Annotated in this window: 98 protein-coding genes and 1 pseudogene (2 of these 99 only partly in view); 66 read left to right on the top strand and 33 right to left on the bottom strand. The window is 60.2% G+C overall.

Annotated elements, in window-relative coordinates:
• From guaA to IFT47_RS04145, 4 genes are all read left to right on the top strand, one after another.
• Positions 1-1,432, top strand: the 3' portion of a protein-coding gene (gene guaA / locus IFT47_RS04160; RefSeq protein ID WP_122535040.1) for a glutamine-hydrolyzing GMP synthase. 146 nt of this gene lie to the left of the window's left edge; 1,432 of the gene's 1,578 nt are visible here — the last part of the coding sequence; the start codon falls outside the window, past its left edge; its stop codon occupies positions 1,430-1,432.
• A 259-nt stretch (positions 1,433-1,691) separates the two neighbouring features.
• Positions 1,692-5,705, top strand: coding sequence for a hypothetical protein (locus IFT47_RS04155; protein ID WP_192170753.1), 4,014 nt, complete (start codon positions 1,692-1,694; stop codon positions 5,703-5,705).
• A gap of 313 nt (positions 5,706-6,018) precedes the next feature.
• Positions 6,019-6,219, top strand: a complete 201-nt coding sequence (locus IFT47_RS04150; RefSeq protein ID WP_192170754.1) for a transcriptional regulator — start codon at positions 6,019-6,021, stop codon at positions 6,217-6,219.
• A gap of 337 nt (positions 6,220-6,556) precedes the next feature.
• Complete coding sequence (locus tag IFT47_RS04145) at positions 6,557-7,693, top strand: alpha/beta hydrolase family protein (protein ID WP_192170755.1); 1,137 nt, start codon at positions 6,557-6,559, stop codon at positions 7,691-7,693.
• 116 nt (positions 7,694-7,809) lie between these two features.
• Here IFT47_RS04145 and IFT47_RS04140 read toward each other — a convergent pair whose 3' ends face one another.
• A complete protein-coding gene (locus tag IFT47_RS04140; RefSeq protein ID WP_192170756.1) occupies positions 7,810-10,743 on the bottom strand; it encodes a membrane-targeted effector domain-containing toxin in 2,934 nt (977 codons plus the stop codon).
• Between the two features lie 171 nt (positions 10,744-10,914).
• Between IFT47_RS04140 and IFT47_RS04135 the strand changes: the two genes are divergently transcribed.
• Entirely contained in the window at positions 10,915-12,288 is a 1,374-nt protein-coding gene (locus tag IFT47_RS04135) for a multicopper oxidase family protein (RefSeq protein WP_192170757.1), read from the top strand.
• The gene (tadA, locus tag IFT47_RS04130; RefSeq protein WP_192170758.1) at positions 12,288-12,770 is read left to right on the top strand and encodes a tRNA adenosine(34) deaminase TadA; all 483 of its coding nucleotides are present in this window, start codon (positions 12,288-12,290) and stop codon (positions 12,768-12,770) included. The genes IFT47_RS04135 and tadA overlap by 1 nt, the downstream gene beginning before the upstream one ends.
• 136 nt (positions 12,771-12,906) lie before the next feature.
• Here the strand turns inward: tadA and mltF are convergent, their stop codons facing one another.
• Positions 12,907-14,367 (bottom strand): membrane-bound lytic murein transglycosylase MltF, encoded by a 1,461-nt coding sequence (gene mltF / locus IFT47_RS04125; protein WP_197983489.1) that lies wholly within the window; start codon positions 14,365-14,367, stop codon positions 12,907-12,909.
• A gap of 213 nt (positions 14,368-14,580) precedes the next feature.
• Here mltF and purL point away from each other — a divergent pair, with 213 nt between their 5' ends.
• Together purL and IFT47_RS04115 are read left to right on the top strand one after the other, a co-directional pair.
• Positions 14,581-18,480: a phosphoribosylformylglycinamidine synthase gene (gene purL / locus IFT47_RS04120; protein WP_192170760.1), complete on the top strand. Its 3,900-nt coding sequence runs from the start codon at positions 14,581-14,583 to the stop codon at positions 18,478-18,480.
• Positions 18,481-18,486: 6 nt separating this feature from the next.
• Entirely contained in the window at positions 18,487-18,798 is a 312-nt protein-coding gene (locus IFT47_RS04115; protein ID WP_192170761.1) for a Nif3-like dinuclear metal center hexameric protein, read from the top strand.
• A 55-nt stretch (positions 18,799-18,853) separates the two neighbouring features.
• On the opposite strand, the gene IFT47_RS04110 is transcribed toward IFT47_RS04115, so the two are convergent.
• Together IFT47_RS04110 and IFT47_RS04105 are read right to left on the bottom strand one after the other, a co-directional pair.
• Positions 18,854-19,417 carry a L,D-transpeptidase family protein gene (locus IFT47_RS04110; RefSeq protein WP_192170762.1) on the bottom strand — a complete coding sequence of 188 codons (564 nt, stop codon included), beginning with the start codon at positions 19,415-19,417 and terminating at the stop codon, positions 18,854-18,856.
• Positions 19,418-19,467: 50 nt separating this feature from the next.
• A complete protein-coding gene (locus IFT47_RS04105; RefSeq protein WP_192170763.1) occupies positions 19,468-20,019 on the bottom strand; it encodes an NUDIX hydrolase in 552 nt (183 codons plus the stop codon).
• Positions 20,020-20,172: 153 nt separating this feature from the next.
• Between IFT47_RS04105 and IFT47_RS04100 the strand changes: the two genes are divergently transcribed.
• From IFT47_RS04100 to purT, 4 genes are all read left to right on the top strand, one after another.
• Positions 20,173-20,784 (top strand): CoA pyrophosphatase, encoded by a 612-nt coding sequence (locus tag IFT47_RS04100; protein ID WP_192170764.1) that lies wholly within the window; start codon positions 20,173-20,175, stop codon positions 20,782-20,784.
• Between the two features lie 75 nt (positions 20,785-20,859).
• Positions 20,860-21,384, top strand: a complete 525-nt coding sequence (locus IFT47_RS04095) for a gamma carbonic anhydrase family protein (RefSeq protein ID WP_192170765.1) — start codon at positions 20,860-20,862, stop codon at positions 21,382-21,384.
• Positions 21,384-21,647, top strand: a complete 264-nt coding sequence (locus IFT47_RS04090) for a DUF1289 domain-containing protein (protein ID WP_192170766.1) — start codon at positions 21,384-21,386, stop codon at positions 21,645-21,647. The genes IFT47_RS04095 and IFT47_RS04090 overlap by 1 nt, the downstream gene beginning before the upstream one ends.
• A gap of 117 nt (positions 21,648-21,764) precedes the next feature.
• Positions 21,765-22,946 carry a formate-dependent phosphoribosylglycinamide formyltransferase gene (purT, locus tag IFT47_RS04085; RefSeq protein WP_172610874.1) on the top strand — a complete coding sequence of 394 codons (1,182 nt, stop codon included), beginning with the start codon at positions 21,765-21,767 and terminating at the stop codon, positions 22,944-22,946.
• A gap of 83 nt (positions 22,947-23,029) precedes the next feature.
• Here purT and IFT47_RS04080 read toward each other — a convergent pair whose 3' ends face one another.
• From IFT47_RS04080 to IFT47_RS04070, 3 genes are all read right to left on the bottom strand, one after another.
• On the bottom strand, positions 23,030-24,346 hold the full coding sequence (locus IFT47_RS04080) for an MFS transporter (protein ID WP_192171048.1): 1,317 nt from the start codon (positions 24,344-24,346) through the stop codon (positions 23,030-23,032).
• A gap of 322 nt (positions 24,347-24,668) precedes the next feature.
• Positions 24,669-25,907: a transporter associated domain-containing protein gene (locus tag IFT47_RS04075; protein WP_192170767.1), complete on the bottom strand. Its 1,239-nt coding sequence runs from the start codon at positions 25,905-25,907 to the stop codon at positions 24,669-24,671.
• Positions 25,908-25,919: 12 nt separating this feature from the next.
• Positions 25,920-26,732, bottom strand: coding sequence for a cytochrome C assembly family protein (locus IFT47_RS04070; protein ID WP_192170768.1), 813 nt, complete (start codon positions 26,730-26,732; stop codon positions 25,920-25,922).
• 291 nt (positions 26,733-27,023) lie between these two features.
• Here IFT47_RS04070 and ffh point away from each other — a divergent pair, with 291 nt between their 5' ends.
• The 14 genes and pseudogenes from ffh (at position 27,024) to IFT47_RS04000 (ending at position 40,422) form a co-directional block, all read left to right on the top strand.
• Positions 27,024-28,400, top strand: a complete 1,377-nt coding sequence (gene ffh, locus IFT47_RS04065; protein ID WP_192170769.1) for a signal recognition particle protein — start codon at positions 27,024-27,026, stop codon at positions 28,398-28,400.
• Positions 28,401-28,646: 246 nt separating this feature from the next.
• On the top strand, positions 28,647-28,898 hold the full coding sequence (gene rpsP, locus IFT47_RS04060; protein ID WP_037012442.1) for a 30S ribosomal protein S16: 252 nt from the start codon (positions 28,647-28,649) through the stop codon (positions 28,896-28,898).
• Between the two features lie 5 nt (positions 28,899-28,903).
• Positions 28,904-29,440, top strand: a complete 537-nt coding sequence (rimM, locus tag IFT47_RS04055; protein WP_037012440.1) for a ribosome maturation factor RimM — start codon at positions 28,904-28,906, stop codon at positions 29,438-29,440.
• Between the two features lie 3 nt (positions 29,441-29,443).
• Complete coding sequence (gene trmD / locus IFT47_RS04050; RefSeq protein WP_192170770.1) at positions 29,444-30,196, top strand: tRNA (guanosine(37)-N1)-methyltransferase TrmD; 753 nt, start codon at positions 29,444-29,446, stop codon at positions 30,194-30,196.
• Positions 30,197-30,239: 43 nt separating this feature from the next.
• Complete coding sequence (gene rplS / locus IFT47_RS04045; RefSeq protein WP_037012438.1) at positions 30,240-30,590, top strand: 50S ribosomal protein L19; 351 nt, start codon at positions 30,240-30,242, stop codon at positions 30,588-30,590.
• Between the two features lie 130 nt (positions 30,591-30,720).
• Positions 30,721-31,617 (top strand): site-specific tyrosine recombinase XerD, encoded by an 897-nt coding sequence (gene xerD, locus IFT47_RS04040; RefSeq protein WP_192170771.1) that lies wholly within the window; start codon positions 30,721-30,723, stop codon positions 31,615-31,617.
• Positions 31,618-31,769: 152 nt separating this feature from the next.
• Positions 31,770-32,576, top strand: coding sequence for a hypothetical protein (locus tag IFT47_RS04035; RefSeq protein WP_192170772.1), 807 nt, complete (start codon positions 31,770-31,772; stop codon positions 32,574-32,576).
• A gap of 293 nt (positions 32,577-32,869) precedes the next feature.
• Positions 32,870-33,244: a hypothetical protein gene (locus tag IFT47_RS04030; RefSeq protein WP_192170773.1), complete on the top strand. Its 375-nt coding sequence runs from the start codon at positions 32,870-32,872 to the stop codon at positions 33,242-33,244.
• A 10-nt stretch (positions 33,245-33,254) separates the two neighbouring features.
• Entirely contained in the window at positions 33,255-33,659 is a 405-nt protein-coding gene (locus tag IFT47_RS04025; protein ID WP_192170774.1) for a hypothetical protein, read from the top strand.
• Positions 33,660-33,925: 266 nt separating this feature from the next.
• Positions 33,926-34,666: a bifunctional protein-disulfide isomerase/oxidoreductase DsbC gene (gene dsbC, locus IFT47_RS04020; protein ID WP_192170775.1), complete on the top strand. Its 741-nt coding sequence runs from the start codon at positions 33,926-33,928 to the stop codon at positions 34,664-34,666.
• A gap of 132 nt (positions 34,667-34,798) precedes the next feature.
• On the top strand, positions 34,799-36,103 hold the full coding sequence (locus IFT47_RS04015) for a homoserine dehydrogenase (RefSeq protein ID WP_122623446.1): 1,305 nt from the start codon (positions 34,799-34,801) through the stop codon (positions 36,101-36,103).
• 150 nt (positions 36,104-36,253) lie between these two features.
• Entirely contained in the window at positions 36,254-37,663 is a 1,410-nt protein-coding gene (thrC, locus tag IFT47_RS04010) for a threonine synthase (RefSeq protein ID WP_192170776.1), read from the top strand.
• A gap of 176 nt (positions 37,664-37,839) precedes the next feature.
• A pseudogene (locus tag IFT47_RS04005) lies at positions 37,840-39,906 on the top strand (transporter substrate-binding domain-containing protein); the annotation flags it as partial.
• 219 nt (positions 39,907-40,125) lie between these two features.
• Positions 40,126-40,422, top strand: a complete 297-nt coding sequence (locus tag IFT47_RS04000; RefSeq protein WP_192170777.1) for a DUF3509 domain-containing protein — start codon at positions 40,126-40,128, stop codon at positions 40,420-40,422.
• A gap of 194 nt (positions 40,423-40,616) precedes the next feature.
• On the opposite strand, the gene IFT47_RS03995 is transcribed toward IFT47_RS04000, so the two are convergent.
• Positions 40,617-41,462 (bottom strand): TIGR02285 family protein, encoded by an 846-nt coding sequence (locus IFT47_RS03995; protein ID WP_407073209.1) that lies wholly within the window; start codon positions 41,460-41,462, stop codon positions 40,617-40,619.
• 251 nt (positions 41,463-41,713) lie between these two features.
• Between IFT47_RS03995 and IFT47_RS03990 the strand changes: the two genes are divergently transcribed.
• The 3 genes from IFT47_RS03990 (at position 41,714) to IFT47_RS03980 (ending at position 45,349) form a co-directional block, all read left to right on the top strand.
• Entirely contained in the window at positions 41,714-42,256 is a 543-nt protein-coding gene (locus IFT47_RS03990; RefSeq protein ID WP_192170779.1) for a YaeQ family protein, read from the top strand.
• Between the two features lie 90 nt (positions 42,257-42,346).
• Positions 42,347-44,056, top strand: coding sequence for a single-stranded-DNA-specific exonuclease RecJ (gene recJ, locus IFT47_RS03985; RefSeq protein ID WP_192170780.1), 1,710 nt, complete (start codon positions 42,347-42,349; stop codon positions 44,054-44,056).
• 186 nt (positions 44,057-44,242) lie between these two features.
• On the top strand, positions 44,243-45,349 hold the full coding sequence (locus tag IFT47_RS03980; RefSeq protein WP_192170781.1) for an NADH:flavin oxidoreductase/NADH oxidase: 1,107 nt from the start codon (positions 44,243-44,245) through the stop codon (positions 45,347-45,349).
• A gap of 49 nt (positions 45,350-45,398) precedes the next feature.
• Here the strand turns inward: IFT47_RS03980 and IFT47_RS03975 are convergent, their stop codons facing one another.
• From IFT47_RS03975 to ydcS, 6 genes are all read right to left on the bottom strand, one after another.
• A complete protein-coding gene (locus tag IFT47_RS03975) occupies positions 45,399-45,725 on the bottom strand; it encodes a type II toxin-antitoxin system HicB family antitoxin (protein WP_192170782.1) in 327 nt (108 codons plus the stop codon).
• Entirely contained in the window at positions 45,722-45,943 is a 222-nt protein-coding gene (locus IFT47_RS03970; RefSeq protein ID WP_342345347.1) for a type II toxin-antitoxin system HicA family toxin, read from the bottom strand. The genes IFT47_RS03975 and IFT47_RS03970 overlap by 4 nt, the downstream gene beginning before the upstream one ends.
• Before the next feature lie 173 nt (positions 45,944-46,116).
• Positions 46,117-46,926, bottom strand: coding sequence for an ABC transporter permease (locus tag IFT47_RS03965; RefSeq protein ID WP_192170783.1), 810 nt, complete (start codon positions 46,924-46,926; stop codon positions 46,117-46,119).
• The gene (locus IFT47_RS03960) at positions 46,916-47,836 is read right to left on the bottom strand and encodes an ABC transporter permease (RefSeq protein WP_192171050.1); all 921 of its coding nucleotides are present in this window, start codon (positions 47,834-47,836) and stop codon (positions 46,916-46,918) included. Before IFT47_RS03960 ends, IFT47_RS03965 begins: the two co-directional genes overlap by 11 nt.
• Before the next feature lie 31 nt (positions 47,837-47,867).
• Complete coding sequence (locus tag IFT47_RS03955; protein WP_192170784.1) at positions 47,868-48,929, bottom strand: ABC transporter ATP-binding protein; 1,062 nt, start codon at positions 48,927-48,929, stop codon at positions 47,868-47,870.
• A gap of 3 nt (positions 48,930-48,932) precedes the next feature.
• The gene (gene ydcS, locus IFT47_RS03950) at positions 48,933-50,084 is read right to left on the bottom strand and encodes a putative ABC transporter substrate-binding protein YdcS (protein ID WP_192170785.1); all 1,152 of its coding nucleotides are present in this window, start codon (positions 50,082-50,084) and stop codon (positions 48,933-48,935) included.
• A 255-nt stretch (positions 50,085-50,339) separates the two neighbouring features.
• On the opposite strand from ydcS, the gene IFT47_RS03945 reads away from it, so the two are divergent.
• From IFT47_RS03945 to IFT47_RS03880, 14 genes are all read left to right on the top strand, one after another.
• A complete protein-coding gene (locus IFT47_RS03945) occupies positions 50,340-51,098 on the top strand; it encodes a tellurite resistance TerB family protein (RefSeq protein ID WP_192170786.1) in 759 nt (252 codons plus the stop codon).
• Positions 51,099-51,443: 345 nt separating this feature from the next.
• Positions 51,444-53,066: a methyl-accepting chemotaxis protein gene (locus tag IFT47_RS03940; protein WP_192170787.1), complete on the top strand. Its 1,623-nt coding sequence runs from the start codon at positions 51,444-51,446 to the stop codon at positions 53,064-53,066.
• A gap of 9 nt (positions 53,067-53,075) precedes the next feature.
• Positions 53,076-53,612 carry a chemotaxis protein CheW gene (locus IFT47_RS03935; RefSeq protein ID WP_192170788.1) on the top strand — a complete coding sequence of 179 codons (537 nt, stop codon included), beginning with the start codon at positions 53,076-53,078 and terminating at the stop codon, positions 53,610-53,612.
• On the top strand, positions 53,609-54,964 hold the full coding sequence (locus tag IFT47_RS03930; protein ID WP_192170789.1) for a CheR family methyltransferase: 1,356 nt from the start codon (positions 53,609-53,611) through the stop codon (positions 54,962-54,964). The genes IFT47_RS03935 and IFT47_RS03930 overlap by 4 nt, the downstream gene beginning before the upstream one ends.
• Positions 54,961-55,644 (top strand): chemotaxis protein CheW, encoded by a 684-nt coding sequence (locus IFT47_RS03925; protein WP_192170790.1) that lies wholly within the window; start codon positions 54,961-54,963, stop codon positions 55,642-55,644. Before IFT47_RS03930 ends, IFT47_RS03925 begins: the two co-directional genes overlap by 4 nt.
• The gene (locus tag IFT47_RS03920; RefSeq protein WP_192170791.1) at positions 55,641-57,977 is read left to right on the top strand and encodes a hybrid sensor histidine kinase/response regulator; all 2,337 of its coding nucleotides are present in this window, start codon (positions 55,641-55,643) and stop codon (positions 57,975-57,977) included. The genes IFT47_RS03925 and IFT47_RS03920 overlap by 4 nt, the downstream gene beginning before the upstream one ends.
• Entirely contained in the window at positions 57,974-58,984 is a 1,011-nt protein-coding gene (gene cheB / locus IFT47_RS03915; RefSeq protein ID WP_192170792.1) for a chemotaxis response regulator protein-glutamate methylesterase, read from the top strand. The genes IFT47_RS03920 and cheB overlap by 4 nt, the downstream gene beginning before the upstream one ends.
• Before the next feature lie 45 nt (positions 58,985-59,029).
• A complete protein-coding gene (locus IFT47_RS03910) occupies positions 59,030-60,034 on the top strand; it encodes a response regulator (protein ID WP_192170793.1) in 1,005 nt (334 codons plus the stop codon).
• A gap of 159 nt (positions 60,035-60,193) precedes the next feature.
• A protein-coding gene (gene prfB / locus IFT47_RS03905) for a peptide chain release factor 2 (RefSeq protein WP_108120905.1) occupies positions 60,194-61,289 on the top strand; the annotation gives its coding sequence in 2 pieces (ribosomal slippage) (positions 60,194-60,265 and positions 60,267-61,289; 1,095 coding nt in all).
• Positions 61,290-61,403: 114 nt separating this feature from the next.
• Complete coding sequence (lysS, locus tag IFT47_RS03900; protein ID WP_192170794.1) at positions 61,404-62,906, top strand: lysine--tRNA ligase; 1,503 nt, start codon at positions 61,404-61,406, stop codon at positions 62,904-62,906.
• A gap of 211 nt (positions 62,907-63,117) precedes the next feature.
• Positions 63,118-63,849, top strand: coding sequence for a TetR family transcriptional regulator (locus IFT47_RS03895; protein WP_192170795.1), 732 nt, complete (start codon positions 63,118-63,120; stop codon positions 63,847-63,849).
• A gap of 18 nt (positions 63,850-63,867) precedes the next feature.
• A complete protein-coding gene (locus IFT47_RS03890) occupies positions 63,868-64,425 on the top strand; it encodes a hypothetical protein (protein WP_192170796.1) in 558 nt (185 codons plus the stop codon).
• 27 nt (positions 64,426-64,452) lie between these two features.
• Positions 64,453-65,730: a flavohemoglobin expression-modulating QEGLA motif protein gene (locus IFT47_RS03885; protein WP_074892251.1), complete on the top strand. Its 1,278-nt coding sequence runs from the start codon at positions 64,453-64,455 to the stop codon at positions 65,728-65,730.
• Positions 65,731-65,805: 75 nt separating this feature from the next.
• Positions 65,806-66,714, top strand: a complete 909-nt coding sequence (locus IFT47_RS03880) for an alpha/beta hydrolase (protein ID WP_192170797.1) — start codon at positions 65,806-65,808, stop codon at positions 66,712-66,714.
• A gap of 115 nt (positions 66,715-66,829) precedes the next feature.
• Here IFT47_RS03880 and IFT47_RS03875 read toward each other — a convergent pair whose 3' ends face one another.
• From IFT47_RS03875 to IFT47_RS03865, 3 genes are all read right to left on the bottom strand, one after another.
• On the bottom strand, positions 66,830-67,612 hold the full coding sequence (locus IFT47_RS03875; RefSeq protein WP_192170798.1) for an OmpA family protein: 783 nt from the start codon (positions 67,610-67,612) through the stop codon (positions 66,830-66,832).
• A gap of 48 nt (positions 67,613-67,660) precedes the next feature.
• Positions 67,661-68,086 (bottom strand): DUF4398 domain-containing protein, encoded by a 426-nt coding sequence (locus IFT47_RS03870; protein WP_074893253.1) that lies wholly within the window; start codon positions 68,084-68,086, stop codon positions 67,661-67,663.
• Positions 68,087-68,372: 286 nt separating this feature from the next.
• Complete coding sequence (locus IFT47_RS03865; RefSeq protein ID WP_192170799.1) at positions 68,373-68,708, bottom strand: pilin assembly protein; 336 nt, start codon at positions 68,706-68,708, stop codon at positions 68,373-68,375.
• A 243-nt stretch (positions 68,709-68,951) separates the two neighbouring features.
• Between IFT47_RS03865 and ppc the strand changes: the two genes are divergently transcribed.
• The 6 genes from ppc (at position 68,952) to IFT47_RS03835 (ending at position 75,407) form a co-directional block, all read left to right on the top strand.
• On the top strand, positions 68,952-71,588 hold the full coding sequence (ppc, locus tag IFT47_RS03860) for a phosphoenolpyruvate carboxylase (protein WP_192170800.1): 2,637 nt from the start codon (positions 68,952-68,954) through the stop codon (positions 71,586-71,588).
• A 283-nt stretch (positions 71,589-71,871) separates the two neighbouring features.
• Positions 71,872-72,519: an adenylate kinase gene (gene adk, locus IFT47_RS03855; RefSeq protein WP_172610925.1), complete on the top strand. Its 648-nt coding sequence runs from the start codon at positions 71,872-71,874 to the stop codon at positions 72,517-72,519.
• A gap of 90 nt (positions 72,520-72,609) precedes the next feature.
• The gene (gene tsaB / locus IFT47_RS03850; RefSeq protein ID WP_192170801.1) at positions 72,610-73,284 is read left to right on the top strand and encodes a tRNA (adenosine(37)-N6)-threonylcarbamoyltransferase complex dimerization subunit type 1 TsaB; all 675 of its coding nucleotides are present in this window, start codon (positions 72,610-72,612) and stop codon (positions 73,282-73,284) included.
• A gap of 218 nt (positions 73,285-73,502) precedes the next feature.
• On the top strand, positions 73,503-73,793 hold the full coding sequence (locus IFT47_RS03845) for a hypothetical protein (protein WP_192171051.1): 291 nt from the start codon (positions 73,503-73,505) through the stop codon (positions 73,791-73,793).
• The gene (locus IFT47_RS03840) at positions 73,790-74,662 is read left to right on the top strand and encodes a DUF72 domain-containing protein (protein WP_192170802.1); all 873 of its coding nucleotides are present in this window, start codon (positions 73,790-73,792) and stop codon (positions 74,660-74,662) included. The genes IFT47_RS03845 and IFT47_RS03840 overlap by 4 nt, the downstream gene beginning before the upstream one ends.
• 49 nt (positions 74,663-74,711) lie before the next feature.
• The gene (locus IFT47_RS03835) at positions 74,712-75,407 is read left to right on the top strand and encodes an extensin-like domain-containing protein (RefSeq protein ID WP_192170803.1); all 696 of its coding nucleotides are present in this window, start codon (positions 74,712-74,714) and stop codon (positions 75,405-75,407) included.
• A 24-nt stretch (positions 75,408-75,431) separates the two neighbouring features.
• Here IFT47_RS03835 and IFT47_RS03830 read toward each other — a convergent pair whose 3' ends face one another.
• Entirely contained in the window at positions 75,432-76,061 is a 630-nt protein-coding gene (locus tag IFT47_RS03830; RefSeq protein WP_192170804.1) for an energy transducer TonB, read from the bottom strand.
• A 98-nt stretch (positions 76,062-76,159) separates the two neighbouring features.
• Here IFT47_RS03830 and IFT47_RS03825 point away from each other — a divergent pair, with 98 nt between their 5' ends.
• Together IFT47_RS03825 and IFT47_RS03820 are read left to right on the top strand one after the other, a co-directional pair.
• Entirely contained in the window at positions 76,160-76,951 is a 792-nt protein-coding gene (locus IFT47_RS03825) for a class I SAM-dependent methyltransferase (protein WP_192170805.1), read from the top strand.
• 128 nt (positions 76,952-77,079) lie between these two features.
• Positions 77,080-78,168, top strand: coding sequence for a catalase family protein (locus IFT47_RS03820; protein WP_192170806.1), 1,089 nt, complete (start codon positions 77,080-77,082; stop codon positions 78,166-78,168).
• 310 nt (positions 78,169-78,478) lie between these two features.
• On the opposite strand, the gene IFT47_RS03815 is transcribed toward IFT47_RS03820, so the two are convergent.
• A complete protein-coding gene (locus IFT47_RS03815) occupies positions 78,479-79,111 on the bottom strand; it encodes a TetR/AcrR family transcriptional regulator (RefSeq protein WP_192170807.1) in 633 nt (210 codons plus the stop codon).
• Between the two features lie 106 nt (positions 79,112-79,217).
• Between IFT47_RS03815 and IFT47_RS03810 the strand changes: the two genes are divergently transcribed.
• Positions 79,218-80,330, top strand: coding sequence for an efflux RND transporter periplasmic adaptor subunit (locus IFT47_RS03810; protein ID WP_192170808.1), 1,113 nt, complete (start codon positions 79,218-79,220; stop codon positions 80,328-80,330).
• A 4-nt stretch (positions 80,331-80,334) separates the two neighbouring features.
• Positions 80,335-83,415, top strand: a complete 3,081-nt coding sequence (locus IFT47_RS03805) for an efflux RND transporter permease subunit (RefSeq protein WP_192170809.1) — start codon at positions 80,335-80,337, stop codon at positions 83,413-83,415.
• Between the two features lie 24 nt (positions 83,416-83,439).
• On the opposite strand, the gene IFT47_RS03800 is transcribed toward IFT47_RS03805, so the two are convergent.
• From IFT47_RS03800 to IFT47_RS03770, 7 genes are all read right to left on the bottom strand, one after another.
• Entirely contained in the window at positions 83,440-84,129 is a 690-nt protein-coding gene (locus IFT47_RS03800) for a DUF4197 domain-containing protein (protein ID WP_192170810.1), read from the bottom strand.
• A 39-nt stretch (positions 84,130-84,168) separates the two neighbouring features.
• A complete protein-coding gene (locus IFT47_RS03795; protein ID WP_192170811.1) occupies positions 84,169-84,567 on the bottom strand; it encodes a YbaY family lipoprotein in 399 nt (132 codons plus the stop codon).
• Between the two features lie 48 nt (positions 84,568-84,615).
• Positions 84,616-87,108 (bottom strand): glycerol-3-phosphate 1-O-acyltransferase PlsB, encoded by a 2,493-nt coding sequence (gene plsB / locus IFT47_RS03790; protein WP_192170812.1) that lies wholly within the window; start codon positions 87,106-87,108, stop codon positions 84,616-84,618.
• A 97-nt stretch (positions 87,109-87,205) separates the two neighbouring features.
• Complete coding sequence (locus tag IFT47_RS03785) at positions 87,206-87,583, bottom strand: hypothetical protein (protein WP_192170813.1); 378 nt, start codon at positions 87,581-87,583, stop codon at positions 87,206-87,208.
• A 65-nt stretch (positions 87,584-87,648) separates the two neighbouring features.
• A complete protein-coding gene (locus IFT47_RS03780) occupies positions 87,649-88,458 on the bottom strand; it encodes a putative RNA methyltransferase (protein ID WP_192170814.1) in 810 nt (269 codons plus the stop codon).
• On the bottom strand, positions 88,458-89,609 hold the full coding sequence (gene dapE, locus IFT47_RS03775) for a succinyl-diaminopimelate desuccinylase (RefSeq protein WP_192170815.1): 1,152 nt from the start codon (positions 89,607-89,609) through the stop codon (positions 88,458-88,460). Before dapE ends, IFT47_RS03780 begins: the two co-directional genes overlap by 1 nt.
• Positions 89,610-89,711: 102 nt before the next feature.
• Positions 89,712-92,300 carry a glycosyltransferase family 2 protein gene (locus IFT47_RS03770; protein WP_192170816.1) on the bottom strand — a complete coding sequence of 863 codons (2,589 nt, stop codon included), beginning with the start codon at positions 92,298-92,300 and terminating at the stop codon, positions 89,712-89,714.
• 232 nt (positions 92,301-92,532) lie between these two features.
• Between IFT47_RS03770 and tcdA the strand changes: the two genes are divergently transcribed.
• Positions 92,533-93,351, top strand: coding sequence for a tRNA cyclic N6-threonylcarbamoyladenosine(37) synthase TcdA (tcdA, locus tag IFT47_RS03765; RefSeq protein WP_192170817.1), 819 nt, complete (start codon positions 92,533-92,535; stop codon positions 93,349-93,351).
• Between the two features lie 352 nt (positions 93,352-93,703).
• Here tcdA and IFT47_RS03760 read toward each other — a convergent pair whose 3' ends face one another.
• The 4 genes from IFT47_RS03760 to IFT47_RS03745 all read right to left on the bottom strand — a co-directional run bounded on the left by IFT47_RS03760 (position 93,704) and on the right by IFT47_RS03745 (position 96,804).
• On the bottom strand, positions 93,704-94,108 hold the full coding sequence (locus IFT47_RS03760; protein WP_192170818.1) for a SufE family protein: 405 nt from the start codon (positions 94,106-94,108) through the stop codon (positions 93,704-93,706).
• The gene (locus IFT47_RS03755) at positions 94,105-95,310 is read right to left on the bottom strand and encodes an aminotransferase class V-fold PLP-dependent enzyme (RefSeq protein WP_192170819.1); all 1,206 of its coding nucleotides are present in this window, start codon (positions 95,308-95,310) and stop codon (positions 94,105-94,107) included. Before IFT47_RS03755 ends, IFT47_RS03760 begins: the two co-directional genes overlap by 4 nt.
• Before the next feature lie 65 nt (positions 95,311-95,375).
• The gene (gene dapD, locus IFT47_RS03750; protein ID WP_192170820.1) at positions 95,376-96,410 is read right to left on the bottom strand and encodes a 2,3,4,5-tetrahydropyridine-2,6-dicarboxylate N-succinyltransferase; all 1,035 of its coding nucleotides are present in this window, start codon (positions 96,408-96,410) and stop codon (positions 95,376-95,378) included.
• 31 nt (positions 96,411-96,441) lie between these two features.
• Complete coding sequence (locus tag IFT47_RS03745) at positions 96,442-96,804, bottom strand: ArsC family reductase (protein ID WP_192170821.1); 363 nt, start codon at positions 96,802-96,804, stop codon at positions 96,442-96,444.
• A gap of 253 nt (positions 96,805-97,057) precedes the next feature.
• On the opposite strand from IFT47_RS03745, the gene IFT47_RS03740 reads away from it, so the two are divergent.
• Positions 97,058-98,704 carry a Na+/H+ antiporter gene (locus tag IFT47_RS03740; RefSeq protein ID WP_192170822.1) on the top strand — a complete coding sequence of 549 codons (1,647 nt, stop codon included), beginning with the start codon at positions 97,058-97,060 and terminating at the stop codon, positions 98,702-98,704.
• Positions 98,705-98,734: 30 nt separating this feature from the next.
• Here the strand turns inward: IFT47_RS03740 and dapC are convergent, their stop codons facing one another.
• From dapC to map, 3 genes are all read right to left on the bottom strand, one after another.
• The gene (dapC, locus tag IFT47_RS03735) at positions 98,735-99,931 is read right to left on the bottom strand and encodes a succinyldiaminopimelate transaminase (protein ID WP_192170823.1); all 1,197 of its coding nucleotides are present in this window, start codon (positions 99,929-99,931) and stop codon (positions 98,735-98,737) included.
• Positions 99,932-100,027: 96 nt separating this feature from the next.
• Positions 100,028-102,727 (bottom strand): [protein-PII] uridylyltransferase, encoded by a 2,700-nt coding sequence (locus IFT47_RS03730; RefSeq protein WP_192170824.1) that lies wholly within the window; start codon positions 102,725-102,727, stop codon positions 100,028-100,030.
• 84 nt (positions 102,728-102,811) lie between these two features.
• Entirely contained in the window at positions 102,812-103,594 is a 783-nt protein-coding gene (gene map, locus IFT47_RS03725; protein ID WP_192170825.1) for a type I methionyl aminopeptidase, read from the bottom strand.
• A 339-nt stretch (positions 103,595-103,933) separates the two neighbouring features.
• Here map and rpsB point away from each other — a divergent pair, with 339 nt between their 5' ends.
• The 11 genes from rpsB to lpxD form a co-directional block, all read left to right on the top strand.
• A complete protein-coding gene (gene rpsB / locus IFT47_RS03720; RefSeq protein ID WP_037014262.1) occupies positions 103,934-104,674 on the top strand; it encodes a 30S ribosomal protein S2 in 741 nt (246 codons plus the stop codon).
• A 187-nt stretch (positions 104,675-104,861) separates the two neighbouring features.
• Positions 104,862-105,725: a translation elongation factor Ts gene (gene tsf / locus IFT47_RS03715; RefSeq protein WP_122537362.1), complete on the top strand. Its 864-nt coding sequence runs from the start codon at positions 104,862-104,864 to the stop codon at positions 105,723-105,725.
• A 222-nt stretch (positions 105,726-105,947) separates the two neighbouring features.
• Entirely contained in the window at positions 105,948-106,691 is a 744-nt protein-coding gene (gene pyrH, locus IFT47_RS03710) for a UMP kinase (protein WP_037014256.1), read from the top strand.
• Positions 106,688-107,245, top strand: coding sequence for a ribosome recycling factor (gene frr, locus IFT47_RS03705; RefSeq protein WP_065989845.1), 558 nt, complete (start codon positions 106,688-106,690; stop codon positions 107,243-107,245). Before pyrH ends, frr begins: the two co-directional genes overlap by 4 nt.
• A gap of 16 nt (positions 107,246-107,261) precedes the next feature.
• Positions 107,262-108,017, top strand: coding sequence for a polyprenyl diphosphate synthase (gene uppS, locus IFT47_RS03700; RefSeq protein WP_074891303.1), 756 nt, complete (start codon positions 107,262-107,264; stop codon positions 108,015-108,017).
• A complete protein-coding gene (locus tag IFT47_RS03695) occupies positions 108,017-108,835 on the top strand; it encodes a phosphatidate cytidylyltransferase (protein ID WP_192170826.1) in 819 nt (272 codons plus the stop codon). The genes uppS and IFT47_RS03695 overlap by 1 nt, the downstream gene beginning before the upstream one ends.
• On the top strand, positions 108,832-110,022 hold the full coding sequence (gene ispC, locus IFT47_RS03690) for a 1-deoxy-D-xylulose-5-phosphate reductoisomerase (RefSeq protein WP_192170827.1): 1,191 nt from the start codon (positions 108,832-108,834) through the stop codon (positions 110,020-110,022). The genes IFT47_RS03695 and ispC overlap by 4 nt, the downstream gene beginning before the upstream one ends.
• 87 nt (positions 110,023-110,109) lie before the next feature.
• Positions 110,110-111,462 (top strand): RIP metalloprotease RseP, encoded by a 1,353-nt coding sequence (gene rseP, locus IFT47_RS03685; protein ID WP_192170828.1) that lies wholly within the window; start codon positions 110,110-110,112, stop codon positions 111,460-111,462.
• A gap of 75 nt (positions 111,463-111,537) precedes the next feature.
• Positions 111,538-113,916 carry an outer membrane protein assembly factor BamA gene (bamA, locus tag IFT47_RS03680; RefSeq protein WP_192170829.1) on the top strand — a complete coding sequence of 793 codons (2,379 nt, stop codon included), beginning with the start codon at positions 111,538-111,540 and terminating at the stop codon, positions 113,914-113,916.
• Between the two features lie 46 nt (positions 113,917-113,962).
• Positions 113,963-114,466 (top strand): OmpH family outer membrane protein, encoded by a 504-nt coding sequence (locus IFT47_RS03675; protein WP_037014235.1) that lies wholly within the window; start codon positions 113,963-113,965, stop codon positions 114,464-114,466.
• Positions 114,467-114,470: 4 nt separating this feature from the next.
• Positions 114,471-115,343, top strand: partial view of a UDP-3-O-(3-hydroxymyristoyl)glucosamine N-acyltransferase gene (gene lpxD / locus IFT47_RS03670; RefSeq protein ID WP_192170830.1) — the 5' portion only. The gene runs 183 nt beyond the window's last position; the window shows 873 of its 1,056 coding nt (coding positions 1-873); its start codon is at positions 114,471-114,473; its stop codon lies beyond the right edge, outside the window.

Below are 115,343 nucleotides of genomic sequence, written 5' to 3'. Positions count from 1 at the left end.
CGCCCCGAAAGGCATCATCCTCGCAGGCGGCCCCGAGTCCGTGCACGTTGCCGACAGCCCGCGCGCGCCCCAGGCCGTGTTCGACCTGAACGTGCCGATCTTCGGGATCTGTTACGGCATGCAGACCATGGCCGAGCAGCTCGGTGGCCGCGTGGCCGGTTCCGAATTGCGTGAATTCGGTTACGCCCGTGTCGACATCGTCGGCAAGAGCCGCGTGCTGGATGGCATCGAAGACCACGTCGACGCCGATGGCGTTTTCGGTCTCGACGTGTGGATGAGCCACGGCGACAAAGTCACGGAAATCCCTGAAGGCTTCCACGTACTGGCGAGCACCCCGAGCTGCCCGATCGCCGGGATGGCCGACGACACCCGCGGCTACTACGGCGTGCAGTTCCACCCGGAAGTGACCCACACCAAGCAGGGCGGTCGCATCCTGTCGCGCTTCATCCTCGACATCTGCGGCTGCGAAGCGCTGTGGACCCCGTCGAAGATCGCTGAAGACGCCATCGCCCAGGTTCGCGCCCAAGTCGGCACCGACAACGTACTGCTCGGCCTGTCCGGCGGTGTTGACTCCTCGGTGGTCGCAGCGCTGCTGCACAAAGCCATCGGCGACCAACTGACCTGCGTCTTCGTCGACAACGGCCTGCTGCGTCTGCACGAAGGCGAGCAAGTCATGGCCATGTTTGCCGAGAACATGGGCGTCAAGGTCATCCGCGCCAACGCTGAAGACCAGTTCCTCAACAACCTGGCCGGCGAAAGCGATCCAGAGAAGAAGCGCAAGATCATCGGGCGCACCTTCATCGACGTCTTCGACGCCGAGTCGACCAAGCTCGACAACATCAAGTACTTGGCTCAGGGCACCATCTACCCTGACGTGATCGAGTCCGCTGGCGCCAAAAGCGGCAAGGCCCACGTCATCAAGTCGCACCACAACGTGGGCGGCCTGCCGGAAGAGATGAACCTGAAACTGGTCGAGCCACTGCGCGAACTGTTCAAGGACGAAGTCCGTCGTTTGGGTCTCGAACTCGGCCTGCCGTACGACATGGTCTACCGCCACCCATTCCCGGGCCCGGGCCTGGGCGTTCGTATCCTCGGTGAAGTGAAGAAGGAATACGCCGACCTGTTGCGTCGCGCAGACCATATCTTCATTGAAGAACTGCGCAAAGCCGACTGGTACCACAAAGTCAGCCAGGCCTTCGTCGTGTTCCAGCCGGTGAAATCGGTTGGCGTGGTCGGCGACGGCCGTCGTTACGCCTGGGTCGTCGCCCTGCGTGCCGTCGAAACCATCGACTTCATGACCGCACGGTGGGCACACCTGCCTTACGAACTGCTGGAAACGGTGAGCGGCCGGATCATCAATGAGATCGAAGGCATTTCGCGCGTGACGTATGACGTGTCGAGCAAGCCGCCTGCGACGATTGAGTGGGAGTGATGGGGTGGCCGGGATTGTCCGGCACCCGATAGCAAGAAATGTCCTGAAGCCCGCGTAAACGCGGGCTTTTAGCTTTTTGGGTCTGGCAAGTTCTGGCAGCTTTGTGCATCGCGAAGCACGGTGTGAGCGGACACAAGAACGAAGTGGTGAGGCTGTTTTCGGAGTTACCGTTCGCTGCATCATTAGAGGGTATTGTCTGTTTTGGAAATTACAGTAACAACAGTTTCACTCGATGCATTAAACTTAAGCTATGAAATAAGTGAAACTTGATAGAGGTTCTGCTGCGATTTTGTTTTACGAAATGTTTAACTGTTCTATTTTTTTACTGAAAAATCTCAGGATGAATAACATTGCTGGCAGGGGCGAATTAATGGCTAAGAAAATCATACTCGTACATGGTTTAGGAGGAACTGCTGATGAAACCTGGGGAAGTTTTCCTGAGTTTCTTAGGCGAGATGCTGATTTGGACTTTGGCATTGTATTGTATGGTTATCAATCGCCGCATTTGCTGTTTCAGTTCTGGCAGCGAGCTCCCAGTCTTGCAAATATAGCGAACGGACTTCTTACTGATATCACTGCGCGGTGTGATTTAGACAAAGATGAAATCATATTGGCTGGTCATAGTCTGGGTGGTCTGGTTGTAAAGAAAATGCTTCTGATTATGAAGGATAAAAAAATCAATCATAAAATCAGAAAGGTCTGTTTCTTTGATGTGCCTCACGATGGATCTGCGTATGCAAACGTTGGAAAGTATCTGTCATTCAGAAATCGTCATCTAAAGAGTTTGTGTCGTGACTCAAGCGAGCTAGATGATTTGAACGACCAATGGGTTTATAGTGGTTATGATAATTTGCTTGATATCATAAGTATCATTGCTGCTAATGACGATATCGTAAGCTCCTCAAGTTCCAAAAGCATATTTAGGGCTGGGAAGGTCGAAACGGTTAATGATGTAGATCATCGGTCAATTGTGAAGCCTGATAGCATGGATTCAACTTCTTATATTGTTTTTAAGAGGTTTGTTTTGGAGAGGAGTACGGTAGCTCAATACAAAAATATTGCATCGCGAGATTTGAATGATTGGAAAAGTGTCGAACGGAATCACGGCTATAATTACGTAAGTGATGAGAAGCGCGCTAGCGATCTTTCCGCGTTGATTGCTGCGTTAGGGTTAAAAAGAGCTGTAATCAGGCTTACAGGAGCATCAGGTCTTGGAAAAACTCGCTTGTTGTTAGAGGCGATAGATAGCTCTAGTGGTATAGATGACCCATGCGTACTAGTGTTTGATGCGCCAGGGTATGAAACATCTATTAAAGAAAGTGTTCGCCGAATGGTCGAGGAAGGCACCTTTGGTCTTGTAATAGTGGAAAACTGCAGCGTTGAATTGCATGATTATTTAGGGAAAGAGGTTAACAAAGTTGATTGTCAATTGAAGCTGGTTACCGTTGGGTATTCAAATGATCAGGTTGACTCTATCCATATTCAATTATCCACTTTGTCCGATGCAGCGATAAAACAGGTTTTGACACCAATATTGGTGGGTATGAGCGAGGTTGACGTAGAGCGAGTCGCTAGATTCGCTCAGGGTTACCCGTTGATGGCTACACTTATTGCCGAGCAATATCAAAAGCAGGGCCGACTTTTAGGCTCGATAGAAAGTAACTCAGTTATCAGAAAATTAATCGACGGTGGCGGAGGGGTGTCGGATGTCGATAAGGAGTTACTATCTGCTTGTGCGTTATTCGATGTTTTTGGTACAGGCGAAGGGGTTGCAGGCGAAGAGGCAAGATTCATAGCAGAGGATGTCGCTGGGTCGAGTTTGAAAGTGTTTGATAGAACTTTGTCAATTTTTACGAGGAGGCAAATTATCAATCGAGCCGGCAGGTACGCAAGAGTAGTGCCTAAGCCTCTTGCTCTTACTCTGGCGGCAGAATGGTGGGATGAAACTTCGTATGATAGACAAAAGCAGCTAATTGATAATTTGCCAGACTCATTGATGCAGAGCTTTTGTACTCAAGCTGCATATTTGGATAGTCAGCCAAGCGTCCAAAGATTTTCTGATAAGTTGTTCGGGGGGAACAGTCCTTTTCTTCAAGCGGAAGTGCTGCTTACAGAGAGGGGTTCGAAACTCTTCCGCGCATTTGTTGAAGTGAATCCCGAGTCAACTAGTTATGCGTTGTATAAAGTTTTGGTCGGCATGAGTAGAGAGGAGCTTCAGGCGACTAGAGGAGATGCTCGAAGAAATTTTGTTTGGGCATTGGAGAAGTTATGCTTTCATTCAGAATACTTTGAAAAGTCCGCCTGGTGCATGCTGTTGCTCGCTTCGGCTGAGAATGAGACGTGGAGCAATAATGCAACAGGTATGTTTTCTCAGCTTTTTAGAGTTGAATTATCTGGAACTCAAGCGAGGCCAAGGATACGCTTTGATTTATTAAGGCGTGCCATAGCGTGTAACAAAGCAGAGATTGATATGGTGGTGGTTGAGGCATTAAATCAGGCGGTGAGTACATACGGGGGCACAAGAACTATAGGGGCTGAATACCAGGGGACCAAAGCACCGCTTGAGGAGTGGCGCCCAAAAATATGGCAAGAAATATTTGATTTTTGGCAAGAGGCATTTGATTTATTGTTGATAATGTTTGATCGCGCTGAGGAACAAAAAGAAAAAGTGCTTTCAACTGTCGGTCATTCGATTCGTGGTTTCGTAGCACGGAATCGGATTGAGATGTTGGATTCGGCAATCAGAAATATTATAACTCGAAACGGGCGGTATTGGCCTGCTGCTCTGGAAAGTATAAAAAATACGTTCGAGTATGATTCTGAAAATATGAGCAAGGAGTCTAGAGCGGCTCTGAATGATTGGTTGGAACTACTCAGTTCTACCGAAGCTGAACTTTCTGAAAAGTTGAAAATATTGGTAGTTAACCCTCCGTGGGAGCATAGGCGTGGGGAAGACGGTCAATATGTCGATATGGCATCTAAAAATGCCAAAGAGCTGGCTAAAAAACTTGCGTCAAATATTGATGAGCTTGTCCCTTATTTAAGTTTAATTTTACAAGGTGAGCAGAAACAAGCATTCTCATTCGGCTATCAGCTGGCACTTGAATTGGTAGAGATTGAGGCTGATGTAATTATAGATTTGTCGTTTCAGAAGTTGGCTTCCATAGATCGACCTAATCCGGCGTTTATTTATGGGTTGTATCGTGGGGTGTTTGATCGCTCCCCAGAGAAGTGGCAAGATAATATTGATAGGGTTCGTGAGGATGACGATTTAGTTTATTTGTACCCCGAGATTCTTCGCACTGGGAATATCAATAAGTATCATCTTGATGTGCTCGTTGAGTTGGTGGAAAACAATATCGTGTCGCCCGATAGTGTGAGCGCACTAAGTTATGGAAGCGTTACAGATGGGATTTCATCAGCTGATATTGCGGATTTTTGTTTGCGGCTGATGAAACTTGGGGAACGATCAAGTTGGCCTGCGCTTAACGTAATGTATATGTACTGCTTTGGTAATGATGGTGCTATTCAGACGCTGCGTGAACCACTCAAAAGAATGGTTACAGCTGTTCCACTTGACAAAGAGCAAAAAAGTACATCTATAGATGCTCATCATTGGAATGACCTAGCTCAGAAAATACTTAAAGAGCCGGATGAGGAGTTTGCGATTTCGCTGGCGAATCAGTTGATAGCTGCATGTAAACGTGGTTTCAATCATGGCGATATTTGGAATTACACCAAACCTTTATTGCTTGAATTGATGCGTGACTATGGCAATGTGCTGTGGCCAATTTTTGGAGAAGCCATTGTTCAGTCAAAAGGTATGGAGCGTTATTGGCTTCAACAGCTGTTAGATCGTGAAAATGGCTCAGCAGTTGTTATGCCAAGTGTTCTCTCAGTGGTTCCTGTGCAAGTCGTTATGAATTGGTGTTCTTTGCATCCAGATATTGGGCCTGCTTTTGTTGCTGGCTGTCTGAATGTGTTTGAGTCTACAGAGGGGAAATTTCGACCTGCCGAGCTGTTTCTAGCGCTGCTTGAGCGGTTCGGCGAGAATCAAGATGTAGGAAACACGCTTAGAGCGAACATGGTGTCCCGTTCTTGGTCTGGCTCGCTCGTTCCTTATTTGGAGTCTGACAAACGCGCTTTGAGTCCGTTGCTTGAACACCCAGTCGGCAATGTTAGAGTTTGGGTGAGAAGTTATATTTCTTATTTGGATCGGAAGATTGAGGATGAGTTAGATCGGGATGATGAAGTTAATATTGGTCGTTTTTAGCCGGGTTGATATTTTCGCTTTAGCGAAGCTCATCATAAAAGGTAAGTAAATGAAAAGTTTTACTTGCATTAAATGCAGGAATAAATGACGGATTTTTAGCTGGCTTTACAGTTACCACTGCGCATGGGGTGGAGGGGCAAGATTCGCTTTAGGCTAGTTGATGTTTATAACAACTAGCAGCTTTGAGTCCTAACTGTGTGAAAATTTAAGCAGCGGCTGAGGATTACGGGCAGGAAAATGATAACCGAAGTCGCGGGCCTAGACATCCATTACCTCACCCTGTAAGCGCCCTCAAATGGGAGGATAACGCCAGATGAAAACCCGACCGCACGACGAGGGAATGGACGAGCATTTCAGCATAGATGGGGAAATATGCGCTGATCTGCTGATTGAGGTACGCCGTAACGGTGAAGTGGCCGAGCTGGCCATTCTATTGCGCCAGTTGGCTAAGGCGTTTGGGCAGGATGAAGGGTGGAGTCTGCCAGATGCAGAACACAAGCTATTGTCTGCATAACAAAAAATGGCACATTTCATGGTATTTATGCCCTTATTTATCATAAGGCAATGATATTCATGGATATTTTAAAGCTATTTACAATCGAGTGGGAATGATGGGGTGGCCGGCATTGTCCGGCACCCGATAGCAAGAAATGTCCTGAAGCCCGCGTAAAAGCGGGCTTTTTTCTTTTAGAAAGCCGGTCAAAATTTGGCAGGGGAATGTATCGCCAAGCACCGTGGCGATGTGGCATGTTACCCGCCTCGGCTGAGTGATCACCTGATCACGCGAATCGGCAATTGCAAAAACGACAGGGTTTGTCTTCGTCAGGCATGCGTAACGCGAGTGTTCTACGATGCAATCAGTTCGACGTTTGATGATTTTGATGTCTGTGCTGTTTCTCTGTGCTGGTCAGGCGTACGCCGATACGGCGGTGCGCGAAGAGCAGTTGATGTTGCCTATCAAAGTCGGTTCGCATGTCGAGAAACTCGAAGCCTTGATCGTCCTTCCTGCGCACGCTGGCAAGTTTCCCATCGCGCTAATCGTCAACGGCTCTGCAGGAGACTCTCCTTCCTCAGTTCGTGCCGATTGGCTTTCCCACATCGCACACGATTTTGCACACCGAGGCTGGCTTGCCGCTTCAGTGGTGTGGCCGGGCTATGGGCGTTCTACGGGGCGTTTTATCGAAGGCGGGGGAGATTGCGCCCACCCGACAGTCGCCAGGTTTCTCGATGTCCATGGCAAGGAGCTTGGCGCTGCACTGACCGCTCTTCGCAAGCGTCCGGACGTGGACCCGTCCACGGCGTTGGGGGTCGGTGTTTCGATAGGCGGCGCTGCGATGATGGACCTGGCGGCTCAACCGGGGCGGCCATTGTCAGCGGTGATCAGTCTCTCTGGCGGCGTTTATCACTACACCGACGTAGATTCCCCCGAGGAGTGCCCATTATTTCAAGCGGACCTCGTACGAAATTTCACCCGATTCGGTAAAGACAATCCGACACCGACGCTCTGGATGTACGCGGCAAACGATCCCTATTTTGGCCCGGACCTTGTCGCGCAGATGTTAGCGGGTTATCGCTCCCAAGGTGGTAATGCTGAGTATGTGGCGCTGCCGCCCGTCGGGACCAATGGGCATACCCTTTACATGCAAACGGCCAATATTCTGCTGAAACCTCACATCGAAGCATTTTTGAAACACAACCATCTTCCCGCCATGGACGACAGCGCGTTGATGCCGCTCCTTTCAAAACTTGGGCCGAAAGACCGTGCGAATGCCGAGGCCTACGTTGAAAGTGTCACCGAGAAAGCCATGGCCGTCTCCAAAACCGGCACCGGCCTTTTCTGGCAGTTCGGAACGCGTTCGCTCAAGAAGGCGGAACAGCTCGCGCTCGGCACGTGCCGCGAAACGACGGGTCAGACCTGTCACCTCATTGCGGAAAATACGACGTTGTTAAAAGGCTGGCAGGACAACCTGCCGCTGACGCGGCAATGAGATGCTCTGTACAACCCCGCTTGGGTGTCGCGTCGTGAGCATTGTCGAGACCGCGCTCCTCCCAAAAAGCTGAGTGAAGCCGCAAGGCCTCACTCGGTTTTTTCACACATGAAGCCTCAACGCACCCACGTCATCCCCATCAGCTCCAGCGCCGACGTCAAATCCCCCAACGTATCAAACCGACGTCCGCTCACTCGCTGCCACTTCGGCCGGTCGATAAAGACGCGCTTGCCCTCCCTTTTGATCTCGGTACGAACCGCCAAGCCTTCATTGCTGCGGTGAACGAGGGTCAACTGACCGTCACTGTCATCGAGGGTGAACATGCCCGCTCGAAGCAGCTTGTTCTCCAGGCTGAGCTCAATCCGGGGCGCGGCGACCAGAACCTGCAGACGCAGATCACTCTGCACTCGTCCCGCACGACGGCCCACCGTGTCGGTCGTTTCAATACCGGGGTCTGACGTTATTCCCGCTGACTCTGCCAAACGAACGTCCTCAATGCGCAGCCCTACAACCCCTTCCAGTTCCGCGATACCGGGAACACCCTGGTACGTATTGGCGTGGGAGTTACCCACAAGTGCCACCCAGTTGCCGTCGCTTCTCGCCCCTTGGTCCGCGTCGATGACGCCTTTGGCGTAGTAGTTCATCACCTTCTGCCGCAGCGTTTGCTCCGCACCTTCCATGCCGTCGACGCGGTAGCTCGCCATGCAGTCGATTGCCCGAATGCGCACGCGGTTTTCTTGCGCGGATTTGAGCACGGCCATGAATGTGTACTTTCCGGTTGGGTCAGTTCGATGGCCTTTGTCCAGCGTCTTGATGTACTCCTCGAGCTGAGACGACAAAGTGCCGGTTCTCGAAAAAGCATCCAGATCAGCCTGATGGAAGTCGGTGAGCATGTGCTCCATGTAGAGGGTTTTCACCTTGAGCTTGGCGAGTAACGGCATCTGTTCAATGAGAAATTGCTTGCTGCCGATCCCGGCATGACTCTCGCCGATGACCAGGCCCGATGAGCGTTTGAATAGGCTCTTGAGAGCACTTTTGAGCGGCGCGTTGGCAGGCAGCTCGGGAATCTCTGGACGCTTTGGCAGTTCCAGCGTGTTGAAGAATGTGTTGGCGTCGTCTCGCAGATTGCGACGGATTCGCTTGAACTCGTCGTAGGGGTCGGGCTTGTCGAAATCGGGACTGCGATAGCGATCGTCGACAAAGCGACCGCCATACTGCGCGCCATCCATGACCTCCGATTTCAGCGCGTCGGGGATTTCGTATGGGCTGGGAAGGGTGGTCGTCTGCGGAGAAACGCCGACACCACGACCGGGCCACATCCTGCCGAGCACCTTCCCGCCGCCTGACAGACCCAAGGGTGTGACGGGCTCCCATGCCCCGGCAGCGTTAAGGCTCACAGGCATGTTTCGGTAAAACGAGAAAGGATTTTCCGGATCAATGATGGCCCAGGATTTGAGCTCGTTGATGTAGCGAACGGCGTAGGCGAAGCCATCGACCTCGATAAACGTCTCGCCCTGATCAGTCAGGCAGATGCCTTTCATACGGCCTTCTTCGCGTATGGGTTCGAAGGCATCCAGCAGCATGTTGGTCTCGAAGGAGGCCAGCCCATCGTTGCGTTCAAAGGGGTAAACGGATTCTGGTTCGAAGCCCGGCGTGTCAACGAATACATCAATAGGCTCATCGACTTCGGGTACTGGTTCCCCCTCGGGTTCAGGCCGCAGCAACTCGCCTTCCGATATCGCTTCCCCGCCGACGAGAAAGGTGCTGTTAAACAGGACGTCGATGCTGGCCGCCACAGCGCCGATAACCCCCGCCTTGCGTTGCGCCGTGCTTGCGCCGTTCAGGGCCTGATCGATATTCAGGCCCATGTCGGCGATGCCCGCGCCGACGGCTGCCAGCGCAATCGGCCAGTCAATCGCTGCCAGCGCACCGGAAAGCTGAGAGAACGACCGCAGATAACCAATCCACATCTGTTTGCGCAGATCGCCGTTGGAGTGCAGCGCCAGGTCTGCGTCGGCCAACATCCGCGTGCGGGTCGAGTCGCGCAGATGGCTGAACGGGTCACCCGACACAGGTTTGCTGTGCTGATTGATCACGCCGGGATGCGCCGCGCCCCATGTGGTGTAAAGAACGTCCAGGCCGTGAAACAACCCGATGTTGTCGTCAGCCTCGCCGTGGGCGGACAGCGGGAAATGGCCCATGAAACGCGCGCGCCGCTCGGTGCGGTTGTTTTGCGACAGCAGCCACCAGTGCAATTCCTCCGGTGTCGCGAAGGCATGAAACGCCTGCACTTCGCCGGGGGTGTAGAGAATCTGTCGGCCGCCGGCGGTCACGACGCGCAAGATGTCGCTGGCCTCGTAGCCGATCACGTCAAAGGTCCAGACACTCGCTTCGGCGCTGGCCGGAGCGCTGGCTTGAAGGGTTTCCAGGCTTGGTGACTCGGGCGGTTCTACGTTCGCCGCGCGTAGGACGCTTCGCAGGTCCTCTTCGGTGAGCCATCCCGCTTGATGGTCTTCAAGGGCGCTGGCGATAAAGTTGGCCTTCGCCATGGTGCGGAAGTGATCGGCGAAGTCGCGCCAGAACGCCTTCAGCTTCTCGTGATAGCGGGATTTGAAATCCACTGACCAAAACTCACCCATGACCTGAGCGGGCAACATCCTGACCTCGTTTCGCTCATCGAAGGCGTCCGCATCGGCGTCTGCGGTGTAGAACCCGCTAAGCATCTGCAGGGTGTCGGCGTTATCCTGATCGTGGGGGGTGAAACGGTGCATGACCAATTGCGGAAGGCTCATCGACTGATAGGGCGCATCGCGGTGCTGCCAGCCATTGAATGATCGCGGACTGCTAACCGCCGTGTGGAAGCGGTGCCAGTAAACCGTGTCGGGTTCGGCGTCGTGACCGATCTGACGCAGGAGGATTTCCCGGGCGATGCTGCGGGCCATTTCACGCATGTCCGGGCAGGCCTCGACCAGACGCTCACTTATTCTGATGAGGGCGGTTCGATCCTGGTCCAGGGTTGCAGAGGACAGGTGATTAACTGCGGTGGTCATATTCGTCTTCCTTGATGAACGGGAAGACAAGCTTGGCGGGATTGCCGACTCATTTGGCACTAAATATGTATTGCGTACGCGGTCTCCTTAAATTTCTGTAAGTGCAGGTGTATCGTGTCCGCCCCTCGTATCGTTCAAGGATGCGACCCGTCGTTTGAGGTTTTTTCGTACATGTCTTTTACCCGTCGACAGATACTCGGAGGTCTGGCCGGTCTTGCCGTGGTCGGGCTTGGCGCGGGCGGTGCCTCAAGGTATTGGCTGGGCAAGCGCGGGCCGGGCGAAGGGCACGATTACGAGCTGATCGCCGCGCCGCTGGACGTCGAACTTGTGGCCGGGCATCAGACGCCCGCCTGGGCATTCGGCGGTTCGGCGCCGGGCACTGAACTGCGTGTCAGGCAGGGCGAATGGCTGAGGGTACGTTTCATCAATCACCTGCCCGTTGAAACCACCATCCATTGGCATGGTATTCGGCTGCCTCTGGAGATGGACGGCGTGCCGTACGTCTCGCAATTGCCGGTCAAGCCGGGCGAGTACTTCGACTATAAATTCCGCGTGCCGGACGCTGGCAGCTATTGGTATCACCCCCACGTCAGCAGCAGCGAGGAGCTCGGGCGCGGGCTGGTCGGGCCGCTGATCGTCGAGGAGCGCGAGCCCACCGGGTTTGCCCACGAACGCGTGGTCAGCCTGAAGAGCTGGCACGTGGACGAGGAGGGCGCTTTCACCGACTTCAGCGTCATTCGCGAGGCCGCACGCGAGGGCACGGCGGGGCGATTGTCGACGATCAATGGCGTGCCAAAAGGCGTCGTCGAGCTACCTGCCGGGCAAATCACTCGGGTGCGCATTCTCAACCTGGACAACACGGTGACCTATCGCCTGAACCTGCCGGGCGCCGAGGCGATGATCTACGCCCTGGACGGCAACCCGGTCAAACCGCGCCCGCTGGGCAAGGATTACTGGCTGGGGCCGGGCATGCGCATCTGTCTGGCGATCAAGGCGCCTGCCGTCGGTGAAGAGATATCCCTGCGCAACGGCCCCGTACGGCTGGGCACCTTTCGCTCGGTCCCCAACAACGATGCGCCGGGCGAATGGCCGCCTGAGCTGCCAGCGAATCCGGTCGCCGAGCCTGATCTGGCCGCTGCCGAGAAGCTCAATTTCAATTTCGAGTGGGTCGGTTCGGTGTCGGTGAATGTCGACAACGGCAAACCGCCCAGCTTGTGGCAGATCAATGGCCAGGCCTGGGACATCACCGACAAGACCTGCGCCGACCGGCCGATCGCCAGGCTAGAACGAGGCAAGAGTTACATCTTCGAGCTGAAGAACATGACGCAATATCAGCACCCCATTCACTTGCACGGCATGAGCTTCAAAGTCATCGCCTCCAATCGCAAGGACGTGATTCCGTACTTCACCGACACCTACCTGCTGGGGCGCAATGAGCGCGCGCGCGTCGCTTTGGTGGCGGATAATCCCGGCGTGTGGATGTTTCACTGCCATGTGATCGATCACATGGAAACCGGTCTCATGGCCGCTATCGAGGTCTCCTGATGCGTCAGCCGCCTATCATTGATCGCAGCCGCGATCAGCACTTCATGCGTGAAGCCCTGGCGCTGGCAGCGGAGGGTGCGTTGCTGGGCGAGGTGCCGGTCGGCGCGGTGGTGGTGCAGGACGGTGAAATCGTCGGCCGCGGTTTCAACTGCCCCATCAGCGGCAGCGACCCCAGCGCCCACGCCGAGATGGTCGCCATTCGCGCAGCGGCGCAGTCACTCAGCAATTACCGCCTGCCGGGCAGCACGCTGTACGTGACCTTGGAACCCTGCAGCATGTGCGCCGGTTTGATCGTCCACTCGCGCATCACCCGCGTGGTGTATGGCGCGACTGAGCCGAAAGCGGGGGTAGTGCAGAGTCAGGGGCAGTTCTTCATGCAGCCGTTCCTCAATCATCGCGTGCTGTTTGAAGGCGGGGTGCTGGGGGAGGAGTGCGGGACGATGCTGAGCGAGTTTTTCAGGATGAGGCGGGCGAAGGGGTAGCTGGAGCTGGGTTTGCTGTCAGGCCGTGTGAGTGAAATCACTACACCTCCAGCGCCTCGGAATCAGTCTTCGTGAGCAAGCTCACTCCCACAAGTCCTGTGTTTTTGAGGCCATCCCGGACAGTTTCTGACACTGACTAAAGCGGCGCTTTCTCTTCCGACGGCTTGGTCTTGTCCACCCCGGGTACATGCAGCGAGCCTTCCGCGACCTGGCCGCCTTCCATCTGTGGCTGCGTCACCCACGTCAGGATGTCGTAATAACGGCGGATGTTAGCGACGAAACTGACCGGTTCGCCCCCCCGGGCATAGCCGTAGCGGGTCTTGCTGTACCACTTCTTCTGCGACAGACGCGGCAGCATCTTCTTTACGTCCAGCCACTTGTTCGGGTTCAGGCCTTCGCTTTCCGCCAGCTTGCGCGCGTCGTCCAGATGGCCTGTGCCAATGTTGTAGGACGCCAGCGCCAGCCAGGTGCGATCGGGCTCCTGAATCGAGTCGTCGAGCTGTTCTTTGACGTAGGCAAAATACTTGGCGCCGCCCTGAATACTCTGTTTGGCGTCGAGCCGATTGGACACGCCCATGGCCTGGGCCGTGCTCTGGGTCAGCATCATCAAGCCGCGCACGCCGGTCTTCGACGTCACGCCCGGCTGCCACAAGGATTCCTGATAACCGATTGCCGCCAGCAAACGCCAGTCGACCTGTTCAGCCTTGGCGGCGGTCTGGAAGTGCTTTTCGTACTTGGGCAGGCGTTCCTGCAAGTGCTGGGCGAAGGTGTAGGCGCCAACGTAACCGAGCACGTCGACATGCCCGTAATAGCGGTCTTTGAGCCGCTGCAGCATGCCGTTTTTCTGCATTTTGTCGAGATAGGCGTTGATCTCATTGAGCAGGCTGTTGTCATCGCCTAACGCCACTGCCCAACGCTGATCGCGGCCATCGCCGAGGTCGAAGCCCACGCGAACGTTGGGGAAATACACCTGATTCATCGCCAATTCGTTGGAGTCCACCAGGGTCAGGTCGATCTGGCCCTCGTCCACCATACGCAACAGGTCGACGACTTCGACCTGATCGGACTCTTCGTAGTTGATGCCGGGGTACTTGACCTTCAGCGCTGCCAGTTGCTCGGCGTGGCTGCTGCCTTTAAGCACGAGGATGCGCTTGCCGACCAGATCGCCCGGATCGGTGGGGCGCGACTGGCCGTTGCGGTAAACGACCTGAGGGGTGACTTCAAGATAGGAGTGGGAAAAACGTACCTGCTTCGCGCGGTTTTCGCTGCTGACCAGACCCGCTGCCGCCAGCACCGGCCCGCCGGGTTTGCCCATCTGATCGAACAGGTCGTCGAGGTTGTCGGCGGCTTCGATTTTCAGTTCAACGCCCAGATCGTCGGCGAAGCGCTTCACCAGTTCGTACTCGAAACCGGTTTCACCGTTGCAGTCCTGAAAATAGGTCGCCGGGCTGTTGCGGGTGACGACGCGCAGAACGCCATCCTCCTTGACTCGTTCCAGCGTGTTGGGTTTCTCCACACACGCGCCGAGCAGCAGGAAGATTCCGGTTGCGATGAGCCACTTGGCACAGCGTGGGCGGAAATCTGATTGTGAAAACATCGGTGCAGTATACGCAAAGCAGCCATACCGCCATATCTCGACAGCGCGGGTCGCGTCTGATAGAGCAGAGGATTTTTTACCTTCCGGCGCAGGCAAGCGCCCGGAGCCGACATTCGGGTGCATCCCATGCCGTGGTTTCGGGTGCCGACGGTGAGCGATTAGGCTAGAATGCACGGCCTCAAAGCACACCCCCTTCCCGAGGCTGTCCCGACGATGTTGATCCTGCGTGGTGCTCCCGCCCTTTCCGCCTTCCGCCACAAGAAATTACTTGCGCAGCTGAACGATAAAGTTCCGGCTGTCAGTGGCCTGTACGCTGAATTCGCCCACTTCGCTGAGGTCAATGGCGTCCTGACCGAAGACGAGCAGCAAGTGCTTGCCCGCCTGCTGAAATACGGTCCGAGCGTACCGGTGCAGGAGCCTGCGGGCCGCCTGTTCCTGGTCCTCCCGCGTTTCGGCACCATTTCGCCATGGTCGAGCAAGGCCACCGACATCGCGCGCAATTGCAGCCTGACCAAGATCCAGCGTCTTGAGCGCGGTATTGCCTTTTATGTAGAGGGTCAGTTCAGCGACGCCGACGCACAGCTGATCGCCGACGCGCTGCACGACCGCATGACCCAGATCGTACTGGGCGCGCTGGAAGAGGCCGCCAGCCTGTTCAGCCACGCCGAGCCCAAGCCGCTGATCGCCATCGACGTACTGGGTGGCGGCCGCGCGGCGCTGGAAAAAGCCAACGTCGAACTCGGCCTGGCCCTCGCCGAAGACGAAATCGATTATCTGGTGAACGCGTTCACCGGCCTCAAGCGCAACCCCCACGACATCGAACTGATGATGTTCGCGCAGGCGAACTCCGAGCACTGCCGTCACAAGATCTTCAACGCCAGTTGGGACATCGACGGCCAGAGCCAGGAAAAAAGCCTGTTCGGCATGATCAAGAACACCTATCAGATGCACAACGAAGGCGTGCTGTCCGCTTACAAGGACAACGCTTCGGTGATCGTCGGCAGCGTGGCCGGCCGCTTTTTCCCGAATCCTGAAAGCCGCGAGTACGGTGCGGTTCAGGAGCCGGTGCACATTCTGATGAAGGTCGAAACCCACAACCACCCGACGGCGATTGCTCCGTTTCCGGGCGCAGCCACTGGTTCCGGCGGCGAGATCCGCGACGAGGGCGCAACCGGTCGTGGTGCCAAGCCGAAAGCCGGCCTGACCGGTTTCACGGTGTCCAACCTGAACATTCCGGGTTTCGAGCAGCCTTGGGAAAAGCCGTACGGCAAGCCCGAGCGCATCGTGACGCCGCTGGACATCATGATCGAAGGTCCGCTGGGTGGCGCGGCGTTCAACAATGAGTTCGGTCGTCCGGCCCTGACCGGTTATTTCCGTACCTTCGAGCAGTCGATCAGCACGCCACACGGCGATGAAGTTCGCGGCTACCACAAGCCAATCATGCTCGCAGGCGGCATGGGCAACATTCGCGAAGGGCACGTGCAGAAAGCCGAAATCACCGTCGGCGCCAAGCTGATCGTGCTCGGCGGCCCGGCGATGCTGATCGGTCTGGGTGGCGGCGCAGCTTCCTCCATGGCTACCGGCACCAGCTCGGCTGACCTGGACTTCGCCTCGGTACAGCGTGAAAACCCGGAAATGGAACGCCGTTGTCAGGAGGTCATCGACCGCTGCTGGCAGCTGGGTGAGGCCAACCCGATCGCGTTCATCCATGACGTCGGCGCGGGCGGTCTGTCCAACGCCTTCCCGGAACTGGTCAACGACGGCGGCCGCGGCGGCCGCTTCGAGCTGCGCAACGTGCCGAACGACGAGCCAGGCATGGCGCCGCTGGAAATCTGGAGCAACGAGTCCCAGGAACGTTATGTTCTGGCGGTCAGCGCCCCTGATTTCGAACGCTTCAAAGCCATCTGTGAACGTGAGCGTTGCCCGTTTGCGTTGGTAGGCGAGGCGACTGAAGAGCCGCAACTGACCGTCACCGACAGCCACTTCGGCAACAACCCTGTCGACATGCCGCTGGAAGTGCTGCTGGGCAAGGCCCCGCGCATGCACCGTTCGGCCGAGCGTGAAACCGAGCTGGGCGACGACTTCGACCCAAGCTCCCTCGACATCGAAGAAAGCGTGCAGCGCGTGTTGCATCATCCGGCCGTGGCGAGCAAGAGCTTCCTTATTACCATTGGCGACCGCAGCATCACCGGTATGGTCAATCGCGACCAGATGGTCGGCCCGTGGCAAGTGCCCGTGGCGGACGTCGCCGTCACCGCAACCAGCTTTGACGTGTACACCGGCGAAGCCATGGCGATGGGCGAGCGCACCCCGCTGGCCTTGCTGGATGCTCCGGCGTCCGGTCGCATGGCGATTGGCGAGACCCTGACCAACATCGCGGCGTCGAGCATCGGCAAGATCTCCGACATCAAGCTGTCCGCCAACTGGATGTCCGCCGCTGGCCACCCGGGCGAAGACGCGCGTCTGTACGACACCGTGAAAGCGGTCGGCATGGAGCTGTGCCCCGAGCTGGGCATTACCATTCCGGTGGGCAAGGATTCGATGTCCATGAAGACCCGCTGGAGCGACGAAGGCACCGAAAAAACCGTGACCTCGCCGCTGTCGCTGATCGTTACCGGTTTCGCACCGGTCACCGACATCCGCAAGACCCTGACCCCGCAACTGCGCATGGACAAGGGCCTGACCGATCTGATCCTGATCGACCTCGGTCGTGGCCAGAACCGTATGGGCGCGTCGATTCTCGCCCAGACCCACGGCAAGCTCGGCAGCGTCGCGCCGGACGTCGATGACGCCGAAGACCTCAAAGCTTTCTTTGCCGTCATTCAGGGCCTCAACGCCGACGGCCACCTGCTGGCCTATCACGACCGTTCCGACGGTGGCTTGATGGCGACCGTGCTGGAAATGGCGTTCGCAGGCCATTGTGGCCTGAATCTTGAACTCGACACGCTGACCGGCAAGCGCGAAAAAGTCGCGGCCATTCTGTTCAACGAAGAGCTGGGCGCAGTGATCCAGGTTCGCCAGGACGCCACGCCGCTCGTGCTCGCACAGTTCAGCGCTGCCGGCCTGGGCGAAGATTGCGTCGCCGTGATCGGCAAGCCGATCAACAACAGTGACGTGATCATCAGCCTGAGCGGCGACACCGTGTTCAAAGGTGATCGCCGCCTGCTGCAGCGCCAGTGGAGCGAAACCAGCTATCAGATCCAGCGCCTGCGTGATAACGCCGATTGCGCCGATCAGGAATTCGATGCGCTGCTGGAAGAAGACAACCCGGGCCTGAACGTCAAGCTGGGCTATGACGTCAACGACGACATCGCTGCGCCTTACATCAAGAAGGGCGTTCGCCCACAAGTGGCAGTGCTGCGTGAGCAGGGCGTTAACGGTCAGGTTGAAATGGCGGCTGCCTTCGACCGCGCCGGTTTCGCCTCGGTCGACGTGCACATGAGCGACATCCTCGCCGGTCGCGTCGACCTCAATGACTTCAAAGGTTTGGTGGCGTGCGGTGGTTTCTCCTACGGCGACGTACTGGGTGCCGGCGAAGGCTGGGCCAAGTCCGCGCTGTTCAACAGCCGTGCACGGGATGCGTTCCAGGGCTTCTTCGCCCGCAGCGACAGCTTCGCGCTGGGTGTCTGCAACGGTTGCCAGATGATGTCCAACCTCAGCGAACTGATCCCGGGCAGCGAGTTCTGGCCGCACTTCGTGCGCAACCGCTCGGAGCAGTTCGAAGCGCGCGTGGCGATGGTCGAAATCCAGAAGTCGGCGTCGATCTTCCTGCAAGGCATGGCCGGCTCGCACATGCCGATCGCCATCGCGCACGGTGAGGGTCACGCCGAGTTCAAGACTCCTGAAGCGCTGATTGAAACCGATCTGTCCGGCACCGTTGCCGTGCGTTTCGTCGACAATCACGGCAAGGTCACTGAAACCTATCCCGCCAACCCGAATGGCTCGCCCCGTGGTATCGCGGGTCTGACCACGCTCGACGGTCGCGTCACCATCATGATGCCGCACCCTGAGCGTGTGTTCCGCGCCGTGACCAACTCGTGGCGTCCGGATGAGTGGGCTGAAGATGGCGCGTGGATGCGCATGTTCCGTAACGCGCGCGTCTGGGTTAACTGACCGCTGATGTACAAGCTGGCCTTCTTTGTGCCACCGAGCCATGTGGAGCAGGTCAAAAGCGCGTTGTTCGCCGCCGGTGCGGGGCGAATCGGCGCGTATGACTGCTGCTCATGGCAGGTGCTCGGGCAAGGCCAGTTTCGCCCGCTGGACGGCAGTCAGCCGTTCATCGGGCAAGCCGGCGAGGTCGAGCAGGTTCAGGAATGGAAGGTCGAGCTTGTCGTGTCAGATGAGCTGATCGGGCAGGCGGTTGCTGCGTTGAAGGCCATTCATCCTTACGAAGTACCGGCTTATGACGTGTGGAAACTGGAAGATACCTAGCTTTCCCCGCAGCCTTGCTTTAGACAGATGCTTTCTGCATGACCCCCGCAGATACTTACGGCCTGATCTCGATCATCGTGCCGTCTTTCACCAGATCCCACACTTCACGAATATCGCTGTTGCGCATCGCGATGCAGCCGTTCGTCCAGTCGAGCGTGTGGAAATACCACTCCGGGTAATCGTCATTGATCGGCGTACCGTGGATCATGATCATGCTGCCGGGCTTCACGCCTTCGCGACGGGCGCGTGCGGCATCGGAAATGTTGGGGTAGGAAATGTGCATCGACAGGTTGTAGGCGTCGCTGGTCTTGCGCCAGTCGAGCCAGTAGAAACCTTCCGGTGTGCGCTGGTCTCCCTCTTGCAGTTTCGGTCCGATGGGCGCTTTGCCCAGTGAGATTCGATAGGTCTTCAGCGCCTCGCCACGGCTGATCAGCTGCAGCTGATGCGCGGATTTGAGCACCAGCACCTTATCGATGGTCCGGTCCGCGATGTTCTGGGTGTCGACAACCTTACCGCCGACGAACTTCTGTTCGCTGCCTTTGGGCACGATGGTCTGAGTGAACGCAGCCTGGGACATCGGCACAACCGACAGGCATAAAACGGCAAGCAACCAACGCATGAAAAGGGTATCCCTGAAGCCTGCGCGGCAATCGCGCGCCGTCGTCTTGATCAAGTGGTTTTATGAGGAGGTGTGACGGACAGGCAATCGGTGTGCACCTGGAAATCCTGCTGCCGCCGGTCGCGGAAAAAGCATTCTAGGGTACGTCTGACGGTCTGGAAAGCCAGCTCCGACCACGGGATATCGGCTTCGTCGAACAACTTCACTTCCAGGCTTTCGATGCCGGCCGCGAACTCCGGTCTGACCAGGTTCGAGCGGTAGAAGATGTGCACCTGGTTGATGTGCGGCACATCGATCATTGAATACAGCTGCAGGTCCTCGACCTCCGCGCAGGCTTCTTCAAGTGTCTCGCGGCGCGCGGCCTGCTCGACACTTTCGCCGTTTTCCATGAAACCGGCGGGTAACGTCCAGTAACCCAGTCGTGGTTCGATGGCGCGACGGCACAGCAACACTTTCTCGCCCCACACCGGCACGACGCCGGCCACGATGTTGGGGTTCTGGTAGTGAATGGTGTCGCAATGTTCACACACGTAACGCGGGCGGCTGTCGCCCTCGGGGATACGCTGGATGACCTGTTCGCCGCAGTTGCTGCAGAATTTCATGATCGAATCGGGTTCCTGTTGGCAGCGGCTATCTTGAGCTGTAGCGCGGGTGGACGGCAAGAGGCGTCTTGCGCGGGCGGGTTGTCCTACAAGACTTGGGCGCATCTTCGCTTTGGTGCATGATGCCGGGCAGGCAACCGATCGAGAATTCCCATGCTGGATGAGCTACTTCACCGTATGAGCAGCCACACGCCGGTGATGCTGGAAACGGACGCGCGCTTTCCCGAGGCCGCCGTGCTTCTGCCCATCACTCGCAGCGCAGAGCCCGAACTGGTGCTGACCCTGCGCGCCAGCGGCCTGTCGACCCACGGCGGCGAAGTGGCCTTTCCGGGCGGACGGCGTGACCCGGAGGATCCGGACCTGATCTTCACCGCACTGCGCGAAGCCCAAGAGGAGATCGGTTTGCCACCTGGCTTGGTGGAAGTGATCGGCCCGCTGAGTCCGTTGATCTCCAAGCACGGCATCAAAGTGACGCCCTACGTCGGCGTTATTCCCGACTTCGTTGAATACACCCCTAATGATGGCGAGATCGCGGCGGTCTTCAGCGTGCCGCTGGATTTCTTCCGCCAGGATGCGCGCGAACACACCCATCGCATCGACTATCAAGGGCGCAGCTGGTACGTGCCGAGTTACCGCTTCGGCGAGTACAAGATCTGGGGCCTGACCGCGATCATGATCGTCGAGCTGATGAACTTGTTGTTCGACAGCGGCATCGACCTCAACGAACCGCCCAAACGATCAATCATCCACACGCTGAAATCCTGAGCCACGGCCGCGCCGAGCGATGAGAACCGAGCGATGAGAACCGAGCCATGAGAACCGAGCCATGAGGAGCAGACCATGAAATACCGCCTGGGCGATGCCCGCGTCGACGCGCACGCCAGCAGCTGGATCGCGCCGACAGCCACTGTCATCGGCAATGTGCGCTTGCAGGCCAACGCCAGCGTCTGGTTCGGCGCCGTGCTGCGCGGTGACAACGAGCTGATCGACATCGGCGAGAACAGTAACGTGCAGGACGGCACGGTCATGCACACCGACATGGGCTCGCCGCTGACCATCGGCCGCAACGTGACCATCGGCCACAACGCGATGCTGCATGGTTGCAGCGTGGGTGACAGCACGCTCATCGGCATTAACTCGGTCATCCTCAACGGCGCGAAGATTGGCAAACACTGCATCATCGGCGCGAATTCACTGATCGGCGAAGGCAAAGTCATTCCTGACGGTTCACTGGTCATGGGCTCGCCGGGCAAGATCGTCCGCGAGCTGACTGACGCACAGAAGCAGATGCTCGACGCCAGCGCCGCCCACTACGTCCACAACGCCCAGCGCTACGCGCGTGACCTGGCCCCGCAGGAAGATTGATGTCCAGCGCCGAACCCCCCATCCATGCAGCACCCGTCGATGAACAGCCGATCCATGAAAAGCCGGTCCGCTCGCCCTGTGTGAGCATTTGCGCACTGGACGACGCCGACATCTGCACCGGTTGCCAGCGCACCGTGGCCGAGATCACCGGCTGGAGCCGAATGGACAACCAGGCGCGCCGTGCCGTGTTGGTCGCCTGCGATGAGCGGGCGAGGGCGAGCGGGATGATGTTTCAGGTGAGTGGCAACAGCCCTCGACGTTGAATCAACCCTGCGCCGCTGCATCCCATTCCCCGGCCTTCATGGTAAATTGCGCGCCTTTCTACCTGCGGTTGCTTGCACACGGCGAGCAACCCTCGACCTGCTCCACGAGGACCTGAGATGACTCAAATCGGAACTCCACTGTCGCCGACCGCGACCCGCGTTTTGCTCTGCGGTTGCGGCGAGCTTGGCAAGGAAGTGGTGATCGAGCTGCAACGCCTGGGCGTTGAAGTGATCGCCGTCGACCGTTACGCCAACGCTCCGGCGATGCAGGTCGCGCACCGCAGCCACGTGATCAATATGCTCGACGGCGCCGCCTTGCGTGCGGTCATCGAATCCGAGAAGCCCCATTACATCGTCCCGGAAATCGAAGCCATCGCCACCGCGACCCTGGTGGAGCTGGAGTCCGAAGGCTTCACGGTCATTCCGACGGCCCGCGCTGCGCAGCTGACCATGAACCGCGAAGGTATTCGTCGTCTGGCCGCTGAAGAGCTGGACCTGCCGACCTCGCCGTATCACTTCGCCGACACCTTCGAAGACTACAAAAAAGCCGTCGAAGACCTGGGCTTCCCGTGCGTGGTCAAGCCGGTGATGAGTTCGTCGGGCAAAGGCCAGAGCCTGCTGAAAACCGACGCTGACATCCAGAAGGCCTGGGACTACGCCCAAGAAGGCGGTCGTGCCGGCAAAGGCCGGGTGATCATCGAAGGCTTCATTGATTTCGATTACGAAATCACTTTGCTGACCGTGCGTCACGTCGGCGGCACCACCTTCTGCGCGCCGGTCGGGCATCGTCAGGAGAAGGGCGACTATCAGGAATCGTGGCAGCCCCAGGCCATGAGCCCGGTCGCATTGGCCGAGTCCGAGCGCGTCGCCAAAGCGGTAACCGAAGCGCTGGGTGGCCGTGGCCTGTTTGGCGTCGAGCTGTTCATCAAAGGCGATCAGGTCTGGTTCAGCGAAGTCTCGCCGCGTCCCCACGACACCGGTCTGGTCACGCTGATTTCCCAGGACCTGTCGCAGTTCGCGCTGCACGCCCGGGCCATTCTCGGTCTGCCGATCCCGCTGATTCGCCAGTTCGGGCCATCGGCGTCGGCGGTGATTCTGGTCGAAGGTCAATCGACCCAGACGGCGTTCGCCAACCTGGAACAAGCCCTGAGCGAACCGGACACCGCGCTGCGCCTGTTCGGCAAGCCCGAGGTCAATGGTCAGCGCCGCATGGGCGTGGCTCTGGCCCGTGACGAGTCGATCGAAGCGGCCCGTCGCAAGGCCACTCGCGCTTCGATGGCGGTGAAGGTCCAGTTGTAAGCTTTACGCTGAATAGAAACGGCGCCCTCAGGGGCGCCGTTTTTGTTTGGCTGTTGCGTCGCTAAAAAAGAGATCCGGTGTGATCAGGCAATCGTATCCAGGTCTGCGTGCCGGGTTTCTTTCAGGCACAGCACGGCGATCACGCTGATCAATGCCGCCGCCGAGACATACCCACCGACCCAGCTCAGGCCGCCCATTTCCACCAGCTTCTGTGCGAAGAACGGCGCGACCGAGGCACCGACAATGCCACCGATGTTGTAGGCCGCCGACGCGCCGGTATAACGCACCCGCGTAGGAAACAGCTCCGGCAACATCGCCCCCATCGGCGCGAACGTAACGCCCATCAGAAACAGCTCGATCGACAGGAACAGCGTCACCGCCCAAGTCGTGCCGTGGGTCAGCAAGGGCTCCATCAGAAAGCCCGACAGGATCGCCAGCACGCCGCCGATCACCAGCACCGGCTTGCGACCAAATCGATCACTCGCCAATGCCGAAAGCGGCGTCGCCAGGGCCATGAACAGCACCGCAAAACACAGCATGGCGAGAAACGACTCGCGGCTGTAACCCAAGGTTTTCACCCCGTAGCTCAGCGAGAAGACGGTGGAAATGTAGAACAGCGCGTAGCACACCACCATTGACGCTGCCCCCAGCAGCATCGGCTTCCAGTACTGACCGAACAGTTCGGCAATTGGCAGTTTCACACGCTCATGGCGTGCGATGGCCTTGGCGAAAACAGGCGTTTCCTCAAGCTTCAGCCGCACGTACAGCCCGATGATGACCAGCACGGCGCTGAGCAGAAACGGCACGCGCCAGCCCCAGGAGCGGAATTGCTCGTCGTCCAGCGTCATCGCCAGCGTCAGAAACAGCCCGTTTGCTGCAAGGAAACCGATGGAAGGACCCAACTGCGGAAACATGCCGAACCACGCACGTTTGCCCTTGGGCGCATTCTCGGTGGCCAGCAGCGCCGCGCCGCCCCATTCGCCGCCCAGTCCGAGGCCTTGGCCGAAGCGCAGCACGCAGAGCAGAATCGGCGCCCATGAGCCGATGGCGTCGTAACCCGGCAACACGCCGATCAGCGTGGTGCAGACACCCATGAGCAACAGGGAGGCGACCAACGTCGATTTGCGGCCGACACGGTCACCGAAGTGGCCGAACAGCGCCGAGCCCAGCGGACGTGCGAGAAAGGCGATCCCGAACGTTAGAAACGCCGACAGCATCTGTGCGGTGCTGGAAGTTTGCGGAAAGAACACCGGGCCGATCACCAGCGCGGCGGCTGTGGCGTACACGTAGAAATCGTAGAATTCGATCGCGGTGCCGATGAAGCTGGCGGTGGCGACGCGGGCCGCGGAGTTGGCGGGGCGGGTTTCGCTCTCGTCGCGGGTTGGACAGGCAGAAGTCATGGTCATGCGGATATCCCTGGCAGTCGTATCGCCTGTCAGCGGGAGACGAAATTTCGTGCGCGCGCTGCGGCAATCGTAATTGTTGTTTTGGGTCCAGCGCTGAACAGATTAGCCCGGATGCGGGCAAAGGCGCGTGGCGTGCTCGGGATGGGAGCGAAGGCCAGGGTGTCGCGTGAGCGGTCAGGCTGTGTGACTGGCCGGATCGCGCGTTGTGCGGGTAGCACGCGGATCGGCGGGGCTGGGTAAGCGGAACGATTATAGGAAGGGGATTGGCGCGGAAACAAGTGTTTCAGGGCGCCGCCTGCCTGTTTAGATCACGTCTTCAGATCACGTCTTTGGTGCGGGTGTTCAGCCACATCAGCACCCGGCTGACACGGTTGTCCTCGGTTTCGAGGATTTCCAGGCGGTAGGGCCCGATCTTCAGGCAGACCGCGCTGTTGGGGATCGTCTCCAGCGCTTCGGTGATCAGCCCGTTGAGGGTTTTGGGGCCATCGGAGGGCAGATGCCAGGCGAGGCTTTTATTCAAATCGCGAATCGAAGCCGCCCCATCAATCACCAGACGCCCGTCAGGCTGCGGCTGTATGTGCGGGTTATCGAGGGCTTGCTCGCTTTCGAATTCACCGACGATCTCTTCGAGAATGTCTTCGAGGCTGACGATGCCCAGCACCTCGCCGTATTCATCGACGACCACGCCCATGCGCCGCTGCTGCTTATGGAAGTTGAGCAGTTGCATCTGCAGTGGCGTGCTTTCCGGCACAAAGTACGGCTCGTAGCAGGCGGCTTGCAGTGCCTCTTTGGTCAGTTCGTTGCGCGGCAGCAGGTGGCTGATCATCCGCGTGTTGAGCACGCCTTCCACCTGATTGATGTCGTTGTGGTAGACCGGCAGACGGGTGTGCCGGGAGATGATCAGCTTGTCGATGATCTCTTCGATGGTGTCGTCGAGGTTGATGCCGTCGACTTCGCTGCGCGGCACCAGGATGTCGTTCACGGTCATGCGGTCCAGCGCGTGGATTCCGGAGATCACGTGGGCGCGGCCATACTGGCTTTCGTTGTCCTGATAGACCGTCGGGTGCGCGTCGTCATCGTCATCGACGCTGTCTGGCCGACGCTTCGACAGAAAAGGGCGCAACAGCGTTTTAGCGATGTTCTTATAGATCCAGGTCAGCGGCTGCAACAGGCGAACCGGGATGCGCAGCACGTTGTTGCCCAGCAGCAGAATGGATTCGGGGCGACGCGCCGCCAGCTTTCGCGGAATGAATTCGGTCACCACCACCAGCACGCTGGCGACGCCCAGCCAGGCAATCAGCGGACCGTGGAAATACCAGTGGCCGATGGCAAGTAACGTGGCGAGGACGGTAATCAGCGCCTTGAGCAGCGTGTTGCCGAGGATGAGGCTGTTGAGGTTGAACGCCAGAACAGGCTTCGGTGGTTCGTTGGAGCGGGGGTTGACCGGCATTGCCCTGAGATTGTGGTGCGCAGCCTCGACCGCACTGAATAGCCCGGACCACAGGGTGAGCAGGGCAAGCAGCGTGAGCATTGTGCCGACCGGCAGATTATCCATGATCAACGCCCGTCAGATGTGCAGGATGTATTCACGAACGAGCTTGCTGCCGAAATAGGCGAGCATCAGGAGCAGGAACCCGCCCAGGGTCCAGCGGATCGCCTTGTGGCCGCGCCAGCCCAGATGATGGCGTCCCCACAGCAGCACACTGAAGACGATCCACGCCAGGATCGACAGCAGGGTTTTGTGCACCAGATGCTGGGCAAACAGGTTTTCGACGAACAGCCAGCCGGAAATCAGCGACATCGACAGCAAGACCCAGCCGGCCCAGAGGAAGCCGAAGAGCAGGCTTTCCATGGTTTGCAGCGGCGGGAAGCTTTTGATCAGGCCAAGGGGGTGTTTGTTTTTCAGTTGATGATCCTGCAACAACAGGAGCAGCGACTGGAACACCGCAATGGTAAACATCCCGTAAGCGAGGATCGACAGCAGGATATGGCTGATGATGCCGTGTTCTTCAATGATCGGCTGCAGCGTACCGGAGGGCGCAAACTGCGCCATCAGGGTCGTCAGTAGCCCCAGCGGGAACAGGAGGATCAGCAGGATTTCCACCGGGAGACGAATGCACGCGAGCATGGTCACGATGATCACGGACACAGCGATCAGGCTGGCGGCACTGAAAAAGTCCAGACCCAGGCCGATAGGGCGCACCAGTTGGCCGAACAGGGCACTGGCCTGGCAGGCAACGGCAAGGGTGCCGATCAGGCACAGCAGCCATTTGTCGGCCTTTTGGCCCTGACGCAGGCGCATACCCTGGTAGACGGTCGCAGCGGCGTAAAAGACAGCGGCGGCGAGGCTGAAGAGCAAACTCGGTGACAAGGGGGACATAGATCCTGTTGGGCGTGCCCGAAAGCGGGTGAGTTTGGCATATAACGCGCATTCCACGAAAGACTAGAGAAGCAGACGCCGTGGTGTCCGTGCGCCGGAGTCTTCGCTATAATCCGCGACCTGCTCAAGCCACAGGCTCGCCGATCGCTGTTTCAGCCGCCTTTATAGCGTCGCTATTATTAATAGCCATCCTGTAAAGCGCAGGCGTCGCGATGTCGGCAGCCGACTGAAAAGGCCGCTACGGGCCGGGCCGCATCAATCGGGGTTCAGCACGAACCCAAAGGATCACGCATGTTTGAAAATCTGACAGATCGTCTCTCGCAGACGCTGCGCCAGGTCACTGGCAAGGCCAAGCTGACCGAGGACAACATCAAGGACACACTGCGTGAAGTGCGTATGGCGCTGCTTGAAGCCGACGTCGCCTTGCCGGTTGTCAAAGACTTCGTCAATCGCATCAAGGAGCGCGCCGTCGGCACCGAGGTGTCGCGCAGCCTGACGCCGGGCCAGGCGTTCGTGAAGATCGTCCAGGCCGAGCTGGAAGAGATGATGGGGGCGGCCAACGAAGAGCTGACCCTCAACGTCACGCCGCCGGCGGTCATCCTGATGGCCGGCCTGCAAGGTGCGGGCAAGACCACTACTGCCGGCAAGCTCGCCCGCTTCCTGAAAGAACGCAAAAAGAAAACCGTGATGCTGGTGTCGGCGGACGTTTACCGTCCCGCCGCGATCAAGCAGCTGGAAACCCTGGCCAACGACATCGGCGTGACGTTCTTCCCGTCCGACATCAGCCAGAAGCCGGTCGACATCGCCGAAGCGGCTATTAAAGAAGCCAAGCTCAAGTTCATCGATGTCGTGATCCTCGACACCGCCGGTCGTCTGCACATCGACGCCGAGATGATGGGCGAGATCCAGGCGCTGCACGCGGCGGTCAAGCCGGCCGAGACCCTGTTCGTCGTCGACGCCATGACCGGCCAGGACGCCGCCAACACCGCCAAGGCGTTTGGTGATGCGCTGCCGCTGACCGGTGTGATTCTGACCAAGGTCGACGGCGACGCCCGTGGCGGTGCTGCGCTGTCGGTGCGCGCCATCACCGGCAAGCCGATCAAGTTCATCGGTATGGGCGAGAAGAGCGAGGCGCTGGAGCCGTTCCACCCGGACCGTATCGCATCGCGCATCCTGGGCATGGGCGACGTGCTCAGTCTGATCGAGCAGGCCGAACAGACCCTCGACAAGGACAAGGCCGACAAACTGGCCAAGAAGCTGAAGAAGGGCAAGGGCTTCGACCTCGAAGACTTCCGCGATCAGTTGCAACAGATGAAGAACATGGGCGGCCTGGGCGGGCTCATGGACAAACTGCCAAGCATCGGCGGCGTTAATCTGTCGCAGATGGGTAACGCGCAAAGCGCCGCCGAGAAGCAGTTCAAGCAGATGGAAGCCATCATCAACTCGATGACCCCGGCCGAGCGTCGCGACCCTGAGTTGATCAGCGGTTCACGCAAACGCCGTATCGCCATGGGTTCCGGCACCCAGGTGCAGGACATCGGTCGTCTGATCAAGCAGCACAAACAGATGCAGAAGATGATGAAAAAGTTTTCGACCAAGGGCGGCATGGCCAAGATGATGCGCGGCATGGGCGGAATGCTGCCCGGCGGCGGTATGCCCAAAATGTAAATTGCATCGCGCGGGCGTTATTCCCGCGCGTTCTTCATTGGGGCAACCGTCCCGGTGGCCTGCTCAGGCAGGCACTCACTGCCGTCATCCCTGACGGCTCCATGGCAGATCTAGGTGGCCCGACGGCGTACGCCGGAAAAAGTCATTTGCAAAAATCCGGATATTCCTTAGAATATGCGGCCTTTCGGGCACCCATGCCCGCTGTGCATCTTAGATTTGCAGCACCGACTACAGGAAAATTGTTCAATGCTAACAATCCGTCTTGCCCTTGGCGGCTCTAAAAAGCGCCCGTTCTACCACCTGACTGTCACCGACAGCCGCAACCCACGTGACGGTTCCCACAAGGAACAAATCGGTTTCTTCAACCCGGTTGCCCGTGGTCAGGAAATCCGTCTGTCCGTGAACCAAGAGCGTCTGGCCTACTGGCTGAGCGTTGGTGCACAACCTTCTGAGCGTGTTGCTTCGCTGTTGAAGGAATCTGCTAAGGCTGCGGCCTGAGCAATATGAACGCGACGCCAGCTTCCGCCGACGATCTGATCGTCATCGGCAAGATTTACTCGGTACACGGCGTTCGCGGCGAAGTGAAGGTGTATTCCTTTACTGATCCAACCGAAAACCTGTTGCAGTACAAAACCTGGACGCTCAAGCGCGAAGGCAATGTGAAACAGGTCGAGCTGGTCAGTGGACGCGGGAACGACAAGTTCCTGGTCGCCAAGCTCAAGGGTCTTGATGATCGTGAAGAAGCTCGTCTTCTGGCCGGTTACGAGATCTGCGTGCCACGCAACCTGTTCCCTGAATTGACCGACGGCGAGTACTACTGGTACCAGCTTGAAGGTCTGAAGGTCATTGACGGTCTTGGGCAATTGCTCGGGAAGGTCGATCATCTTCTGGAAACCGGCGCCAACGATGTAATGGTGGTCAAACCCTGCGCAGGCAGTCTGGACGATCGCGAACGCCTTTTGCCCTATACGGAGCAATGCGTGTTGGCAGTTGATCTGGTTGCAGGCGAGATGAAGGTGGAATGGGACGCGGATTTCTAAGCAATGGCCAGCCTGCGCATAGAAGTCATCACGCTGTTTCCCGAGATGTTTTCCGCCATCAGCGAATACGGCATTACCAGCCGTGCGGTGAAACAGGAGCTGTTGCAGCTCACCTGTTGGAATCCGCGGGATTACACCACTGATCGACATCACACTGTGGACGATCGCCCGTTTGGCGGTGGCCCTGGCATGGTGATGAAGATCAAGCCCCTCGAAGATGCTCTGGTTCAGGCCAGGCAGGCGGCGGGGGATGCGGCGAAGGTAATTTACCTGTCGCCACAAGGCCGCAAGCTGGATCAGTCTGCGGTACGCGAACTGGCGCAGGAAGAAGCACTTATCCTGATTGCCGGTCGTTACGAAGGCGTCGACGAGCGTTTCATTGAAGCTCATGTCGATGAAGAGTGGTCGATTGGCGACTATGTGTTATCTGGCGGTGAGCTGCCGGCCATGGTCCTGATAGATGCGGTTACGCGACTGCTGCCTGGAGCTTTAGGGCATGTAGATTCCGCGGAGGAAGATTCCTTCACGGATGGTCTGCTGGATTGCCCGCACTACACCCGACCGGAGGTGTATGCGGATCAGCGTGTTCCCGACGTATTGCTTAGTGGCAATCACGCACACATCCGGCGTTGGCGTTTACAGCAGTCCCTTGGGCGGACCTATGAACGACGCGCCGATCTTCTGGAAAGCCGCTCGCTTTCTGGAGAAGAGAAGAAGCTGCTGGCGGAATACCTCCGCGAGCGGGACGATAGTTAACGTATCGATGGTAAATCAGACCGGTTTACCTTAGGAGCACAGCATGACTAACAAAATCATCCTTGCACTCGAAGCAGAGCAGATGACCAAAGAGATCCCTCCCTTTGCCCCGGGCGACACCATTGTCGTTCAGGTGAAAGTGAAGGAAGGCGACCGCGCTCGTCTGCAGGCGTTCGAAGGCGTTGTTATCGCCAAGCGTAACCGTGGTGTGAACAGTGCTTTCACTGTTCGTAAAATCTCCAACGGTGTTGGCGTTGAACGTACTTTCCAGACCTACAGCCCGCAAATCGACAGCATGGCTGTGAAACGTCGCGGCGACGTTCGCAAGGCCAAGCTGTACTACCTGCGTGACCTGTCCGGTAAAGCAGCTCGCATCAAGGAAAAACTGGTTTAATCCCAGTCTTCCCATGCGAATGAAGAAGCAGCCTACGGGCTGCTTTTTTGCTTTCTGGCATCTGGTTTTTGTCCTGCCTGCGCAGGTATGAAAAACTGCTCCCCGCTTTTCACCATTCAAGTCAGAACCCATGCCCGCCATTGACCATCCCATGATCGACCGCTTTCTCGACGCCCTGTGGCTGGAGAAAGGGCTGTCGGACAACACGCGCGATGCCTATCGCAGCGACCTCGCGCTGTTCAACGGTTGGTTGCAGGAAAAGGGCGTGGACCTGATGAGTGTCAGTCGGGAAGCGATTCTCGACCACTTGGGGTGGCGGGTCGACAATGGCTACAAACCTCGCTCGACGGCGCGACTCCTTTCCGGCGTGCGCGGCTTCTATCGCTACCTCCTTAGGGAAAAGCTGATTGCGGTCGACCCGACGTTGCAGGTCGACATGCCGCAGTTGGGTAAGCCACTGCCCAAATCCTTGTCCGAAGCCGACGTTGAAGCATTGCTGGCCGCGCCGGACCTGAGTGACGCCATCGGTCAGCGCGACCGGGCCATGCTGGAAGTGCTCTATGCCTGCGGACTGCGGGTGACCGAACTGATCAGCCTAACGCTGGAGCAGGTCAACTTGCGCCAGGGCGTGTTGCGCATCATGGGCAAGGGCAGCAAGGAGCGTCTTGTGCCGATGGGGGAGGAAGCGATCATCTGGGTTGAGCGTTACATGCGCGATGCTCGCCACGAATTGCTCAACGGTCGGCCCAGCGACGTGCTGTTTCCCAGTCAGCGCGGTGAACAGATGACCCGCCAGACCTTCTGGCATCGCATCAAGCACCAGGCCAAAGTCGCCGGCATCGGCAAATCCCTGTCGCCGCACACCTTGCGTCACGCCTTCGCCACCCACCTGCTCAACCACGGCGCCGACCTGCGCGTCGTGCAGATGCTCCTTGGTCACAGCGACCTGTCGACCACGCAAATCTACACCCACGTCGCCCGCGCGCGGTTGCAGGAAATGCACACGAAGCACCATCCGAGGGGATAAGAGTACTTCGTGCATCTTGCCAGGAGTGGGTGAGTTAATAGCGAATGGTTAGAAGTTTGATTTCGAATTGATCTTTGCGTGGGCAATAGGGTAGTTCAAAAGCGGCTACAGTTGAACTCAACACTCTAAAATCACATGGAAAGAGAAATAAGATGGCCACTGACGTGATGGGCGGTTCATTTCTGGCAACTCTTGAGTCAGAAGATGGTGTTAAGTTGGGATTCTCCAGGGTTGTGAAGGGAGGGGACGGACAATTGAAGGCCGAGCCACAAGATTATCTATATGCGAGCACGCTGATGGATAAATCCCTTGTAGTTGAGTTTCGCTATGTCCGCCCGGAGGTGTATGCATTATCTTGCTGGGGACTACTTGACTCTGCATCAAGCCTAGGAAACGAGATCCAGGAGACCTTACTCCAAGGAGACGAGATCCTGGAGCCCTTCCCGCAAGGAGACGAAAAGGAGCCCTCACGGCCAGAAGAGTGGCACCCGGCGCCCGTAGGAGAGGTGCCCTTAACGGCAGTTCTGTCAGATGGCCCACCTTTGGTTGTTCACATCACACCCGGGTCTGTACCAGAGAAATTCGTGGTTTCTATCCCTGAAGCATCACCTGAAAAAGTTGCTGATATGGGCCCCGATTTAGATTCCGGCCCGGAACAGCTGAAACCTTGGTTTAAGAAAAGTTCGGAAGCATTGGGGATTGGCGTGGATGCCAACGGCTGTGTTGTGAAGACAAAAAATAAGCAAAATGCTCTTAACGTCCGTATAGAAAATGCGAGCCCAGAGTTTGTGCATCTTGGGTCTTCGACAACTGAACGGTATCTAACAATTACTACACCCGGATACGTGGATGATAAACATTGGTGTGCCCGCGTGAGCGACGGCGATGGCTCAAAAGCGCGTCTGAAATTGAGAGTGATCGGTGTCTACGCCCCGGACGGTGAGATCCAGTTTACCTAGGGCGGAGATGAGATCGGCGATGGCTTCGAGTGCCACAAATGTCGTTGTGACGCGTTTGCCATTACAAAATGAGCCTTGATAGTCCGCACCCGCGTAGCCCTTGCGCGGTTGCGGGAAATGCACGCCAAGCATCACCCGGGGGGTGGTGCGTAGGACCTGCTACTCGCCGAGTAGTTATAGCTAACGGTTTGCATAATTACTTCCAACGAGTCTTAGCATTTCCGCTGCATGTACCTGGATGCTGCTAAATTAAATATGTGAAGTCATTTTCTTCGCCTTTAGGGAGAGCGATCATGAATGATATAGATTATGGAGAATATTTTTTAGCCATTGTGAGGCCGGATGGAGCCGCGAAGTTTTCTTTTTTATCGGGCACTGACATGCTTTGTCTGGATCCTTCTTCAAATAAATCAATGGTGCTTGAGTTTATTAGTGTGGGTGAGGGGAGATATTCAGATGTTAAGCCTTACAAGCTTAGGTTTTGGGGGTATTACGTTGATAAAGAAAAGGCTATTACGCCTCACGCAGAAAGCGTCTCGGTGAAGTCGCCCTCAGTAGCCGAGCAGGCCCCCGAGGATGAGGCGTCAAGTAGTAGCGATCCGGTGTTTAATGCGGAAAATGGCGACGATTGGTTCTACTTCGGAGATCAGTATACTAAAGATGAGTGAGGGGATTGATATGAGTGGCGATAATGTAAAGGCAGATACCCAGGCCGCACCGCGATCTCGACTGCAGGAAGATTCAGGTCGGAAATGGTTGAATGTTGAAGTGAGTTCCGGGGGTATAGTGCGGGCTTCGGATTCAGCCATCTTCTACCTTACATCTCCTGCTGGTCTTGATAAAACTGTCTCGAGCGGTACTGTCGAGAGTGCTGGTCCGCAAGTTGGAACGCTTGAGGTCTATATTGATAATCGTCTCCAGAAAGTTGGTATTGGGGGTACAGTTAGTATTGGGAGTGGGGCCGCGGGTATTTACGAGCTTGTCACAAGTAGACCTACACCTCCTCTAAGTTTAGGTTTAACTATTCAAGTGATCGCAAGTTACAACGAAGACGGGTCGATTAATTTTTTTCATGAATCGTAATGAGCTTGCAAAAAGGGATAGCGGCGGCGACGCTCAGTGCCGTCGCCCCTATGAGCCCATCCAGCCACCGACTCCTTCGGTGCTTCATCACGCAGGCTATCCACCTCATCGTTGAAACGCCCTTTGGTCGTGAAGGCGAGTCGGCCTCGCGAGCCTTATGTGATAGGCTTTGCCGGTTTCGCAGATCAAGGCCCTGAAAATCTCCCGGTGCTTTTCCGCCACCCGTTTTCAGCTCGGCCCGTCTGCTCACCGCTCGAGGAGTTTTCATGCGCGTCACTCGTTTTCTCGGTGCTGCCGTTGTAGCGCTGGCCAGCTCTTTCAGCCTGTTTGCCCACGCCGACGAGGCGTCCGACAAAGCCATTCGCAAGACCCTGGAATCGCTGAATCTGGAGATTCCCGTCGAGAGCATTTCCAGCAGTCCGTTGAACGGCCTCTACGAAGTGAATCTAAAGGGCGGTCGCGTTCTGTACGCCAGCGCCGACGGTCAGTTCGTCATGCAGGGCAACCTGTACCAGATGCAGGCCGGCAAGCCGGTCAACCTGACCGAGAAGGTCGAGCGTCAGGCGATTTCCAAGACCATCAATGGCATTCCTGCCGCTGAAATGGTCGTCTACCCAGCCGTGGGCGAGACCAAATCCCACATCACGGTGTTCACCGACACCACTTGCCCGTACTGCCACAAACTGCACGCCGAAGTGCCGGAGCTGAACAAGCGCGGCATCGAAGTGCGTTATGTGGCGTTCCCGCGTCAGGGTCTGGGCTCGCCGGGTGACGAACAACTTCAGGCCGTCTGGTGCTCCAAGGACCGCCGCGGTGCAATGGACCGCATGGTCGATGGCAAGAATATCCAGGCGCCCAAGTGCGACAACCCGGTCACCAAGCAGTTTGAAATCGGCCAGTCCATCGGCGTGAACGGCACACCGGCCATCGTGTTGGCCGACGGTCAGCTGATTCCGGGCTACCAGCCGGCGCCACAAGTGGCCAAACTCGCGCTGAGTGCCAAGTAATTTCGTTTATCGCAGCCTCCTGCGGTAAACATTGAAGCGGCCTGTCCGTAGCGCTTCATCAATAGCGAGCCGTGCTGAATGCGGCTGATTCCACGGCCGGCCTCGCGTCGGCCGTTTTATGGGGAGTTCATAGTGAAACCGGTCAAAGTAGGCATCTGTGGGCTGGGTACTGTCGGTGGCGGTACCTTCAATGTGCTAAAGCGTAACGCCGAGGAAATTGCCCGCCGTGCCGGGCGTGGAATCGAAGTGGCGCAAATTGCCATGCGTACACCAAACCCCAATTGCCAGATTACCGGTACCCCGACCACGACCGACGTGTTCGACGTGGCAAGCAACCCTGAAATCGACATCGTCATCGAGCTGATCGGTGGCTACACCATCGCCCGCGAGCTGGTGCTCAAGGCCATCGAAAACGGCAAGCACGTGGTCACCGCCAACAAGGCGCTGATCGCCGTGCACGGCAACGAGATTTTCGCCAAGGCCCGGGAGAAGGGCGTCATCGTGGCTTTCGAAGCGGCGGTGGCGGGCGGTATCCCGGTGATCAAGGCCATTCGTGAAGGCCTGTCGGCGAACCGCATCAACTGGGTCGCCGGCATCATCAACGGCACTGGCAACTTCATCCTCACCGAGATGCGTGAAAAGGGCCGTACCTTCCCGGACGTCCTCGCTGAAGCGCAGGCGCTGGGCTATGCCGAAGCCGATCCCACCTTCGACGTCGAAGGCATCGACGCGGCGCACAAGCTGACCATTCTGGCGTCCATCGCCTTTGGCATCCCGCTGCAATTCGACAAGGCCTACACCGAAGGCATCACCAAGCTGACCACCGCCGACGTGAATTACGCCGAAGCGCTGGGCTACCGCATCAAGCACCTGGGCGTCGCCCGCAGCACGCCGAGTGGTATCGAGCTGCGCGTTCACCCGACCCTGATCCCGGCGGACCGTCTGATCGCCAACGTCAATGGCGTGATGAACGCCGTGATGGTCAACGGCGACGCCGCCGGCTCGACATTGTTCTACGGCGCAGGTGCCGGCATGGAGCCGACCGCTTCATCCGTCGTGGCGGATCTGGTCGATGTGGTCCGTGCCCTGACCACCGACCCTGAAAACCGCGTTCCGCATCTGGCCTTTCAGCCCGATTCGCTGTCCGCTCACCCGATCCTGCCGATCGACGCGTGTGAAAGCGCGTACTACCTGCGCATCCAGGCCAAGGATCATCCCGGCGTGCTGGCCCAGGTGGCGAGCATTCTGTCCGAGCGCGGCATCAACATCGAATCGATCATGCAGAAAGAAGTCGAAGAACATGACGGCCTGGTGCCGATGATTCTGCTGACCCACCGCGTGGTCGAGAAACGCATGAACGATGCGATAAAAGCGCTGGAAGCGCTGGAAGACGTTGCCGGACCGGTTGTGCGCATCCGCGTCGAGCATCTGAACTGAGACGAGCCGCAAGCGTTAAGCGGCAAGCTGCAAGTAACAGCAAACTTATATCGCGGTGAGCTTCGGGCCCCGGGCTGCAGGTCAAAGACAAACCGTTTTGACTTGCAGCTGGCCTCTTTGAGCTCGCCGCCCAAACCGAAGGTTTGAAAAATGCGCTATATCAGTACCCGCGGCCAGGCACCGGCCCTGAATTTCGAAGATGTGCTGCTGACCGGTCTGGCGAGCGATGGCGGTCTGTATGTGCCGGAAAACCTGCCGCGGTTTACGCAGGAAGAGATCGCGTCCTGGGCCGGTCTGCCTTACCACGAGCTGGCTTTTCGCGTGATGCGTCCGTTCGTGACGGGCAGCATCCCCGACGCGGATTTCAAGAAGATACTCGAAGAAACCTACGGCGTGTTTTCTCACGCTGCGGTTGCGCCGCTGCGTCAGCTGAACGGCAACGAGTGGGTATTGGAGCTGTTTCACGGGCCGACCCTGGCGTTCAAGGATTTCGCCCTGCAACTGCTGGGTCGTCTGCTGGACTATGTGCTCGAGAAGCGCGGCGAACGCGTGGTCATCATCGGCGCCACCTCGGGTGACACTGGCTCGGCCGCCATCGAAGGCTGCCGTCGTTGCGATAACGTCGATATCTTCATTCTGCACCCGAACAACCGCGTGTCCGATGTTCAGCGCCGCCAGATGACCACCATCTTCGGCGAGAACATCCATAACATCGCGATCGAAGGCAACTTCGACGACTGCCAGGAAATGGTCAAGAACAGCTTCGCCGACCAGAGCTTCCTCAAGGGCACGCGGCTGGTCGCGGTGAACTCGATCAACTGGGCGCGGATCATGGCCCAGATCGTTTACTACTTCCACGCGGCGCTGCAGTTGGGCGGCCCGGCGCGTTCGGTGGCGTTCTCCGTGCCGACCGGCAACTTCGGCGACATCTTCGCCGGTTACCTCGCTCGCAACATGGGCTTGCCGATCAGCCAGCTGGTGGTTGCCACCAACCGCAACGACATCCTGCACCGCTTCATGAGCGGCAATCAGTACGTCAAAGAAACCCTGCACGCAACGTTGTCGCCGTCGATGGACATCATGGTGTCGTCCAACTTCGAGCGTCTGCTGTTCGACATGCACGGTCGCAACGGCGGGGCGATTGCCGAGCTCATGGCCAACTTCAGGCAGGGCGGCGGTTTCAGCGTTCAGGAAGAGCGCTGGACCGAGACCCGCAAGCTGTTTGATTCGCTGGCGGTCAGTGACGAAGACACCTGCAAGACCATCGCTGAAGTGTTCGCCAGCACCGGCGAGCTGCTCGATCCGCACACTGCGATCGGCGTGAAAGCCGCGCGGGACTGCCGCCGCAGCCTGGACACGCCAATGGTGATCCTGGGAACCGCGCATCCGGTCAAGTTCCCGGACGCCGTGCTGAAAGCCGGTGTAGGAAAAGCGCTTGAGCTGCCTGCACATTTGTCTGATTTGTTCGAGCGAGACGAGCGCTGCACTGTTCTGCCAAATGACCTCAAAGCCATGCAGGCCTTTGTCAGCCAGCACGGTAATCGTGGCAAACCTCTCTGACCGTATCGCCGTGTAACAACTAAGGCCCGCCTCGCAGCGGGCCTTGTTTTTTCTGCGTGCCACACTTCCGAAGAATTTTCTTTTTTCGGTATAAGCCCGTGGTTGTTAAACATTTTTACTCAGCGGCATTTTGCAGCCGCATCCCGAATCTCCAACCGGCGCTGTGGGCGTTGCTGATGCTCATGTGCATCTGCAGTCGCGCAGGCCATGCAGCTGAAAACTTGCGGTTCGGCCTGAGCGCGCCCTTTGTGGTGCAACAGCCGCTTGTTCTTGACGAGGCGGACCGCCAGTGGCTGAACGCACGGAAGGTGCTGAGAGTCGGGATTTCCGTTGCTGATCATGAGCCCATCGACATCACCACCGACCATAATCGCTATCAAGGCATCAGCGCGGATTACCTGAGCCTGATCAGTGCGCGGCTTTCCATGCCCGTGCAGATACGCGGGTTCGCAAAACGCGCGCAGGCGGTCAAGGCATTGCTGGCCGGAGAAATCGACTTGCTGACCAGCGCCAACGGTTTCGAGCGATAAACGTCCAGACTGGCATTCAGCCGGGACTACATTCCTGACCGAACAGTGGTATTCGGCAGAGGCAACGACGCTGACCTGCACCCTTCGCTGAGAGGAAAGCGCGTGTTGCTGCTGGACGGTTATGCGGACGAAGCGCAGGTTCAGCGGCTCTATCCGGACAGCGAGATCGTCGTCGCGCCCACGCTGTACAGCGCGATGGAGGCACTGGCGAACGACTCCGCCGACGCCTTCATTGCCAATGAGCTGACGGTGCAGTCTTACAGCCTGTTGCGGCCTTACCTCGGTTTAAAGACCAAGTTCGACAGCCTGTTGCCATCCACAGGCTTTTCATTCGCCTTCCGGGAGCAAGACTCGACGCTTCGGGCGCTCTTCGACCGAGCGCTGGAAGGCGTGGACGACGCTGTCATCCGTGAAATCCAGGGGCGCTGGACCCTCGGGTTGGGCGCCGATCTTGCCCGACGGCAGGTGAACATCAACGCGGTCGAACGGCGGTGGATTCGCAGACATCCGCAGGTCATCGTTGCCTCCACCCAGCACCCTCCCTACGTCTACAAGGATGCTCAAGGTCGCTGGGTGGGTTTGAACGTGGATGTGCTTGCGCGTATTTCGCGAATGACCGGTTTGCAGTTCGTGTATCAGGAATCGGCCTCGACCGAAGATTTGCTGGAGACGTTGACGGACGGCAGTGCACACATGAACACCACGCTGGCCGAAAACCCGGAACGCAAAGGGCTGTTGAATTTCACCTACGCATTTGGCGGCAACAACTGGGTCTTTCTCGTGCACGCTGACAGTAACCCGTCCTTCCAGCTGTCGGACATGACCGGCAAGGTGCTGGCGCTTCCCGCACGACACGCGTTGCTCGGGTTCATTCAGCAACGCTATCCGCATATCCAGCTCAAGCTTGTGGCGACCTATGAGGATGCCCGCCGACTGGTGGAGAAGGGCGACGCCGACGCGACCATCCAGAACGAGGCCGGCGCGTGGTTGTATCCATTGGGCGAGCTGAAGGTCGGACGCAGCGTCGAGGGCATGTGGTCGCCGGACAAATTCTCGGTCGTCAGAAGCCAGCCCGAATTGCTCGGCATACTCAACAAGGCTCTGGAGGAATTCCCCGTGGCTGAAATGCGTGCGATCCGCCTGAAATGGCTCGGCGCGGCGAATCCTCACCCATCGGTCTGGAACCGCATTCCAGCCTGGATATACTGGCTCACTGGCGCTTCCTTACTGCTGGGGCTGGTGTCACTGGCCTGGAGCAGCCGCCTGAAGTTTCAGATTCACCAGCGGCAGCGCGCCGAGGCGCAACTGGGTGACCAGCTTGCCTTCAAGCGGATACTGCTCGACGGCATCCCCAATCCGATTTACGTGCGTGATCTTCAGGGCCGTCTTGTCGCCTGCAACCGCAGTTATGAGGAAATTTTCGGCATCAGTTACGAGCAATTGCAGGGTCGTCGCCTGATCGATGTTGACCTCATTCCCGGCGACCTCGCCCAGCAGATGCACGCTGACTACATGAAAATGCTGGAGACGCGGGAGCGTGTGTTTACCGAGCGGGTACTGCGGCTGGGCGGACGCCAGATCGACGTCTCGGAATGGACGGCCCCCTTCCACCGCGCGGACGGTCAGCTGCAGGGCTTGCTCGGCGGCTGGATGGACATCAGCGAACGCAAGCGTCTGGAAGGTGAGTTGCACGATGCCCGTCTTGCGGCCGAGCAGGCGGCAGGCCAGTTGAAGGCGCTGCTCGACGACCTGGAGCAGGCGAAGACGTCAGGGGCGTGAATTCTGCCTGTCACATTCGACAGGCATGCTCCGGAATCAAACTGCGGCAGGCAGTGCGCATGTGTCAACTCGCCACAGTGCGCAGAACTTTCCACTGCTGCCAATGGTCATTGGTTAGCACCTTTGCATTCAAATTGTTGAGTGGTGATCCGGATGGAAAATATCAGCTTGCTACTGAGCGAAGCGCTGTCCCCTTATCAGGTGAGCATTGGCCCTGCCGGTATTCTGGGCGAGCGTCTGGTGACGCTGAAAAATCCAGCGGGTGCGATAGTGATCGAGCGTGTTTTTTCTGCGTCGCAACTGGGCGACAAGCGCCAGCTGACTGACGTGGTAGATGGTCTTCACCGTGATTTGATGGTGGCAGAAGGGCGCATTGAGCCTTGTGTCATCGCAGCCATGCGCAATGTGTCCCAGTCCGCTGCTTACGCTGCAGCTCGACCTTTCGTCTGAGCTGCGGGGAACCTTCTCGATTCAGTAGGCTCCTATCAGTTACGGCAGGCGCAGGCATTGTGCTCCGATGTTCATGCTGCCTGCCGTACGGGTCCAAGATGGACCACGGTTGACCCCGAGTAGTCTCCCCGCTGCTCGGGGTTTCTTTTGTCTCAAATTCGGCTTTTCGCTCCAAGAGGCGGGTTTATGCCGGGTCAGTTCGGCGGCTCCTCAAAGAATGTCTGGGCGTCGCGCAGATACTCCTCCTTCTTGACCATCCACTCCGCGTAGAACCCGATCAGCCGCGTCACCCGCAGCACACGCATTTCCCGGTTGATGATCTCCATCGCCGCGCGTCCCTTCTCGGTCTTCGAACAGGCAATGTGAGCAAACTGGTATTTGGGCACGCCCTTGACCGGGAGAAACTCCAGCGCATCCAGGGGAATGCCTTGTTGCTGAGCGTGAAATCGGGCTTCCGGCCAGTAACTGATAATCGCTTGAAAGCGATCAAGCCGCTCCATCTCCAGCATGCTGCCCACCGCTGTATTGCCGTAGTGCAGGATCAGACGTTTGGGGCGAGTGGTCTCGCGCAACACTTTATCGATGACCGGGCCGTAGCTGCGTTCGCCGACGATGCCGACATCAACGCTGTCGCTGGCCAGCAGGGCGGCGAGGTCAAGGCGGCCGTCGGCGTCGATGTAAGGTGCGAACAGCGCGTGGCGGCTGCGCTCGATCGTCACGCCATTACTGGGCGTGGCATAGGAGGGGATGGAAAACAAAATGGTTTTGTCGCGCTCGGGCGTCCACAGCAGGGTCGGGTCGCAGGCGAACACGTCGGGGTCATTGAGCATCTGCGTTCCGCGCGCGCGATTGACGTGCATGATCTGGTGATCGTATTCCGGCATCCGGGCGGTCAGCTCAGGCATCAGCTTGTCGATGGCGCCCTGGCCCGCCAACGGCCCGGAAGATATAGTCAGCGGCGGGAAGTCGCGCAGCAGCCAGATCAGCGTTTCACGTGCCGACGCGGTACCGGGCAGGCTAGTGAGCAGAGCAGCGAGCAGCACGGCGCGCATTCGGGAACCGGTGACATGCATGGAAGCGTTGACCCTCATCGACAGCGTCTCGCAGCAAGGAATCGGTGATGTGCCTCATTTATTTAACACATGTCATGGGGGCATGAGTAACGCCTCGCGAACGTTGTGCCCCAGCTCCGATCTGAAGGGCGAGCCGCATCGCTCATCGAGTTCGGTCGTTCAACGGGGCTGCATCGGGTAGACTTGCCGCCTTTCCCGTCTCTACTAGAAGCCCGTTCATGGCCCAGCCGTCCACGACCTACAAGTTCGAACTCAATCTCACCGACCTTGATCGCGGGGTCTACGAAACCGTCAAGCAGACCATCGCCCGTCACCCTTCGGAGACCGAAGAGCGCATGACCGTGCGCTTGCTGGCCTACGCCTTCTGGTACAACGAGCATCTGTCGTTTGGCCGTGGTCTGTCGGACGTCGACGAGCCTGCGTTGTGGGAAAAGAGCCTGGACGATCGCGTGCTGCACTGGATCGAAGTGGGCCAGCCCGACGCCGACCGCCTGACGTGGTGCTCGCGCCGCACCGAACGCACCAGCCTGCTGGCCTATGGCAGTCTGCGGGTGTGGGAAGGCAAGGTCATACCGGCGATCAAGACGCTGAAGAACGTCAATATCGCTTCGGTCCCCCAAGAGGCACTGGAAATCCTGGCCAAGGACATGCCCCGAGTGATCAAGTGGGACGTGATGATCAGCGAAGGCACGATCTTCGTCACCGATGATCGCGGCCAGCACGAAGTGCAACTGCAGTGGCTGGCAGGCGAGCGGGGCTGATTCAGTCCTGCATTGCGACGCTACAACAGCAGCATCGCGGTGACATCGCTACACCCAACCGGCCCCAACGAGAACACCAGCGGAACCTGAATGCGCATCGAACCACGCGAGTTACCTGACACCCTGCCTTTTCTCGGCGATCTGCCGCCTTTGCTCACCCGGTTATACGCAGCGCGCGGTGTGGCCTCGGAGGAAGAGCTCGACAAGGGCCTCGCCCGGCTGATTCCCTACCAACAGCTCAAGGGCATCGAAGCCGCCGTCGATTTGCTGGTGACTGCGTTGCAGCAGCGTCAGCGTATCCTCATCGTCGGCGACTTCGATGCCGATGGCGCGACGGCCAGTACGGTGGGTGTATTAGGTCTGCGTCTGCTCGGTGCGGCGCATGTGGACTATCTGGTGCCGAACCGTTTCGAATTCGGCTACGGCCTGACACCGGAAATCGTCCAGGTCGCCCTTGAGCGCCAGCCTGGTTTGCTCATGACCGTGGACAACGGCATTTCCAGCGTTGAAGGCGTCGCAGCAGCGAAGGCGGCGGGCTTGCAGGTATTGGTCACCGATCACCACTTGCCCGGCCACGAATTGCCGGCGGCCGATGCCATCGTCAACCCGAACCAGCCCGGCTGCACCTTCCCGAGCAAGTCGCTGGCCGGCGTTGGCGTGATTTTTTATGTGTTGATGGCCTTGCGCGCACGACTGCGGGACATCGGCTGGTTCGAGGGCCGCGCTCAACCCAATCTGGGCGAGTTGCTGGATCTGGTGGCGTTGGGCAGTGTCGCCGACGTCGTGCCGCTGGACGCCAATAACCGGATTCTGGTGCACCAGGGGCTGATGCGCATCCGCGCCGGTCGTGCCCGTCCGGGGTTGCGCGCCATTCTCGATGTCGCCCGTCGCGAGGCCTCGCGCATCACCTCCACCGACCTGGGGTTCATCATCGGCCCGCGTTTGAATGCGGCGGGGCGTTTAGATGATATGAGCCTGGGCATCGAATGCCTGCTCTGCGATGACGAGACCGAGGCGCGGGAAATGGCCGTGCGTCTGGACGAGCTCAATCAGGACCGCAAATCCATCGAGCAGGGCATGCAGCGCGAGGCGCTCGCCCAGCTCAAGGACCTGCCGCTGGAGTCGATGCCGTTTGGTCTGTGTCTGTTCGAACCCGAATGGCACCAGGGCGTGATCGGCATTCTGGCCTCGCGCTTGAAAGAGCGTTATCACCGCCCGACCATTGCCTTCGCCAGCGCAGGCGAGGGTGTGCTGAAGGGGTCGGCGCGTTCGGTGCCGGGCTTTCACATCCGCGACGCGCTCGATGCCGTGGCGGCTAAACATCCGGAGCTGATCAGCAAGTTCGGCGGTCATGCGATGGCGGCCGGTCTGTCGCTGCCGGAAGGCAACTTCCCGGCATTCGCCGAGGCCTTCGACGCTGAAGTTCGCCGCCAGCTCAAGGAAGAAGACCTGACCGGCCGGCTGCTGTCCGACGGCACACTGGCCGTCGAAGAGTTTCACCTGGAACTGGCCCGTGCGCTGCGCAACGCCGGCCCGTGGGGGCAGCACTTTCCCGAGCCGTTGTTCCATGGCGTGTTCCAGCTGGTGGAGCAGCGAGTGGTCGGCGAGCGCCATCTGAAGATGGTACTCAAGACTGAATGCGGCAGCGTCAAGCTCGAAGGCATCGCCTTCAGCGTCGATCGCGACGTATGGCCCAACCCGACCGTGCGCTGGGTCGAGCTGGCGTACAAGCTGGACCTGAACGAATTCCGCGGCAACGAAACCGTGCAACTGATGGTGGTTCACCTCTCGCCACGCTGAACTGCGATCAACTTGCGGTGTGGCCACTGACGCCTTCCCGGCTAAAGCCAGTCCTACAGGTGAACGCGTTGTTTTAGGATGTCTGGCTTACGCCGGGAAATGAGTGAACCCTCACTTCGCTCGGGTTGTCGACTAGGCTCAAGGTTCGCAACGTATGGAACCTGCCACACGACCTGAGAGGTGCCCATGAGCCTGCTGCTTGAACCCTACACCCTTCGCCAACTGACCCTGCGCAATCGCATCGTGGTTTCGCCGATGTGTCAGTACAGCTGCGCCGACGGCCTGGCCAATGACTGGCATCTGGTCCATCTGGGCAGTCGCGCGGTCGGCGGCGCCGGGCTGATTTTCACCGAAGCGGCGGCGGTAACCCAGGACGGGCGCATCACCCCGGAAGACCTCGGCCTTTGGAACGACGAGCAGATCGAGCCGCTTCAGCGCATCACTCGATTCATCAACGCCCAAGGCGCGGTGGCCGGCATTCAGCTGTCCCATGCCGGACGCAAGGCCAGTACATGGCGGCCGTGGGTGAGCCAGAGCGGCGCCATCCCTGCCGACCAAGGCGGCTGGGCGACCTGGGGCCCCTCGAAGATCGCTTTCGATCCGACCTACACCGTGCCTACGGCGCTGGATGAGGCCCAGATTCAGGACATCATCAAGGCCTTCGTCGATGCTGCCAAACGTGCTTTGACCGCAGGTTTCAAAGTGGTCGAAATCCACGCTGCCCACGGTTATCTGCTGCATCAGTTCCTGTCGCCGCTGAGCAACCAGCGTCAGGATCAATACGGTGGCTCTTTCGAAAACCGCATACGCCTGACCCTCGAAATCACTAAAGCCGTGCGCGAAGTCTGGCCCGCAGACCTGCCGTTGTTCGTGCGCGTCTCGGCCACCGACTGGGTGGAAGGCGGCTGGAACGCGGATGAAACCGTCGAGCTGGGCAAACGCTTGAAAGAGCTGAGCGTCGACCTGGTTGATGTGTCTTCCGGCGGCACTGCGGCCAAAGCCGAGATTCCGGTGGGCCCGGGCTATCAGACTGAATTCGCCGCTCGAGTGCGCAGCGAGTCAGGCATTGCCACCGGCACCGTGGGCATGATCACCGAACCCACCCAGGCCGACACCATTTTGCGGACGGGCCAGGCTGATCTGATCTTCCTCGCCCGCGAACTGCTGCGCGATCCGTACTGGCCGCTGCGTGCCGATGAACATCTGGGCGGACGCCAAGCCACATGGCCCGCGCAATACCAGCGGGCAACGCACCGCGACCAGCCGATTCATGAGTCGGATTTACGGGATTGAGGCGCAGGCGCGGAACGCCTGTATAGGCTATTCGCTTATAAATATGGGGTCAGATGGCTTGCCGAAGCAGGTCACTGACCCATTGGTTGATGCTTTTATGCGCCAACTCCGCTTGTGACGCCACGCTTGCATGCAACTCAGGTTCCAGCCGTAAGCTCAGTTTTCCGGAATAGGTTTTCTGTGGCTCACGGCCCAAGCGTTCGCAGACTTCAAGATAGTCGTCCACCGCCTCTTCAAACGCCGATCGTAGCTCTTGTACCGACTGGCCATGAAAGCCAATCACGTCTTTGATCCCCGCGACATGCCCTACGAAGAGGCCGTCTTCATCGCTGTAGTTGATCCGGGCTGAGTAGCCTTTGTAGTTCATGATGTTCATGGAGTAACTCCTGCGTGCTCAAGGAACGCTCGCGCGTCACGAACCTGGTACGGCTTCGCACCCTTGTCCGGGTGCGGCCGGTGAAAGGTCGCCACTACGCCATTGAGTTCGAACCTGACCCTTGAGCCACTGCCTTCTATGGTTTTTGCGCCTAACGCCGCGAAGAGCGACTCCAGTCGACTCCATTCCAGGTTATGGGGGACGGGTTTGGAGAACACGATTTTAAGGTGCCAGCTTGTCGATTATTCATGGTATCAAAATATGATACTGACAAGCCCGAGCCTAGTGCGATGTTGTAGGAAAAGGAGACACGTCAGGGCTCCTGCGTCTTAATCCTGCCCAGCTCGCCCTATCTGCCTCCCGTCGTGGGAAGCACGCTGCCCCAACCCGCTCAATTCCCCCCACTCCCCGCCACGCTTTCCCCGCCCCGAGTGAGGTAGTACGCGCCGAGGATCGGCAGCATGGTCGCTATCATCACGAGCATCGCCACGACATTGGTCACTGGCACGTCCCGTGGGCGGCTGAGTTGGTTGAGCAGCCAGATGGGCAATGTGCGCTCATGCCCGGCGGTTAAGGTGGTGACGATGATTTCGTCGAACGACAGGGCAAACGCCAGCATGCCGCCGGCCAGTAGCGCCGAGCCGAGGTTAGGCATGATGATGTAGCGGAAGGTCTGCCAGCCATCGGCGCCGAGGTCCATCGAGGCTTCGATCAAGCTGTGGGATGTGCGGCGCAGGCGGGCGATAACGTTGTTGTAGACGATCACCACGCAGAAGGTCGCGTGGCCGACGATGATGGTGAACATGCCCGGCTCGATCCCCAGGGTCTTGAACGCCGACAACAAGGCCAGACCCGTGATGATGCCGGGCAGGGCGATGGGCAGAATCAGCATCAGCGAGATGCCGTCCTTGCCGAAGAAGTCCCGCCTGTACAACGCTGCCGAGGCCAGCGTCCCGAGCACCAATGCGATCAGCGTGGCGACGCAGGCGATTTGCAGCGAAAGCTTGATCGACTCCAGCACGTCAGGCCGGGCGAACGCCACGCCGATCCACTTCAGGGTGAAGCCTTTCGGCGGGAAGCTGAAGGCGGCGTCTTCGGTGTTGAAGGCGTAGACGAAGATGATCAGGATCGGGAAATGCAAAAACAACAGCCCGCCCCAAGCGGCGATCTTCAGGGCCCACGACGCTTTTTCAGAGTGCATCGAAAGCCCCCAGTCGTTTCACGATGGCCAGATAAACCGCGATCAGCACGATCGGCACCAGCGTGAATGCCGCCGCCATGGGCATATTGCCGATGGCGCCTTGCTGGGCGTAGACCATGTTGCCGATGAAATAGCCCGGCGGGCCGATCAGTTGCGGCACGATGAAATCCCCCAGGGTCAGCGAAAACGTGAAGATCGAGCCCGCTGCAATGCCCGGCACCGACAGCGGCAGAATTACCTGCATGAATGTTTGCCGGGGCGTGGCGCCAAGGTCGGCGGAGGCGTGGAGCAAGGAGGGCGGCAAGCGCTCGAGGGAGGCCTGAATCGGCAGGATCATGAACGGCAGCCAGATGTAGACGAACACCATGAATCGCCCCAGATGCGAGGTCGACAAGGTGCTGCCGCCGATGCCGGGCACGCTCAACAGCCCCTGCAACACCGGCGCCAAACCCAAATGCTGAACGAACCATTGCGCGACGCCGCCCTTGGCCAGCAGCAGCGTCCACGCGTACGCCTTGACGATGTAACTGGCCCACATGGGCATCATCACCGCGATGTAAAAGAACGCCTTGGTTTTGCCGGTGGTGTAGCGCGCCATGTAATACGCGATGGGGAAGGCGACGATGGCGCTGGCGATGGACACTGCGACCGCCATGCTCAGGGTGCGGCGGATGACGTCGAAGTTGGCCGGGTTGAACAGCGCGCCGAAGTTCGCCAGGGTCAGGTCCGGCGTCACGGTCATGCTGAAGTCGTCGAAGGTATAGAAGCCCTGCCACAACAGGCCCAGCAGCGAGCCGAGGTAAATCGCGCCGAACCACAGCAGCGGCGGGATCAGCAGCAGCGACAGGTACAGATTCGGGCGGTGATAGAGCAGGTTGGAAAAGCGTCGGATTGGCGATTGCCGTTGCATCGGTGCGGAGCCAGTAAATGTCTGACCCATCTCAATGCGCCTCGCCCGTCGCGATTTCTGGCGACTCACGTGGCGCGTCCTGCAGCGCAATCATCGCTTCCCGCGCCCAGCATGCCGTCAGCCTTTGCCCCGGCTGATAGCGCGCGCCGGTGTCCAGCCATTGGCTGTTGGCCTGGCTGACAGTGAGCGTCTGGCCGTTGTCCAGTTTGAGCTCGTAGCGGGTGGCACTGCCCTGATATTGAATGTCGTGCAGCACGCCGCTGAGCTGAATGTCGTGCGTCGCAGTGCCGCTCTCGGCAAAACGGATGTGCTCGGGCCGAATCGAAAAAGCGCCCGGGCTGCCGCTCAACGCTTGGGCCAATTCGCCGCGCACGACGTTGGAGGTGCCCACGAATTCCGCCACAAAGGTCGTGGCCGGTTTCATGTACAGATTGCGCGGCGTATCGACCTGCTCGATACGGCCTTTGTTGAACACCGCGACCCGGTCCGACATCGACAGCGCTTCGGTCTGGTCGTGGGTGACGAAGATGAAGGTGATGCCCAGCTGGCGCTGCAGTTTCTTCAGCTCGCTCTGCATCTGTTCGCGCAGCTTCAGGTCGAGGGCGCCGAGGGGCTCGTCGAGCAGCAGCACCCGCGGCCGATTGACCAGTGCACGCGCCAGGGCCACACGCTGGCGCTGTCCGCCGGACAGTTGCACGGGTTTGCGCGCGCCATAGCCGTCGAGCGCCACCATGTTCAGGGCCTCGTCGGCTCGCTTGATCCGCTCGGTCTTGCCGACGCCTTTGACTTTCAGGCCATAGGCAACGTTGTCCCGCACGTTCATGTGCGGAAACAGCGCGTAGTCCTGAAACACCGTGTTGACGTCACGCTGGTACGGCGGCAGGCCGGCGGCTTCCTGGCCATGAATGCAAATCGAGCCGGCGCTGGGTTGCTCGAAGCCTGCGATCAGGCGCAGGCAGGTGGTCTTGCCGGAGCCTGAAGGGCCAAGCATGGAAAAGAACTCGCCGTCCTCAATGTCGATGGACACCCGGTCCACGGCTTTCACCTCGCCGAACAGCCGCGAGACCTGGGTGAACTGGACAGCGTGGGTCATGGCTTAACGCCCGCCCATGATCGCAATGTAATCCTGCGTCCAGCGGCTGTACGGCACGTATTTGCCGCCCTCGGCCTGGGGTGTTTTCCAGAAGGCGATCTTGTCGAACAGGTCAAACCCATTGGTCTCGCAACCCTCGGCGCCGAGCAGCTCGTTGCCCTTGCACGCGTCAGGCACCACCGGCAGGGAGCCGAACCAGGCCGCAACGTCGCCCTGAACTTTCGGTTGCAGCGACCAGTTCATCCATTTGTAGGCGCAGTTGGGGTGTTTGGCCTCGGCGTGCAACATCGTCGTGTCGGCCCAGCCGGTGGCGCCTTCCTGGGGGATGGTCGAGGCGACGGGCTGCTTGTCGGCGACCAGCCCATTGACCATGTAACCCCACGAACTCGACGCTGCCACACCTTCGTTTTTCACGTCGCTCATCTGCACCGTCGCGTCATGCCAGTAGCGGTGAATCAGCGGCTGCTGAGCGCGAAGCAGGTCGAGTACCGCCTTGTACTGGGTCTCGGTGAGCTGGTAAGGGTCGACGATGTTCAGTTCCGGTTTGGCGGTCTTCAAATACAGCGCGGCGTCGGCGATGTAGATCGGCCCGTCGTAGGCCTGGACCCGGCCCTTGTTCGGTTTGCCGTCGGGCAAATCCTGCGGCTCGAACACCACGCTCCAGCTCACCGGCGGCGTCTTGAACACGTTGGTGTTGTACATCAGCACGTTCGGGCCCCATTGGTACGGCGTGCCGTACGTTTTGTTCTCGACCGTGTACCAGGGGCCGTCTTTCAGGCGCGGGTCGAGGGTCTTCCAGTTCGGGATCAGCGTGGGGTCGATGGGCTGCACACGCTTGCCGGCGATCAGTCGCAACGACGCATCGCCCGACGCGGTGACCAGATCATAGCCGCCCTTGGTCATCAGGCTGACCATCTCGTCGGAGGTTGCGGCGGTCTTGACGTTGACCTTGCAGCCGGTTTCCTGCTCGAAGCCGGTCACCCAGTCGTAGGCCTTGTCGCTTTCGCCGCGTTCGATGTAGCCCGGCCACGCCACGATATCCAGTTGCCCCTCGCCATCGCCCACCGCCGTGAGTGCTTCAGCGGCCTGCACCGCGCCGCTGGTGAATAGGGCGGTGATCACGGCGCTGAGAATCGCAGTCTTGTGCACGGACATGGTGGGTTTGCCTCATGGTGGTTGTTTGGGCAGAGATTGGTGGTGCAGAGCGTAGTGCCCCGTTCGATCCTCGACAAACTTGGCGCAGCAAATACCGCGCCCGTTCGTGCAGGGCGGATGCGATTGAATGAAAACCATCCGGCCTCCGGACGCTCAGTCGCCGCAACATTCAGAAGCAAACCCGCCCGGCGCGCGTCGGTGTCTTCGCCTTAACCTGCGGGTCGAATCGTCTGTCCCCCTTCTGAAGGTGAAGTCATGAACACGCGCGGTTTACTCGATCAACTGTTGAAATCCGGCCAGGACCTGCTGCAAAACAAGGCCGGCGCTCACGACAAGAGCGGCAAAAGCGGGCAAAACGGGCAGGGCGGTCTCGGCGATCTGCTCGGCAAAGTCGGTGGCAGCGGCTTGGGCGGCAAGTTGGGCGGGAGCCTTGGCGGGCTGCTCTCCGGGGCCGGTGGCGGCGCGTTGGCAGCGGGCGCGATGGGCTTGCTGATGGGCAACAAAGGCGCACGCAAAATGGGCGGCAAAGCGCTGACCTACGGCGGGCTCGCAGCGTTGGGCGTGTTGGCGTACAAGGCCTACGGAAACTGGCAGGCGAGTCAGGGTGTGGCGCAACCGGTTGAGCCGCAAACCGTGGACCGCGTGCCGCCGGCCCAGGTCGAGCAGCACAGCGAGGCTATCCTGCGGGCGCTGGTGGCAGCGGCCAAGGCCGACGGCCACGTTGACGACCGTGAACGCGAACTCATCGAAGGCGAGTTCACCCGCATCACCGGCGACAACGAACTGCAGCAATGGCTGCACGCTGAACTGAACAAGCCGCTGGACCCGGCCGATGTCGCCCGCGCGGCGCAGACCCCGGAAATCGCCGCCGAGATGTACCTGGCCAGCGTGATGATGGTCGACGAAGAACACTTCATGGAGCGCGCTTACCTGGACGAACTCGCCAGGCAGCTGAAGCTCGATCCCGCCCTCAAGACTGAGCTTGAGCACCAGGTGCGTCAGGCGCAGCCTTAAACCGTCAGCCTGTCCAGCGACCCGCCCCGGATACACCATCCGACACCCGCAAACCTGCCGGGTCAGGCCCAACACCCGTTGGGGTCTGACCCGCATTTCTCCCTCGTGCGCTGAACGTCCGCTGCAGACATCCGCCAACAACGCACTCGTACCATCAAGCAACGTCACATCAAGCCGATAGCGTGTAAGACACTTCCGATCTGGCTGTGTGATATGGCGTTTTCCTTGTCGGAAACAGCCCGTTTATTGGGAAGTCACTAGGCTATACTCCCGCTCGCTTTGGACCGTCCGTCGGTCCGCTTCTTGAACCCGGTCATGCCGGCGTTGAACCCTTGAGGGCTGACTGTGAAGAACTGGACGTTGCGTCAACGGATTTTGGCGAGCTTCGCTGTCATCATCGCCATCATGCTGTTGATGGTGATCGTGTCGTTCAATCGCCTGCTGGTGATCGAGAGCAGCGGCGATGCCGTACGACTGGACGCGCTGCCCGGCGTTTTCTACAGCAGCACCGTGCGCGGCGCCTGGGTCGAAAGCTACGTAGCCACCCAGCATTTGCTCAGTGAAGGCGCCGGTCGCGACCTCACCAGCGCTGAAGAAGACCAGTACAAAGAATTCGAAGACCGCCTGCAGGCGCAGATCGTCAATTACCAGAAAAGCATCTTCGACGAATCGGATCGCAACGACTTCGCCCAGTTTCTGCAACTGCGCGAGCGCTACCAGTTGGTGCTGAACGGTGTGCTCGCGGCTTATCAGGGCGACAACTACGCGCTGGCCCAACGGATTTTCGCCGAGCAACTCACCCCCACGTGGTTTGAGGGGCGTAAACAGCTCAACGCACTCGGCGCCAAGAACAAGGTGGTCGCCGACAAGGCGTCCGACGCCATTCAAGCCGCCGTCTCCAGCGCCAAAATCACTCTCGGCATTTCGTTGATCATTGCCTTGCTGGCGGCCGCGGCGTGCGGCCTATTGCTGATGCGCGCGATTCTGGCGCCGATGAATCGCATCGTGCAGATTCTCGAGACCATGCGCACCGGCGACCTGAGCACGCGGCTGGCGCTGGATCGCAACGATGAATTCGGATCGGTCCAGACTGGCTTCAACGACATGGTCGCCGAACTTGCGGCATTGGTGTCCCAGGCCCAGCGCTCGTCGATTCAGGTGACCACGTCGGTGACCGAGATTGCTGCCACCTCCAAGCAGCAACAGGCGACGGCCACAGAGACCGCGGCGACCACCACGGAAATCGGCGCCACGTCGCGGGAAATTGCCGCAACGTCCCGGGATCTGGTGCGCACCATGACCGAAGTAACCTCAGCGGCGGATCAGGCTTCGGTCCTGGCGGGCTCCGGTCAGCAAGGCCTGGCGCGCATGGAAGAAACCATGCACTCGGTCATGGGCGCGGCCGATCTGGTCAACTCCAAGCTGGCGATCCTCAATGAGAAGGCCGGCAACATCAATCAGGTCGTGGTGACCATCGTCAAAGTCGCCGACCAGACCAACCTACTGTCACTCAACGCCGCCATCGAAGCGGAAAAAGCCGGCGAATACGGCCGTGGTTTCGCCGTGGTCGCCACCGAAGTCCGGCGTCTGGCCGACCAGACCGCCGTGGCCACCTACGACATCGAGCAGATGGTTCGCGAGATCCAGTCGGCGGTGTCGGCGGGCGTCATGGGCATGGACAAGTTCTCCGAAGAAGTGCGTCGCGGCATGTACGAAGTCACCCAGGTCGGCGAGCAGCTTTCGCAGATCATCCATCAAGTGCAGGCCCTGGCGCCGCGTGTGTTGATGGTCAACGAAGGCATGCAGGCTCAGGCCACTGGCGCCGAACAGATCAACCAGGCGCTGGTGCAGTTGGGTGATGCCAGCAGCCAGACCGTCGAATCCCTGCGTCAGGCCAGCTTCGCCATCGACGAGCTCAGCCAGGTGGCGGTGGGGCTGCGTAGCGGCGTTTCGCGTTTCAAGGTCTGAGTCAGGCCCATGATCGAGCATTCAGCCAAGCGCAGCGTTGCGGTGTCGCCGAAGAACAAGCTGTTTCTGCTGTTCCGCATCGGTGCGGAACGCTATGCGCTGCAAGCGACAGAAGTCGCCGAAGTGCTGCCACGGCTGATGCTCAAGCCCATCGCCCAGGCGCCGCACTGGGTCGCGGGTGTGTTTGCCCATCGCGGTGCGATCGTTCCGGTCATCGATCTCAGCGCGCTGACCTTCGGCCATCCCGCCCCGTTGCGTACCAGCACACGGCTGGTGTTGGTGCATTACCGCCTCGGCGGCGATCGCCCGCCGCGTGAGTTGGGCCTGATCCTCGAACAGGCGACCGACACGCTGCGCTGCTCGCCCCATGAATTCAAAGCCTACGGGCTGGACAACTCACAGGCGCCGTATCTGGGCCCGGTGCGCGAGGACGAACACGGCCTGCTGCAATGGATACGTGTGGATGACTTGCTCAGTGACGCCGTGCGCGAACTGTTGTTTCCCGAGGAGCCCATGAGCCTGGATGCCTTCGAGGCGGCGCCATGAGCAGCGACGCGCGTTTCTTCGCCTTTCTCAAGGACCGCATCGGGCTGGACGTCGCGTCGGTGGGCGAGGCGATCATCGAGCGCGCCGTGCGTCAGCGCTGCACGCTGTCCAAGGCGCGGGACCACGACGACTACTGGCAGACGCTGCTGGTTTCGGCGGACGAGCAACAGGCGCTGATCGAAGCGGTGATCGTCCCCGAAACCTGGTTTTTCCGTTACCCGGAATCCTTCGCCACCCTCGGCAAGCTGGCCAATGCCCGGTTGGCGCAGCTCAATGGCGTGCGTCCGCTGCGGATTCTCAGCCTGCCGTGCTCCACCGGCGAAGAGCCTTATTCCATCGCCATGGCGCTGTTCGACGCCGGTTTGCGCGGGCCGCAGTTCAGCGTCGAGGCAGTGGACATCAGCCCGCTTTCGATCCAGCGCGCGCGCCAGGGCGTGTATGGCAAAAACTCCTTTCGCGGCGACCAACTGGGTTTCCGTGAGCGTTTTTTCAGCGCGGTCGAGGAGGGCTATCGACTGGAGGAGCGGGTCCGTGATCAGGTCCGCTTTCAGTCCGGCAACCTGCTCGATCCCGCCATGCCGGTGGCGCAGTCGGCCTACGATTTCGTGTTCTGCCGCAACCTGCTGATCTACTTCGACGTCGACACCCAGCGTCAGGGTTTTGATGCGCTGAAACGCATGACCCGTGACGACGGCGTGCTGTTCATCGGGCCCGCCGAGGGCAGCCTGCTCGGGCGCATGGGCATGGTGTCGATTGGCATTCCCCAATCGTTCGCCTTTCGTCGGCGTGACGAGGCCACCTCCGAACCCCACAGCGTCTGGACTGCCCCAGCCATGGCGCCGTCGCGAAGCGATTCATCGCCTGCTCAGCCAACGTCTGCTTACCCAACATCGGCCCTGTCGCGCGGCGCTCGTAAACCGCAGCCCTTTGCGCCGAGGTTGTTGAATGATCCTGCGCTGACCGAAGAACGCAGGGCTGCGCTCAGACCCGACATCAAAGCGGTGGCGGCGCCGGGCGCGGGCAACGGCGACGCTGCCGAGTTATTGCGCAGCATCGCGGCCCTTGCCAATGAAGGCCACAGTGCCGAGGCGAAGGTGGCCTGCGAGCAGTACCTCAAGCGCTTCGAACCTGTTGCCCCGGTGTTCTACTGGCTGGGCCTGCTCAGCGAAGTGGCGGGGGAGGCGAGCGCGGCACAAGGGTTTTATCGCAAGGCGTTGTATCTGCAACCGCAGCATCCGGAAACCCTGGCGCAACTGGCCGCGCTGCTCGCCGCCCAGGGCGACAGCGCAGGGGCCCGGAGGCTCCAGGAGCGCGCGGCACGGGGTGTCACTAAAGAAGGACGCAGCGGATGAGTCGCGTACACACAGAGCTGGTCAGCGACACCGCCGAGGCGATCGACGACTGCTGGAACCGCATCGGCATCCATGGCGACCGGTCCTGCCCGCTACTTGCCGATCATATTCATTGCCGCAACTGCTCGGTGTACTCGGCAGCGGCAACACGCTTGCTCGACCGTTACTCGCTGGCCCAGGAGCAGCGCGTGTCGATGCACACCGATGCGCTGGCCGTCGACGTCGAAACCCGCTCGACCGTGGTGTTTCGTCTCGGCGAAGAGTGGCTCGGCCTGCCGACCCGGTGTCTGGTGGAAGTGTCGCCGGTGCAAGCCATTCATTCGCTTCCACATCAGCGTTCCCGCGCCTTGCTGGGCGTTGCCAATGTGCGCGGCGCCCTGGTGGCCTGCCTGTCGTTCGTCGAACTGCTCGGACTGGACCCTTCAGTCGCGCCGGTCGGGGATGCCCGCACAATGCCGCGCATGCTGATTGTTTCGGCAGACGGCGGTCCGGTGGTGGTGCCGGTGGACGAGGTTGACGGCATTCATGCCATCGAAGCGCGCCTGCTGGACACCGCCTCGACGTCGGCACAGAACAACAACGCACGCTTCACCCGAGGCGTCGTGCAATGGAAGAACCGCAGCCTGCGCCTGCTCGATGAAGACCAGCTCTTGTCGGCCGTGAACCGGAGCCTGACATGACGCCCGATCAAATGCGCGACGCGTCGCTGTTCGAACTCTTCACGCTGGAGGCGGAAGCCCAGACTCAGGTGTTGAGCGCGGGCCTGCTGGCCCTTGAGCGCAATCCGACTCAGGCTGATCAACTGGAAGCGTGCATGCGCGCGGCCCATTCGCTGAAAGGCGCGGCGCGGATTGTCGGGGTCAACGCGGGCGTCAGCGTTTCCCACGTCATGGAAGACTGCCTTGTCAGCGCCCAGGAAGGCCGATTGCACCTGCTGCCCGAGCACATCGACGCCTTGCTGATGGGCACCGATTTGCTGATGCGCATTGCCACGCCCGGCGCCAGCGTGCCTCAGGCGGATGTGGACGGCTATGTGGCGCTGATGAACAACATGGTCAGCGCCGATCCGGCCATGAAAGCCATGCTGGTGCCCACCGCGTTGCCTTCCCTTGAAGACATCCTGCTTGCCAACGCGCAGTCGCTGGTCACCTCGCTTCAGTCTGCGCAGGATTCGGCCGCCGAAGAACTGGCCGCCGCCGTCGTCGAGCCCGTTGCCGACCTGGCGCCTAAAGCAGATGGCCCCGGTGAACGACGTGTGGCCGAGACTGGCGAAAGGGTCCTGCGCGTCACTGCCGAACGCTTGAACAACCTGCTGGACCTGTCGAGCAAGTCGCTGGTCGAGACCCAACGGTTGAAGCCTTATCTGGCCGCGATGCAGCGGGTCAAACGCACGCAGACCGGCGCCACCCGAGCACTGGACAGTCTTGAAGCCTTGCTCGGCGCCAACACCGATCCCGACGCGCAAAAGGCGCTGGAGGAAGCGCGGCGTCTGCTCGGCGAAGCGCAGCATTTGCTGATTCAACAGACGGCCGATCTCGATGAGTTCGGCTGGCAGGCGTCGCAACGCGCGCAACTGCTCTACGACACCGCGCTGGCCTGCCGCATGCGCCCGTTTGCCGATGTGCTGGTGGGTCAGGCGCGCATGGTCCGGGATCTGGGGCGCTCGCTGGGCAAGCAGGTGCGCCTGGAAATCGACGGCGAAAAGACTCAGGTTGATCGCGATGTGCTGGAAAAACTCGAAGCACCGCTGACCCACTTGCTGCGCAATGCGGTCGACCACGGCATCGAGCTGCCCGCACAGCGCCTCGCCTGCGGCAAGCCGGCCGAGGGGCTGATTCAACTGAAGGCGTCGCACCAGGCCGGGCTGCTGGTGGTCGAGCTGATCGATGACGGCGCCGGCGTCGACCTCGAGCGCCTGCGCCTGAATATCATTGAGCGCAAACTCTCGCCCGCCGAAACCGCTGCGCAGTTGAGCGAAGAAGAACTGCTGAGCTTCCTGTTCCTGCCCGGTTTCAGCATGCGCGACACGGTCACCGAAGTGTCAGGTCGAGGCGTCGGCCTGGACGCGGTTCAACACATGATTCGGCAACTGCGTGGCGGCGTCGAAATGGACCAGCGCGCCGGGCAGGGCAGCCGTTTCCATCTGGAAGTGCCGCTGACCTTGTCGGTGGTGCGCAGTCTGGTGGTGGACGTTGGCGGCGAAGCGTATGCCTTTCCGCTGGCGCACATTGAGCGGATGCGTGACGTGCGCGCCGACGAGATCGTGCAGCTGGAAGGGCGTCAGCATTTCTGGCACGAGGAGCGGCATGTCGGGCTGGTCGCCGCCACTCAGTTGCTTAACCGCCCGGCCAGCCAGCACAGTGAAGACGTGCTCAAAGTGGTGGTCATTCGCGAGCGCGATGCCGTGTATGGCGTCGCCGTGGAACGCTTCATCGGCGAACGCACGCTGGTGGTTCTGCCGCTGGATCCGCGCCTGGGCAAGGTTCAGGACATTTCCGCGGGCGCCTTGCTCGACGATGGCTCGGCGGTGCTGATCATCGACGTTGAAGACATGCTGCGATCGGTGGAGAAACTGCTCAATACCGGACGCCTGGCGCGCATTGACCGGCGCAGCCAGCAGGCGGACACCCAAGCCCGCAAGCGCGTGCTGGTGGTAGATGATTCGCTGACGGTGCGCGAGCTGGAGCGCAAGTTGCTGGCCAGCCGGGGTTACGAAGTCGCCGTGGCCGTGGATGGCATGGACGGCTGGAACGCCTTGCGCGGTGAGGATTTCGACTTGCTCATCACCGACATCGACATGCCGCGCATGGACGGCATCGAACTGGTGACGCTGGTGCGCCGCGACAGCCGCCTGCAATCGCTGCCAGTGATGGTGGTGTCGTACAAGGACCGTGAAGAAGATCGCCGTCGCGGCCTGGACGCTGGCGCCGATTACTATCTGGCCAAGGCCAGTTTCCATGACGACGCGCTGCTCGATGCGGTCGTTGAGTTGATAGGAGATGCGCAGGGATGAAGATTGCCATCGTCAACGACATGCCCATGGCAGTGGAGGCGTTGCGCCGCGCGCTGGCCTTTGAGCCGGCGCACCAGATTGCCTGGGTGGCCAGCAATGGCGCCGAGGCGGTGGAGCGTTGCGCGCAGCTGACGCCCGACCTGATCCTGATGGACCTGATCATGCCGGTGATGGACGGCGTGGAGGCCACTCGACGTATTATGGCGGCGACGCCGTGCGCCATCGTCATCGTCACCGTGGACCGCGAGCAGAATGTGCATCGGGTGTTCGAAGCCATGGGCCATGGCGCGCTGGACGTCGTCGATACGCCCGCGCTGGGTGCCGGCAACCCCAAGGATGCCGCCGCGCCTTTGTTGCGCAAGATACTTAATATAGGCTGGCTCATTGGCGAGCGGGACACGCGGGTTCGCCCTGTGCCGCCACCGGTGCGCGAGTCGGCACAGCGTCAGCGGTTGATCGCGATCGGCTCATCGGCCGGCGGCCCCGCTGCACTGGAAATACTGCTCAAGGCGCTGCCGACGGATTTCCCGGCCGCCATCGTACTGGTGCAGCATGTGGATCAGGTGTTCGCCGAAGGGATGGCGCAATGGCTGAGCAGCTCTTCGGGGCTGGAGGTCAGGCTGGCGCGCCATGGCGAGCCGCCGCAAGTGGGCACGGTGCTGCTGGCAGGCACCAACCACCATATTCGTCTGCTCAGGAACGGCACGCTGGCGTACACCGCAGAGCCGGTTAACGAAATTTACAGGCCCTCCATCGACGTGTTTTTCGAAAGTGTGGCCAGCTATTGGAATGGTGACGCAGTGGGTGTTTTGTTGACCGGCATGGGCCGTGATGGTGCGCAGGGACTCAAGCTGATGCGTCAGCGGGGCTTTCTCACCATCGCCCAGAATCAGGAAAGCTGTGCGGTGTATGGCATGCCCAAAGCGGCCGCGGCCATCGACGCCGCCACGGAAATTCGCTCTCTGGAATCGATTGCACCTCGCTTGAAGGAGGTATTCACCCAATGAATTTCCAGGTGATTTCACAGCCGACCTGTGACCAGGAGACCCCGAATGCATGATTTGCAACTGGACGATCTGCACGCCACGGATGAAAACGCTGCCATGGTGTTGCTCGTCGACGATCAGGCCATGATCGGCGAGGCCGTCCGACGTGGGCTGGCACAGGAAGAAAACATCGACTTCCACTTCTGCGCGGACCCCCATCAGGCGATTGCCCAAGCGATCCTGATCAAGCCGACGGTCATTCTTCAGGACCTGGTCATGCCCGGCCTCGACGGCCTGACGCTGGTGCGTGAGTACCGCAGCAATCCGAAGACCCGGGACATCCCGATCATCGTGCTTTCGACCAAGGAAGACCCGCTGATCAAGAGCGCCGCCTTTGCCGCCGGGGCCAACGATTACCTGGTCAAACTGCCGGACAACATCGAACTTGTCGCACGCATTCGTTACCACTCGCGCTCGTACATGACGCTGCTGCAGCGCGATGAAGCCTATCGTGCGTTGCGCGTCAGCCAGCAACAGCTGCTCGACACCAACCTGGTGCTGCAACGCCTGATGAACTCCGACGGCTTGACCGGCCTGTCCAACCGCCGTCACTTCGACGAGTACCTGGAGCTGGAATGGCGCCGTTCTACCCGTGAGCAGACGCAGATCTCGCTGTTGATGATCGACGTGGATTACTTCAAGGCCTACAACGACGCCTTCGGGCATCTCGAAGGTGACGAAGCCCTGCGTCAGGTCGCCAAAGCCATCCGCGCCAACTCCAGCCGTCCCTCCGATCTGCCCGCACGTTACGGCGGCGAAGAGTTCGCGCTGGTGCTGCCCAATACCTCCCCGGGTGGCGCACGTTTGCTGGCGGAAAAACTGCGCCAGACCATCGCCAGCATGAACATTCCCCACGTCGCGCCCAGCCAAGGCTCCAGCCTGACGGTCAGCATCGGTCTCGCCACTGTCGTCCCGCAAGTGGGCAGCCACAGTCGCCAGCTGATCCAGACTGCGGATCAGGGGCTGTACGCGGCGAAGCATAACGGGCGCAATCAGGTGGCGATGGGGTAGGGCGAGGACCCACATTCCTGCGCGCTCTGGGCGTAACCAGGTGATGTCCCCGCAAAGAACGACGATCACGACCCAGCCCTGCCCAACGGGCTGCCATCGGGGGGTTCGCTGCGCTATACTCGCCGGCTTTGTGAAAATCGCCTGCGAGTGCTGCCCACCATGGAAATCAACCCGATCCTAAACAGCATCAAGGACCTGTCCGAGCGCTCCGAAACCATTCGGGGGTATCTTTGACTACGATCACAAACATGATCGTCTGACCGAAGTTAACCGCGAGCTCGAAGATCCAAACGTCTGGAACAACCCGTCGTACGCCCAGGAACTGGGCCGCGAGCGTTCGCTGCTGGCGCAGATCGTCGACACCCTCGACGAAATGAGCACCGGCCTGGTGGATGCCAAGGACCTGTTGCTGATGTCCGCCGAAGAAGAAGACCAGGCCGCCGTCGACGACGTTGCCGCTGAAGTCGAGCGTCTTCGCGAGGCCCTGGAAAAACTGGAATTCCGTCGCATGTTCAGCGGCGAGATGGACCAGAACAACGCCTACCTGGACATCCAGGCCGGTTCCGGCGGCACCGAAGCCCAGGACTGGGCGAACATCCTGTTGCGCATGTATCTGCGCTGGGCCGACAAGCGCGGCTTCGACGCGACCATCATGGAACTGTCGGCCGGTGAAGTCGCCGGCATCAAAGGCGCCACGGTGCACATCAAGGGCGAATACGCATTCGGCTGGCTGCGCACCGAAATCGGCGTACACCGTCTGGTCCGCAAGAGCCCGTTCGACTCCGGCAACCGTCGCCACACCTCGTTCTCGGCCGTGTTCGTGTCGCCGGAAATCGATGACAACATCGAAATCGACATCAACCCGTCGGACCTGCGCATCGACACCTACCGCTCCTCGGGCGCCGGCGGTCAGCACGTCAACACCACTGACTCGGCGGTCCGGATCACCCACGTGCCGACCAACACCGTGGTCAGCTGCCAGAACGAACGCTCCCAGCACGCCAACAAAGACACCGCGATGAAGATGCTGCGGGCACGCTTGTACGAGCAGGAAGTGCAGAAACGCAACGCGGCCTCGCAAGCGCTGGAAGACACCAAGTCGGACATCGGCTGGGGTCACCAGATCCGTTCGTACGTGCTCGATGCCTCGCGCATCAAGGACCTTCGGACCAGCGTCGAACGCAGCGATTGCGACAAGGTGCTCGATGGCGACATCGACGAATACCTGATCGCGAGCCTCAAACAGGGCCTGTAATCGCCACACCACTGTTGCGGGTCGGGCGCGTCATCATGACGTCGCCGCCCGCGATCCTTCGTCGCGCTTCCCGGCCAGACGAAGGGCCACGAACCTGTGATGGATAATCAAGACATGAGCGACCAACAACTCGACCCGCAAGCCCAGCAACAGGAAGAAAACAGCCTGATCGCCCTGCGCAAGGAAAAACTTGCGGCCGAGCGCGCCAAGGGCAACGCCTTCCCGAACGACTTCCGTCGCGAAAACTACTGCAACGACCTGCAGAAACAGTACGCGGACAAGACCAAGGAAGAGCTGGCTGAAGCGGCGATTCCGGTCAAGGTTGCCGGGCGCATCATGCTCAACCGTGGCTCGTTCATGGTGATTCAGGACATGACCGGTCGCATCCAGGTCTATGTCAACCGCAAGACGCTGTCGGAAGAAACCCTGGCCTCGGTGAAAACCTGGGACATGGGCGACATCATTGCAGCCGAAGGCACTCTGGCCCGTTCCGGCAAGGGCGACCTGTACGTCGAAATGACCAACGTCCGCCTGCTGACCAAGTCCTTGCGTCCGCTGCCCGACAAGCACCATGGCCTGGTCGATACCGAGCAGCGTTATCGCCAGCGTTACGTCGACCTGATCGTCAATGATGACGTGCGTGAAACCTTCCGCGTTCGCTCGAAAGTCATCGCCCACATCCGCAGCTTCCTGATGCAGCGCGACTTCCTTGAAGTCGAAACGCCGATGCTGCAGACCATCCCGGGCGGCGCTGCGGCCAAGCCGTTCGAGACGCACCACAACGCGCTGGACCTGGAAATGTTCCTGCGCATCGCGCCGGAGCTGTACCTCAAGCGTCTGGTTGTGGGTGGCTTGGAGAAAGTGTTCGAGATCAACCGCAACTTCCGTAACGAAGGCGTTTCGACCCGGCACAACCCCGAGTTCACCATGCTCGAGTTCTACCAGGCCTACGCTGATTACGAAGACAACATGGACCTGACCGAGGAGCTGTTCCGTGAGCTGGCCCAGCTGGTGCTCGGCAGCACTGACGTGCCGTATGGCGACAAGGTGTTCCACTTCGGCGAGCCGTTTGCGCGTCTGTCGGTGTTCGACTCGATCCTCAAGTACAACCCCGAGCTGACCGCCGATGACCTGAACGACATCGACAAGGCCCGCGCCATCGCCAAGAAAGCCGGCGCCAAGGTGCTGGGCTTTGAAGGTCTGGGCAAGCTGCAGGTGATGATTTTCGAAGAGCTGGTCGAGCACAAGCTGGAGCAGCCGCACTTCATCACCCAGTACCCGTTCGAAGTGTCGCCGCTGGCCCGTCGCAACGATGACAACCCGAACGTCACCGACCGCTTCGAGCTGTTCATCGGCGGCCGCGAAATCGCCAACGCCTATTCCGAGTTGAACGACGCGGAAGACCAGGCCGAGCGTTTCATGGCTCAGGTGGCGGACAAGGATGCGGGCGACGACGAGGCCATGCACTACGACGCAGACTTCGTCCGTGCGCTGGAATACGGTATGCCGCCGACCGCGGGCGAGGGCATCGGCATCGACCGTCTGGTCATGCTGCTGACCAACTCGCCGTCCATTCGGGACGTCATCCTGTTCCCGCACATGCGGCCGCAAGCCTAAGCGTCGAAACAAGCCGCCTGCGCAGGGCGGCTTTTTTTTGTCTGTTCGTAGTGCGCGGCTGCATTTGGAAAGGCTATCGCGAGCAAGCTCACTCCTACAGGGGCACTCCGCCGATTGCAGGAGTGAGCTTGCTCGCGATGACGTCGGCGCAGACACCGCCGTAAGCTGACGTTGCTGTGATGTGAATGACTCGAAAAAAGGAAATCCAGTTGTGAACCGCACCGTCGCTCAAAAGGGAGCCGCTGGCCTGGCCACGGCAGTCGCACAGAGTGTTCAGTACCAGGGCCGCAAGGCGAGTCGACAGGGAAGTGAACAGCGTCGCCAACAGATCCTCGATGCGGCCATGCGCATCCTCATCCGTGACGGCGTCCGGGCCGTGCGGCATCGCGCGGTCGCAGCCGAGGCGCAAGTGCCGCTCTCTGCCACCACCTACTATTTCAAAGACATCGATGACCTGCTCACCGATGCCTTCGCGCAATACGTTGAACGCAGCGCGGCGTACATGGCCAAGCTGTGGACCAACACCGAGGCGCTGCTGCGCGAGATGGTCGCGCGCAATGACGGCAGCGCCGAGGCCCGCGCCCGGCTGGCGGATGAGATCGCGCGCATGACCATGGAGTACGTGCGTCATCAATTGCTGACCCGTCGCGACCAGCTCATTGCCGAGCACGCCTTCCACCTCGAAGCGCTGATCAACCCGCGTCTGGCGCCACTGGTGAGTGCCCATCAGCAGATTTTGCTGCAGGGCAGCGCCCAGTTTCTTGAAGTCATGGGCTCGGTCCAGCCGCAACTGGACGCCCAAGTGTTGACGGGGCTCATCTGCCGGATGGAATATCAGGGGCTGCTCAACGGGCCTCGGCCCGGCGCAGACGAAGAAATGCTCGCTATTCTTACTCGCCAGATGCATCTGGTACTGGGCACTGCCAAGCCGATGGCTGGCTGATACCTCAAGGAGAACCCGATGAGAGTCTGGAGCGTATTGCTCGCCCTGTCGTTCGCGCTGTTGAGCGGATGCCTGGTGACGTTCAAGGACCCGATTCCGGTCAGCAACACCGCCCCGCCCAAATTGCTCGGCACCTGGAGCAGCAAAAATGCCTGGGGCGAGCCGCTCGAACTGGAAATCAGCCGCGCCGGCCCCGACCGCTACAAAGCGGTCAGCTACCGTAAGGGCGATCGCAAAAACCGTGACGAGTACGCCTTCACCGTGTCGCGCCACGGCAGTCGCTGGTACGTGTCCGCCGCGCTGCCTGACAAATACGGCGGCAATTACGTCATCGCCGGTTTCGACCTGATCGACAACGAGAACGGTGCCGACGAACTGGTGGTCTATGACCTGGACCTGGAGCGGTTTCAGCAGTTGGTCGAGCAGAAGGGGCTCGACGGCGAGCGGGTCGATACGGTGAAGGGCGACGGCATGCTGATCTCAAGTCCCATGGACAAGGTCTTTGCCTACCTCGACGACCCGGTCAATTCCGACGTCTTTCTCAAAGCAGCTCAATATCAGCGCATGACCAAATAGCGCAAACGGTTCAATAAGGGGTACCGGGTGGACGAATACCAACAGACTATTCGCACGTTGTCCGATCGTATCGTGGTGGCGCAGACGCCGATTCGAATCCTTGATGCCGTGAAATGGGATGACAACATCCGCAAGACCTTCCTCGACGGCAAAGGCAAACACCTGCCGGAAGTCGACCGCGCGTACTACGAAAATCGCCCGCTGGGGTTTGATTCCGGCGCGGTGAAGCTGGAGTTCCAGAACATCGAGCGTGACATCACCCGGCAGTTGGGCCAGTTCAACCCGGTCGGGCAGATCATGCGGCGCATGTGCAAAGAGTACCGGATGGTCATCCGCATGCTGGAAGCCCGCGGCACTCCGGACTTCGGCCTGATCTCCCAGGAGCTGTACGGCGCGGCGTCCGATGCCTTCCACGCTGGCGACCCGACGCTGTCCGACCTCGGCATGATGCTCTCCGATTACCTGAACAACATCGCCGGTCGCGGGGACCTCAAGGATGAGCCGAAAATCCTGACGGCCAAAGACGCCGTCGCCATGCTGCAGACCCGGCTTAATCGCACGTTTGGCGAGGCTGAAGAGACGATCCGGGTGTTCGAATCCGACGGCATTGTGGCGGACGCTGCGGCCGGCGCCGATTACATCAAGATTCGCAGCGACGCGATGTTCAACGAACGTGATGTTCGGGCGCTGGAAGTCCATGAAGGTCTGGTCCACGTCGGCACCACGCTCAATGGGCAGAATCAGCCGATCTGCACCTTCCTGTCCAAAGGCCCGCCCTCGTCGACCGTGACCCAGGAAGGCCTGGCGATTCTGATGGAGATCATCGGTTTTGCGTCCTACCCGAGCCGCCTGCGCAAGCTGACCAACCGCACCCGCGCCATTCACATGGCCGAGGAGGGCGCCGACTTTTTGCAGGTGTTCGACTTCTACCGCGAGCAAGGCTTCGGCATGTCGGAAAGCTACGGCAACGCCAGTCGGGTATTCCGGGGCTCGGTACCGAATGGGCTGCCATTCACCAAGGATCTGTCCTACCTCAAGGGCTTCATCATGGTCTACAACTACATTCAGTTGGCCGTGAGAAAGGGCAAGCTGGAGCAGGTGCCGCTGCTGTTCTGCGGCAAGACCACGCTGGAGGACATGCGCACGTTGCGTCAGTTGGTGGACGAAGGCCTGGTGGTGCCGCCCAAGTACCTGCCTGATCAGTTCCGCGACATGAACGCGCTGTCGGCGTGGATGTGCTTCTCCAACTTCCTCAACCACCTGAGCCTGGACCGGATCGAAGCAGACTACTCGAATATTCTGTGAGTCTGCGGGCGCTGATAAATCGGCGCCTCTGTCGGGTCTCCCGTCGTGTGCAAATCCAGAATCGAAGGACATCGCTTGAAGCGTCTTCTTACCTTGCTCCTGGTCATCTCCCTCAGCGGTTGCAGCGAATGGCTGTTCTACCCGGAACGCGGTCTGCCGCTGACGCCGGACAAAGCCCACCTCGCCTGGCGCGATGTCACCCTCACGGCGGCCGACGGCACCAAACTCAACGCATGGTTTCTGCCGGCCAAGCCCGGCGTGCCGGTGAAGGGCACGGTGCTGCACCTGCATGGCAACGGCGGCAACATGGCCTGGCACCTGGCGGGGAGTTGGTGGTTGCCGGAGCAGGGCTACCAAGTGCTGCTGGTGGACTATCGCGGTTATGGCCGGTCCGAAGGCGAGCCGAGTCTGCCGGCGGTTTATCAGGACATCGATGCGGCCTTTGACTGGCTGAACGCTGCGCCTGAGGTGCAGGGCAAGCCGCTGGTGGTACTCGGGCAAAGTATCGGCGGCGCGCTGGCCGTGCATTACTTGTCGGAGCACCCGCAACAGCGCGCGCGGGTCAAGGCGCTGGTGCTCGATAGCGTACCGGCGAGCTACCGCGAGGTCGCGCGCTATACCCTCAGCACGTCGTGGCTGACGTGGCCCATCAAACGGCCGCTGTCGTGGGTGATTCCGGACGGCGACAGCGCCATCAACGGCATGCCGCAGCTCAAGGGCACGCCGATGCTGCTGTTCCAGAGCCTGGACGACACGCTAGTGCCGCTTCACAACGGCATCAGCCTGTATCAGGCCGCACCGCCGCCGCGTGTGCTGCAGCTGACACGCGGCCCTCACGTTCAGACCTTCGGCGACCCCACATGGCGCGAGGTCATGGTTCGCTATCTGGATGATCCGCAGCACTTCAACGGCCTGCGCAGGCTGGGGGAAATTCCGAATTATCCTGACCCTCAAACCGGCAAGTCGGCGCCATCCTCTCCATAGCCTGCGGAGCAGCACCGCGAGCGATACTTCGTATCACTCGCATTTTGAAACTGCCACAAAAAAGCCCCGCCTGTTTCGCAACAGGCGGGGCTCTTTATGTGCCGCTACAACCGCATTACTTCATCGAAGAGCGCGGTGCTACTGGCTGGTTGTCGTTGGAAATGGTGACTTCCACGCGACGGTTCATAGCACGGCCCGAGGCGCTGGTGTTGTCAGCAACCGGGTACTCCTTGCCATAACCCTGGGCAACGATACGCTCTGGGCCTACGCCCATTTTGATCAGAGCCATGCGCACGGAGTTGGCGCGGCGCTCGGACAGGGAGTCGTTGTAGGCGGCGGAACCGGTGCTGTCGGTGTAGCCTTCAACGATGACTTTGCGATCAGGGTTTTCCTGAAGGAACTGGGCCAGCTTGTTGACGTTGACCAGACCCGAAGATTTCAGCTCAGCCTTGTTCAGGTCAAACAATACGTCGCCGAAAGTCACCAGCGTGCCGCGTTCGGTCTGCTTGGCGTTCAGGCTGTTCTGCAGGGCCTTGATCTGAGCGTCGCGAGCATCCAGACGAGCTTGGGCACGTTGGGCCGCAGCGCCTTTCAGATCGTTTTCAGCGGTCTTCAGGTTGATGGTCTGCTTGGCCAGCTCAACACGCTGGTTGGTCAGATAAGCCAGTTGGTCGACCTTTTTCTGGTCATCGTTGTTGCGGTACGCGGCATCTGCCTTGTCCAGCCACTCGCTGGCATCTTTGGTTTCCAGCGCAGCCAGTTCAGTGGCTTTAGGGTTGCTTTGCAGCGCCGAGTAGTTGGTGCGGGCTTGTTCCAGGTTTACGTTCGGCTGCGACGAGCACGCCGCCAGACCAACGCTCAAAGCCAGCAGGGCAGGAATAAGTACTTGTTTACGCATAATATTTTCGTCCTTTAACTCAATGGCCAATGCTTGAACTGCGAAGCGTTACTGTGTGACAGGCTGAACCTGACGCATGCCTTCTTCACGCAGCTCATTGACGCCCTGACGAGCATCCTGCACCGCTTTCTGTGCCTTCGCGGCCTGAGCCTTACGCTCGGCTACACGTGCATCCCACTCGGCCTGCTCGGCGTATTTACGAGCTTCGTCGTATTTCTTTTCCTGCATCGCCAGTTCGGCTTGCTTGAACTTGTCCTGAGCGGACTTCATTTCAACGGCAGCGTATTCGGTAGCGCCGGCGGTGACAGCGGCATTGACGGCCGACTGGGTCACGGCGTACTGCTCGCTTGGAGGATTGCCTGCGCAACCAGCCAGAAGAACGCTGGTGCCCAGCGCCAGTGCAGCCATCTTCAGCCCGCGCAGGCGATTGAACGTTGGTTTGGCAGTGCTGGTGTTCATGGTGGTCAACTCCATTTCTTAACTCCTGAAAACTGGTTGTTCCATTTCAGCAACGGCCCACGCGGATGGATGGTGTTGCGTCACTTCCGCAGTCATCTGACGGCTTTACTGGAATGGCTAACTGCTCGGACCGCTGCGTTTTTTGATTAGTTCAGACATTTTTCTAAACATGCGGTCAGCTTTTGTTACGTGTTGTAAAATTGACGCTCGAAAAATGACGTCGATTTGCCTGCGTGAGAATCGGCCCGAGAGGCCTGCAGAAAAATCTGACGTAGCGAAAACGACGTCGCCCATGCACTCGTCACAGGTCTTCCCGATCGGAAATTTCCTGCAGATGGCGACGCGATAGCTCGAGAAACCGGGGCGTGGGGCCGACGTCCTCGTAAAGCGGATTGCCTTCCTCGTCGGTGGCGACCACATGCTGACCGCGCACGTAAGGGAAGCTTGCCTCCAATTCTTCCAGGGCGGCACCGATCAGTTCGCCGAGCAATTCTTCAGGCGTGCGCTTGGGGTACATCTCGGCAATCGCCGCAAGCCGCGCGGCCGCCTCAACATCCAGATGAATAGCATAGGCGGTCTCGGTCAGACGGCCCTTGGCATTTTGTTCCCACTGTTCGGCGAGCTCTCGGATCTTCATACATACCTCATCGGTTCCCGCGCCAGGGCGGGCGTTGGACATGTGGCTGAGCCACGGTCAGGCGTGACTGAGACGGGCTTCCCCGGCGGTGAAAGTGCGTCGAGGGTTGCGTATGGACATCAATTTGTCGCTCTATACACACCAATAGAAACGAAACCCCGCAGGGCGTTCCGTTCGGCAGCAGCGAATGGACCCCTGCAAGGACTCGCCGGTAAAAACAATAAAGCTGAAGGAGAGAGCTGGATGGCTGATATCGATGCACGATTGCGCGAGGACGTTCACCTGCTGGGTGAGCTGTTGGGCAACACCATTCGTGATCAGCACGGCGCTGATTTCCTCGAGAAGATCGAGCGCATCCGCAAAAGCGCGAAGGCTGACCGGCATGCGTCGACCCAAGGCACCGAGCAACTGAGTTCCAGTCTTGAAGGCCTGGGCGAAGATGAGTTACTGCCGGTCGCGCGCGCGTTCAACCAATTCCTCAATCTGGCCAACATCGCGGAGCAGTATCAGCTGATTCATCGTCGTGATGACAGCAAGCCGCAGCCGTTTGAATCCCGTGTGCTGCCCGAACTATTGGAGCGCCTGAAGCAAGCCGGGCAGACCCCCGAGGCGCTGGCGCAGCAATTGACCACGCTGGAAATCGAACTGGTGCTGACCGCGCACCCGACCGAAGTTGCCCGGCGCACGCTGATCCAGAAGTACGACGCCATCGCTGCGCAACTGGCCGCGCTTGATCATCGCGACTTGAATCGCCACGAGCGTGAGCAGATCACCGAGCGTCTGCAGCGGCTGATTGCCGAAGCGTGGCACACCGAAGAAATCCGCCGCGTCCGTCCCACGCCCGTCGACGAGGCGAAGTGGGGGTTTGCGGTCATCGAAAATTCCCTATGGCAAGCAATCCCCAACTACTTGCGCAAGGCCGATCAGGCGCTGCACGCCGCGACCGGCCTGCACCTGCCGCTGGACGCGGCGCCGATTCGTTTCGCTTCCTGGATGGGCGGCGACCGCGACGGCAACCCCAACGTCACCGCTGCCGTCACCCGCGAGGTGCTGCTACTGGCGCGCTGGATGGCGGCCGACTTGTACCTGCGCGACGTCGATCAACTGGCCGCCGAGCTGTCGATGCAGCAGGCCAGCCCGGCGTTGATGGAAGCCGCGGGCGACAGCGCCGAGCCTTATCGCAGTGTGCTCAAGCAACTGCGCGAGCGGCTTCGGGCCACGCGCAACTGGGCCCACGCCTCACTGAGTGTCACGCAGGTCGCACCGGAAGACGTGTTGCACGACAACCGCGAACTGCTTGAGCCCCTGCAACTGTGTTTCGACTCGCTGCATGAATGCGGCATGGGCGTGATCGCTGATGGCCCGTTGCTCGACTGTTTGCGTCGCGCGGTGACGTTTGGCCTGTTCCTGGTGAAGCTCGACGTGCGGCAGGATTCCACGCGGCACAGTTCGGCCATGAGCGAGATCACCGAATACCTCGGGCTAGGCCGCTATGACCAGTGGGATGAGCCAACGCGCATCGACTTCCTGCTGCGAGAGCTGGACAACAAGCGACCGCTGCTGCCGGCCCATTTCAGCCCTGAAGCGGACACGGCCGAGGTGCTGGCGACCTGCCGCGAAGTGGCGGCTGCGCCGGCGGCATCGCTCGGTTCCTACGTGATCTCCATGGCCGGCGCAGCCTCGGATGTGCTCACCGTTCAACTGTTGTTGAAGGAAGCCGGGCTGCAGCGCTCCATGCGCGTGGTGCCGCTGTTCGAAACCCTTGCTGACCTGGACAATGCCGGCCCGGTGATCGAGCAGCTGTTGAGCATTCCTGCCTACCGCCGAGGCCTGGAAGGTCCTCAGGAAGTCATGATCGGCTACTCGGATTCGGCGAAGGACGCCGGCACCACGGCTGCGGCTTGGGCGCAGTACCGGGCCCAGGAAAAACTGGTTGAAATCTGCCGCGCGCAAGAGGTTGAGTTGTTGTTGTTCCACGGTCGCGGCGGTACGGTCGGTCGCGGTGGCGGCCCGGCACACGCGGCGATTCTGTCGCAGCCGCCGGGTTCTGTGGCAGGGCGCTTCCGCACCACCGAGCAGGGCGAGATGATCCGCTTCAAGTTCGGCCTGCCGGACATCGCCGAACAGAATCTCAACCTTTATCTGGCCGCCGTGCTGGAAGCCACTTTGCAACCGCCGCCGATGCCGCAACCGGCCTGGCGTCAGGTGATGGACGAACTGGCGGCAGACGGCGTGAAAGCCTATCGCGCCGTGGTGCGGGAAGACCCGGAGTTCGTCGAATACTTCCGCCAGGCCACGCCGGAACAGGAGCTGGGCAGATTGCCGCTGGGCAGCCGTCCGGCCAAGCGCCGTGAGGGCGGGGTCGAGAGCCTGCGCGCGATTCCGTGGATTTTCGCGTGGACTCAGACGCGCCTTATGCTGCCCGCATGGCTGGGCTGGGAAAACGCGTTGAGCAAGGCGCTGGAGCGCGGTCAAGGGGATCTGCTCGCCGAGATGCGTGAGCAATGGCCGTTTTTCCGCACCCGCATCGACATGCTGGAAATGGTGCTGGCCAAGGCCGACAGCGACATCGCCCAGCTCTACGACGAACGTCTGGTGGAGCCCAAACTGCTGCATTTGGGGACGCATCTGCGCGGCCTATTGTCGCAGGCGTGTGACGTGGTGCTTGGCCTGACGGGCCAGTCGCGGCTGTTGGCCCACAGCCCTGAAACGCTGAAGTTCATCAGCCTGCGCAACACCTACCTTGACCCTCTTCATTTATTGCAGGCGGAGTTGCTGGCGCGCTCCCGTCAGCAAGAGGCGAGTCTGGACAGTCCGCTGGTGCAGGCGCTGCTGGTGTCTGTTGCAGGCATCGCCGCCGGATTGCGCAACACCGGCTGACGGCCAGGCAACCCGGCCGAATGAACACGACGCCTTTCATTCGGCCGCACCTCGATCGTCACGAGTGATGCGGCGTCACCCAGTTGCACGAGGTCTCACCCTTGTGCAGATCGATGCCAAGCTACTGGTTTTTCGCGGGTTACTGCGACTTTCGGCGTCTTGTGCGGCATGAATCGGCTGTGTATCTTGATCAGCCTTTGGCCGTTGGGTCAGTAAAATTTTGCGATTGGCCCCATTTAGGCGAATCCGACGATATCTCTATAAAAATTTGAGGAGCACAACAATGCGCGTGATTCTGCTGGGAGCTCCCGGGGCCGGCAAAGGTACTCAGGCAAAGTTCATCACTGAGAAATTCAACATTCCGCAGATTTCCACCGGCGACATGCTGCGCGCTGCGGTCAAGGCCGGTACCGAGCTGGGCCTGCAAGCCAAAAGCGTCATGGACAGCGGCGGCCTGGTCTCCGATGACCTGATCATCGGCCTGATCAAGGATCGCCTGTCCGAGCCTGATTGCGCTGGCGGTTGCCTGTTCGACGGCTTCCCGCGCACCATTCCTCAGGCAGAAGCCCTGAAGAAAGCCGGCCTGGCCATCGATCACGTCATCGAGATCAAGGTCGATGACGAAGAGATCGTCAAGCGCATCTCCGGTCGCCGCGTTCACGAAGGCTCCGGCCGCGTTTACCACACCCTGTACAACCCGCCGAAGGTTGACGGTGTGGACGACGTTACCGGCGAGCCACTGGTTCAGCGCAAGGACGACGTCGAAGCCACTGTTCGCCATCGCCTGTCGGTCTACCACTCTCAGACCAAGCCGCTGGTAGATTTCTACACCAAGCTGCAGACGCAGGACGGCACACCGAAGTGCAGCCACATCGAAGGCGTGGGCACGGTCGAGCAGATCACCGCCAAGGTGCTTGAAGCCCTGAGCTGATTCGCGTCTCACGGCATTGAACAACGGCCCGCTTGCGGGTCGTTGTTGTTTATAATGCGGCACTTTTTTCGCACAACGATGGAAACCCCGATGACCACCTTGCTGGCCCTGGACACCGCCACTGAAGCCTGCTCAGTCGCTTTGCTGCATGACGGCAAAGTGCTGACTCACTACGAGGTGATCCCGCGCCTGCACGCGCAAAAACTCCTGCCGATGATCAAGGACCTGCTGGCCGAGGCGGGCATTGGCCTGTCGGCGCTGGACGCCATCGCATTCGGCCGGGGCCCGGGCGCGTTTACGGGCGTGCGCATCGCCATCGGGGTGGTGCAGGGGCTGGCCTTCGGTCTGGATCGCCCGGTGCTGCCGGTGTCCAATCTGGCGGCGCTGGCGCAACGGGCCTTTCGCGAGCAGGGCGCTACTCAGGTCGCGGCCGCCATCGACGCGCGGATGGACGAAGTCTATTGGGGCTGCTATCGAGAAGTGGCGGGGGAGATGAAGCTGGTGGCTGAAGAGGCCGTCATGCCACCGGAAATGGCTGCTTTGCCAAATGGAGCGACGGGCGATTGGTTCGGCGCTGGCACCGGCTGGGGTTATGCCGAGCGCATTGCTGCCGTTGTCAGTGCCCAGGACGCCACACTGTTGCCCCACGCGCAGGACCTGCTGACCCTCGGCACTTTCGCCTGGCACCGTGGCGAAGCCATCGTCGCTGACGACGCCCAGCCGGTTTACCTTCGCGATAAAGTGGCCACGCCAAAAGCGCGTTGAGTGATGGCCACGCAATGCAGAAACGGTCATGACTTCACTGTGCTACGCCCGAGATGCGACGCAGGTCACACTGCAGATGACCGTTCGGCGACAAAACTGCATAAACTCCCGGCTGCTTTAAACAATTCGCAATAAGTGTGGTCTAGTTATCGTTCGCATGTTTGCTTAACGGCTTACTGTGAGATTAAATTGCCACTATCAAACGCCGAGTAAGCATGATGCGAATCACCGGTCCTTCACCACGTACCTACCCGATCAAGCGCAAGACGCGCAAGGATTCTGCGGCGCTGGAAGGCACGTTCGAGGAGGTGAACGATGAGGTCGAAGTGGTTCCGCAGGCAGCCCGTCGCCAGACGGGTACCACGGCAAACGTGCCCGCGCGTCAGCAGGACATTATTTTCCCCCGTGCCATGAGCACTCGCGTCGCCCACGCGCTGAGCAGCTACCTGACGACTTCGACCTTCGTCGACTGGGACCTCGAAGTCTCCGGGCTCGACCTTCACGTTTGAACCTCGCCCACCCGCCTTACTACATCGGTTGCCCGTCCTGGAGCGAAAAAGCCTGGCGTGAGTCGCTGTACCCGCCCGACGCCCTGGACCTGGATTTGCTTGGGTTGTACGCGCAGGTCTTCAATGCCGTCGAAGGCAACACCACGTTCTACGCCCGTCCCAAACCCGAGATCGTCCAGCGTTGGGCGGACGCCCTGCCGGAGCATTTCCGCTTCAGCGCCAAAATTCCCCGTGACATCAGCCATGCCGGCGACCTGCGCGAGCACTTGGGCGCGGTGGAGGATTTCCTGCAACTGCTGGCGCCACTGGGATCGAGGCTTGAACCGCTGTGGCTGCAGCTGTCGGCCAGCTTCGGTCCCCATCGGCTGAATGAGCTGGCCGCGTTCATTGACGCCCTAGAAGGCCAGCCTTTGGCGGTTGAAGTGCGCAACATGGCGTTTTTCAGCAAGGGCGAAGACGAGCGGCAGCTCAACCGTCTGTTGCTCGACCGCGGCGTGGAGCGCATCTGTCTGGATTCTCGGCCGCTGTTCAGTTCTGTCTCCACTGACCCAGCCGTGCTTCATGCGCAATCGAAGAAGCCCAAAGTCCCGCCGCGTCCGGCGGCGCTGACGTCTTTTCCGCAGGTTCGCTTCATTGGCGGGCCGGATGAGGAGATCAACCAAGGCTTCATCGTGCAGTGGGCGGAAAAAGTGGCCGGCTGGATCGAGGAGGGGCGCACGCCTTCGGTGTTCCTGCACACGCCTGACAACATCGCCTCGCCCCAACTGGCTCGTCGCTTTCATCATCAATTGATGACCCTGCTGCCGGGGTTGCCCGATCTGCCGCAACTGGATCGCGGTCGGCAAGTGGAGCAACTCGGGCTGCTCTGAGGTCGACATGGGGTAGATTTTTCCCTACGTCAGACGAGAACACTCCTGCATGCGCGGCTCGACCTTCTTTCTTCTTCTGGTTTTGATCAGCGCGGCGGTCGCGGTGTCGATCTGGCGTGGCTGGCTGCCTGTCGCTGACCGCTGGAACCCGTGGACCCCGCTGAACGTGCGGGACGAGCCCAACCTCATCACTCCTTTCAAGCTCTGGCGATTGCAGGAGGATCCGGCGTTGTGCGACGCCGCGCTGCAAACCTCGACCCTGCGTTACACGCACCAGTCGGACAGCGCCGCCGACGCCAAATGCCCGCTGACCAACACGCTGCGCATCCAGGGCGGCGACGTCGCGCTGAGCAGCAGTTTTCTGTCCAGTTGTCGCCTTGCCGTGGCGTATGCGCTGTTTGATATCCACCAGTTGCAGCCGGCAGCCCAGTCGGTGTTCGGGCAGGTCACCCAGGTTGATCACCTTGGCAGCTTCGCCTGCCGCAACATCTACAACCGCAGCGAAGGCCGTCTGAGCCAGCACGCTACCGCCAACGCGCTGGACATCGCCGGGTTTCGTCTGGCAGACGGACGCAGGATTTCGGTGCTCAAGGACTGGAAAGACGAGGGCGACGCGGGGCGTTTTCTGCGATTGGTGAGGGATGGCGCCTGTCAGCAGTTCAATACGGTGCTGAGCCCGGACTACAACGCCGCGCACCGAAACCACTTTCACCTGGACATGGGACGCTGGCGGGTGTGTCGCTGAGGCGTGACAAACGCGGGATCAGTCTCAGGCAGCGAGACGAAGGTTCTGCAGCACGATCGGGCGCGCCCAGCCGTTATCGAAGGCCAGATGACGCTGCTGCTCGGTCATCTCTTCCGCGCTGAACGGTGTCGCAGGCTTGTCGGCCAGGTCCCATTCGAATTCGGCAATCGGCAGGAACAGCGGACGAGGCTGAGGGCCCGGGCCGGGTTCAACGCTGTCATCGTAGGGGTTGATCACGGTCGGGCGAACCCAGTTGTCATCGAATTCGAGGTTACGTTGCTGCTCGATCATTTCCATCGCGGTGAACGGCTTGGCGGGCTTGTCGGCCAGGTCCCATTCGAACTCGGCGATCGGCAGGAACAACGGCTCCGGCGGCGCGATTTCCTTGTCCTGAACCGGGCACTCACGTTGTTCGACGATCTTGCCCAGTGCGCTTGCGCCGGCAATCGGTTCGCCGGTCAGGTGGTCCGTCGTGGCGACGGCGCTGTATTCCGGGGTTTCGCCAGCGTTGTCATCGACCTGCTGAGCCATCGCACGGGCAAACGCATCCTGCCAGAGCTGCGTGACGCCGCTAAGGGTTTGGGTATTGCGTACGCTGTAGTCGCCTGCGTACGTCAAATAGCCTATCGAGGAGGTTTGCTGAATGTCTGACATAAGCGCTCAGTACAGCCCGTGGGTCTGGCAAAATGCCGGATACTTTTGTTATCGGCAGATCCTGCCAATCATTAAGATTATTTGAGCGCGTAGAGACAATGACTGAGCAGCACGCGGGCAGCCGCATTCGGGTCGACAGCCTGACCCCCGACGGGCAGGAAACCGCAGCGCAATGGGCGCAGCGACTGGGTTTGCCGCTGGACGACGCCGACGCGGATTTCGCCCTGCAAGTCGCCGAAGACGGCCTGCAGTTGCAGCAACTGGGTGACGACGCGCCGGGCCCGGTGCGTGTGGATTTCATCGAGGGCAAGGCGGCCCATCGGCGTCTGTTTGGCGGCGGCAGCGGGCAAATGATCGCCAAGGCCGTGGGCATTCAGCCGGGCGTGCGCCCTCGGGTGCTGGATGCCACGGCGGGGCTGGGCAAGGACGCCTTTGTGCTGGCCAGTCTGGGCTGCGAAGTGAGCCTGATCGAGCGGCAGCCGATCATCGCCGCGCTGCTTGAAGACGGCCTGGCGCGTGGGGTGAGGGACCTGGAGGTGGGCGGGATCATCGCGCAGATGCGCCTGTTGACCGGCAATTCCATTGAGCTGATTCGCCAATGGGAAGGCGAGCCGCCCCAGGTCATCTACCTTGATCCGATGTTTCCTCATCGGGAAAAAACCGCGCTGGTGAAAAAGGAAATGCGCCTGTTCCGGCCCTTGGTGGGCGATGACATGGACGCTCCGGCGTTGCTGGAAGCGGCACTGGGGCTGGCGACCCACCGCGTAGTGGTCAAACGCCCGCGCAAGGCGCCAAGCATCGAAGGCGCCAAGCCGTCCTACGCGCTGGACGGCAAATCCAGCCGCTACGACATTTACCCGATCAAGGCGTTGAAAGTCGCGCGGCCGTGAACTTCATCCGATTAGATGAACCCGGCAATCATCGGCGCAGTCTTCTGCTGTGCCGATGCCAGAAAATCCACCGTATGAGTGGGCTCGTCGGAGACAAACCTGACCTGATCCGTAGCCGGAGATAACCGATGAGCGCTTCCACTTTGTCTGTAACCCCATTGCCGTTCGAGCCGCACTTTGAGCAGATACCCGATGACGAGGCTCAGACGAGCAAAGAACTCGCCGAGGCCATGCACAGTATTCTGGAAACCACCTACAAAGATAACGGCCATGCCATACGCAGCGTGCATGCCAAAGCCCATGGATTGCTGCATGGGCAGATCCACATTCTGGATAATCTGCCGCCCGAGTTGGCGCAGGGTGTCTTCGCCCACCCCGGCACGCTGGACGTGAAGATGCGCTTTTCAACCAATCCTGGGGATGTGCTCGACGACAAGGTGTCAACGCCACGCGGTCTGGCCATCAAGCTGGTCGGTGTGCAGGGCGCACGCCTGCCGGGCAGTGAAGGGCAGGTTACCCAGGACTTCGTAATGCAGAACGCCAGGGCGTTCACGGCCGCCACGCCGAAGGATTTTCTCAAGACCTTGAAGTTGCTGGCCAAGACCACCGACAAAGTGCCCAACATGAAGAAAGCGCTGTCGGCGTTGTTTCGTGGTCTGGAGTCGACGGTCGAAGCGATGGGCGGGGAGAGTGGCACGCTGAAATCGCTGGGTGGGCATCCGATGACCCATGTACTGGGTGAAACTTTTAACACCGTGGTGCCGTTTCTCTATGGCCGCTATTACGCCAAGTTGAGCGTGGTGCCTGTTTCCCCCGAACTCACCGCGTTGACTGACCAGAAGGTCGACCTGAATGGCCATCCCGACGGTTTGCGGGAAGCGGTGCGCAGTCACTTTTTGAGCAAGGGAGGGATGTGGGACGTGCGGATCCAGCTCGCTACCGACCTTGAAAAAATGCCGATCGAAGACGCATCGGTGGAATGGTCCGAAGAGCTGAGCCCGTTCGTGACCGTGGCCCGTATCGACGTTCCGACACAGGACAGCTGGTCAGAAGAACGTCAGCAGGAAATCGACGACGGCATGGCCTTCAGCCCTTGGCACGGCGTTGTTGAACACCGGCCACTCGGCGGCGTCATGCGTGCGCGCAAACCGTCCTACGAGCTGTCTTCAGGCTTCCGCGCCAGCCACAACGGCTGCCCGATGCACGAGCCTCGCTGACAAGCTGGTAGTCAAATTCTGTGGTGTCTTCCACTCCGCATTCCCGGCTAAAGCCGGTCCCACTATGAGTACGCGGTCGATTAGTGGGACTGGCTTCAGCCGGGAAGAGGCCGCAGTGATCGCTATCGGATTTGTGGTGTGTCGTCCGACGCCTTCCCGGCTAAAGCCGGTCCACTATGAGTACGCGGTCGATTAGTGGGACCGGCTTCAGCCGGGAAGGGGCCCGTGTTAGCACCATCAATGCTATGTTGTGGCGTCTGACGCTTTCCCGGCTAAAGCCGGTCCCACAGTGAGCACTGACCGTCAGCGTCTAAACCCGATATGCCTTCAAGAACAGCGCCACCACCTCCCTGGCATGGTGGTCGGCAGCGTGCTCGTCCGGTATTTCCCCGGTGCCGATGAGAAGCCTGAAATGGTGCACGCCTTTGATCAAGCTCAAAAAATGGCCTGCCGCATTAAGCGGCGATTCAAAATGCAGCCCGTTTTTACCGCTCAGATTACTCAAAAACCGCGCAAGTTCGTGCAGGACCCGTTGCGGTCCTGCTTCGAAGAACACCTGAGTCAGCGATGCCCCCTGAGGCCCCAAAGCGATGATCAAACGGTTCAGGTCGATGGACTCAGGGCTGTTGATCAGCGTTTGAAACCCTCTGGCAATACCCAGTAATACCTTTTCAACGTGCTCATCAGCGGGCACGTCCACGAATAACTCGGGCACCTGCTCCTCGCAGCGAGCAACCACCGCGCAGGAAAACAATGTCTCCTTGTCGTTGAAGTGGCTGTAGACGGTGAGCTTGGAGACCCCGGCTTCAGCGGCAACGGCATCCATGCTGGTGTTGGCGTAACCGTTGCGAATGAACAGGTTCTTGGCCGCTTCGAGTATGGCCTGGCGCTTGGCCAGATCCTTGGGGCGGCCGGGTCCGGCGGGGGAGGTTGAGTCGGTCATGGAGTCGTCAGGCATCTTCGTCGAATTAGTGGACTGTTCAGTTCGGTAATTTTAAATATACTCGCCGGTACAATGATTCAAAGCCCTCCTGCCAAGGTGCCTCATCATGCTCCGCGACGCCCTGCTTCGTGCCCAGCTCCTTGCGCTGCCGGTCGGCTTGATCGCCGCACTTGCCGGGTGTCAGCAGGAGGCGCCGGTGACCGCCGCCGTGCGTCCCGCCATGGTGGTGCAACCGCAGCAAGCTGCCCAGTCCATGGACAGCTATCCGGGGGAAGTGCATGCCCGTTTCGAGCCGGAACTCGCCTTCCGCATCCCCGGCAAGGTCAGTAAGCGCCTGGTCGAGGAGGGCGAGCGGGTGAAGGCCAACCAGCCGCTGGCCGAACTTGACGCCCAGGACGTGCGCCTGCAACAGGACGCCACCCGCGCGCAAGTTGCCGCCGCCGAAGCCAACCTGCAGACGGTCCGCTCCGAGCGCGACCGCTACAAAACGCTGATGGACCGGCAGATGGTCAGCAAGTCGCTGTACGACAACGCTGAAAACACCTACCGCGCCGCAGACGCCCGGCTTAGACAGCTCAAGGCTGAATCGACCGTCGCTGACAATCAGACCGGCTACGCCGTGCTTCGTGCGTCGCAGGAGGGTGTCATCGCCAGACGACTGGTGGAAGTCGGTCAAGTGGTAGCTGCCGGACAAACCGTCTTCACCCTGGCCGCCGACGGCGAGCGTGAAGTCTCGATCAGTCTTCCGGAGCAGAATTACGGCCGCTTCAAGATCGGCGACCCTGTTTCCGTCGAACTCTGGACTCAGCGCGAGCAGCGTTTCCCGGGGCGTATCCGCGAGCTGTCGCCGGCTGCCGATCCGCGGTCGCGCACCTTTGCCGCACGCATTGCCTTCGCCGGCGGGAAAGTCCCGGCTGAGCTGGGCCAGAGCGCCCGGGTGTACATCCAGTCCGAACACGCCGTGCCGTTGTCCGTGCCGCTGTCGGCGCTGACAGCCGAAAACGGCGTGACCTACGTCTGGCGTCTGCAAAGCGACTCCACCCTGAAACGCACGCCGGTGCAGGTCGGCGCTTACGGGCAGGAAACCGTGCCGGTGCTCAGCGGCTTGCAGACCAGCGACTGGGTCGTCGCAGCGGGCGTGCACGTGCTGCACGAAGGCGAGCAGGTGCGGCCGGTCGACCGCAGTAATCGGGCGGTCAAGCTGGCGGCGAAGGAGTAGCGGGATGCGTTTCAATCTGTCCGAATGGGCGCTGCGTAATCGGCAGATGGTCCTGTATCTCATGATTCTGCTGGCCGCAGTCGGCGCGCTTTCCTACACCAAACTGGGTCAGAGTGAAGATCCGCCCTTCACTTTCAAAGCCATGGTCATTCGTACCCTCTGGCCGGGCGCGAGTGCCGAAGAGGTGTCGCGGCAAGTCACCGACCGCATCGAGAAGAAGCTGATGGAAACCGGCGATTACGAGCGCATTTTCTCGTTCTCGCGCCCCGGTGAATCCCAGGTCACGTTTGTCGCGAGGGACTCGCTGGTCTCCGCCCGACTGCCGGAACTCTGGTATCAGATCCGCAAGAAGATCAGCGACATCCGTCAGAACCTTCCGACCGGTGTGCAGGGCCCGTTCTTCAACGATGAATTCGGCACCACGTTCGGCAATATCTATGCGCTCACGGGGGAGGGTTTCGACTACGCGGTGCTCAAGGATTACGCCGACCGCATCCAGATCCAGCTGCAGCGGGTCAAGGATGTTGGCAAGGTCGAGCTGCTCGGTCTGCAGGACGAGAAGATCTGGATCGAACTCTCCAACGTCAAACTCGCCACCCTTGGCCTGCCGATGCAGTCGGTGCAGCAGGCGCTGGAAGCCCAGAACGCGGTGGTGGCGGCGAGCTTTTTCGAGACGCCCAGCGAGCGCGTTCAACTGCGCGTGACCGGGCGTTTTCAGACCGTCGACGAGATCCGCAGCTTCCCGATCCGCGTCGGTGATCGCACGTTCCGTATCAGCGATCTGGCCGATGTGCGCCGTGGCTTCAACGACCCGCCCGCGCCGCAGATGCGCTTCATGGGTCAGGATGCCATCGGGCTCGCCGTTGCCATGAAAGACGGTGGCGACATTCTGGTGCTGGGCCGTGCGCTGGAGGGCGAGTTCGCCCGTTTGCAGAACAACCTTCCGGCCGGCATGCAGCTGCGCAAAGTCTCGGACCAGCCTGCGGCGGTGAAAACCAGCGTCGGCGAATTCGTTCAGGTGCTCGCCGAGGCGTTGGGCATCGTGCTGCTGGTGAGCTTTTTCTCTCTCGGCGTGCGCACCGGAATGGTGGTGGCGCTGGCAATTCCGCTGGTGCTGGCGATGACCTTCGCCTGCATGTATTACCTCGGCATCGGCCTGCACAAGATCTCCCTCGGGGCGCTGGTGCTGGCGTTGGGCTTGTTGGTGGACGACGCAATCATCGCCGTGGAAATGATGGCGATCAAAATGGAACAGGGTTACGACCGGCTAAAGGCCGCGAGCTTCGCCTGGACCAGCACGGCGTTCCCAATGCTTACCGGCACGCTCATTACCGCAGCCGGTTTCCTGCCCATCGCCACCGCGCAGTCGAGTACCGGGGAGTACACCCGCTCGATCTTTCAGGTGGTGACCATCGCGCTGATCGCCTCATGGATTGCCGCCGTGGTATTCGTGCCGTATCTGGGCGCACGGCTGTTGCCGGATCTGGCGAAGATCCATGCGGCTAAACATGGCACCGGGGCACACGCTCCTGACCCTTACGGCACGCCGTTCTACCGACGTGTTCGCGGGCTGGTCGGCTGGTGCGTGCGGCGCCGCAAGACGGTCATCGTGTTGACCATTGCGTTGTTCGCCCTGTCGATTTTCATGTTCCGCTTCGTGCCCCAGCAGTTTTTCCCGGCGTCCGGTCGACTGGAGCTCATGGTTGACCTGAAGCTCGCCGAAGGTGCCTCGCTCAGCAGCACCGCCGAGCAGGTCAAACGGCTGGAAGCGATGATCAAGGAACACGCCGGCGTTGAGAATTACGTGGCCTATGTCGGCACCGGTTCGCCACGGTTTTACCTGCCGCTGGATCAGCAACTGCCCGCGGCAAGCTTTGCCCAGTTCGTCGTGCTGGCGAAAACCATTGAGGACCGCGAAGCACTGCGCACCTGGCTGATCCAGACCCTCGATGAGCAGTTTCCGATGCTGCGGCCTCGCGTCACCCGCCTGGAAAACGGCCCTCCCGTGGGCTATCCGGTGCAGTTCCGCGTCACCGGCGAGCACATTGATGAAGTGCGTGCGCTGGCTCGCAAGGTGGCCGCGAAGGTCAGGGAAAATCCCCATGTGGTCAACGTGCATCTGGACTGGGAAGAGCCGAGCAAAGTCGTTTATCTCAACGTCGATCAGGACCGGGCCAGGGCGCTGGGCGTGACCACGGCGGACCTGTCGCGCTTTCTACAAAGCCAGCTGACCGGGTCGAGCGTGAGCCAGTACCGCGAGGACGACGAGTTGATCGAAATCCTCCTGCGCGGGACGGAGCAGGAACGCCATGAGCTGGGCAGCCTCGCCAGCTTGTCAGTGCCCACCAACAATGGCGGCAACGTCGCCTTGTCACAGGTGGCGACGCTTGAATACGGCTTCGAGGAGGGCATCATCTGGCACCGCAACCGCTTGCCGAACGTGACGGTGCGCGCCGACATCTATGGCAAGGAGCAGCCGGCAACGCTGGTGAAACAGATTTTGCCGACGCTGGAAGACGTGCGCGCGCAGTTGCCCGATGGGTACTTGCTGGAAGTGGGCGGCACGGTGGAGGACTCGGCCCGCGGACAGAACTCGGTAAACGCCGGGGTGCCGCTGTTCATCGTGGTGGTGCTGACCTTGCTGATGATCCAGCTGCGCAGTTTCTCCCGTACGTTCATGGTGTTTCTCACGGCGCCGCTGGGGCTGATCGGTGTGACGCTGTTTCTGCTGCTGTTCAATCAGCCGTTCGGCTTCGTGGCAATGCTCGGCACCATCGCGCTGTCGGGGATGATCATGCGTAACTCGGTGATTCTGGTCGACCAGATCGAGCAGGACATCGCGGCGGGTCTGGATCGCTGGCAGGCGATCATTGAAGCAACGGTGCGGCGCTTCAGGCCCATCGTGCTCACCGCGCTGGCGGCGGTGCTGGCGATGATCCCGCTGTCACGCAGCGTGTTTTTCGGCCCCATGGCCGTCGCCATCATGGGCGGCCTGATCGTCGCCACCGCACTCACCCTGCTGTTCCTGCCCGCGCTGTATGCGGCGTGGTTCAGGGTGAAAAAGGATGAGCGGGTCGAGGTTTGATCGCTTAACCCGCCACGGCGCGCGTTACAACGCGCCGAATACCTTCTTCGCCAGACCGGTCGCCGCCGCTGCCGGGTTGGCACGGATGCTTTCTTCCTGTTTGGCGATCATTTCGAACAGGCCGTTCAGCGCCTTCTCGGTGACGTAGCCTTCGATATTCGAGCTCTTGGCGTCCAGCACGCCCAGCGTCGCGGCCTGACCGGCGAAGGCGTTGTATTTCTGCGCCAGGCCGACTTTGTCAGTGGCCTGTTTGACGATGGGCAGGAACTTGGCGCGGATCTGTTCGCGGCTGGAGGTGCTCAGGTACTGGGTGGCCGAGTCCTTGCCGCCGCTGAGGATGGCCTTGGCGTCCGACACGCTCATCTTTTTCACCGCATCGACCAGCAACGTCTGCGCCTGGGGCATCGCCGCTTCCGCTGCCTGGTTCATGCTGGTTTCCAGCTGATCGACCTGGGCGCCCATGCCGAACTGCTTCATCTTCTTGGCGACCTTGCCCAGGTTGCCGGGCAGTTCGATGCGCACGTCCTTGTTGTTGCTAAAGCCACCCGGCACGCCCAGTTGCTTGACGGCTACTTGCGCGCTCTGGGTCAGGGCATCCTTCAGCCCGCCGGTGGCGTCCGATTGCGACAGATCATTGAGCGACAACGCGAAGGCACTGGCCGACAACAGCAGGCCGGCGCAGACGCCAGTGAACGAGAGGGAGCGACGCAACATGGGTAATGTCCTTTTCAGCGGTCTGTGATGCACGCCCGATTAACGGGCCGGGCTCAAACGAATTCTGACGGGCGGTTTTTCGTCCAGCGTCAGGTCCACCGTGTAGCGCTCGGTGCTGATCATCAGCAGCTTGCCGTCCACCTCGATGCGCGCGCTGACCGAGTAAGTGTGCCCCGGCTGGACCTGCTTCTGATCGTAGGTCAGGTGAAACGGCAGCGGCACCTGGCCTTTGATCGGGCCGTTCTGGCTAGCGAGGATCTGCGCGGGTGCGTCCGCCAGCGATACGTCCTGGAGCGTGACCTTCAGCGTAGCCGTCGGTGGAAGCGCCATGCGCTGCAGGTAAAACACCTCGCCGTCCACCGAGCCCGGCAGGTTGTCCGGCGCATGGGCGCAAGCGGCCAGCACGGTGGTCATGAAGGTGAGCAGGATATGTTTCATGTGATTGTCCTTGTCAGGTGAAACGTTAGGTAGGGCGTGCGTCGTCGCTTAGGCGATCGGCGCGGCCCCGACGACTTCATCACTGCGGTGCAACGCCACCTGGCGAATCGACAGCCTGATTTCCGCTGGCAATACGCGCTTGGCGGCGCCTTCCGCCAGATCCCCCAACATATCGTGATAGCTCAATTTGCCGGCGGCGTCGGTGCGCAGGACACCTTGATCCAGCAGCGTCTGAATGAAATGCCGGAACAGGCTCTTGTCGAAAAACTCCGGCGCATTCAGGCCGTGCAGGATCGACAGCCGCTGGGCCATCGTCGTGCACAACTCTTCGAGCCCTTCGGCGCTGAGGGTGTGCTGACCGCTGTTGAGCAGCAAGGAAATCGCCATGTAGAAACGCTGCAGAGTCTGGGCAATCGCCCGCGACAACACCGTCAGCAGCACGAAAGCCCGCGAGCTCGGCGCCGGGCGCAGGTAAACGCCGTTCTCGAATCGCAATAAGCCCTGTTCAACAAACGCCGCCAGCCACTGATCGATGACCTCATCCAGATCGTCCAGCGACCAGCGGATGAACAGCTCCGATTGCAGGTACGGATACAGCGCCCGGGTGTACCGCAGAATCTGCTCGCGGCTCATGCGCGACGAGCTCTGGAAGAAGCACGCCAGCAACGAGGGCAGCGCGAAAATGTGCAGCACGTTGTTGCGGTAGTAAGTCATCAGGACGGCATTTTGCTCGTCCAGGTACAGAATCTTGCCCAGCGCATCGCTGAGTTCCGAGAGCAGATTCATGCCTTTGACGTGCTCGATCAGCGCCCGGCCATCGCCGTCCGGCAGCGTGGTATGGGGCGAGTAAGGAACGGTGCGCAACAGCGTCAGGTACAGATCCAGCACCCGCGCCAGGGCTTGATCGTCCAGAGCGTGTTTCGCCGTCGACAGCAACGCCAGCGCCACCAGATTTACAGGGTTGATCGCTGCGGCTTCGTTCAGGTGGCGGGCCACGCGTTCGCCCAGACGGTGGGTGGTCTCGTGGAGCCAGTCCGGTTTGAACACCGGGCCCAGTTCCTGAGTGCGCCAGTCCGGCTGCTCGTGGTCGAGAAACTCGGTGAGCTTGATCGGCTCACCGAAGTTGACCGAGACCTGGCCGAAGCGCTGCTTCAGCGCGCCGATGACTTTGAAGATGTCGAAGATTGACTCTTTCTTCTTCGCCGCACCGCGCAGCTCCCCCAGATAGGTCCGGCCTTCCAGCACCCGTTCGTAACCGATGTAGACCGGCACGAACACGATGGGCATGCGCGAATTGCGCAGGAAGCTGCGCAAGGTGATCGCCAGCATTCCGGTCTTCGGCTGCAGCATGCGCCCGGTCCGCGAACGTCCGCCTTCGACGAAGTACTCCACCGGGAAACCCTTGGTGAACAGCGTGTGCAGGTATTCGTTGAACACCGCGGTGTACAGTGGATTGCCCTTGAACGTACGGCGCATGAAAAACGCGCCGCCGCGCCGCAACAGGCCGCCGATGACCGGCATGTTGAGGTTGATGCCGGCGGCGATGTGCGGCGGGGTCAGGCCGTTGCGGAACAACAGGTACGACAGCAGCAGGTAGTCGATGTGGCTGCGGTGGCACGGCACATAGATGATCTCGTTGCCCTGGGCGACGTTCTGCACGCCCTCCAGGTGACTGACCTTGATGCCGTCGTAAATCTTGTTCCAGAACCAGCTCAGCACCACTTCCAGGAAACGGATGGCGGTGTAGGTGTAGTCCGAGGCGATCTCGTTGCCGTAATGCAGGGCTTTTTCCCGGGCCTTGGCTTCGGTGATTTTCTCCCGTGCGGCCTCGTCGAGAATGGCCTGCCTGACCAGCGGATCCGCCACCAGCCCTTTGACCAGATGGCGACGGTGCGAAAGGTCCGGGCCGATCACCGACGTTTTCAGGTTGCGGAAATGCACACGCAGCAGGCGTTGAGCCATGCGCACCGTGCGCTCGTAACCCTTGTTCTGATCGACCAGCTCGCGCAGATGAACCGGCGCCGAAAACTGCACGCGGGTCTTGCGGCCCAGGATCAGAATGGTCACCAGACGACGCAGACGCCCGGTCACCGCCCAGCTGTCGGCAAAAAGCAGTTTCCACGGGCTGTCTTCCTTGTCCGGGGACTGGCCCCAGAACACGCTGACCGGAATGATTTGCGCGTCTTCGGTAGCGTTTTGCGTGACCGCGCTGACCAGACGTTCAAGGGTCGGCGGTGCGCCGCGTTTGTCGTGGCGTCCGAGCCAGTCAGGCTCTGGCGTCAGGTAGAAAAACGCGGCCGGCTCGGTTAGGTTGCCAACGGCTACGGAGAGCACCGGGCGCGGCAGACCGGCCTTGCGGCATTCGGTGTCGAGGACCGCAAGATCGCTCATCGACGGGTTTTGCAGCGCATAGAAAACCGGGCGGCTGCGGTCGAGATTGAGGGTGAAGGACGACTGGTTGATCGTCTCTGAGCGCACCCACAGGTAAAGCAGGCGGCGCACGGTGCCGAATACAAGACGGCGAAACGGGGAACGGGTCATAGAATTCTGCTGAGAGGGGCGACGCCCGCGAGGCCGCCAGTTTGCCGCATCTGGTGGGGATGGGCAAAGCGGCGCGGGTACCCGACAGGATGACGTCTCAGGACGTATGCCAGGTGATTTCTTCTTCACCATCAACGCTGATGCGAATCCATTGATCGGCTTCGGCGTCACTCTCTTCCTCGACCCACGTCCCCGGCGCGCAACGCACTTCAACGTTCAGCGCGGCAAAGGCGGCGCGGGCGCAGGCGATATCGTCTTCCCACGGGGTTTTGTCGCTGTCCAGGCACAGGCTGTTCCACTTGCCGACGGCCTTGGGAATCCAGGTGACGGGCACGTCGCCCGCCTGGCATTTCCAGGTCTGGCCTTTCTGCGTCCATTCGGTACAAGGGCCGATGGCCGCGGTCAGCCAGGCAGTAATCGCCTTGTGGTCAACGTCAGCGTCTTTCAGGTAAATCTCGATATCGGGTTGGCGCATGGATGCCTCTTGGTTGTGCTGGAAAATCCACTCGCGGATTCAGTCTGTTCGGGTGCTTCGAGCCGTCAGTTCAGGACGAAATAATCGTAGCGCATGGACACCGTGACCTCGAACGGCTCGGCCTGCTCGACCACGTTCGCACGACGTTCGGCACTGGCGCGCCAGCCGTGGGGCGTCATGGCCAGCAGATTGGCACGGGCCTGGCCGTCCACCAGTGTCAGGGTGAAACGCAACGTTTCACTGTGCTGCAGGCTCATCCCTTCCGGCACCAGCGCCAGGTGCTTGTCATCGCTGTAATCGCGGACTTCGTCGTACAGGCGCTGGCGCAATTCCATCAGGTGATCGTTGGTCGGCCCCACACGCATCAGGCCGCCGCCCGGCGACAGCAGCCGCTTGGCCTCGGCCCAGTCCAGCGGGCTGAACACGCTGGCGATGAACTGCATGCTCGCCTCCGGCAGTGGCACGCGCGCCATGCTGGCAATCAACCACGTGATGTTCGGGTCACGCTTGCAGGCGCGCTTCACCGCTTCGCGGGAGATGTCCAGCGCGTAGCCGTCTGCGTCGGGCAGACCCTGGGCAATCTGGGCGGTGTAATAGCCCTCGCCGCACCCGATGTCGAGCCAGTGCGCGGGGGCACGCTCGGCAGCCAGTTCGGCGAGACGCTTGGCGACTGGGGCGTAATGCCCGGCGTTGAGGAAATCGCGCCGAGCCTCGACCATGGCCTGATTGTCGCCAGGGTCGCGGCTGTTCTTGTGCTGCACGGGCAGCAGATTCAGATACCCCTGACGGGCGCGGTCGAAGCGGTGCCCGGCGGGGCACACAACGCCGTTATCCGCTGAGTCGAGCGGGGCGGAGCAGATCGGGCAGGTCAGCATCAGGCGAGCAACTTGACCAGGGTCTGGTAGTAGATCTCGGTCAGCACGTCGAGATCGCTGGCGAGGATGCGTTCATTGACCTGATGGATCGTCGCATTGACCGGCCCCAGTTCGACCACTTGGGTGCCGAGGGTGGCGATGAAGCGACCGTCCGACGTGCCGCCGCTGGTGGAAGCGCGGGTCTCGCGGCCGGTGACGTGTTTAATGCTCGCCGACACCGCGTCCAGCAGCGCGCCCGGTTCGGTGAGGAACGGCAGGCCGGACAGCGCCCATTCCACGTGCCAGTCCAGGTCGTGCTTGTCGAGAATCGCGGCGACGCGTTGCTTGAGGCCTTCGACGGTGGATTCGGTGGAGAAACGGAAATTGAACACCGCCACCAGATCCCCCGGGATCACGTTGGTGGCGCCGGTGCCGGAATTCAGGTTGGAAATCTGGAAGCTGGTCGGCGGGAAGAAATCATTGCCGTTGTCCCAGTGCTCGGCGGCCAGCTCAGCCAGCGCAGGCGCTGCCAGATGAATAGGGTTTTTCGCCAGATGCGGGTAGGCGACGTGGCCCTGAATGCCTTTGACGGTGAGGGTTGCGCCCAGTGAGCCGCGACGGCCGTTCTTGACCACATCGCCTACCAGCGTTGTGCTCGACGGTTCGCCAACGATGCACCAGTCGAGACGTTCCTTGCGCGCCGCCAGACGCTCGACCACCGCTTTGGTGCCGTGGTGGGCCGGGCCTTCTTCATCGCTGGTGATCAGGTAGGCCACTTTGCCCTTGTGGTTGGGGTGATCGGCGACGAAACGCTCGGTGGCCACAATCATCGACGCCAGGCTGCCTTTCATGTCCGCCGCGCCACGGCCGCAGAGCATGCCATCTTCGTCGATCAGCGCGCTGAACGGATCATTCTGCCAGGCCTGAACCGGGCCAGTCGGCACCACATCGGTGTGACCGGCGAAGCACAACACCGGACCGTCCTGACTGCCGTGGGTGGCCCAGAAGTTATCCACATCCTGAATGCGCATCGGCTCCAGGGCAAAACCGGCATCGCTCAGGCGTTTCATCATCACGGCCTGGCAATCGGCGTCCAGTGGCGTGACGGATGGGCGACGGATCAGGTCGCAGGCGAGTTGCAGCGTGGGCGAGAGGTCGGCTGGGGCTGTCATGAAAGGTCCGAGATATTGATTGAAGGCAAGGCATAAACCGGCCAATAGCTTAAAGCAAAACGGCGACCCGAAGGCCGCCGTTTAGTACAGCGCCCCATTGTTTCAGGCGGTAGCGGGTTCGTCTGCCGGTTTTGGTTTCGGCAGTGAAGACAGAAACGCCATGATCAGCGCCGCCAGATACGGCAGCGATTGCACCAGCAGCATGATGACCCAGAAGCGCATGTCGTTGCTCGGCAGACCCTGCACCAGACAGATGCCCAACGCGGCGCCCCACAGCATCAGCATGATGAACAGCTCTTCGCGGGCCTCGGAAATCGCCACCAGCAAGCCATGGCTTTCGGCGTTTTTCGGGGTGCGGAAGAACGGGATGCTGGTGGTGAAGAACCCGTACAGCACCGCTTTGGCGATGGTGTGGGACAACGCCAGTCCCGCAAGCGCCGCATAGAACGCGTCCGTGAGGTTCACGCCCACGGCGCGACGGTACAGAAAGATGATCTTGCCGACCTTGAAGAAGAACAGCGCCAGCGGCGGAATCGCGAAAATAAGCAGCGGCGGGTCAACACGGTTGGGCACGATGATCATCGCCGACGACCAGAGCAGTGCGCCGACCGTAAAGAAGATATTCATGCCATCGGCCACCCACGGCAGCCAGCCCGCGAGGAAGTGATAACGCTGGCCGCGGGTCAGCTCGGTGTCCTTGCCACGCAGCAGGCTGGCGGCGTGACGCTTGATGATCTGAATCGCGCCATAGGCCCAGCGGAAACGCTGCTTCTTGAAGTCGATGAAGGTGTCGGGCATCAAGCCCTTGCCGAAGCTGTTGTGGGCGTACGCGGCCGAATAGCCTTTTTCGAACACGCGCAGGCCCAGCTCGGCGTCTTCACAGATGCACCAGTCCGCCCAGCCCAGTTCTTCCAGGACCGATCGACGGGTCATGGTCATGGTGCCGTGCTGAATGATCGCATCGCGGTCATTGCGGGTGACCATGCCGATGTAGAAGAAGCCTTTGTATTCCGAGTAGCAGAGCTTCTTGAACGCACTTTCGTGCTGATCGCGGTAGTCCTGCGGTGATTGCACCACAGCGATTTTCGGATCGGCGAAATGCGGAACCATGTGCTTGAGCCAGTTGCGGTCGACGCAGTAATCCGAGTCGATGACGGCGATCACTTCGGCGTCCGGCGCAGTATGGGGGATGAGGTAATTCAGCGCGCCGCCCTTGAACCCGGCCAGCGGTGCGACGTGGAAAAACTTGAAGCGCGGACCGAGCATTTCGCAGTGGGCCTTGACCGGCTCCCACACGGCGGGGTCCTTGGTGTTGTTGTCAATCAGCAACACTTCGAAATCCGGGTAATCCAGCGCAGCCAGCGCGTTGAGGGTCTGTTTGACCATCTCCGGCGGCTCGTTGTAGCAGGGCACATGGATCGACACTTTCGGTCTGTAGGCCGAATCCCCTTCAACGGGCAGGAATTCGCGACGACGCTTGTGCGTCCACACCGCTTCGGCCAGTTCGTGGGCCTCCGTCAGCAGCACGATGAACACGCCGAACGCGCCCAGCGCCAGTAAAAATCCTACGAGCAGACTGAACCAGGTGCTGTATTGCTGGCTGTAGTCGTAGCCGATCCAGACCAGAACCGAACCGCACAGGAAGGCGATAAAGGTCAGGAATGTGCGGCCACGCTGACGCAGCGCCGAGCCGTCAATCAGCAGCAAGGCGAGGGCCAGCATCGCCAACACTGCCGAGCCGATTGCCAGCACGCGCCATTGCGGGATCGCGACTACCGGGCCTTCGAAATTGAATTTCTGCTGGCGGGCGGCGTTGTACACGCCCCAATAGGCACCAACCGATCCTTCGTCGCTGGCTTTCCACGGCTGATCGAAGGCCTCGATCACGAAGTAGTTGAAGCCCTGACGGTTGAGCTTGTTGACCAGCGTGCGCAGGTAAACCGCCTGATCCGCCTGGGTGGCGTCCGCACCGCCGCGCATGTGGCCATTGCTCGGCCAGCCGACCTCAGAGAGCAGCAGCGGTTTTTTCGGGAACATGCGTTTCAGTTCGCGGGCGCGGTCAAGCACGTACTGCCCGGCTTTATCCATCGGGATGTATTCCCAGTACGGCAGGATGTGCGCGGCGATCAGGTCAACGTGCTTGGCCAGTTCCGGGTACTTCTCCCAGATATGCCACTGCTCGGACGTGGTCACCGGGACTTTGACGGCGGCGCGCACGCGGTCGAGGGCGGCCATCAGGTCTTTGGGTTTGATCTCTTCGCGGTACAGCGCTTCGTTGCCGACCACCACGCGAACCACACTGCGCGTTGTATTAGCCAGTTCGATCGCAGTGGTGATTTCGCGTTCGTTGCGCTCCAGGTCCGGGCTGATCCAGATACCAAGGGTCACCCGCAGGCCGAATTCCTCGGCCAGCTTGGGGATGTCCTTGAGCGTGCCGTCCACCGAGTAGATACGGATGTTGTCCGTCTGCTTGCTCATCAGCTCCAGGTCCTGACGCATTTCTTCGTCGGACGGATAGAGATCTTTTTGTGGATTCTGGCCCAGCCGGAAAGGCGAATAGGAAAAGCCGGAGATCTGCTCCGGCCAGTTGGGCGCGGTGACGGGGCGGTTGATCAGCGCCCAGAAGCCGGTAAACAGCGCAGCAATCGCCACGACGACAACGAGGTTGAGTCCAAATTTACGCGATGACATAGGTGCTTCAGGTTCCAAGAGGGGAACGGGGAGGAGTGACAGGGTACAGCGGGCCAGAACTTTGGCAACCGACACGTGTTGAAGTTCTGTTCGGCCATGCCTGTAGGGCTTTGCGTGTTCGTGGGTGGCTTGTGGGGAACGGGGCGACTTTCAGACCAAACGACTGCCACTCAGCGCTTTGCGAATCGCCGCCAGGGCCTATAATGCGCGCCGGTTTTTTGGGGTATTAGTCATGAGCACAGAAGATCCGCGTTTCGCTGGCGTTGCCCGCCTGTACGGCATCGAGGGCCTGGAACGCCTGCGCGCGGCCCATGTGGCGGTGGTCGGCATCGGCGGCGTGGGTTCCTGGGCGGCGGAAGCCATGGCGCGCTGTGGCGTGGGCGAGATTTCCCTGTTTGATCTGGACGACGTCTGCGTCAGTAATAGCAACCGCCAGTTGCACGCCCTGAGCAGCACCGTTGGCCGCGCCAAGGTCGAGGTCATGGCCGACCGCCTGCGTGAGATCAATCCCGACTGCGTCGTTCATGCCGTCGCCGACTTCGTCACCCGCGACACCATGGCCGAATACATCACGCCGGACATCGACTGTGTGCTCGATTGCATCGACAGCGTCAATGCCAAGGCCGCGCTGATCGCCTGGTGCAAAAGGCGCAAGATCCAGATCATCACCACCGGCGGCGCAGGCGGGCAGATCGACCCGACCCTGATTCAGGTCTGCGACCTCAACCGCACGTTCAACGACCCGTTGGCGTCGAAGGTGCGCTCGACCCTGCGCCGGGACTACGGCTTTTCCCGCACCGTCACCCGCCATTACAGCGTGCCGTGCGTGTTCTCCACCGAGCAACTGCGCTACCCCAAGCCGGACGGCAGCATCTGCCTGCAGAAAAGCTTCGTCGGCGACGGCGTGAAGCTGGACTGCGCAGGTGGTTTCGGCGCGGTGATGATGGTCACTGCCACATTCGGGATGGTCGCCGCGACCAAAGCCGTGGACAAAATCGTCGCCGGCGTGCGACGGCCGTCGGAGCGCGCCAAGGCGCAGCCAACGGCCTGAAGGTAGAGGCGTGGGAGCAATCTTGCTGACTGATCCTTTATGAACCGCCGCCGATGGCCCCGCAAATGAAATACCGGTGGGAGCGAGCTTGCTCGCGAAGAGGCCGGTACATCCGCTATATATCCAGCGGTTGAACGATCCTTTCGTGAGCAAGCTCACTCCCATAGGTTTTGTGTACGCCGAAGATTCTAAACAGTTGCTCGGAACCCATTGTGGGAGCGAGCTTGCTCGCGAAGAGGCCGGTACATCCGCTTTATATCCAGCAGTTGAACGATTCTTTCGCGAGCAAGCTCGCTCCCCCAGGTCTCATGTTTGCTGCGCAACAGCGCGGCGCCTGGACGACGGGGAATTTCTACCGTGCGAGCTGCCGCATCTTCTGCAGCACCGCATTCAGCCCGTTGCTGCGGGATGCCGACAGCTGACGGCTCAAGCCCAGCTGCGTGAACCAATCAACCAGATCCACCTGCTGCAGTTCTTGCAACGACAGGCCGTTGACCCGGGCCAGCAACAACGCCACCAGACCCCGAATCAACCGCGCATCGCTGGCGGCGCGGAACTGCCAGTGGCCGTCGATCACGTCGCCTACCAGCCAGACCTTGCTCTCGCAGCCGTCTACCAAATGCTCGTCGGTCTTTTCATCATCGCTCACGGGTGGCAGGCGGTCTCCCCATTGCATCAGCAATCGTGCGCGCTGCTCCCAGCTCAATGACCCGTTGAAGGTTTCCAGCGCGGTGCGGGCATCGGTCGGCAGGCTCATCGCAACAACTCCAGCGCTTGATCCAGTGCGGTGAAAAATCGCTCCAGGTCCCCGGAATCGTTGTACAGCCCCAGCGACACCCGAATCGCGCCTGAGAGGCCCAAGCCACTGATCAACGGAATGGCGCAGTGGTGACCGGCGCGAACCGCGACGCCTTGCTCGGTCAGCAGGTGCGCAAGATCGGCGTTGTGCACGCCCTCGACCACGAAACTCACCAGCGCCACATGGGGATCACCCAGCACCTGCACACCGTCGCGCAGCATCAACCCGGCGCGCAACCGCTCATGCAGGCACGCTTCGTATTCGGCGACGGCGGACTGATTGAGGCCATTGAGGTAGTCCAGCGTGGCACCGAGGCCGATCACCGCGCTGATGGGCGGCGTGCCCGCTTCGAAGCCCAGCGGCGCAGGGCGAAAGGTTGCCGTCTGATAGCCGGTCTGCAGGACCATCTCGCCGCCGAACTGCCAATGCTGCAACTGCGCCAATGCGTCCTGTCGCCCGAACAGCACGCCCACGCCATCCGGGCCATAGAGCTTGTGGCTGGAAAACACATAGAAGTCGCAGCCGATGTCCTGCACATCGTGTCGGCCATGGACGACACCCTGGGCGCCATCAATCACCGTCAGCGCGCCCTGGGCCTGGGCCAGCGCGACCAGTTGCCGAACCGGCTGCCAGGTGCCGAGCACGTTGGACAACTGACTGACCGCCAGCAAACGGGTGCGGGGAGTAATCAGCTCGGCGGCGGCTTCCACATCAATCACGCCGGCGTCGGTGATCGGCAGCACCACCAGCTTCAGGTCGCGACGCAGGGCCAGCTGCTGCCAGGGCAACAGATTGGCGTGATGCTCCAGGGCGCTGATGACAATCTCGTCGCCGGTCTGAAACACGTGCTCCAGGCCATAAGCGAGCAAGTTGAACGCGGACGTGGCGCCGTGGGTGAAAACGATCTGCCCGGACGCTCCGGCATTCAGCCATTCGCCGGCCTTGCGTCGCGTGTCCTCGAAGGCCTGGGTCGCCATGGCGCCCGGCAGGTGCTGGGCGCGATGCACATTCGCTGCGCCGTTGGCGTAGTAATGCACCGTGGCGTCGATCAGGGCGTGGGGCTTTTGTGCGGTGGCGGCGCTGTCCAGGTAGGTCTGGCCTTGCCGTTGCAGGGCGTCGATGGCCGGAAAGTCAGCGCGCCAGGGAGAAATGAGGGGCATATCAGTCACGCTCGTTGAGGCGGGGTCGGTACCCCGAGGGACACCGAACCCGCACGCAGCATCGATCAATTGTGAGCGTGCAGCGCTTCGTTCAGCTCGATGGCCGACTTGTGGGATTTGCACTCCACCGCGCCGGTCTGCGAGTTGCGACGGAACAGCAGGTCAGGTTGACCGGCCAGCTCACGGGCCTTGACGACCTTGACCAGCTCGTTTTTGTCGTCCAGCAGCGCCACTTTGGTGCCGGCGGTAACGTACAGACCGGCTTCAACGGTGTTGCGATCGCCCAACGGAATGCCGATGCCGGCGTTCGCGCCGATCAGGCAGCCTTCGCCGACCTTGATCACCATGTTGCCGCCGCCCGACAGCGTGCCCATGGTCGAGCAACCGCCGCCCAGGTCCGAACCCTTGCCGACGAACACGCCAGCCGACACGCGACCTTCGATCATGCCCGGGCCTTCGGTGCCGCCGTTGAAGTTGACGAAGCCTTCGTGCATCACGGTGGTGCCTTCGCCAATGTAGGCGCCCAGACGCACGCGCGCGGTATCAGCGATGCGCACACCCGCCGGCACGACGTAGTCAGTCATTTTCGGGAATTTGTCCACCGAGAAGACCTCTAGAAAATGGCCTTTCAGGCGTGCTTCCAGCTGACGCTCGGCCAGTTCGCCCAGGTCGATGGCGCCCTGGCTGGTCCACGCGACGTTCGGCAGCAGCGGGAACACGCCGGCCAGGCTCAAACCGTGGGGCTTGACCAGTCGATGGGAGAGCAGATGCAGCTTGAGGTAAGCCTCGGGGGTGGAGGTCAGCGCGGTGTCCTCGGCCAGCAGCGTGGCAACCAGAGGGTTGTGGCTCTCGGCGAGTCGGGTCAGCAGCGCGGCCTGGGCGTCGTCGACGCCTTTGAGGGCATTGGCCAGACGCGAGGACAGATCGGTGTTGAATGCGATGGCCTGATTGCCGCCGGTGTAGCCCAGGATCGGCGCGATGGCGGAGACGATTTCAGCCGACGGGTTGAGCAGTGGCAGGGCGTAGAAAACTTCCAGCCAGGTGCCTTGACGGTTTTGTGTGCCAACGCCAAAGGCCAGGCTGAACAGAGAAGTGGACATGCAGATACCTCGTTATTTAGGGCTATCTCAATCAGGCGATAGCCGCAGCGTACAGTTCGGGTTTGAAGCCAATCAGGGTTTTGTCGCCAAGCTCCAGCACCGGGCGCTTGATCATCGAGGGCTGAGCGAGCATCAGCTCAATGGCCTTTTCCTGATCGAGGTCGGCTTTCTGCGCCTCGTCCAGTTTGCGAAAGGTCGTGCCGGCGCGGTTGAGTACCGTCTGCCAGCCATGCTCATTGCACCAACGGGTCAGGTGGTCGCGATCGATGCCTTGGGTCTTGTAGTCGTGGAAATCGTAATTCACCGATTTTTCATCGAGCCAGGTGCGCGCCTTCTTCATCGTGTCGCACGCCTTGATCCCAAACAGGTGCAACGTGTGGGTTTCCTTGGCCATGGGCCTGCTCCTTTCGGGACTGTTGAAAAAAACGGTGGAGGATTATGCCACGTACACGCCGGGTAAGCGCGGCGGGCCGACGCTTTGTCCATTTGAGGCAGGTTTACGGGCGATGAACGCTGGCGACGCCGGCCGACCACGACTGATGTATCAACACCCCATTACCATCGCAGCCGCGAAGATGGGCACTTTGCCGGACGCATCGGGTCTGTTGCCGATGTCAGTCATGAGTCAACGCTTGGGGAAACACGCAATGCAAACAGCCTATACCGTCCTTATCTTGTTGACGCTGGTAGGTGTCTCGCGATTGCTCGCCCGGTTGATTCCGCTGCCGTTGCCGCTTGTTCAGATCGCTGCGGGCGCCTTGCTGGCCTGGCCGACCCTGGGCCTGCACGTGGCGCTCGACCCTGAGCTGTTCCTGTTTCTGTTCCTGCCGCCGCTGCTGTTTTCCGATGGCTGGCGGATGCCCAAGCGCGACCTCTGGCGCTACCGCGGCGCGATCCTGACCCTCGCGGTCGGGCTGGTGATTTTTACGGTGATCGGCGCCGGATACTTCATCCACTGGCTGCTGCCTTCAATTCCCTTGCCCGTCGCGTTTGCGCTGGCGGCCGTGCTGTCGCCGACGGATGCCGTGGCGGTCTCGGCCATCGCCCAGGATCGGCTGCCCGCGCCGATCATGCGCATGCTCCAGGGCGAAGCATTGATGAATGACGCGACCGGCCTGGTCACTTTCAAGTTCGCGCTGGCAGCCGCCATCACCGGGGTGTTTTCCCTGACCGATGCCAGCCTGAATTTCGTGCTGGTCGCCTGCGGTGGTCTGGCCGTGGGCGTTGCGCTGAGTTGGGTGGTGGGTCGCCTGCGCAGCTGGATGATCACCCGGGGCTGGGATGATCCAGCAACCCACGTCGTCTTCATGTTGCTGCTGCCGTTCGCCGCTTACGTGCTGGCCGAGCGCCTTGAGCTGTCCGGAATTCTCTCGGCGGTGGCGGCAGGGATGATGCAAAGCTGGGTCGATCTGCTGCCGCGCCAGACCACCACTCGACTGCTCAATCGCAGCGTATGGACCCTGTTGGAATTTGCGTTCAACGGCCTGATCTTCCTGCTGCTGGGCTTGCAGTTGCCCGACATCATCACCGCCGTTACCCATCACGAAGCCACCCTGTGGCCGACCCTGTTGTGGCGGTGCCTTGACGTGCTGGTAATCTTCGTCGTGCTGGCGGCGCTGCGTTTCATCTGGGTGCAAAGCGTCTGGCGGCTGATGATCCAGATCCGGCGCTGGCGCGGCAGGGGCGACGGCACCCTGGATCTGTCGACCCGGTCGTCATTGCTGCTGACCGTGGGCGGGGTGCGCGGTGCTGTCACGCTAGCGGGTACGTTGTCGGTGCCGATGCTGATCAGCGCCGGCGTCGACTTTCCCGAGCGGGACTTGCTGATTTTCATTGCCGCCGGGGTGATTCTGCTGTCGCTGGTGTCGGCGAGCATTGGCTTGCCGGTGCTCCTGCATGGGCAGGTCAGTGAGCCGGACATGCGCATGAAGCGCGAAGTGCGAGACGCCTGGAAGCGCACGGCTCAGGCGGCGATTCAGACACTGGAGAATGAGGCGATCCCGGCAGCGACGGATTCGCCCGACGCCGCGCAAGCGGTCCTCGCCATGGAAGTGAAGGCGCGGATCATGTCCGAATACCGCCAGCGTCTGGATATCTTCAATGACACCGCCGAGGCTCAGGCCCTGGCGTTTCAAATGGATCAACTGGAAAAGCGCATGCGCCTTAACGCCCTGCGTGCTCAGCGCCTGAAGCTGTACGACCTGCACCGCCATCACCAGATCGGCGACGACGTGCTGCGCATGGTGCTGGCAGAACTCGATTTAAATGAAGCCAATCTGGGTCTGGCGCACTGAAGCTGCAGGCTGGCCTCAGTGCGCCAGGTATCACCGGCTCGTCACGAAATCCCGGATGCGCTGCGCGGCTTCGATGCACTCGGCCAGCGGTGCAACCAGTGCCATGCGCACCCGGCCCGCGCCGGGGTTGAAGCCATCGACCTCGCGGGACAGGTAGGAGCCTGGCACCACCGTCACGTGCTGGGCGACGAACAGATCCCGGCAAAACGCCGCGTCATCAGTCCCGACGCTGGGCCACAGATAGAAACCGCCGTCCGGGTGTTGCACGTCCATGACCGGGCTAAGGATTTCCAGCACGGCGTCAAACTTTTCCCGGTACAGCGTGCGGTTGGCGCGCACGTGTTCTTCATCGCTCCAGGCCGCGATGCTTGCCAGTTGCGTCTGCACCGGCATCGCGCAGCCGTGGTAGGTGCGGTAGAGCAGAAACGCCTTGAGAATCTCGGTATCGCCGGCGACGAAACCCGAGCGCAGGCCCGGCAGATTCGAGCGCTTTGACAGGCTGTGAAAGACCACGCAGCGCTTGAAATCCTGGCGACCCAGTTCGGCGCAGGCGCTAAGCAGGCCGGGCGGCGGGGTCGCTTCGTCGAAATACAACTCGCTGTAGCACTCGTCCGCGGCAATCACGAAATCGTGCTTGTCGGCCAGGGCGATGAGCTTTTTCAGGGTTTCCACCGGGATCAGCGCACCGGTCGGGTTGCCCGGCGAGCACAGGAACAGAATCTGGCAGCGGTCCCAGACATCAGCGCTGACCGCGTCGAAATCCGGGTTGAAACCGTGCTCGGCCAGGCACGGCAGATAGTGCGGAGTGGCGCCGGCCAGAAACGCCGCGCCTTCATAGATTTGGTAGAACGGATTGGGGCTGACCACCAGACCGTTGTCAGTGCGGTTGACGACGGTCTGGGTAAACGCGAACAGCGCCTCACGGGTGCCGTTGACGGGCAGCACGTGTTTCGCTGCATCCAGCCAGCCGGCAGGCACGCTGAAACGGCGCTCGCACCATGTGGCGATGGCTTCACGCAACGCAGGAATTCCGGCCGTGGTCGGGTAGACCGCCATCTGATCGAGGTTGTCGGCCAGCGCCTTGGCGACGAACTCCGGCGATTTGTGCTTGGGTTCGCCGATCGACAGGGCGATCGGACGTTTGTCCGGATTCGGCGTAACGGCACCGAGCAACGCGCGAAGTTTCTCGAAAGGGTAGGGCTGAAGCTGCTGCAGGGCGTTATTCATGTCGAATCGTTCTCAAGGCTGTGCGCCCGCACTCGTGTTCACGATGTGGCAGGGCGCCGTTGAATCAAGTCGTTAAGTCGTGCCGTTCTGGCGGGTTCAAATGCTGATGCGCAACTCGCTGCCGGGCTCGGGATTGACGCTGAGCTGCTCGACGATTTCATCCTGCAGGCGTCGACACAGTTGTGGGTCGGACAGCGGCTGGTGGTTTTCATCGGTCAGGAAGAACACGTCTTCCACGCGCTCGCCCAACGTGGCGATCTTGGCGTTCTGCAACGACAGATCGAACTCCAGGAAGATCTTGCCCAGTCGCGCCAGCAGTCCAGGTCGATCCGGCGCACTGAGTTCCAGCACCGTGACCGGCCGTTGTGCGTCGTTGGAAATCGTCACCACGGGCGCGAAGGCAAAGTGCTTGAGCTGGCGCGGTACGCGGCGCTTGATGATGGTCGGGTAATCGTCGGGGTTGCGCAGCGCCTCGGTCAGGCCCTCGCGAATGGCCTTGATGCGCTCCGGATTGTCACCGATCGAACCGCCTTCGCTGTCGAGCACGATGTAGGTGTCGAGGGTGAACTGGCTGGTGGACGTGATGACCCGGGCGTCGTGGATGTTCAGGTTCAGCTGGTCCATGGCTGCCACGGTCACGGCGAAGAAGTCGTGCTGGTCGGGCGCATAGATGAAGATCTGCGTGCCGCCTTCGAACTCGCGCTGGGTGGTTTCCTTGATCAGCACCAACGGGCCGCCATCGGCTGGCTGCTGCAAAATCGCGTCGCTGTGCCAGGCCACGTCGCCGGCGGTGTGACGCAGGAAATAGTCATCACCCAGTTGCGACCACAGTTGCTCGACGTCGTCGGGATCAGTGCCGCTGCGCACCAGAATATCCAGGGCGGCGCTTTGCGTGCGACGGATCTGCTCCTCGCGGTCGACCGGGTTCTCCAGCCCACGCTTGAGCGCGCGCTTTGTCTCGGTGTACAGCTGGCGCAGCAGGCTGGCCCGCCACGAGTTCCACAGCGTCGGATTGGTCGCGTTGATGTCGGCGATGGTCAGCACATAGAGGTAGTCCAGGTGCACTTCATCGCCGACGAACTGGGCGAAGTCGTGAATCACCTGCGGGTCGGACAAGTCCTTGCGCTGGGCGGTGGTCGACATCACCAGATGGTTCTGCACCAGCCAGACAATCAGCTGGGTGTCCCAATTGGGCAGGTGATGACGAATGCCAAACGCTTCGGCATCCACCGCGCCCAGTTCCGAGTGATCGCCGCCGCGGCCCTTGCCGATGTCGTGATAAAGCCCGGCCAGGTAAATAAGCTCGGGCTTGGGCAGCTTGGCCATAAGCTTGCTGGCCAGCGGGAATTTCTCTGACACCTGCGTGTATTGCAGCTTACGCAGGTGCTTGATCAGGTTCAGCGTGTGGGCATCGACCGTGTAGATGTGGAACAGGTCGTGCTGCATCTGCCCGACGATATGGCCGAACTCCGGCAGGTACAGGCCGAGAATGCCGTAACGGTTCATCCGCCGCAGATTGCGATGGATGCCGATCTCGCATTTGAACAGCTCGATGAACAGGCTGGTGTTGCGGATATCGTTGCGGAAATCGTCGTTGATCAGGTAGCGGTGTTCCCGCAGCAGCCGGATGGTGTCGGCCCGCACGCCTTTTATTTCCGGGCGCTGCGCCATCAGCACGAAGATCTCGATCATCGCGAAGGGCGTACGCTTGAAAACGTTCGGATGGGTCGCTTCGATGTAGCCGTCATGCAGCTGGAAGCGCGAGTTGATGGTCTCGGTGACCGTGCCTTCGTCGTCCGCCAGGATGACTTCTTCGAAGTGCTGAATGATCAGGTCGCTGAGCTGCGCGATGCTCATGACCACCCGGTAGTACTTCTGCATGAAGCGTTCAATGGCCAGCTTGGCGTCGCTGTCTTCGTAGCCCAGCAGGCGCGCGATACTGGTCTGGTAATCAAACAGCAGACGGTCTTCGGAACGACCGGCGAGCATGTGCAGCGCGTAACGGACCTTCCAGAGAAATTCCTGGGAGGACGCCAGCAGCGCGTTTTCGCTCTCCAGCAGAAAACCCTCGTCGGCCAGTGCGTGCAGATTCAGCGTGCCGTACTGGCGACGGGCAACCCAGAGAATGGTCTGGATATCCCGCAGGCCGCCGGGCGAGCCTTTGACGTTGGGTTCGAGGTTGTATTCGGTGTCGAAATACTTGTGATGGCGGTTCTTCTGCTCGGCGCGTTTGGCCAGGAAGAACTCTTTGCTCGGCCACATTTCGCGGGTGCTGGTGACGGCGAGCATGCGCTGACGCAGTCGCTCGGGACCGGCAATCGTGCGGCTTTCCATCAGATTCGTGATGACGGTCAGATCGGCGCGGGCTTCGGTGGCGCATTCGTCCACCGAGCGCACGCTCTGACCGACTTCCAGGCCGATGTCCCACAGCAACGTCAGAAAACGCTCGATGGAATCGCGGAAAACCTCATGATCGGCGCTGTCCAGCAGGATCAGCAGATCGATGTCGGAGTAGGGGTGCAGTTCGCCGCGACCGTAGCCGCCAACCGCCAGCAAGGCGATGTCGGCGTCTTCGCTCCAGTCGAACTGATCCCAGGCCTGCTGCAGGATGTTATCGACAAACCAGGCACGGTCTTCGATCAGCCGACGAATTTCCCGGCCGGACTTGAAGCGTCCGTCCAGCACTTCGCGCGCCTGACGGATGGCTTTCTTGAAGGCGGGTATGGGGCTGGCCTTCAGTGCCAGCTCGGCCTTAAACTGGCCGCGATCGAACAAATCTGGGTCCACCTGCGGCATCGAACTGCTTTCCTTCTATCTATACCGACCGTGCTAAACCGACCGTGCTGGCTGTACGGACCATGATGGCGAAAGACTCTGCGATCAGGCCGAGGTGCGGGCGATGGTGTCATCGCTGCGCAGGGTGAAGATCTCATAACCGGTCGCGGTCACCAGAATGGTGTGCTCCCACTGCGCCGACAGCTTGCGATCCTTGGTGATGGCTGTCCAGCCGTCGCCCAGCAGACGCGTGTCGGCCTTGCCCTGGTTGATCATCGGCTCGATGGTGAAGGTCATGCCTTCTTTCAGCTCCACACCGTCCCCGGCCTTGCCGTAGTGCAGCACTTGTGGCTCTTCATGGAAGACCTTGCCGATGCCGTGGCCGCAGTATTCGCGGACGACCGAGAAGCCGTTCTTCTCGGCATGCTTCTGGATCACTTCGCCGATATCGCCCAAATGCGCGCCGGGCTTGACCACTTCGATGCCTTTATAAAGGCACTCCTGGGTGACGCGGGACAGACGCTCGGCCCATTCAGGCACCTGGCCTACGTGGAACATCTTGCTGGTGTCGCCGTGGTAGCCGTCCTTGATGACGGTCACGTCGATGTTCAGCACGTCACCATTCTTCAGCGGCTTCTCGTTCGGAATGCCGTGGCAAACCACGTGGTTGATCGAGGTGCAGATGGATTTCGGGAAACCCTTGTAATTCAGCGGCGCCGGAATGGCCTTCTGCTCGTTGACGATGTAATCGTGGCAGATGCGGTCCAGTTCTTCGGTGGTCACGCCAGGCTTTACATAGTCGCCGATCATTTCCAGCACGTCCGCAGCCAGGCGGCCGGCAATGCGCATCTTCTCGATGTCTTCGGGGGTTTTCAGTGTCACGGTCATTAAACAGGCTCTCTCGGCGCGGCGGGGCCACGGCTTGATACGGAAAAAACGCGATTCTACCAGACCGTCGTCAGGCGGGTTATCATCCCGTCCCCGATCGCGGCGGACAGGGTGCCTGACCGTTAACGCGAGGAGGACAAAAGCGTCGGAAAAACAGGCTCTTATTTCGAGTTCCGTTATCCAGTCTTTTGTGATATAAAATGCGCCGCTTTACGGGGTCTGCCCCGAAAGCTCTAACCCACACACGTGTCGACACGATGACCTGGGTGCCTTCGGCTCAAGCCGCTGGTTGGTCATTGGGATACGTGGAGGCCTAACCCGACTTATCAAGGAACTATCATGTCCCAAGTCAACATGCGCGATATGCTGAAGGCCGGTGTGCACTTCGGTCACCAGACCCGTTACTGGAACCCGAAAATGGGTAAATACATTTTCGGCGCGCGCAACAAGATCCACATCATCAACCTTGAAAAAACCCTGCCTATGTTCAACGAAGCTCTGACTTTCGTTGAGCGCCTGGCTCAGGGCAAAAACAAGATCCTGTTCGTCGGCACCAAGCGTTCCGCTGGCAAGATCGTCGCTGAAGAAGCAGCACGTTGCGGTTCGCCGTACGTCGATCACCGCTGGTTGGGCGGCATGCTGACCAACTTCAAGACCATCCGCGCTTCCATCAAGCGTCTGCGTGATCTTGAAATCCAGGCAGAAGACGGCACTTTCACCAAGCTGACCAAGAAAGAGGCGCTGATGCGTACTCGCGATCTGGAAAAGCTGGATCGTAGCCTGGGTGGTATCAAGGACATGGGCGGTCTGCCAGACGCTCTGTTCGTTATCGACGTTGATCACGAGCGCATCGCGATTACCGAAGCCAACAAGCTGGGTATCCCGGTCATCGGCGTTGTCGACACCAACAGCAGCCCTGAAGGCGTTGACTACATCATCCCGGGCAACGATGACGCAATCCGCGCCATTCAGTTGTACATGGGTTCGATGGCTGACGCTGTGATCCGTGGTCGCAACAACAATGCTGGCGGCACCGACGTTTACGCTGAAGAAGCTCCAGCGGCAACTGTTGAAGGCTGAGTAACAAACGCCTGGCGTTGACTCAGTACGCAAAAAGGGGGCTTGGCCCCCTTTTTGCCACCTCGAAAACCATCTGACGTTGCCATCGATCTTATTGTCATGTGCAGCAGTCACCATGGATTTTCAAGAATTTGAACGCCCGTCTTGCGGGTGGAATGGTTGAAGACCTATCCAAGAGGATTTTGAAATGGCAGAGATTACTGCAGCGTTGGTCAAAGAACTGCGCGAGCGTACCGGCGAAGGCATGATGGATTGCAAAAAGGCCTTGACCAAGGCTGGCGGCGACATCGAAAAAGCCATCGACGATATGCGTGCTTCGGGCGCAATCAAGGCAGCCAAGAAAGCAGGCAACGTTGCTGCTGAAGGCGCCATCTCCATCAAGGACGACGGCAAAGCTGCTGTCCTGATCGAAGTCAACTCCCAGACCGACTTCCTGGCTCTGCAGGATGACTTCAAGGCATTCGTCGCCAAGAGCGTCGAGAAAGCCTTCGCTGACAAGCTGACCACCGTTGAGCCTCTGGTTGAAGCGATGGAAGCTGATCGTCTGGTGCTGGTCGGCAAGGTTGGCGAGAACGTCAACATCCGTCGTCTGGCGCGCATCGAAGGCGACGTGCTGGGTTCGTACCTGCACGGCAACAAGATCGGCGTGGTTGTCGTCCTCAAGGGCGGCGATGCAGAGCTGGCGAAAGACATCGCCATGCACGTAGCAGCGACCAACCCTGAGTTCCTGCTGCCTTCGGACGTTTCGCCAGAAGCGATCGAGCGCGAGAAGAATGTCTTCATGCAGTTGAACGAAGACAAGCTGAAAGGCAAGCCTGCTGAAATCGCCGAGAAGATGGTTGGCGGTCGTATCAGCAAGTTCCTGGCTGAAGCGAGCCTGGTTGAGCAAGCGTTCGTCAAGAACCCGGAAATCAAGGTCGGTGAACTGGCCAAGAAAGCCGGCGCTGAAATCGTTTCCTTCACCTACTTTAAAGTGGGCGAAGGCATCGAGAAGCCAGTCGACAACTTCGCTGAAGAAGTCGCTGCTCAAGTAGCTGCAAGCAAGCAATAAGACGGTTTTCCAACTGTCGCCCCGAAGAGGCTGCCCGCTAACGCGCGCAGCCTCTTTGTCAAAGCGGTACGCGGAATTGTTATTGCTGCACTGAATTTGTTTTTGCAGGGGGCTGGGCCTACGAGGCTGCATTTCCCTGAAGCAGTGACCTAGAGTTAGCGCAGGCCGAAAACGGCCCGCAACTCGAACGATTTTTTTCAAACGCCGCAGGAGAGATTCGCAATGGCTCAGCAGGGCAGTGGCTATCAAGCTCGCTATAAACGCATTCTACTCAAGCTCAGCGGCGAGGCCCTGATGGGGTCGGAAGAGTTCGGCATCGACCCCAAGGTGCTGGATCGCATGGCGCTGGAAGTCGGTCAGCTGGTCGGCATCGGTGTTCAGGTCGGTCTGGTCATCGGTGGCGGGAACCTGTTCCGCGGCGCAGCGCTGAGCGCGGCCGGCATGGATCGGGTCACGGGCGACCACATGGGCATGCTGGCCACCGTGATGAATGCGCTCGCCATGCGTGACGCGCTGGAGCGGGCCAACATCTCGGCCATCGTGATGTCAGCCATTTCCATGGTGGGTGTGACCGATCACTACGACCGTCGCAAGGCCATGCGTCACCTGAATGCCAAGGAAGTCGTGATCTTCGCGGCCGGTACCGGCAATCCGTTCTTCACCACGGATTCCGCAGCGTGCCTGCGCGCGATCGAGATCGACGCTGATGTCGTGCTGAAAGCAACCAAGGTCGATGGTGTGTACACTGCCGATCCATTCAAGGACCCGCATGCCGAGAAGTTCGATCGTCTGACCTATGACGAAGTGCTGGATCGCAAGCTGGGTGTGATGGATCTGACAGCGATCTGTCTGTGTCGTGACCACAAGATGCCACTGCGTGTCTTCAATATGAACAAGCCCGGCGCCCTGCTGAACATTGTGCATGGCGGCGCGGAAGGTACTTTGATCGAGGAAGGCGAACAATGATCAACGAAATCAAGAAAGACGCTCAAGAGCGGATGAAGAAATCACTTGAGTCCCTGGCCCATGCATTCGGCCAGATCCGTACCGGCAAGGCGCACCCGAGCATTCTCGGCAGCGTGATGGTGCCGTACTACGGTTCCGACACCCCGCTGAGCGGCGTCGCCAACGTGACCGTGAAGGACTCCCGTACGCTGCAGGTCGTGGCGTTCGAGCGCAACATGCTGTCTGCAGTCGACAAAGCGATTCAGAGCGCTGGCCTGAACCTCAACCCGACCAACCTGGGCGAGATGCTGTTGATCTCCATGCCTGCCTTGACGGAAGAGACCCGCAAGGGCTTCACCAAGCAGGCTCGCAGCGCCGCCGAAGACGCCCGCGTTGCCGTGCGCAACATCCGCCGTGACGCGTTGGGTGAGCTGAAGAAGCTGGTCAAGGACAAGGAAATCAGCGAAGACGAAGAGCGCCGCGCCGCTGCCGACATCCAGAAGCTGACGGACAAGGCTGAGGCGGACATCGACGCCGCGACCAAGTCCAAAGAAGCGGACCTGATGGCCGTATAAGGGCCGGGAAGCTTTCATGGATAAGACAAAGCTGGCTGCGCCGGCATCGGTGCCGCGTCATGTCGCGATCATCATGGATGGGAACAACCGCTGGGCCAAGAAGCGCCTGCTGCCCGGTGTAGCAGGCCACAAGGCCGGCGTCGACGCTGTTCGTGCGGTGATTGAAGTCTGCGCCGAGGCCAAGGTCGAGGTGCTGACCTTGTTCGCGTTTTCCAGCGAGAACTGGCAGCGCCCGGCGGAAGAAGTCGGCGCGCTGATGGAGTTGTTTTTCACGGCGCTGCGTCGCGAGACCAAGCGCCTGAACGAGAACGGCATCAGCCTGCGCATCATCGGCGACCGTTCGCGGTTTCATCCCGAGCTGCAGGCTGCCATACGCGAAGCCGAGCAGCGTACGGCTGAGAACAGCCGCTTCGTCCTGCAGATCGCCGCCAACTACGGCGGTCAGTGGGATATCGCTCAGGCTGCGCAGCGGCTGGCCCGTGAAGTTCAGGCCGGCCATCTGCGCCCGGAGGACATCACCCCGGAGCTGCTGCAAACGTGCCTGGCCACCGGCGACTTGCCGTTGCCCGACCTCTGCATCCGCACGGGCGGCGAGCACCGCATCAGCAATTTCCTGCTGTGGCAGCTGGCCTATGCCGAGCTGTATTTCTCCGACCTGTTCTGGCCGGACTTCAAACACGATGCCATGCGCACTGCGCTGGCCGATTTCGCTTCTCGCCAACGCCGCTTCGGGAAAACCAGCGAGCAGGTAGAAGCTGGAGCCCGCGCTTAATGCTCAAACAACGAATCATTACTGCGCTGATCCTTGCGCCGCTGGCCCTGTGCGGCTTCTTTCTGCTGGCAGGCGGCAGCTTCGCGTTGTTCATCGGCGCGGTCGTCGTACTCGGCGCCTGGGAATGGGCCCGCCTTTCCGGCTTCGAAGCCCAATCGGCCCGCGTTCTGTACGCCGTGGTGGTCGCTGCGCTGCTGTTTCTGTTGTACCTGCTACCCGACCTCGCGCCCTGGTTGCTGGTGGCGGCGCTGATCTGGTGGCTGGTGGCAACCTGGCTGGTGCTCACCTATCCCGAGTCCAGCGAGCATTGGTCCAGTGCTATCTGCAAACTGCTGATCGGTTTGCTGATATTGCTGCCGGCCTGGCAGGGCCTGGTGCTGATCAAGCAGATGCCGCTGGGCAACTGGCTGATTCTGTCGGTGATGATTCTGGTGTGGGGTGCCGACATCGGCGCCTACTTCTCCGGCAAGGCATTCGGCAAGCGCAAGCTGGCGCCGAAAGTCAGCCCGGGTAAAAGCTGGGAAGGTCTCTACGGCGGTTTGGCGACGTGTCTGCTGATCACGGCGGCGGTAGGCGTCTACCGCGGCTGGTCGCTGAGCGAAATCATCTTCGCTTTGGTGTGCGCGGCGATTGTCGTGCTCATTTCGGTCGTCGGTGATCTCACTGAGAGCATGTTCAAGCGCAAATCGGGGGTCAAGGACAGCAGCAACCTGCTCCCGGGCCACGGTGGTGTGCTGGATCGCATCGACAGCCTGACTGCCGCCATTCCGGTGTTCGCCTTGCTGCTCTGGGCCGCCAAAGACTGGGGCGTGATGTGAGTACGCCTCAGCTCATTACCGTGCTGGGCGCGACGGGCTCGGTGGGCTTGAGCACGCTCGACGTCATCGCGCGGCATCCGGCGCGTTATCAAGTGTTTGCCCTGACGGGTTACACGCGCCTGGCCGAGCTGTTGGCGTTGTGCGTTCGCCATACCCCGCAGTTTGCCGTGGTGCCGACGACGGCCGCTGCCCGCCAGTTGCAGGACGACCTGCGCGCAGCCGGTCTCGATACCCGCGTGCTGGTGGGGGAGGGCGGGCTCTGCGAAGTGTCTGCTCATCCTCTGGTGGATACCGTGCTCGCCGCCATCGTCGGTGCCGCCGGTTTGCGCCCGACCCTTGCCGCTGTCGAGGCAGGCAAGAAAGTCCTGCTGGCCAACAAGGAAGCGCTGGTCATGTCCGGTGCCCTGTTCATGCAGGCTGTTCGCCGCAGTGGCACGGTACTGCTGCCGCTCGACAGCGAGCACAACGCGATCTTCCAGTGCCTGCCCCGTGATTACGAAAGCGGTCTCGAGAAGGTCGGCGTCAGACGCATTCTGCTGACCGCATCCGGTGGCCCGTTCCGTCAGACACCGCTCGCCGAGCTGGAGCACGTCTCCCCGGATCAGGCCTGTGCCCATCCGAACTGGTCCATGGGTCGCAAGATTTCCGTCGATTCAGCCAGCATGATGAACAAGGGCCTCGAGCTGATCGAAGCCTGCTGGCTGTTCGACACGACGCCTGCGCGGATTGAGGTGGTGATTCACCCTCAGAGCGTGATCCATTCAATGGTCGATTACGTCGACGGCTCGGTGCTGGCGCAGTTGGGTAATCCCGACATGCGCACGCCGATTGCCCACGCGCTGGCCTGGCCCGAGCGCATCGACTCGGGCGTCGCGCCGCTGGATCTGTTCAGCATCGCGCGACTGGACTTCGAAGCACCGGACGAAGTGCGCTTCCCATGCCTGCGTCTGGCGCGGCAAGCTGCCGAGGCGGGTGACAGTGCGCCTGCGGTTCTGAACGCAGCCAATGAAGTCGCGGTCGCTGCGTTTCTGGACAAGCGCATTCGCTATCCGGAAATCGCGAGTATGATCGACGAGGTTCTGAACCTTGAGCCTGTCGTCGCCGTGTCCGAGCTGGAGACAGTGTTCGAGATCGACGCACGTGCCCGCACGTTGGCCGAGCAGTGGCTCGGTCGCAATGGTCGCTAGGCGGTCGGTTCAGGCAGTCGTGTTTTTGATGATTTGCATGCAATGTGGGCTTCAACGCACCGCTAGATCGGTACCCGGAGAGCAGCGATGAGCGCGCTATATATGATTGTCGGCACCCTGGTTGCGCTGGGCGTGCTGGTGACGTTTCACGAGTTCGGTCACTTCTGGGTGGCGCGTCGCTGTGGCGTCAAGGTCCTGCGTTTCTCGGTGGGCTTCGGCATGCCGCTGCTGCGCTGGCGTGATCGCAAGGGCACCGAGTATGTCGTGGCGGCGATTCCCCTCGGCGGCTACGTGAAAATGCTCGACGAACGGGAGGGTGACGTTCCCCCCGAGCTGGCTGACCAGTCCTTTAACCGCAAGTCTGTTTATCAGCGCATCGCCATCGTGATTGCCGGACCGGTCGCCAACTTTTTGCTGGCGATTGTATTTTTCTGGGTACTCGCCATGCTGGGCAGCCAGCAGGTTCGGCCCGTCGTGGGCGGTGTCGAGCCAGGCAGTATTGCGGAGAAGGCCGGGCTCAGTTCCGGTCAGGAAATCGTCTCGGTTGATGGCGAGGCCGTTACCGGATGGGCGGGTGTGAACCTGCAACTGGTGCGTCGCCTGGGTGAGAGCGGCAGCATCGCATTGAAGGTTCGCGAGCAGGGTTCTGACGTGGAAACCCCACGTTCGCTGGTGCTCAACGACTGGCTCAAGGGCGCAGCTGAGCCGGACCCGATTCGTTCGCTGGGTATTAGACCGTGGCGTCCGGCGCTACCGCCGGTGCTGGCAGAGCTCGATCCGAAAGGCCCCGCACAAACCGCCGGGCTGAAAACCGGCGACCGACTGCTGGCACTTAATAACGAGCCTGTCGACGAATGGCAAAAGGTCGTGGACTGGGTTCGTGTCCATCCCGATACGCGGATTTCGGTGCGCGTCGAGCGTGATGGCGCACAGCTTGAGGTGCCCGTCGATTTGGTGACACGTGGCGAGGGCACCACGGCGACCGGGTATCTCGGTGCCGGCGTGAAAGGCGTGGATTGGCCGCCGGAGATGTTGCGCGAGGTCAGCTATGGCCCTGTAGCCGCCGTCGCAGAAGGCGCGCGGCGTACCTGGACCATGAGCGTGCTGACCCTCGATTCGCTGAAGAAAATGTTGTTCGGCGAGCTCTCGGTAAAAAACTTGAGCGGACCGATAACCATTGCTAAAGTGGCGGGCGCTTCGGCCCAGTCAGGCGTAGGTGACTTCCTGAATTTCCTCGCTTATCTGAGCATAAGCCTGGGCGTTCTCAATTTGCTGCCCATACCAGTGCTGGATGGGGGGCACTTGCTGTTTTATCTGATCGAGTGGGCGCGTGGTCGACCGCTGTCGGAGAAGGTGCAGGGCTGGGGGGTTCAGATCGGTATCAGTCTGGTGGTTGGAGTGATGTTGCTCGCACTGGTCAACGATCTGGGACGACTGTAAAAGCTACGCCGAATTGTGAATCTGCCGCATTTTGCGGCAGTTTGTTTATTGCCAGTTGGAATAAGAAAGGACTTCATGAAACGTCTGCTGCTAACTGCGGTTCTTGCCGTACTGATGATCGCCGAAGTTCACGCCGAGTCCTTCACTATCTCCGATATCCGGGTCAACGGTCTGCAGCGGGTTTCCGCCGGCAGCGTGTTTGGCGCGCTGCCGTTGAACGTGGGTGAGCAGGCCGATGATGGGCGTCTTGTCGACGCAACTCGCGCGCTGTTCAAAACCGGATTTTTCCAGGACATCCAGCTGGGCCGCGACGGTAACGTCCTGGTCATCACAGTTGTGGAGCGTCCGTCGGTCTCGAGTATCGAAATCGAAGGCAACAAAGCGATCACCACTGAGGACCTGATGAAAGGTCTGAAGCAGTCCGGTCTGGCCGAAGGCGAAATCTTTCAGCGCGCTACGCTGGAAGGCGTCCGCAACGAGCTGCAACGTCAGTACGTTGCCCAGGGCCGCTATTCTGCAGAAGTCGCCACCGAAGTCGTGCCGCAGCCGCGTAACCGTGTGGGTCTGAAGATCAACATCAACGAGGGCGCAGTTGCCGCCATCCAGCACATCAACGTGGTGGGTAACTCGGTCTTCCCTGAAGACGATCTGGTCGATCTGTTCGAACTGAAAACCACCAACTGGCTTTCCTTCTTCAAGAACGACGACAAGTACGCCCGTGAGAAACTCTCCGGCGACCTGGAACGTCTGCGTTCGTACTACCTCGACCGCGGCTATATCAACATGGATATCGCCTCGACCCAGGTATCCATCACGCCCGACAAGAAAAGCGTGTACATCACCGTCAACATTCATGAAGGCGAGAAGTACAGCGTCAAGTCGGTCAAGCTGAGCGGTGACCTCAAGGTCCCTGAAGATCAGGTCAAATCGCTGCTGCTGGTCAAGCCGGGCCAGGTGTTCTCCCGCAAGGTGATGACCACCACCTCCGAGCTGATCACCCGCCGTCTGGGTAACGAGGGTTACACCTTCGCCAACGTCAACGGTGTGCCGACGCCGAACGATGAAGACCACACCGTCGATATCACTTTCGTCGTTGATCCGGGCAAGCGTGCTTACGTCAACCGTATCAACTTCCGTGGCAACACCAAGACAGCGGACGAAGTGCTGCGTCGTGAAATGCGTCAGATGGAAGGCGGTTGGGCTTCCACTTACCTGATCGACCAGTCGAAGACCCGTCTTGACCGTCTGGGCTTCTTCAAGGAAGTGAACGTTGAAACGCCTGCAGTGCCTGGCACCGACGATCAGGTCGACGTGAACTATGCCGTTGAAGAGCAGGCGTCCGGTTCGATCACCGCCAGCGTCGGTTTTGCGCAGAGCGCCGGTCTGATCCTGGGTGGCTCCATCAGCCAGAACAACTTCCTGGGTACCGGTAACAAGGTCAGCATCGGCCTGACCAAAAGCGAATACCAGACCCGTTACAACTTCAGCTACGTCGATCCGTATTTCACGCCGGACGGTGTGAGCCTTGGCTACAGCGCGTTCTACCGCAAGACCGACTACGACGACCTCGACGTCGACGTGGCGAGCTACTCGGTCGACAGCCTGGGCGCCGGTATCAACATGGGCTACCCGATCAGCGAGACCTCTCGCCTGAACTTCGGCCTGTCGGTACAGAAGGATGAGCTGAGCACCGGCAAGTACACCGTTGACGAGATCTTCGACTTCATCGAGAAAGAAGGCGACAGCTTCACCAACTTCAAGGCGTCGGTGGGCTGGTCCGAGTCGACACTCAACAAAGGCACATTGCCAACCCGTGGTAGTTCCCAGAGCCTGACCCTGGAAACCACCATTCCGGGCAGCGACCTGTCGTTCTACAAAATTGATTATCGCGGCCAGTTGTTCCATCCGATCACCAACAACTACACCCTGCGTCTGCACTCGGAACTGGGTTATGGCGACGGTTACGGCTCGACCTCCGGTCTGCCGTTCTATGAGAACTACTACGCCGGTGGCTTCAACTCGGTACGTGGCTTCAAGGACAGCACGCTTGGCCCGCGCAGTACGCCAAGTCAAGCCAACGCTCAAAAAGGAACTTTGGCAGACCCGGATCAGGATCCCCTGCCGTTCGGTGGTAACGTCCTGATCACCGGCGGTGCAGAGATCCTGTTCCCGCTGCCGTTCATCAAGGACCAGCGTTCCTTGCGCACATCGCTGTTCTGGGACGTAGGTAATACATTCAGCACCAATTGCGGCTCGCAGAAGACCACGCTCGACAAACAAAAAGTCGAATGCAACGGCCCCGATCTTTCCGGCCTTGCCAGCTCCGTCGGTGTGGGCGTGACATGGGTGACTGCACTGGGTCCGTTGAGTTTTGCCCTGGCGATGCCGGTCAAGAAACCGGACGACAGCACCGAAACCCAGGTCTTCCAATTCTCTCTCGGTCAGACCTTCTAAGGGTCTGATCACTGCTAACGACAACGGATTCTGTAGGAGTTACATCGTGCGTAAGTTGACCCAATTGGCATTGCTGGCAACGGTTCTGATCGCAGGCCCGGCATTTGCTGACATGAAAATCGCAGTACTGAACTACCAGATGGCCCTGCTCGAATCCGACGCAGCCAAGCGGTACGCAGTGGATGCAGAGAAAAAATTCGGTCCTCAGCTGACCAAGCTGAAAGCGCTGGAAAGCAGCGCCAAAGGCATTCAGGATCGTCTGGTTGCTGGTGGCGACAAGATGGCCCAGCCTGAGCGCGAGCGTCTGGAACTGGACTTCAAGCAAAAAGCCCGTGACTTCCAGTTCCAGTCCAAAGAACTGAACGAAGCCAAGGCTGTTGCTGACCGCGACATGCTCAAGCAACTCAAGCCGAAGCTGGACCAGGCGGTAGAAGAAGTCATCAAGAAAGGCGGCTTTGACCTGGTGTTCGAGCGCGGTGCCGTGATTGACGTCAAGCCGCAATACGACGTCACTCGCCAGGTTATCGAGCGCATGAATCAGCTGAAGTAAGTTAATGACCGCGACCATCACACTCGGCCAATTGGCCGAGTTCCTCGGCGCCACCCTGCGTGGCCCGGCGGACAAGCAAATCACAGGACTGGCAACCTTGCAGGAAGCCGGTCCTGATCAGGTCAGCTTTCTGGCCAATCCTCAGTACCGAAAATTCCTCGCGACCACCCAGGCCGCTGCCGTGCTGCTCAAGCCGGCGGATGCTGAAGGGTATGCCGCTGACGCATTGCTGGTGCCTGATCCGTATCTGGCCTACGCCCGTATTTCCCATCTGTTCGATCCCAAGCCCAAGGCTGCCGTCGGTGTACACCCGACTGCCCTGGTAGCGCCGGATGCGTTCGTCGACCCGGCGGCCAGCGTTGGCGCTTATGCGGTCATCGAAAGCGGCGCGCGGATTGCGGCCGGTGTGACCATTGGCGCCCATTGCTTCATCGGCGCTCGCAGCGTGATTGGCGAGGGCGGCTGGCTTGCCCCGCGCGTCACGCTGTATCACGACGTCCGTATCGGGCAGCGGGTGGTCATCCAGTCCGGTGCGGTGCTGGGCGGTGAAGGTTTTGGTTTTGCCAACGAGAAAGGCGTCTGGCAGAAGATCGCGCAGATTGGCGGTGTGACCATCGGTGACGATGTCGAGATTGGCGTGAACACCGCCATCGACCGCGGTGCCATGGATGACACCCGCATCGGCAATGGCGTGAAGCTGGATAACCAGATTCAGATCGCTCACAACGTCCAGATCGGCGACCACACGGCCATGGCCGCGTGCGTCGGCATCTCGGGCAGCGCGAAGATCGGCAAGCATTGCATGCTCGCAGGCGGTGTCGGGCTGGTGGGCCATATCGAGATCTGCGACGGGGTTTTCGTCACCGGCATGACCATG

Origin of the sequence: Pseudomonas sp. CFBP 13711 (assembly GCF_014842265.1) — a bacterium.
Classification (GTDB): domain Bacteria; phylum Pseudomonadota; class Gammaproteobacteria; order Pseudomonadales; family Pseudomonadaceae; genus Aquipseudomonas.
The sequence above is the reverse complement of the archived record's forward strand: the minus strand, read 5'-3'. Positions and strand labels throughout refer to the sequence as shown.

What these genes read in the sequence shown, in the direction of transcription:
- IFT47_RS03870 (WP_074893253.1), bottom strand. Translation starts at nt 68,086, where the DNA reads ATGGAGTTGACCACCATGAACACCAGCACTGCCAAACCAACGTTCAAT.
- IFT47_RS04070 (WP_192170768.1), bottom strand. Translation starts at nt 26,732, where the DNA reads ATGTCCCCCTTGTCACCGAGTTTGCTCTTCAGCCTCGCCGCCGCTGTC.
- IFT47_RS03695 (WP_192170826.1), top strand. Translation starts at nt 108,017, where the DNA reads ATGCTCAAACAACGAATCATTACTGCGCTGATCCTTGCGCCGCTGGCC.
- tcdA (WP_192170817.1), top strand. Translation starts at nt 92,533, where the DNA reads ATGAGCACAGAAGATCCGCGTTTCGCTGGCGTTGCCCGCCTGTACGGC.
- dapE (WP_192170815.1), bottom strand. Translation starts at nt 89,609, where the DNA reads ATGACAGCCCCAGCCGACCTCTCGCCCACGCTGCAACTCGCCTGCGAC.
- dsbC (WP_192170775.1), top strand. Translation starts at nt 33,926, where the DNA reads ATGCGCGTCACTCGTTTTCTCGGTGCTGCCGTTGTAGCGCTGGCCAGC.
- lysS (WP_192170794.1), top strand. Translation starts at nt 61,404, where the DNA reads ATGAGCGACCAACAACTCGACCCGCAAGCCCAGCAACAGGAAGAAAAC.
- IFT47_RS03890 (WP_192170796.1), top strand. Translation starts at nt 63,868, where the DNA reads ATGAGAGTCTGGAGCGTATTGCTCGCCCTGTCGTTCGCGCTGTTGAGC.
- IFT47_RS04075 (WP_192170767.1), bottom strand. Translation starts at nt 25,907, where the DNA reads ATGGATAATCTGCCGGTCGGCACAATGCTCACGCTGCTTGCCCTGCTC.
- tsf (WP_122537362.1), top strand. Translation starts at nt 104,862, where the DNA reads ATGGCAGAGATTACTGCAGCGTTGGTCAAAGAACTGCGCGAGCGTACC.
- mltF (WP_197983489.1), bottom strand. Translation starts at nt 14,367, where the DNA reads ATGTTTTCACAATCAGATTTCCGCCCACGCTGTGCCAAGTGGCTCATC.
- IFT47_RS03990 (WP_192170779.1), top strand. Translation starts at nt 41,714, where the DNA reads ATGGCCCAGCCGTCCACGACCTACAAGTTCGAACTCAATCTCACCGAC.
- thrC (WP_192170776.1), top strand. Translation starts at nt 36,254, where the DNA reads ATGCGCTATATCAGTACCCGCGGCCAGGCACCGGCCCTGAATTTCGAA.
- purL (WP_192170760.1), top strand. Translation starts at nt 14,581, where the DNA reads ATGTTGATCCTGCGTGGTGCTCCCGCCCTTTCCGCCTTCCGCCACAAG.
- ffh (WP_192170769.1), top strand. Translation starts at nt 27,024, where the DNA reads ATGTTTGAAAATCTGACAGATCGTCTCTCGCAGACGCTGCGCCAGGTC.
- IFT47_RS04140 (WP_192170756.1), bottom strand. Translation starts at nt 10,743, where the DNA reads ATGACCACCGCAGTTAATCACCTGTCCTCTGCAACCCTGGACCAGGAT.
- IFT47_RS03805 (WP_192170809.1), top strand. Translation starts at nt 80,335, where the DNA reads ATGCGTTTCAATCTGTCCGAATGGGCGCTGCGTAATCGGCAGATGGTC.
- IFT47_RS03935 (WP_192170788.1), top strand. Translation starts at nt 53,076, where the DNA reads ATGATCGAGCATTCAGCCAAGCGCAGCGTTGCGGTGTCGCCGAAGAAC.
- IFT47_RS03910 (WP_192170793.1), top strand. Translation starts at nt 59,030, where the DNA reads ATGCATGATTTGCAACTGGACGATCTGCACGCCACGGATGAAAACGCT.
- rpsB (WP_037014262.1), top strand. Translation starts at nt 103,934, where the DNA reads ATGTCCCAAGTCAACATGCGCGATATGCTGAAGGCCGGTGTGCACTTC.
- IFT47_RS03835 (WP_192170803.1), top strand. Translation starts at nt 74,712, where the DNA reads ATGCGCGGCTCGACCTTCTTTCTTCTTCTGGTTTTGATCAGCGCGGCG.
- xerD (WP_192170771.1), top strand. Translation starts at nt 30,721, where the DNA reads ATGCCCGCCATTGACCATCCCATGATCGACCGCTTTCTCGACGCCCTG.
- IFT47_RS03865 (WP_192170799.1), bottom strand. Translation starts at nt 68,708, where the DNA reads ATGAAGATCCGAGAGCTCGCCGAACAGTGGGAACAAAATGCCAAGGGC.
- tadA (WP_192170758.1), top strand. Translation starts at nt 12,288, where the DNA reads ATGCGTCAGCCGCCTATCATTGATCGCAGCCGCGATCAGCACTTCATG.
- pyrH (WP_037014256.1), top strand. Translation starts at nt 105,948, where the DNA reads ATGGCTCAGCAGGGCAGTGGCTATCAAGCTCGCTATAAACGCATTCTA.
- IFT47_RS04035 (WP_192170772.1), top strand. Translation starts at nt 31,770, where the DNA reads ATGGCCACTGACGTGATGGGCGGTTCATTTCTGGCAACTCTTGAGTCA.
- trmD (WP_192170770.1), top strand. Translation starts at nt 29,444, where the DNA reads ATGGCCAGCCTGCGCATAGAAGTCATCACGCTGTTTCCCGAGATGTTT.
- IFT47_RS03785 (WP_192170813.1), bottom strand. Translation starts at nt 87,583, where the DNA reads ATGCGCCAACCCGATATCGAGATTTACCTGAAAGACGCTGACGTTGAC.
- IFT47_RS03795 (WP_192170811.1), bottom strand. Translation starts at nt 84,567, where the DNA reads ATGAAACATATCCTGCTCACCTTCATGACCACCGTGCTGGCCGCTTGC.
- recJ (WP_192170780.1), top strand. Translation starts at nt 42,347, where the DNA reads ATGCGCATCGAACCACGCGAGTTACCTGACACCCTGCCTTTTCTCGGC.
- IFT47_RS04080 (WP_192171048.1), bottom strand. Translation starts at nt 24,346, where the DNA reads ATGACTTCTGCCTGTCCAACCCGCGACGAGAGCGAAACCCGCCCCGCC.
- IFT47_RS03945 (WP_192170786.1), top strand. Translation starts at nt 50,340, where the DNA reads ATGAACACGCGCGGTTTACTCGATCAACTGTTGAAATCCGGCCAGGAC.
- IFT47_RS03730 (WP_192170824.1), bottom strand. Translation starts at nt 102,727, where the DNA reads ATGCCGCAGGTGGACCCAGATTTGTTCGATCGCGGCCAGTTTAAGGCC.
- dapD (WP_192170820.1), bottom strand. Translation starts at nt 96,410, where the DNA reads ATGTCCACTTCTCTGTTCAGCCTGGCCTTTGGCGTTGGCACACAAAAC.
- IFT47_RS03925 (WP_192170790.1), top strand. Translation starts at nt 54,961, where the DNA reads ATGAGTCGCGTACACACAGAGCTGGTCAGCGACACCGCCGAGGCGATC.
- IFT47_RS04030 (WP_192170773.1), top strand. Translation starts at nt 32,870, where the DNA reads ATGAATGATATAGATTATGGAGAATATTTTTTAGCCATTGTGAGGCCG.
- IFT47_RS03980 (WP_192170781.1), top strand. Translation starts at nt 44,243, where the DNA reads ATGAGCCTGCTGCTTGAACCCTACACCCTTCGCCAACTGACCCTGCGC.
- IFT47_RS03800 (WP_192170810.1), bottom strand. Translation starts at nt 84,129, where the DNA reads ATGTTGCGTCGCTCCCTCTCGTTCACTGGCGTCTGCGCCGGCCTGCTG.
- plsB (WP_192170812.1), bottom strand. Translation starts at nt 87,108, where the DNA reads ATGACCCGTTCCCCGTTTCGCCGTCTTGTATTCGGCACCGTGCGCCGC.
- IFT47_RS04000 (WP_192170777.1), top strand. Translation starts at nt 40,126, where the DNA reads ATGGAAAATATCAGCTTGCTACTGAGCGAAGCGCTGTCCCCTTATCAG.
- IFT47_RS03780 (WP_192170814.1), bottom strand. Translation starts at nt 88,458, where the DNA reads ATGCTGACCTGCCCGATCTGCTCCGCCCCGCTCGACTCAGCGGATAAC.
- IFT47_RS03960 (WP_192171050.1), bottom strand. Translation starts at nt 47,836, where the DNA reads ATGCAACGGCAATCGCCAATCCGACGCTTTTCCAACCTGCTCTATCAC.
- ydcS (WP_192170785.1), bottom strand. Translation starts at nt 50,084, where the DNA reads ATGTCCGTGCACAAGACTGCGATTCTCAGCGCCGTGATCACCGCCCTA.
- purT (WP_172610874.1), top strand. Translation starts at nt 21,765, where the DNA reads ATGACTCAAATCGGAACTCCACTGTCGCCGACCGCGACCCGCGTTTTG.
- bamA (WP_192170829.1), top strand. Translation starts at nt 111,538, where the DNA reads ATGAAACGTCTGCTGCTAACTGCGGTTCTTGCCGTACTGATGATCGCC.
- IFT47_RS04105 (WP_192170763.1), bottom strand. Translation starts at nt 20,019, where the DNA reads ATGAAATTCTGCAGCAACTGCGGCGAACAGGTCATCCAGCGTATCCCC.
- map (WP_192170825.1), bottom strand. Translation starts at nt 103,594, where the DNA reads ATGACCGTGACACTGAAAACCCCCGAAGACATCGAGAAGATGCGCATT.
- IFT47_RS03965 (WP_192170783.1), bottom strand. Translation starts at nt 46,926, where the DNA reads ATGCACTCTGAAAAAGCGTCGTGGGCCCTGAAGATCGCCGCTTGGGGC.
- IFT47_RS03770 (WP_192170816.1), bottom strand. Translation starts at nt 92,300, where the DNA reads ATGTCATCGCGTAAATTTGGACTCAACCTCGTTGTCGTCGTGGCGATT.
- IFT47_RS04100 (WP_192170764.1), top strand. Translation starts at nt 20,173, where the DNA reads ATGCTGGATGAGCTACTTCACCGTATGAGCAGCCACACGCCGGTGATG.
- IFT47_RS03920 (WP_192170791.1), top strand. Translation starts at nt 55,641, where the DNA reads ATGACGCCCGATCAAATGCGCGACGCGTCGCTGTTCGAACTCTTCACG.
- frr (WP_065989845.1), top strand. Translation starts at nt 106,688, where the DNA reads ATGATCAACGAAATCAAGAAAGACGCTCAAGAGCGGATGAAGAAATCA.
- IFT47_RS04095 (WP_192170765.1), top strand. Translation starts at nt 20,860, where the DNA reads ATGAAATACCGCCTGGGCGATGCCCGCGTCGACGCGCACGCCAGCAGC.
- IFT47_RS03955 (WP_192170784.1), bottom strand. Translation starts at nt 48,929, where the DNA reads ATGACCCACGCTGTCCAGTTCACCCAGGTCTCGCGGCTGTTCGGCGAG.
- IFT47_RS03810 (WP_192170808.1), top strand. Translation starts at nt 79,218, where the DNA reads ATGCTCCGCGACGCCCTGCTTCGTGCCCAGCTCCTTGCGCTGCCGGTC.
- adk (WP_172610925.1), top strand. Translation starts at nt 71,872, where the DNA reads ATGCGCGTGATTCTGCTGGGAGCTCCCGGGGCCGGCAAAGGTACTCAG.
- IFT47_RS04025 (WP_192170774.1), top strand. Translation starts at nt 33,255, where the DNA reads ATGAGTGGCGATAATGTAAAGGCAGATACCCAGGCCGCACCGCGATCT.
- IFT47_RS03845 (WP_192171051.1), top strand. Translation starts at nt 73,503, where the DNA reads ATGCGAATCACCGGTCCTTCACCACGTACCTACCCGATCAAGCGCAAG.
- IFT47_RS03825 (WP_192170805.1), top strand. Translation starts at nt 76,160, where the DNA reads ATGACTGAGCAGCACGCGGGCAGCCGCATTCGGGTCGACAGCCTGACC.
- IFT47_RS03830 (WP_192170804.1), bottom strand. Translation starts at nt 76,061, where the DNA reads ATGTCAGACATTCAGCAAACCTCCTCGATAGGCTATTTGACGTACGCA.
- rseP (WP_192170828.1), top strand. Translation starts at nt 110,110, where the DNA reads ATGAGCGCGCTATATATGATTGTCGGCACCCTGGTTGCGCTGGGCGTG.
- IFT47_RS03875 (WP_192170798.1), bottom strand. Translation starts at nt 67,612, where the DNA reads ATGCGTAAACAAGTACTTATTCCTGCCCTGCTGGCTTTGAGCGTTGGT.
- IFT47_RS03975 (WP_192170782.1), bottom strand. Translation starts at nt 45,725, where the DNA reads ATGAACATCATGAACTACAAAGGCTACTCAGCCCGGATCAACTACAGC.
- cheB (WP_192170792.1), top strand. Translation starts at nt 57,974, where the DNA reads ATGAAGATTGCCATCGTCAACGACATGCCCATGGCAGTGGAGGCGTTG.
- IFT47_RS03745 (WP_192170821.1), bottom strand. Translation starts at nt 96,804, where the DNA reads ATGGCCAAGGAAACCCACACGTTGCACCTGTTTGGGATCAAGGCGTGC.
- IFT47_RS03930 (WP_192170789.1), top strand. Translation starts at nt 53,609, where the DNA reads ATGAGCAGCGACGCGCGTTTCTTCGCCTTTCTCAAGGACCGCATCGGG.
- rplS (WP_037012438.1), top strand. Translation starts at nt 30,240, where the DNA reads ATGACTAACAAAATCATCCTTGCACTCGAAGCAGAGCAGATGACCAAA.
- IFT47_RS03755 (WP_192170819.1), bottom strand. Translation starts at nt 95,310, where the DNA reads ATGCCCCTCATTTCTCCCTGGCGCGCTGACTTTCCGGCCATCGACGCC.
- IFT47_RS03740 (WP_192170822.1), top strand. Translation starts at nt 97,058, where the DNA reads ATGCAAACAGCCTATACCGTCCTTATCTTGTTGACGCTGGTAGGTGTC.
- IFT47_RS03760 (WP_192170818.1), bottom strand. Translation starts at nt 94,108, where the DNA reads ATGAGCCTGCCGACCGATGCCCGCACCGCGCTGGAAACCTTCAACGGG.
- dapC (WP_192170823.1), bottom strand. Translation starts at nt 99,931, where the DNA reads ATGAATAACGCCCTGCAGCAGCTTCAGCCCTACCCTTTCGAGAAACTT.
- tsaB (WP_192170801.1), top strand. Translation starts at nt 72,610, where the DNA reads ATGACCACCTTGCTGGCCCTGGACACCGCCACTGAAGCCTGCTCAGTC.
- IFT47_RS04150 (WP_192170754.1), top strand. Translation starts at nt 6,019, where the DNA reads ATGAAAACCCGACCGCACGACGAGGGAATGGACGAGCATTTCAGCATA.
- ppc (WP_192170800.1), top strand. Translation starts at nt 68,952, where the DNA reads ATGGCTGATATCGATGCACGATTGCGCGAGGACGTTCACCTGCTGGGT.
- rpsP (WP_037012442.1), top strand. Translation starts at nt 28,647, where the DNA reads ATGCTAACAATCCGTCTTGCCCTTGGCGGCTCTAAAAAGCGCCCGTTC.
- IFT47_RS04145 (WP_192170755.1), top strand. Translation starts at nt 6,557, where the DNA reads ATGCAATCAGTTCGACGTTTGATGATTTTGATGTCTGTGCTGTTTCTC.
- IFT47_RS03820 (WP_192170806.1), top strand. Translation starts at nt 77,080, where the DNA reads ATGAGCGCTTCCACTTTGTCTGTAACCCCATTGCCGTTCGAGCCGCAC.
- IFT47_RS03815 (WP_192170807.1), bottom strand. Translation starts at nt 79,111, where the DNA reads ATGACCGACTCAACCTCCCCCGCCGGACCCGGCCGCCCCAAGGATCTG.
- uppS (WP_074891303.1), top strand. Translation starts at nt 107,262, where the DNA reads ATGGATAAGACAAAGCTGGCTGCGCCGGCATCGGTGCCGCGTCATGTC.
- IFT47_RS04135 (WP_192170757.1), top strand. Translation starts at nt 10,915, where the DNA reads ATGTCTTTTACCCGTCGACAGATACTCGGAGGTCTGGCCGGTCTTGCC.
- IFT47_RS04090 (WP_192170766.1), top strand. Translation starts at nt 21,384, where the DNA reads ATGTCCAGCGCCGAACCCCCCATCCATGCAGCACCCGTCGATGAACAG.
- IFT47_RS04110 (WP_192170762.1), bottom strand. Translation starts at nt 19,417, where the DNA reads ATGCGTTGGTTGCTTGCCGTTTTATGCCTGTCGGTTGTGCCGATGTCC.
- rimM (WP_037012440.1), top strand. Translation starts at nt 28,904, where the DNA reads ATGAACGCGACGCCAGCTTCCGCCGACGATCTGATCGTCATCGGCAAG.
- IFT47_RS04115 (WP_192170761.1), top strand. Translation starts at nt 18,487, where the DNA reads ATGTACAAGCTGGCCTTCTTTGTGCCACCGAGCCATGTGGAGCAGGTC.